The following is a 111,431-nucleotide window of genomic DNA, read 5'->3' as shown; positions in this document are numbered from 1 at the left end:
GAACGTGTCGGCGTTGCGCGCGGGACCTGCACGGCAGGACGTCGAAGGTGCTCCGGGCCCTGGCCGACGCGGCCTGCGACGCCACGGGCTGCACGTCGGGCAGAACCACCTGCTCGCCGTACTGTGGGAGCGGGACGGCAGCACGCCCGGCGAAGTCGCCGCCGCGCTGAACGTCACGACTCCCACCGTCGTCAAGATGGCCGAGCGGATGACCGCAGCCGGGCTGCTCACCCGTGGCCGCGACGACCGGGACAACCGCCTCGTCCGGCTTCTGCTCACCGACGCGGGGCGTGCGCTGCAGAAACCGGTCGAGGCGGAACGGCGGTCGATCGAGGAGAAGGTCACCGCGGATCTCACCGAGACCGAACGCGCATCCCTCTTGAACGCCCTGACGAAGGTCCACCAGGCGGCGAGCGAGCTGCTGAGCGAGCCGTGAGGGCGCCTTGCACTGCGCGACCGAACCGCCTGAACCCACAGAGTCCGGCTCACGTCCACCTCGAAGGACTTCACGAGCCGATCATTTAGTCTCGTAGCACAGCTCCGGCGCTCCAGGGATCTCGATCGTGGCAGGACGTTTCGCACCGCGCCCCACGCGCACCACCGTGCGCGGCGGGGATGTCCCCGCGCCCGCCGCGCCCGTCGGTATCCCCCGGCAGGCCGCCGGACCGGGGCGGGGGCGGACCTGGGTGCCGGACGGTCCGCTCGATCTCGGGCTGGTACTCGGCCCGCTCAGACGCGGTCCGGGGGACCCCACCTTCCACGCGGCGCCCGACGGGTCGGTGTGGCGGGCCAGCCGGACCCCCGCCGGGCCGGGGACGCTGCGGGTGTCCGCGCACGGCGGCGAGGTGCGCGGCCGCGCGTGGGGGCCGGGAGCCGAGTGGCTGCTGGAGCGGTTGCCGCAGTTGCTCGGTGCCGCCGACGATCCCTCCGCGTTCACGCCCCGGCACCGGGTGGTGGCGGCGGCCCGGCACCGGCGGCCGGGGCTCAGACTGACACGGACCGGGCTGGTGCTGGAGTCGTTGATCCCGTCGGTCCTGGAACAGAAGGTCACGACGGCCGAGGCGTACCGGGCGTGGCGGCTGCTGGTGCGGAAGTTCGGGGAGCCGGCGCCGGGGCCCGCGCCCGCGCGGATGCATGTGATGCCGGAACCGCGGGCCTGGGCGCTGATCCCGTCCTGGGAGTGGCACCGGGCCGGCGTCGACGACAAGCGGGCGTCGACCATCCTGCGGGCCGTACGGGTCGCCGCGCGGCTGGAGGAGGCGGTCGGGATGGAACCGGCTCCCGCCCAGGTGCGGTTGGAGCTCGTGCCGGGGATCGGCCCGTGGACGTCGGCCGAGACCGTGCAGCGCAGTCACGGGGCGGCGGACGCGGTCACGGTCGGCGATCTGCACCTGCCGGGGATCATCGGCTGGGCGCTGGCCGGGAACCGGCACGCCGACGACGCCACGATGCTGGAACTCCTGGAGCCGTACGCGGGGCAGCGGCACCGGGCGGCCAGGCTGATCCTGCTGAGCGGGCGGGTGCCACCGCGGCGCGCCCCGCGGATGCCCGTCGGCGACATAGGCCGACTGTGAGCGTCAGCCCTGCCGTACGGCCGCGGTGCCGGTCCGGCCGTACAGCCTCAGCGCCTGCGCCAGGCAGGCCACCGCGGCCGTGGTGAGCACCGTGCGCACGATGTTGGCCGTCGACCAGACCCCCTCGAACCTGTCGACGAGCGAGTGGTCCGCGGCCTTGGCCGGGTCGCCGAGAGCGGCGAGTTCGTTGTTCAGCGGAAGGTTCACCGAAACCGTGATCACGAGTACGGCCAGGTAGAGCACACCGGCAGCGGCGGCCCACGCGGCCGCGCCCTTGCACTTCTGCCGGTACGCGGCGACCGCGGCCCACACCGTGGCCACCAGCGCGCCGACGAGCTCTCGCTGAAGTTCTGGTTGAACCAGTTGGCCCGCACCACGGTCCAGTCCGCGCCCGAGTCCTTGAGCCGGTTCTCGCTGTTCACCGCGCCCTCCTCGCCGCGTCCGGAGAGCAGTACGAGTCGGCGCGCGCCTTTGCCGACGGCGAGCGCGGAAAGCGCACCCACCGCTTCGGCGGTTCCGGGGAAGGCGAGATCCGGGTGGTAGGTGACGTAGACGGCGGTGACTCCGTCGAGCGCCGGCTCCCAGCTGCCGGGCTCCTGCCAGTCGAACGGCGGCTCACCCGAACGGGAGCCGATGCGCACCGGCAGGCCCCGGGCGGTCAGCCGCTGCGCGACACGCCGCCCGGTCTTGCCGGTGCCGCCGGTGATCAGGGTCGTCTCGGTGCCGTGTGTCGGGGTCATGCGAACAGTCAACCGGCGCCTGGTGGGCGACGGCCATAGCCGCAACGCTCAGTCGCATAAGCAGGCGTCTACGCCCCTGCCCGCCCGTCCGCCGCCCCGGGCGCCGCCTACTGGTCCGACGAGAACCGCACCGCCCCCGCCGGGATCCGCGCGTCGCACCACACCCGGACCCCTTCGCGGAGTTCGTTGTCGGGGCCGACGACCGCGCCGTCGCCGATCACCGTGCCGGTGAGGACGGAGCGTTCGCCGACGCGGGCGCGGGCGCCGATGAGGGAGTCGGTGATGACGGCGCCGGGTTCGATGACGGCGCCGGGCAGGATGGTGCTGCCGGAGACCCGGGCGCCCTCGGCGACGAACGCGCCCTCCCCCACCACGGTGCCGCCGGTCAGCTTGGCGTCGGACGCCACCGTGGCGGTCGGCAGGATCAGGCGGTCGCCGCAGCGGCCGGGGACCGCCGGGGACGGCGCCCGCCCGAGGACCAGGTCGGCCGAGCCGCGGACGAAGGCGGCGGGCGTACCGAGGTCGAGCCAGTACGTGGAGTCCACCATGCCCTGCAGATGGGCGCCCGCCGCCAGCAGGTCCGGGAACGTCTCCCGTTCCACCGACACCGGCCGGCCCGCCGGGATCGTGTCGATGACCGAGCGGCGGAAGACGTACGCCCCGGCGTTGATCTGGTCGGTGACGATCTCCTCGGGGGTCTGCGGCTTCTCCAGGAAGGCGAGCACACGGCCGGTGTCGTCGGTGGGGACCAGACCGTAGGCACGGGGGTCGGTCACCTTGGTGAGGTGCAGGGACACGTCCGCGGACGTCTCCTCGTGGGTGCGCACCAGCGCCCTGATGTCCAGTCCGGTCAGGATGTCGCCGTTGAAGATCAGCACCGGCTCGTCGGGGCCGGAGTGCAGGCGCGCGGCGACGTTGCGGATGGCTCCGCCGGTGCCGAGGGGCTCCTCCTCGGTGACGTACTCGATGTGGAGGCCGAGCTCGGCGCCGTCGCCGAAGTACGGCTCGAAGACCTCGGCCAGGTAGCTCGTCGCGAGCACGATGTGCTCCACGCCCGCCGCCCTGGCCCGGGCCAGCTGGTGGGTGAGGAACGGGACCCCGGCCGCCGGGACCATGGGCTTGGGCGTGTGCACCGTGAGCGGGCGCAGCCGGGTGCCTTTGCCGCCGACCAGGAGGATCGCTTCTGTCACCTGTCGTCTCTGCTTCCTGCCGGGACCGGCCGAACTGTGTTTTCGGCCGGCCAGTGTATGCAGACCGCGGTAAGCAGACCGTGTGACGGCGCCTCGACGGCCGCACGATGTCCCGCGGCATCGGAAGCGGATCCCCCCGACCGGGCCCCCGGCGACGAGCGTCCTCTCCGTCCGTCAGCGCCCCTGGTAGCGCGCCGCGGTGGAACGGGCCGAGCCGAGCTTGGCGTAGAGCCGTTTGCCCGGGCAGTCGGTGGCGTATCCGTCCCGATGTCCGGAGATCACGTTGAGTCGTACGTTCTTCCCCTTCGGGTAGAGATTGCCACCGCCCGACTTCAGATACGTCTTTCCGCGGGGATTGCCCCCGTAGAGTCCGAGCTTCCAGGCGGTGAGCCCGGCGATGGCCTTGACCGCGGCGGAGGACGGCTGGCCCGAGCCGTAGGCGCCGATCACGGCGATGCCCATGCTGCTCTCGTTGAAGCCGAGGGTGTGCGCGCCGCGGACCGCCTTGGACACTCCCCCGGCGCGGCCCTCGTAGATGGTTCCGCACTTGTCGATGAGGAAGTTGTAGCCGATGTCGCGCCAGCCCATGCTGCGGACGTGGTAGCGGTAGATGCTGCGGATGACGGACGGTGCCTGGGAGCAGAGGTAGTTGTTCCCGGTGGCGGTGTGGTGGACGAACGCCGCCTTGACCTTCTGGGTGTAGACGAACCCCTTCTCGCGCAGCGATTCGTCCGCGCCCCAGCCGCGCCGGGTCACGATGCGCGGGCGCGGCCCGATGTACGGCTTGCTGCGCTGAGCCTCGGTCAGCTGGTCGCCGCGCAGGGCCAGTAGCTGCATCTCGGTGTCCGCCCTGCCGAGGGCGGGGATCTCGGTGGCGGCGAAGGGCGCGAGGTCGGTGTTGACCGCGGACGCGGCGGCCTCGGCCTCCGACAGGCCGGCGTTGCCCGGGGGGTCGGCCGCGGGCCCGCCGGGCGGCGGCTCGTCGCCGGGGGCGACGAGTTCCAGGCGCAGACCGGAGGGGAGCCGGGGGCGGGCGCCGCCGGCCCGGTCCTCGTCCGCCCGGACGCGTACGTCGACCCCGCCCGAGTCGCCCACCCACAGCGGTGCCGTGCCACCGCGCACCCGCCCCGAGGCGCGCTCCGTCGTGCCGGGGTCGGCGCCGTGGTCGGCGTTGTGCGCCTCGACGTCCTGCCAGCCGGACCATCTGCCGGTGCCGGCGGCGCGGGTGCGGACCTGGACACGGCCGTGGAGTTCGGTGCCGGGGTCGTCCCAGACGACGCCGAGGAGCGAGAAACGCCGTACCCGGTCGCGGCGCAGGCCCTGTTCGGGGGCCGCTCCACCGTCGCGGTCGCGGGTCAGGGGCAGCAGGGGCAGGGACTGGGTGTCGCCGGGGGCGGCCCGGTGGGCGGTGCGGGTGGCGGTGGCCGCGGCCCGCTGCGAGGTCGGTGCCGGTCTCGCCTCGGCGGCGGCTGCGGGCGTGGCCAGCGGCAGGGTGAGGGCGGCCGCGCACGTGACACCGACCGAGGAGACACCGATCGAGGAAGGGAGAAATCCGCGCATGCCCACGATCTTGGACATAGTCATATGAATCTGTCCATCTCGGAACTGACGGGTCGTCGGCTGACGTTCCGCCGAACCGGTGGCCCCGCCGCGCCGTCCCCGGCCGCGGCGCCGCGTACCCTTGCGCGGGTGAACGCCACCGACCGCACCCCCGCCGACCTGCTGGGATCCGCGCTCGCCGCCGATCCCGGACGACCCCTGGTGACCTTCTACGACGACGCCACGGGCGAACGCGTCGAACTGTCCGTGGCCACCTTCGCCAATTGGGTGGCCAAGACCGCCAACCTCCTCCAGGGCGACCTCGCCGCCGGGCCCGGCGACCGGGTCGCGCTGCTGCTGCCCGCCCACTGGCAGACGGCGGTGTGGCTGCTGGCCTGCTCGTCGGTGGGGGTGATCGCGGACGTGTCCGGCGACCCGGCGGCGGCCGACGTCGTCGTGAGCGGACCGGACGCGCTGGACGCGGCACGCGCATGCCGTGGCGAGCGGGTCGCGCTCGCGCTGCGGCCGCTCGGCGGGCGGTTCCCGCAGCCCCCGGAGGGCTTCGTCGACTACGCCGTGGAAGTGCCGAGTCAGGGTGACCGGTTCGCGCCGTTCTCGCCCGTCGACCCGGAGGAGCCGGCGCTGATCGTCGCCGGAGCGGAGCTGACGGGCGCGGAGGTGGTGGAGCGGGCGGTACGGGACGCCCCGTCGCTCGATCTGACGGGGCCCGGGTCCCGGCTGCTGTCCGGGCTGCCGTACGACACCTGGGAGGGGCTGAGCGCGGGGCTGTACGCGCCGCTGGCCGCCGGAGGCTCCGTGGTGCTGTGCCGGCACCTGGAGCGGCTGGACGGAGAGGCTCTGGCCAGGCGGATCGAGAGCGAACGGGTGACCGCCGCGCGCCACTGAGGCAGGCGCGACCGTCACCCGTTCGGAGTAGCAAGAGCCCCCTCCGGCCTCCCCCTCGCGTCATGGTCGTAAGAACCAGCAACGTGACGCTCGTACGCCGTGAGGGGGCCGGCCGTGACCGACAGCGCAGGCAGCCCCTCCGGACGGACCCGGCCTTCCGGAGCCTCCGCGAGTGCCGAGGGGCGGATACGCAGGCGCCGGCGGCGATGGGTGAAGGGGGCGGCCCTGGGGGCCGGGGTCCTTCTCCTGGCGGCGGCCGGGGGCGGATGGGCGGTGTACGCGAAGCTGAGCGCCAACATCACGGCCGACGACGCGGCCGCCGCCGAGCTCGCCCGGTACGAGCGGGAACGGCCCACGGCGCTGGTGCACGACGCGCAGAACATCCTGCTGATCGGGTCGGACACGCGCTCGGGGGACGGCAACGACGCCTACGGGCGGGATCTTGGCAGCGAGCGGTCCGACACCACGATCCTGCTCCACCTGGCCGCCGACCGGCGCAGCGCCACCGCCGTGTCGCTGCCGCGCGACCTGATGGTGGACATACCGAGCTGCCGGCGGGCGGACGGCAGCCGCAGCGAGCCGATGTTCGCGATGTTCAACCAGGCGTTCCAGGTGGGCGGCTCGGCGTGCACCATCCGGACCGTGGAGAAGCTGACCGACATCCGGATCGACCACCACGTCGTCGTCGACTTCAGCGGCTTCAAGGAGATGGTCGACGCCGTCGACGGCGTCGAGGTGTGCCTGAGCAGGCCCATCGACGACAAGGCAGCCAAGCTGCGTCTGCCCGCGGGCAGGGTCACACTCGACGGCGAGCAGGCACTCGGCTATGTGCGGGCCCGCAAGTCCCTCGGCGACGGCAGCGACACCGACCGGATGGGCCGTCAGCAGCGGTTCCTCGGGGCGCTGGTCAACAAGGTACGCAGTGACGACGTCCTGCTGAACCCGGTCAAGCTCTACCCGGTGCTGGACGCGGCCACCTCCTCGCTCACCACCGACCCGGGGCTGGCGAGCCTGGGCGGCCTCTACCAACTGGTGCGCGGCCTGCGGAACATTCCCACCGACCAGATGCGATTCATGACCGTTCCGAGGGAGTCGTACGTTTACAACTCCAATCGTGACCAGTTGGTGGAACCGGACGCCGAGCGACTCTTCGCGCGATTGCGCGCGGACCAGCCGGTCGCGGTGGCCCGGGAAGTCACACCGGATTCTCACGCGGGCGCCCGCGGTGACGACCTCCCTGACGACCCGTCCGACGACCGGAACGCCCCCTCCCCCACCCCGACCTTCCGCGGGAACACCGCAGCAGAGGACAGCTGTGAGTAAAGCGGCCGCCAAAGCCGTACCTGTGTTCAGGAGAATGCGACGGATTGCCCAGTTGTAGGAAGGTGGAATTTGTCACGAGCGTCGTTGGACGCTGAACTGGGCGGATAGTGTGAGCGATCCGGTGCACCCGGCCGCGAGGTCTGTCCTGGGGTCGTGCACTGATTGACCGAGACCCGTGCGCCTGGTGGGGGAAGGGCGCCGCGTGGCCCCAACGGAGGATTCGGACAACCGTGGACGCGCAAGGACGTGGGCGGGCGGACAACATCGATCCCGCAGACCAGTGGGTGCTCAATCCGAACACCGGCGAATACGAATTGCGACTGAGCGCTTCCGCACCGCAGTCGACGGTACCGGGTCCGCGCAGATCCGCCTCGCCCCGAACGGGCGCGGCGGCGGGCGGGGGACGCGGCCGGACCGCCGCTCCCGGGCGCGGGAAGCAGGATCTCGACAGCCGGGACATGTCCGGGCCCGAGTTCCCGGCGCAGCGACGGCGCCGGGGCGGCCCTCCCGAGCCCCCGCCGGGGCGGCGCAACCGGCGGCCGGTGAAGAAGAAGTCGAAGGCCAAGAAGGTCCTGCTGTGGACCGGTGGCGGCATGGCGTTCGTGCTGGTCGCCGTCAGCGCGGCCGGCTACCTCTACATCAAGCACCTCAACGACAACATCACCTCCGTGTCCGACGACGGCGCGAGCACGGGTGGTTTCCGCAAGGACCAGGCGATCAACATCCTGCTGATCGGCACCGACAAGCGCACCGGCAAGGGCAACGAGGGATACGGCGACGCGGGCAGCGTCGGGCACGCCGACACCAACATCCTGCTGCACGTCTCCAAGGACCGCTCGAACGCCACGGCGCTGAGCATCCCCCGCGACCTGATCGTGGACGTGCCGGACTGTCCGACCAAGCAGGCCGACGGCTCCACGAAGGTCATCCCGGGTACCCCGGGCCAGCGGTTCAACACCAGCCTCGGCCAGGACGGCCGGACGCCGAGCTGCACCATGCGCACGGTCACGGAGGTGACCGGGATCAAACCGGACGACTTCATGGTCGCCGACTTCAACGCGGTGAAGACGCTGACCACGGCGGTCGGCGGGGTCGACGTCTGTCTGGCGAAGGACATCAACGACAAGGACTCGCACCTGAACCTGTCCAAGGGCCCGCACAACATCTCGGGCGAGCAGGCGCTGGCGTTCGTCCGCACCCGGCACTCGGTCGGTCTCGGCGGCGACCTGAGCCGGATCGAGCTGCAGCAGCAGTTCCTCAGCGCGCTGATGCGCAAGCTGAGTTCCAACTCGACGCTCACCAGCCCGACCAAGATGCTGAAGCTGGCCGAGGCCGGCACCAAGGCGCTGACCGTCGACTCGCAGCTCGACAGCATCGGCAAGCTGAAGGACCTGGGACTGGAGTTGGGCAAGCTCAACCCGAAGAACCTGACCTTCACCACCGTGCCGGTGGTCGACAACCCGGCCGACGGTGTCGTCCACAAGACGGTGATCCTCAAGCCGAGCGCCGCCCCGGCGGTCTTCGACGCGATCAAGAACGACGTCTCCTTCTCCGACGTGAAGAAGAAGCAGAAGGCGGCCAAGGACGCGCAGGCCGCACTCCTCAAGGGCACCAAGTCCGCCCCCTCCGAGGTCCGGGTACGCATCTACAACGGCGGAGCCCCGGGCGGCAGCGCACAGGCGGAGCTCAGCTACCTGCAGAACGACGCGGGCGTGCTCAAGTCGGACAACGCGGGCAACGCCCCGGCCCCACTGAGCAAGACCACGCTCGAGTACGCGCCCGACCAGGCGCCCCAGGCACGCCGGCTGGCCGCCATCCTGGGGCTGTCCGGGTCCGCGATGAAGCCCGGCAAGAGTGTGATCAACTCCCAGGGCCTGCCCGCCATGACGCTGACGCTGGGCAAGGACTTCAAGGGCGCGGGTGTGTCCTTCACCGCTCCGAGCAAGGCCCCGGACGTCGACAAGACCACGGCCAACCAGGTCAAGTGCGCCGGCTGAGCCGCTGAGGGCCCCCGGACGGGCCTGTTCCGCGCCCGAGAGGGGTGGGACAGGCCCGTTCCGCTGTGACACGGCTGTCCGTGGACGCCTCCGGCACCGGACGGTGTGCGGACGTGTACGCGCCGTGCGCACCTGGAAACCCGGGCCTGTGGGTTCCCGCAGGAAACCCACAGGAGTCTCCTGGCCGGCCGCAGAATGATGAGGCTCGCTCAGTTCCGGGAGGCGGGCGGAAGCGGGCGTGTTGTCCGTGGCGGCTGACATGGTGTGCGCCCGGCAGGTAACCCAAAGGGCCCCTCGTGCGTCTGACAAGGGGCAAGGACGTACGTACTCAGGTGAGGGCGCAGGGTGGGGAGGGGCAGGGAGTTGGTGCGGAGCAGCATGCGCGGGGAGGGTCCCGCGGTGAAGGACACGATGTCGCTCGGGCCGCAGGGGGCGGACGCGCCGGCCGGACAGGGCCGGCACGGTGGCGGGAGCGGCCGGGACGGTGCGCAGGAGGACCCGCCACGGCGCAGACGGCGTGCGCTGCGCTGGTCGGCGACGGTGCTGGCGGTGGTGATACTCGGCACCGCGGGAGCGGGCTACCTCTACTACCAGCACCTGAACGGCAACATCAGGAAGGACCCCCTCAACCTCGGGGACGCCAAGGACCGGGCGGCGGAGTCCCGGACGAACGCGGCCGGCCAGAAGCCGCTGAACATCCTGCTGATCGGGTCGGACGGACGGAACAACAAAGAGGACCAGAAACTCGGCGGCGCCAAGGAGACCTTCAACACCGCGCCACGCGCGGACGTCCAGATGCTGCTGCACCTCTCGGCGGACCGCACCAACATGTCGGTGGTCAGCATGCCCCGTGACACGCTGGTGGACATTCCCAAGTGCACGGACCCCCACGACGGCAAGGTCTACGAGGCCCTCACGTCGCACATGACCAACGACTCGCTGGGCCGCGGCGGCCCCGGGTGCACGGTGGCGACCTGGGAGAAGCTCACCGACATCCACATCGACCACTTCATGATGGTCGACTTCTCGGGTGTGGTGTCGATGGCGGGCGCGATCGGCGGCGTACCGGTGTGTGTGGACGCCAACGTGTACTCCAAGGACAGCAAGGGCCACGGCTCGGGCCTGAAGCTGAAGAAGGGCACCACGTACGTGAAGGGCGTCCAGGCCCTGCAGTGGTTGCGCACCCGGTACGGCTTCGAGGACAACACCGACATAGCCCGGGCCAAGGCACAGCACCAGTACATGAACGCGATGGTCCGCGAGATGCGGGAGAACGCCACGCTGAGCAACCCGAGCAAGCTGCAGAGCCTCGCCGAGACGGCGACCAAGGCCCTCACGGTCGACGACGGACTCGGCACGGTGGCGAAGCTGTACGACCTGAGCAAGGAGCTCAAGAAGGTCCCCACCAAACGCATCACCATGACGACGATGCCGTGGCAGTACCAGCCGCCCGACAGTGGCCGGGTGGTGCCCAGGCCGACCGACGCGGCGAAGCTGTTCCGGCTCGTCCGCGAGGACATCGCCCTGGACGGCAAGGGCGGGAAGAAGAAGGCCGTCGCGGCGAAGGCGAGCACGGACCCGGCCGCGGCCGACGACAGGATCGCCGTTCAGGTGGAGAACGGCACGCGGTCCGAGACCCTGGCGCCGGTCGGCGGACGGGCGAACACGATCGCCCGGCTTCTCCTCGACAAGGGGTTCACCCAGGCGGTGGCGGATCGTTCCGCCACGCTGAGCGAGACCACGACGGTGATCCGCTACCCGAGCGCGGATCTGGAGGGCGACGCCCAGCGGGTGGCCAAGGCGCTCGGCATCCCGGTGTCCGCGGTGAAGAAGTCCACGGACGTGTCCGGGATCACGCTGGTGGTCGGCGCCGACTGGCGCTCGGGCACCAAGTACACCGCGCCCGAGGAGGACGACTCCACCCCTGATTCGGCGCAGGTCATCAACGGCGCGGACAAGAAGCAGTGCATGCACGTCAACCCGGGCTACACCTGGTAGCCCGGGCCGACGGGCGCCTCGCGCGGCCTCAGTCGGTGGCGAGCACCGCGGGGCGGCGTGAGGCGATGACCTTCTTGGCCAGGGAGCGGGGGCTGGTCAGGAAGCCCCAGCCCCACGACATGTGCATGGTGGCGAGGGCCAGCGGGATCTGCAGCCGGGCCTTCACCGGCAGGCCCTTGCCCGCGGGCACCGACCCGGCGACGATCGCCGCGAGGTAGCCGCCGGGGACCACGAAGCCCCAGGGGGTCAGGGCCGCGCCCACCACTATGCCCGCCGCTATCGCGCACACCGCGGTCGGCGGGGCGAGGTAGCGCAGGTTGATGGAGCCCTCGTGGTAGCGGGCGACCACGTGCCGCCAGCGGCCGTAGTCCTTGTACTGCTTGGCCAGCGCACGCACGCTCGGCCGGGGCCGGTACGACACCCGCAGCTCCGGCGAGAACCAGATCAGCCCGCCCGCCTCCCGGATGCGGAAGTTCAGCTCCCAGTCCTGGGCCCGGATGAACTCCTCGTTGTAGCCGCCCTGCCGCTCCAGCGCCTCGCGCCGGAAGACGCCCAGGTAGACGGTCTCGGCCGGGGCCGCCTCGCCACCGGTGTGGAAGGCGGCGTTGCCGACACCGATCTTCGAGGTCATCGCGGCGGCGACCGCGCGCTCCCAGTCGTTCTCGCCCTCGGCGTGCATGATGCCGCCGACGTTCTGCGCGCCGGTCTCCTCCAGCAGCCGTACGGCCGTGGCGATGTAGTTCGGCGACAGCATTCCGTGTCCGTCGACGCGCACCACGATCGGATGGCGGGAGGCCTTGATCGCGGCGTTCAGCGCGGCGGGCGTACGGCCGGTCGGGTTCGGGACGGTGTGCACGCGGGGGTCTTCGGCGACCAGTTCGGCGGCGATCTCGTCCGTGCGGTCCGTGGACGGACCGAGGGCGATCACCACCTCCATCTCGCCTGCGTAACTCTGCGCGAGGATGGCTTGGACGGCCCCGCGCAGATGCCGCTCCTCATTGAGGACGGGCATGATCACAGAAACGGCGGGAGGCCGCACGTCGGGGTTGGCGTTCATAGGGGCCTCACGTTACCGCGAACGGGGGACGCCTTTGCGCGCCGCCGGGTCACTGCCCCGGGCTGGAGATCGTATGGGCCTACGGTGCTCACGGAGGTGTCCCCATGCCCGTCACGCAGCCAGGCTCTCCCGTCCGCCCCCGGCAGCGCCCGCGACCGCCCCGGCCGCAGCGGCTGCCGCGGCCGCCCGCCCGGCGGAGACGGCCGCGCTGGGCCATGCGGGCGGTGACCACCCTTTCCGTGGTGGTACTCGCCTCGGCCGGGATCGGGCACGCGGTGGTCAGCAGCCTGGACGCGGGGATCGCCCGGGTCGACGCCTTCAAGGACATGAAGAACCGTCCGCGGGCGGGCCACGGCATGAACGTCCTGCTGGTCGGCACGGACGGCCGGGACAAGGTCGACGAGCAGGCACGGCGGAAGTACCGGCTGGGCGGGGCGCCCTGCCACTGCACCGACACGATCATGATCGTGCACATCTCGGACGACCGGGAGCGCGCGAGCGTGGTGAGCCTGCCGCGCGACTCCTACGCCGAGGCGCCCGCGCACGTCGACGCGCTCACCGGGCAGCGCCACGCCCCGCACCCCCTGAAGCTCAACGCGGCCTACGCGGAGGGCGGGCCGCAGCTCACGGTGCGCACGGTCGAGAACATGACCCATGTGAAGATCGACCACTATCTGGAGGTCGACTTCACCAGCTTCATGCGGACCGTGGACGTACTCGGCGGCGTCCGGGTCTGCACCCCGCTGCCGCTGAGGGACGCGTACACCGGGCTGGACCTCCCGGCGGGCACGCACACCCTGATGGGCGGGCAGGCCCTGCAGTACGTCCGCGCCCGGCACGTCGACGCGGCCAGTGACCTGGGCCGCATGAGGCGCCAGCAGCGGTTCCTCGCGGCGCTGGTCGAGCGGGCGACGTCCTCCGGGGTGCTGCTGAACCCGATGCGGTTCCGGGACGTGACCCGGGCGGTGCTGGGCTCGGTCCGGGCGGACGAGGGCTTCGGCACGGACGAGCTGCTGGACCTGGGCCGGGCGATGCGGAACTTCTCCCCTTCCTCGTCCGAGTTCACGACCGTCCCCATCGGGCAGATGGCCTTCCCGGTGAAGGGCATCGGCTCGACGCTGAAGTGGGACGGGCCGAAGGCCGAGCAGCTCTTCCAGGCCCTGCGCGACGACCGTCCCCTGGCCACCCCCCGCCCGCCCCGGCGGGACCCGGTCGCCCCCGTGGAGGTCGCGCCGCAGCGGATCCGCGTGCAGGTCCAGAACGGCACCCGGACCGTGGGCCTGGGCAGGAGGGTCGACGCGGCGCTGGCGGCGACCGGCTTCGCCACCACTCACCTGCCGGTGGACGCCCCCGTCCACGACGTGCGCCGCACCGTGGTCCTCTTCGACCCCCGCTGGGACCGCTCCGCCAAGTCCCTGGCCGTGGCCCTGCCCGGCAGCGAGCTGCGGGCGGTACCCGGTCAGGGACCGCTGCTGAAGGTGATCGCCGGGTCGGACTTCAGGAACGTACGGAAGGTCCGGGCCGAGGCCCCGGACGGCCGGGCGGAGGCGACGGTGCTGCGGGGCGACGAGGTGCGGTGCTGAGCCGGGGCCGTGATCCTCGCCCCGGGCCAGGGATCTAGTCCTCGTACCCCTCCGCCGCACGCCTCTCCCTCAGTTCCCGGATCGCCCGGCGGCGGGCGAGGCGGTGGGTGCGGCGGATCTGGGCTTCCTGGCAGCGGCGCTCGTCGCGCTCGGTCTCCGGGAGGACGGGCGGGACACGGCGGGGTTTGCCGTCGGCGTCGACCGCGGCGAACACCAGGTAGGCGGAGCCGACATGGGTGGGCGGGGTGGACTCGTTCCAGCGTTCGGCGAGGACACGGACGCCGATCTCCATCGAGGTCCGGCCGGTCCAGTTGACCTGCGCCTTCACATGGACCAGGTCGCCGACGCGGACCGGCTCCAGGAAGACCATCTCGTCCATGGACGCGGTGACGGCGGGGCCCCCGCTGTGCCGGCCGGCCACCGCGCCCGCGGCGTCGTCGACCAGCTTCATGATCACACCGCCGTGCACCGTGCCCAGCAGGTTGGTGTCGTTGTGGGTCATGATGTGGCTGAGCGTGGTCCGGGACGCGGACGTCGGCTTGCCGGGGATGTCCGGCGTACCCGACTCCGCCGCGGTGGCCTGGTCTGTCATGGCCCCCACCATATGCCGAGGTGACATTCGCGGAATTTGTATGGGGTTCGCAACAGCGGCGCCCTGATTTCCCGACAGGCCTTGTAAGGCACCTGGTCGTGCCCGGCACACTGGGGCCCATGAATGATTGGCCCGAGGGATGGTCCGACGAGAACCGCGGCCCGCGCTACGGACGCGGGAGTGCCGGCGCGCAGCCTGAGGGCGCCCGGGTGATGCGCCAGGTCCGGCGCGGTCCGGGTTCCCCGCCCGGGCAGGGCGGGTACGGCACGCCCGGCCCGGCGGCGCCGCCGTACAGCTCGGGGGTCCCGCAGCAGCCGTCGTACGTCGACGGCCAGGGCCACGACGACGGCTCCGGGTACGACAGCGGCTACAACACGGGCCAGGTCTACGGCGCCCCCGGCGGCGGCCCGGGCGGACCGGCGGGTGCCGGCACCCGCGGCCCGCGGCCCGCGCCGAACTGGCGCAGACGCATCAAGTGGACCGCGATCACCGTGGCCTCGGTGCTGGTCGTCACCTCGGTGGCGACCTACTTCTGGGCCGATTCCAAGCTCCACCGCGACGTCGACCTGTCGAAGGTCATCGACCGGCCGGCGACGGGCGACGGCACCAACTACCTGATCGTCGGCTCCGACAGCCGCAAGGGCATGTCGGCCGAGGAGAAGAAGAAGCTGCACACCGGTTCCGCCGAGGGCCAGCGCACCGACTCGATGATGATCCTGCACGTCGGAAGCAGCGGGGACACGCTGATCTCGCTGCCGCGCGACTCGAACGTGGAGATACCGTCGTACAAGGGGTCGACCTCCGGGAAGGTCTACCCGGACACGGGCCGGCACACGAAGCTGAACGCGGCCTACGCGGAGGACGGGCCGACGCTGCTGGTCCGCACGGTCGAGTTCAACACCGGTCTGCACATCGACCACTACGTGGAGATCGGCTTCGCCGGCTTCGCGAAGATCGTGGACGCGGTCGGCGGTGTCGAGATCGACATCGACAAGGGCTTCAAGGACAAGTACTCGGGCGCCGACTTCAAGGCGGGCAAGCAGACGCTGAACGGCGAGCAGGCCCTCGCCTTCGTCCGCACCCGGCACGCCTTCGCCACCTCCGACCTGCAGCGCACCAAGAACCAGCAGAAGTTCCTGTCGGCCCTCGCGCACCAGGTGGCCACCCCGTCGACGGTCCTTAACCCCTTCAAGTTCTACCCGACGATGGGCGCCGGCCTGGACTCGCTCACCGTCGACAAGGACATGAGTCTGTGGGACCTGGCGTCCATGTTCTGGGCCATGAAGGGCGTCAGCGGCGGTGACGGCACGTCCATGAACATGCCGGTCTCCGGTTCGACGGGCGGCAACCTCGTCTGGGACAAGGCGAAGGTCAAGACGCTGGTGAACGAGCTGAACAACGACGAGAAGGTCACCGTCTCCGGCAACTAGGGCCTGTCCGGTGGATCAGGTCGCAGGAAACGGGCGGTGCCTCATCGGCGCTGGTGAGCGGGGCGAATGGGGGTGCCCCCGCGCGAGCTCATTCGAGCGTGGGGGAGCGTCCGGCCGCAAGGCGGAGGAGGGCGTCGACGCGATGGGGGTCCCCCCGCGCGAGCTCGTTCGAGCGTGGGGGAGTCGGCAACCGACGACAACGCCGGTGGGGGCACCGCCCGCTCGAGCGAAGCCGAGAGCGGGGGAGGGCGTGCCAAGCCCCGCGTCTGCGGCATGATCAAGCACCCAGCCCGCGTGTCACCAACGTCCCGGGACAGCACACCTAGGCCGCTCCGCGGGCACGGCCGAGGGCACCCTCCAGGGGAGCGGGTGCCCTCGGGGAGCGGGCTCAGGCCCGGGTCACATCGTGGCGCCGGCCATGGAGCGGCACATCTCCGCGCAGCGGCGACACGCCTCCGCGCAGCGCATCATCTGCTGGTCGTCCGGCATGGACATACACGCCTCGGCGCACATGTCGCACGCCTTGGCGCACATCGCGCACATCTCCGGGGCCATGGGCGAGCGCCGCATCATCATGTCGGCGCACATGCGGGTCATCTCGGAGCAGTCCATGAGCGCGCGCATGATCTGCATCTGGGCCTGGCCGCCCAGCTGCATGCAGGAGCTCATGGCCTGCTCGCACATGGTGTGCGCCGCCATGCACGCCTCGACGCAGTCCTGCATCTGCTTGCTCATCATGCCCATGGCGGGCTGGGTTCCGGGTGCGGTCATGGCTCCTCCTAGGAGGCAGGGGTGCCCAGGGGGCGGGCTCCGTGTGCTTCCGTCCTACGCCCGACCCGCGGGTACTGCCATTCCTGTTACGGCTTCCTGCCGACCCCGCCGAAGTGGGTGACCGCGACGGGTTCCGGGCCCTCCTCCGGACGCCAGTGGGAGCAGGAGACGATGCCCGGTTCGAGGACGTCCACCCGGTCGAAGAGGCGCACCAGGTCGGCGCGGCTGCGCAGGGTCATGGGGGCCGAGCCCTGGCTGTTCCAGTACTCCACGGCCTGGGTCATCGCCTCGCCGTCCACCTCCGTGGTGGGGTGGGAGATCACCAGGTGGCTGCCGGAGGGTACGGCGTCCAGGAGCCGGTGGACGATGGAGACCGCCTCGTCCGTGTCCATGACGAAGTTCAGGATGCCCAGCATGGTGATGGCGACCGGCCGGTCGAAGTCCAGCGTCCGCGCGGCGCCCGCCAGGATCGTCTCCGGGTCGTGCGCGTCCGCCTCGATGTAGTCGGTGGCCCCCTCCGGTGTGCTGGTGAGCAGCGCGTGGGCGTGGGTCAGGACGAGGGGGTCGTTGTCGACGTACACGATCCGGGACGTGGGGTCGACGCGCTGGGCGACCTCATGGGTGTTGTCGGCGGTCGGCAGGCCCGTGCCGATGTCCAGGAACTGCCGGATCCCCGCCTCCCCGGCCAGGTACCGCACGGCCCGCGCGAGGAACGCCCGGTCGGCCACGGCCGAGCGGGGCAGCGCCGGCACGAAGCCGATGATCTGCTCGCCGACCTCCTCGTCCACCGGGTAGTGGTCCTTGCCGCCCAGCCAGTAGTTCCAGATGCGGGCCGAGTGGGACACGTCGGTCCGCATCCGGGACACGCGCGCGACGCCTTCGTCACCGGGGGCTTGGGTTTCGGACATGACGGTCTGGTCTCCTTCGGGCGATCACCGACACGATGCGCACCAAAATAGACAGAAGGCGCCCCTCGGGACGCCTTCTTCCGAAACCTCGTAGTCGGCAACTACCCGATGACTACGGCAGGTTACGGGCCATCACGATCCGCTGGACCTGGTTCGTGCCCTCGTATATCTGCGTGATCTTCGCGTCGCGCATCATCCGCTCCACCGGGTAGTCACGGGTGTAGCCGTAACCGCCGAGCAGCTGGACCGCGTCCGTGGTGACCTCCATCGCCACGTCCGAGGCGAAGCACTTGGCGGCCGCGCCCTGGAAGGTGAGGTCGTTGTCACCGCGTTCGGAGGCGGCCGCGGCCTGGTAGGTGAGGGCGCGGGCGGCGGCGATCTTCATGGCCATGTCGGCGAGCATGAACTGGATGCCCTGGAAGTCGGCGATCGGCTTGCCGAACTGCTTGCGCTCCTGGACGTAGCCCTTGGCGTAGTCGAGGGCGCCCTGGGCGACACCGAGGGCCTGGGCGGCGATGGTGATGCGGGTGTGGTCCAGGGTCTTCATGGCGGTCGCGAAGCCGGTGCCCTCCTCGCCGATCATGCGGTCGGCGGGGATGCGGACGTTGTCGAAGTAGACCTCGCGCGTCGGGGAGCCCTTGATGCCGAGCTTCTTCTCGGGGGCGCCGAAGGAGACGCCCTCGTCGGACTTCTCGACGACGAAGGCCGAGATGCCCTTCGAGCGCTTCGAGGGGTCCGTCACGGCCATCACCGTGTAGTACTCCGACACGCCCGCGTTGGTGATCCAGCGCTTCACGCCGTTGAGGATCCAGTGGTCGCCGTCGCGGACGGCCTTGGTCTTCATGCCGGCCGCGTCCGAGCCGGCCTCGGGCTCGGAGAGGCAGTAGGAGAACATCGCGTCGCCCTTGGCCAGGGGCGCGAGGTACTTCTTCTTCAGGTCCTCGGAGCCGGAGAGGATCACCGGGAGGGAGCCCAGCTTGTTCACGGCCGGGATCAGGGAGGAGGACACGCAGGCCCGCGCCACCTCCTCGATCACGATCACCGTGGCGAGCGCGTCGGCGCCCGCGCCGCCGTACTCCTCGGGGACGTGCACGGCGTGCAGGTCGTTCGCCACGAGGGCGTCGAGCGCCTCCTGCGGGAAGCGGGCCTCCTCGTCCACCGCCGCGGCGTGCGGCGCGATCTTCGCCTCGGCCAGCGAGCGGACGGCGTCGCGGAGCATGTCGTGCTCCTCGGACGGGCGGTACAGGTCGAAGTCAGCCGATCCGGCCAAGGTTTCTCACGCTCCAACGCTAATTACCGTTAAGTAACAGAAAGTTTAGGGGTCCACCAGCGGCACGCATACGTGAGCTTGGTGACAGCCGGGAGGCTGCCCACCGAAGCGCCCGCCGAAGCACCGCGGCGCGCCTTGGCTATGCTCGGGCCCGCACCTGACGCGTACCCCTGGAGCACCCATGAGCCTCAAGATCACCGTGATCGGCACCGGCTATCTCGGCGCCACACACGCCGCGGCCATGGCCGAGCTCGGTTTCGAGGTGCTCGGGCTGGACGTCGTGCCGGAGAAGATCGCGAAGCTGGAGCGCGGCGAGGCCCCGATGTTCGAGCCGGGGCTCGAGGAGTTGTTGAGGAAGCATGTGGCGGGCTTCGAGGGTTCCTCGGGCCGGCTGCGCTTCACCCAGGACTGGGCCGAGGTCGGGGCGTTCGGCGACGTGCACTTCCTGTGCGTCAACACTCCGCAGCGGCACGGGGACTACGCGGCCGACATGTCGTACGTGAACGCGGCCCTGGCCTCGCTCGCCCCGCACCTCGCCGGCCCCGCGCTGGTCGTCGGCAAGTCCACCGTGCCCGTCGGCTCCGCCGACCGTCTCGCCGCCTATCTGGCCGAGCACGCCCCGGCTGGCGCGGATGCCGAGCTGGCCTGGAACCCGGAGTTCCTGCGGGAGGGCTTCGCCGTCGAGGACACGCTGCACCCGGACCGGCTCGTGGTGGGGGTGCGCAGCGAGCGGGCGGAGAAGCTGCTGCGGGAGGTGTACGCGACACCGATCGCCGAGGGCACGCCGTTCGTCGTCACCGACTTCCCGACGGCGGAGCTGGTGAAGACCGCCGCGAACTCCTTCCTGGCGACCAAAATCTCCTTCATCAACGCCATGGCCGAGGTGTGCGAGGCGGCGGGCGGTGACGTCGCCAGGCTGGCGGAGGCCATCGGGTACGACGACCGGATCGGCAGGAAGTTCCTGCGCGCCGGGATCGGCTTCGGCGGCGGCTGTCTGCCGAAGGACATCCGGGCGTTCATGGCGCGCGCCGGTGAGCTGGGCGTCGACCAGGCGCTGACCTTCCTGCGCGAGATCGACTCCATCAACATGCGCCGCCGCGGCCAGATGGTCGAGCTGACCCGCGAGGCTCTCGGCGGCGGTTCCTTCCTGGGCCGGCGGGTCGCGGTGCTCGGCGCCACCTTCAAGCCCGACTCGGACGACGTCCGGGACTCCCCCGCGCTCAACGTGGCGGGCCAGATCCACCTCCAGGGCGGCCAGGTCACCGTCTACGACCCGAAGGGCATGGACAACGCCCGCAAGGTCTTCCCGACGCTCGGGTACGCCGACTCCGCCCTCGATGCGGTCCGGGGCGCCGACGTGGTGCTGCACCTGACCGAGTGGCGGGAGTTCCGCGAGCTGGACCCGGCCGCGCTGGGCGAGGTCACGAAGGGCCGGCTGGTCCTCGACGGCCGCAACACCCTCGACCCGGAGCTGTGGCGGCGGGCCGGGTGGACGTACCGCGCGATGGGGCGGCCGACCGCCTGAACGAAGGCGGACGAGGACAGGTGACACCGGTTCGGCCGAGGCTCAGTCGGCCGAACCGGTGTCTTCACGCATTCTGCACCAACGGGGCGGTCGCCCGCCCACGAACTCCCTGCGATCGCCGCCGTCTCAGGCTTCCTTGGCCCGGTACCGGCGCATCTTCGCGCGCGCCCCGCACACCTGCATCGAGCACCAGCGGCCGCGTCCGGCCGGGCTGCGGTCGTAGTAGGCCCAGTGGCAGGTGTCGGCCTCGCAGGCCTTGAGGCGGTTCCAGGTGCCGGCCACCAGTGCCTCGGCGACGGCCGCCGCGATGCGGGACGGCAGGGGGCCGGGGTCGGCCGGGGCGAGGGCCGCCGAGCCGTCCCGCTCGTCGACCGCCACCAGCAGCGGGGCCCGGGCCAGCAGCTCGCCCAGGGGCATCACCGTGCGGTGCGGGGGGTGGCCGGCGTGGGCCAGCAGGGTGGCGCGCAGCGCTTCGCGCAGTTCGCGTGCCGCCGGGACGTCGTCCTCCGTGAGCCCGAACCGCGAGCGGCCGTCCGCCGTGTCGAGCGCGTCGGCACCCGATTCGATGTCCAGGGTGTTCACCAGGGACTCGACCAGCGCCAGGCCTCCTGGTGCGGCCGATCTCTCACTCATGCTTGCGACGTTACCCCCGATGCGGCAGCATGCAGTAATGGTTACCGGTTACCCGCCTCTACGGGTAACTCCGAACCGGAGCAACTCCGACCTGGAGGAGGAAGACATGGCTCTCGCCACGTTCGGTCCGGTCGTCCTGGACTGTCCCGACCCGCGCGCGCTCGCCGGTTTCTACGCGGAGGTGCTCGGCGGCGCCGTCGAGGGCGACGGGGACTGGGTGGACCTGAAGGTGCCGGGCGGACCGTCGCTGGCGTTCCAGGCGGCGCCCGGATTCGTACCGCCGAGGTGGCCGGCGGCCGATCACTCGCAGCAGTTCCACCTGGACCTGGTCGTGGAGGACCTGGACGCGGCCGAGAAGGGCGTGCTCGCGCTCGGTGCGAAGCCGCTGGACGCCGCCGACCGCTCCCGCAGCTTCCGGGTTTACGCGGACCCGGCCGGGCACCCGTTCTGCCTCTGCGCCTGCTGACGACTCGGCGTCTGCCGACGACTCGGCGTCCGCTGACCACAGGGAGGGCTCATGCCTGGTGTCGCACGTCTGCGTTCCGTCGTGATCGACTGTCCCGACCCGAGCGCGCTCGCCGCCTTCTACGAGGCGGTGGTGGGCGGCACCCTGCACACCGACGAGGGGGACGACGAGGCCGACTGGCTCGTCCTGGACGTTCCGGGCGGGCTCCGCCTCGCCTTCCAGCGGGTGGACGACCTCACGCCGCCGGAGTGGCCGCGGGGCGACCGCAACGCGCAGCAGTTCCACATCGACCTCGACGCCGGGTCCACCTGGGAGGAGGTCGACGCGGTCCACGAGAAGGTGCTGGCGCTGGGCGCGCGGCCGCTGGATCTGGAGGACCGGGAGAAGAAGGACTTCCAGGTGTACGCCGACCCGGCCGGGCATCCTTTCTGCCTGTGCCGGATCGAGCGCACCTGACGGGTCCTACCGGTCGAGCTCCTCGATGGTCGCGTGGGACGGCCCCCGCGTCGCCTGGACGCCGCGCGCGACGTCCTCCGCCGCGCCCAGCACCCGTACCGCGTTCTTCCAGGTCAGCTTGGCCAGGTCGGACTTCGACCAGCCGCGGTCCAGGAGTTCGGCGAGGAGGTTCGGGTAGCCGGAGACGTCGTCGAGCCCGGCCGGGGTGAAGGCCGTGCCGTCGTAGTCACCGCCGATGCCGAGGTGGTCGATCCCGGCGACCTCGCGCATGTGGTCGAGGTGGTCGGCCACCGTGGCCGCCGTGGCGACGGGGCGCGGGTTGCGCTCCTCGAAGGCGCGGTGCACCTTCATCGCCTCGGCGGTGGTGTCGAGGTGGTGGAAGCCGTGCGCGCGCATGTTCTCGTCGGCGGCGGCCGTCCAGTCCACGGCCGCCCGGAGCACGAACTTCGGTACGAACGTCACCATCGCCACACCGCCGTTCGCGGGCAGCCGCTCCAGGACGTCGTCCGGAATGTTGCGCGGGTGGTCGCACACGGCCCGGGAGGAGGAGTGGGAGAAGATCACCGGCGCGGACGAGGTGTCCAGCGCGTCCCGCATGGTCGTCGCCGCCACGTGGGAGAGGTCGACCAGCATGCCGAGCCGGTTCATCTCCCGGACCACCTCGCGGCCGAAGGCCGACAGGCCGCCGACGTTCGGTTCGTCCGTCGCGGAGTCCGCCCACGCCACGTTGTCGTTGTGGGTGAGCGTCATGTAGCGGACGCCGAGCGCGTAAAGGCCGCGCAGGGTGCCGAGGGAGCCGCCGATCGAGTGGCCGCCCTCCGCGCCCATGAGGGAGGCGATACGGCCCTCCCGACGTGCCGTCTCCATGTCGGCGGCGGTCAGCGCGGGGGCAAGGTCCGCGGGGTAGCGGGCCAGGAGCTGCCGTACGCAGTCGATCTGCTCCAGCGTCGCCGGTACCGGGTCGGGCAGGTCGGAGCGGACGTACACCGACCAGTACTGCGCGCCGACGCCGCCCGCGCGCAGCCGCGGGATGTCGGTGTGCAGGTGAGCGTTCTGGGGCCGGGCGATGTCGCGGGCGGCGAGGTCGTAGCGGACCTGCTCGCGCAGCGCCCACGGCAGGTCGTTGTGCCCGTCGACGACCGGGAACTCGCGCAGCAGTTCCCGGGCCGCCTCCACCGGGCTCACCGCGGTCACTTCCCGAAACCGAAGCCGCCGGACCCCTCGACCTTGGAGCGCAGCCGCTTGCCCTTCTCGGTGGCCTGGTCGTTCAGGTCCTGCTGGAAGTCGCGCATCCGCGCCAGCAGGTCCTCGTCGTGCGCGGCGAGAATGCGGGCGGCGAGCAGGCCGGCGTTGCGGGCCCCGGCGACGGAGACGGTGGCGACCGGCACACCGGCCGGCATCTGCACGATCGACAGCAGGGAGTCCATGCCGTCGAGGTACTTCAGCGGCACGGGTACGCCGATGACCGGCAGCGGGGTCACCGAGGCGAGCATGCCGGGCAGGTGGGCGGCGCCGCCCGCGCCCGCGATGATCACCTTGAGCCCGCGGTCGGCGGCCTGCTCGCCGTACGTGATCATCTCGCGCGGCATACGGTGCGCGGAGACGACGTCGACCTCGTACGCGATCTCGAACTCGTCGAGGGCCTTGGCCGCGGCCTCCATGACGGGCCAGTCGGAGTCGGAACCCATGACGATGCCAACAACAGGGCTCATTCGGTGATCGTGCCTCTCAGGTAACCGGCAGCGTGACGTGCGCGCTCGAGAACGTCGTCCAGGTCGTCGCCGTAGGTGTTGACGTGGCCCACCTTGCGGCCGGGCTTGACGTCCTTGCCGTACATGTGGATCTTCAGCTTGGGGTCGCGGGCCATGCAGTGCAGGTACGCGGAGTACATGTCCGGGTAGTCGCCGCCGAGGACGTTGACCATGACCGTCCACTTGGCACGCGGGCGCGGGTCGCCGAGGGGGAGGTCCAGCACGGCCCGTACGTGGTTGGCGAACTGGCTGGTGATCGCGCCGTCCTGGGTCCAGTGACCGGAGTTGTGCGGGCGCATCGCCAGCTCGTTGACGAGGATGCGGCCGTCGCGGGTCTGGAACAGCTCGACGGCGAGGTGGCCGACGACGCCGAGTTCCTTGGCGATGGTCAGGGCCATCCGCTCGGCCTGCAGCGCGAGGTCCTCGTCGAGGCCGGGGGCGGGCGCGATGACGGTGTCGCACACGCCCTTCACCTGCCGGGACTCCACCACCGGGTAGGCGACCGCCTGGCCGTGCGGGGAGCGTACGACGTTCGCGGCGAGTTCGCGGACGTAGTCGACCATCTCCTCGGCGAGGACCGGGACGCCCGCGCGGAACGGCTCGGCGGCCTCCTCGGCGGATTCGACCACCCACACGCCCTTGCCGTCGTAACCGCCGCGCACGGTCTTCAGGACGACCGGGAAGCCGTCGCCCTCCGCGGCGAAGGCGACCACGTCGTGCGGGTCGGCCACGATGCGGTGCCGTGGGCAGGGCACGCCGATCTCGGTGAGCTTCGCGCGCATCACCCCCTTGTCCTGGGCGTGCACCAGCGCGTCGGGCCCCGGGCGCACGGGGATGCCGTCCGCCTCCAGGGCCCTGAGGTGCTCGGTGGGTACGTGTTCGTGATCGAAGGTGATCACGTCGCAACCCTGCGCGAAGGCTCGCAGCGTCTCCAGGTCACGATAGTCGCCGACGACGACATCGTTCACGACCTGCGCCGCGGAATCCTGCGGGGTGTCACTGAGGAGCTTGAACCTGATGCCCAGCGGGATGCCCGCCTCGTGCGTCATACGCGCGAGCTGACCACCGCCGACCATGCCGACTACCGGGAACGTCACGCACCCAGGGTATCGGCCGCGCCAGCGCGGCCGGATTCCGCTCCTCTTACCCGGTACTTTCCGGGTTCTTTCCGACCTGATAGCCCGTCCGCAGGAAACCCTGCGGGGCGGCGGATAGCATGGCGGAGTTGACGCAACCTAGCGACGGGAGCCTGCACGACCATGGAACATCGTTCCTCGGGGCTGCAAAGGCTCGTACGCGAGGTGGCCAAGTTCGGCGTAGTCGGCGGCGCGGGCACCCTTGTCAATCTCGGCGTGTTCAACCTCGTACGGCACGTCACCGACCTCCAGGTCGTCCGGGCGAGCGTGATAGCCACCGTGGTGGCGATCGCGTTCAACTACGTCGGCTTCCGTTACTTCACCTACCGCGACCGCGACACCAGCAGGCGCACCCGGGAACTCACCCTGTTCCTGCTGTTCAGCGTGGTGGGCCTGGTGATCGAGAACGGCGTTCTGTACCTGGCCACGTACGGCTTCGGCTGGGACAGCCCGCTGCAGAGCAACGTCTTCAAGTTCGTCGGCATCGGGGTCGCGACCCTCTTCCGCTTCTGGTCCTACCGCACCTGGGTGTTCAAGGCCCTCCCGGCCGCCGAGGCCGTGACCGGCGCGGAATCGATCCTCGTGGCGGAGTCCAAGAAGCCGCGCCCCAGCCAGCGGGTGCCGTAGGCCCGGGTCTCAGGCGCCGCACTGCTGGGGGCTGCCGCCCCCAGATCCCCGCATCGGCCTGAACGGCCGGCCGGCGCTGTCCTAGCGGACCGTCGGGCTGTCCTCGGTGGGTTTCCGGGCGGGCGGGGTCCGGGACAGGAACAGGCCGAAGACCGGGGGCTGGGCCTGCAGGAGTTCCAGACGGCCGCCGTCGGCCTCCGCGAGGTCGCGGGCCACCGCCAGGCCGATCCCCGTCGAGTTCCGCCCGCTGATCGTCCGCTCGAAGATACGGGCGCCGAGGTCGGCCGGGACTCCGGGTCCCTCGTCGGTGACCTCCACGACGGCCTGGTTGCCGGTGACGCGGGTGCGCAGGGCGACCGTGCCGCCCCCGTGCATCAGGGAGTTCTCGATCAGTGCCGCGAGTACTTGGGCCACGGCGCCCGGGGTGCCGACCGCCTGCAGGTGCCGCTTGCCCGAGCTGACGATCGCCCGGCCCATGCTGCGGTAGGCGGGGCGCCACTCGGCGAGCTGCTGCTGGATGACCTCGTCGAGGTCGAAGGCGACGGCGGAGCCGGTGCGCGGGTCGCGGGAGTTCGTCAGCAGCCGCTGCACCACGTCGGTCAGGCGTTCCACCTGCGTGAGCGCGACGTTCGCCTCCTCCTTCACCGTGTCCGGGTCGTCGGTGAGGGTGATCTCCTCCAGGCGCATCGACAGCGCGGTCAGCGGTGTGCGCAGCTGGTGGGAGGCGTCGGCGGCCAGCCTGCGCTCGGCGGTGAGCATCCGGGCGATGCGCTCGGCGGAGGAGTCCAGCACATCGGCGACCCGGTCCAGCTCGGGGACGCCGTACCGCTTGTGCCGGGGGCGCGGATCGCCGGAGCCGAGGCGTTCGGCGGTCTCCGCGAGGTCGGTCAGCGGGGACGCGAGCCGGTTGGCCTGGCGTACCGCGAGCAGTACGGCGGCGACCACCGCGAGCAGCGCCACCAGCCCGATGATCAGCAGCGTGCGGCCGACTTCCCGGGTCACCGCGGAGCGGGGCTCCTGGACGGTGACCATCTCGCCCTCCTCGCCCTGCTGCGTGGCGTGGATCACGTCGCCCTGCGGCCTGTCGCCGACCTCGATCGGCTGGTGGCCGGGCATGCGGATGACCGCGTACTGGTCCTTGGTGACCTGTTTCTTCAGGAGCTCGGCGGTGACGTCCTGCGAGCCGAGGATCCGGCTGTCGACGATGCTGGCCAGCCGGACGGCCTCGGAGTCCACCCGTTCCTGGGCGCTGTTGCTGATCGTCCGGGTCTCGACGATGACGAGCGACACACCGAAGACGGCGATCACGACCAGGACGACGGCAAGGGTGGACTGGATGAGACGACGACGCACGGGGCCCTCCGGGTGACTCTACGACTGGGGCGAGTGAACCCGCCAAGGGGCGCGGGGCCGCATCGACCTGCGGCTCCGTCGCGGGGCGCGACCAGCCACGGAACACCCTCAGCCGCCGACGAACCTGAAGGCTCGAGCTCGAAGGCGAACCGGCAAAACCCGCTCAGCTCTTCTCGAACCGGAAGCCCACACCCCGCACCGTGGCGATGTACCGGGGATTCGCGGCGTCGTCGCCGAGTTTCTTCCGCAGCCACGAGATGTGCATGTCCAGCGTCTTGGTGGACGACCACCACGTCGTGTCCCAGACCTCGCGCATCAGCTGGTCCCGCGTGACCACCCGGCCGGCGTCCCTGACCAGCACCCGCAGCAGGTCGAACTCCTTGGCGGTGAGCTGCAACTCCTCGTCGCCCATCCAGGCCCGGTGCGACTCGACGTCGATCCGCACGCCGTGCGTGGCCGGCGGCTGCTGCGGCTCGGCGGCGCCGCGCCGGAGCAGGGCCCGGACCCGGGCGAGCAGTTCGGCGAGCCGGAAGGGCTTGGTGACGTAGTCGTCGGCGCCCGCGTCCAGGCCGACGACGGTGTCCACCTCGTCGGCCCGCGCGGTCAGGATGAGGATCGGGACGGTGTGGCCCTCGGCACGCAGCCGGCGGGCGACCTCCAGGCCGTCCATGCCGGGCAGGCCGAGGTCCAGCACGACCAGGTCGACGCCGCCCTGGATGCCGGCGTCCAGCGCGGTGGGTCCGTCCTCGCGCACCTCGACCTCGTAACCTTCCCGGCGCAGGGCGCGGGCCAGCGGCTCCGAGATGGACGCGTCGTCCTCGGCGAGCAGTACACGGGTCATGAGCTGATGGTAGTCCGCCCGCGCGTTCTGCTGGGGTGTGATCGGACTCCGGGATTCTTACCTTGGGGCACAGTGGTACGAACCTATGGCCGACAGGTGCGATCGTAGGAGATACCTTCGAAACCGGTGTCCAGTCATGGCGACACCTGTGATCCGTGTCTCAAGTCCTTCCATATCAGGCGGTGTCCTGCCGTATGGTGAGTTGAACGCCTGTGGCACGCGGCAGACCTTCGGCGCTCGTTCGACGCTGAAGGTCTCTTTTGTGCGTTCGCCGACCACTGTCGGCCAGAGGACCACCCAGGGCCGGGGCCGCTACGCGCGTCAACCCGTGCAGAGGCGTGGAACCCCGCTCCCCCCAACCGGGCGCGCACCAGCTCATCGCGGCGCGTCCCGACCAGCAAGGAACGACCATGGCGTCCAGCCTGACGAAGGACTCGGTCCGCCGGGGCACCCCCGGCTCCGACAAGACCTTCTTCGGCCACCCCCGCGGACTGGCCACCCTCTTCATGACCGAGATGTGGGAGAGGTTCTCCTTCTACGGCATGAAGGCGCTGCTCCCGCTGTACCTGGTGGCCCCGGCCGGGCTGCACCTGGGCGCGGCCACCGCGACCGCGATCTACTCGGTGTACCTGTCCCTCGTGTACCTGCTCACCCTGCCCGGCGGCTGGTTCGCGGACCGCGTCCTCGGTCCCCGCAAGACGGTCGCCGTGGCCGGCGTGGTCATCATGCTCGGCCACCTGACCCTGGCGCTGCCGAACTCCGGCACGTTCTACGCGGGCCTCGGTCTGGTCGCCATCGGCTCCGGTCTGCTGAAGGCCAACATCTCCACGATGGTCGGCCACCTGTACGACGGTCCGGACGACCCGCGCCGTGACGGTGGCTTCACGCTCTTCTACATCGGCATCAACGTCGGTGCCTTCGCCGCTCCGCTGGTCATCGGCACCGTCGGCCAGGAGGTCAACTGGCACCTCGGCTTCGCGCTCGCCGCGCTCGGCATGGCGCTCGGGCTGGCCCAGTTCCTGCTCGGCACGCGTCACCTGGACTCCCGCTCGGACGTCGTGCCCACCCCGCTGTCCGCCGAGGAGAAGGCGGCCACCCTGCGCAAGGCGGCCCTGTGGGCGGGCGTCGCGGTGGTGTTCTACGCCGTCGTCGGCTTCTCCGGCGTCTACACCCTCAACTGGGTGATGGTCCCGATCATCATCTCCGGTCTGCTCATCCCGGTCGTCGTGATCGCCCGGATCAAGCGGGACCGGGAGCTGGACCGCACCGAGCAGTCGCGGATGTCGGCGTACATCTGGTTCTTCGTCGCGGCGGCCGTGTTCTGGATGATCTACGACCAGGGCGGCTCGACCGTGTCGATCTTCGCCGACAGCAGCGCCGAGAACTCCCTCTTCGGCTGGAAGTTCCCGGTCTCCTGGTACCAGTCGGTCAACCCGGTCATGATCATGGCGTTCGCGCCGGTCTTCGCCGCGCTGTGGCTCGCCCTGAACCGGCGCGGCAAGGAGCCGAGCACGGCGACCAAGTTCGCCGGCGGCCTGGTCCTGATCGGCGCGTCCTTCTTCCTCTTCCTCGCCCCGCTCGCGATCGCCGACGGCGGTCACAAGGCGGCCGCGATGTGGATGGTGGCGATCTACTTCGTGCAGACCGTCGGTGAGCTGCTGCTCTCCCCGGTCGGCCTGTCCGTCACCACGAAGATGGCGCCCGCCAAGTACGCCTCGCAGATGATGGGCGTCTGGTTCCTGGCCGTCACCGCCGGTGACGCCACCACGGGTCTGCTGGGTGTCGCCGATGTCGACCTCAACAAGACGGGCATCGTGGCCCTGGAGGCGGCCCTCGCCGTTCTCGCCGGTCTCGCGGTGTGGATGTACCGCAAGAAGGTCAAGGAGCTCATGGGCGACGTGCGCTGACGCACGCCGAAGGCTCCGCGGAGGGCCGTCGCATCCCGTCCGGGACGCGACGGCCCTCCGGCCGTTTCAGCGCGGCCGTTTCACCGCGGCCGTTTCATCCCGGCCGTTTCAGCGGGTCCGCCGGCCCGGCAGGAACGTGAACACGGCACCGCCCAGCAGGATCGCCGTGCCCGAGACCAGGCCTAGGGCCTTCAGGGCGCCGTGGTCGCTCGCACCCGTCTCGGCCAGGCCGCCGCTGCCGCTGCCGCCGGAGGAGGAGGCGCCGCCGGAGGAGGAGGTGCCGCCGGAGGTCGAGGTCCCCCCGGAGGCGCCGCCCGGCTGCGGGCTGGTGTCCAGGGTCAGGGAGACCTCGGTCTTCGTCGGCGTGCAGGTCGTCGTCGTACCGAGGGCCTTGACCGTCAGCACACCCGGGGACAGGGTCGACTTGCCGCCGGCGCCCGGCTTGTAGGTGCCGGTCAGGTCCGGGATCGCTATCGGGTCGCCGGTCTTGATGTCGGCGGCGTTCGTCGGGCCCTCGACGTGCACCGTGCCCTTGTCCGCGCCGCCCAGCACGACGTCCATCGACGGTTTCACGGAGCCCTTGGGGATGGGCGCCGGGCTGTCCATGACCGACTTCTTGAACTGCACGGTGAGGTCGAAGCTCCCGCCGTTCTTCTTCGCGTTGATCTGCACCGGCGAGGTCGCGCTCTTGTCACCGAGGGGCGTCTTGCAGGCGTACGGGATCTGGACCTCCTTGCCGGTGAAGTCCGTCTGGCCGGTGCCGCCGCTGGCGCTGGAGGTCACGGTCGGGCTGGAGGACCTGGTCGGGGTGGCGGACTTCGTGCCGGTGCCGCCGCCCGCCGACACCTGGATGGTCGCCGAGGGCTGCACCGTCTCGGTCGGCGTGCACTTGGTGTCCGTCGACATGGCGTTGACGGTGTAGGCGTCCGGTGTCAGCTTCACCTCGCCGACCGTGGTCAGTTTCAGCGTGCCCTTCATGTCGGACAGCACCATCGCGCCGCCCTTGGGGATCGCCGGGTTCTCGCGCGGTCCCTGCATCGCGATGTCCGCGGTCTGCGCCCCGGACGCCTTGAGGGTGCCGGACGGCTGCACCGAGTTCGCGGGCAGGTCGATGATGTCCGGGTTCTTCGCCGCGGGCTGGGTGAACTTCCACACCACGTCCACGGTGTCGCCGACCTTCGCCGTGGCCGGTGCGGTGATCTCGACCTTCGTGGTGCCGTCGACGGGGTCGATGCCGGCGGGCGGCACGCAGTGGGTGGCGTACGAGACCTCGGCGGCCTCGGCGGAGCCGGCGCTCATGCCGAGCAGCACGCCGGCCGAACAGAGCACCAGCACGGCAGCCGCCGCACCCGCTCGCCGGACGACGGGTCCGCCGGTCGGTGTCACTCTCCTTCGCTTGCTCACTTGGGTCCCTTTCAGGTGGGAGTCGTCGGACTCGTCGGGCTGTCGTCGTGCGGTGCGGAGAGCCGGCCGGCCGCGCCCGGAGCGGAGTCCGGGGTGAACCACGGCAGGGTCGAGTCGGGGGCGGGGGGCGCCTGAGGGGTACGGGAGCCGGGCAGTCGCAGGGTCGGCGGTGCGCGGCGGGGCCCGCGCCGCCCGCCGCTCGCCCGGCGCGGCCGGATCCGGTCCACCACCGCCATGCCGACACGGAACAGCGCGGCCGGTACGACGAGGCACAGCAGCAGCCAGAACAGGGTCACGCCCCAGGGGTGGCCCACGCCCCAGGGCTGCTCGGCGAGCACCTTGCCGCCGTACTTCACGGAGACGGTGTAGTCGCCGTGTGCTCCGGCCGCGAGCTCGACGGGCAGCTCGATCCGCGCCTTCCCGCCGGGCGCCAGGGTGCCGCGCCACTGCTGGTCGTCCCATTCGGGGGCGAAGACGCCGTGTGCGGTGCCGACCTTGAACACGGGGTTCTTGATGTCGCCGGGGCCGGCGTTGCCGACGGTGAAGACCAGGGTGCGGGACGGCGGCGCCCCGAACCAGGTGAGCAGCCCGCTCGACCCCGACAGCCGGGTGTCGCTGAGGAGGAGGAGCCGGCCTCCGAAGGACTCGGCGGGCAGCGGCTCGACCGGGTGCCCGGCGACCTTCAGCGCCGCGTCGGCGTTCGCCTTCGCGCCGGTGACGGTGGCCACGTGCACCACGCAGGGGCACGGCACCGGCGGCTCGGCGACCGGCACCCTCCTGCTGAAGCCGCCCTTCGCGTCGGTGGTGACGGCCCGGCCGTCCGCGTTGGCGCAGGAGTTGGTGCCGCCGATCACTCCCCGGGCGGGGGTGGCCCGTCCGCAGACCAGCACCATCAGCAGTGTGTGCGGCCGCCAGCCGCTGCCGCTGACGGTGAGCGAACCGCCGGCGCCCGCCTGGGACGCGGACAGCTCGACACCGGGCCCGGAGGCCGCCGACGCGCCGCCCGCGAGGGGCAGCAGGAGCAGCGCGAGGACCACCACCAGTGCCGGGATCCGCCCCTTGCCGCTCATCGCACCGCTCCTGCCTGTCCCTGGTGCGTCGACCGGATCTGTTCGACCGAGGATGCGAACTGCGGCGTGCGACGCCTGCGCCGACGTACCGCCACGGCGGTGGCCGACACGGCCGCCGCCCCCGCCCCCGTGCCCGTCATCGCAGCCCACGGGACGAACCGCGCCGACGTGCCGGCCGTGGCGTGTGCCCCGCCGGACGCCGTCACCGTCAGCCGTACGTCGACCGCGTCCAGCGCGGGCCGGTCGGGCCACGGCTCGTCGAGCCGCAGCCGCTCGCCCGGGGGGAGCCGGACGGGCAGGGTGCGCGGGGCGCGGTCCAGGACCCGGCGGCCGAGGACGCCGTCGGCGCGCACCGCGAGCGTCGGCACGAGGGCGGTCGTACCGCGGTTGACCAGCTCGTACGAGATGCGGTCGCCGTGCACGGCGACGTGCTCGACGGTCAGCGCGGACAGCGCCGGTCCGACGGCCCTCAGGCGTACGCCCACGGTCGCCGTACGGCCCTCGCCGTCCCGCGCGACGATGGTGCCGGCACGGTCGCCGGGCCCGGTGCCGGGCGGGACGGTCACCGTGAAGGGCACGTCGGCGCGGGTGCGGGCGGGGACGCGGACCCGGGTCTCGGCGAAGGCGACGCGGACGCCGGTGCCGGTGAGGCGTACCGAGAGTGGCCTGCCGCCGGGGTTGGTCACGGAGACCGTGTCCCGCAGGACCGCCCCGGGGGCGCCCTCGGCGTAGACGGACGGGCGGTCGCCGCCCAGGGGAGCGAGTGTCCAGGAGTCGGCGGCCGAGGCGGTCGGGGCGGCGACGAGCAGGCTCAGGAGGGAGGCCGGCAGCAGGGACAGGCGGCTGACGCGGGTGGCGGACGGCATGGGCGGCTCCAGCGCTCGTACCCGGGGTTCAGCGGCGTACGGCCTGGTTCCGGCGGGTCAGCCACAGCGCACCCGCCGCACCCGTGAGGAGGACGGTGCCGCCGAGCGTGCCCAGTGCTATCGCGGAGTCCTCGGGGCCGGTCCGGGGCAACTGCCCGCCGGAGTCGGCGCCGCCGCCCGATGACGACGAGGAACCGGAACCGGAGCCGCCGCTCGCCCCCGCGACGTCCAGGGTCAGGGACGGTTGGGGATTGTTGGTCGGGGTGCAGGTGGTCGTCGTGCCGAGTGCCTTGATGGTGAGCACGCCCGCCGTGAAGGTGACCTTGCCGGACTTCTTCGGGGTGTAGGTGCCGCTCAGGTCGCTGATCTTGATGGGGGTGTTGGCGGGTATCGCGGCCTGGTTGGCCGGGCCGGACACCGCGAGCGTGCCGCTGTCGGCGCCGCCGAGCCTGATGGTGGCGCTCGGGTTCATCGCGCCCTTGCCGAGCTCGACGGGGCTGGAGGAGACGCCCTTCTGCCAGCTCATGGTGATCTTGTAGCCGGTGCCGCTCCTGACGCCCTTGATGTCGATGGGCGAGAGGGCGCTCTTGTCACCGATGGGCGTCTTGCACTGGTAGTTGACGTTCACGACGTCGGCGTGGGCCATGGGTGCGGCCAACAGCACCGCGGAGCCGGCCAGGGCCGCGGCGGACGCGAACGCGGCGGTTCGTTTCGGGTACACGGCCCACCTCTTTCCTGACGGCGCATCAGATGGGCCGTCAAGGTACGCCCGGGGTCGTGAGGAAGGAAGAGACGGCGCACACCGGAGTTGTGACGATCCGGCGTGCGGCATTACCCGGCCCGTCCGGGGGACGGCAGCCCCCCGGCGGGGTCGAAGGGGCAGGGCCCCTGGGGGTGGGAAGGGGGCAAGGGAGGCGGGGAGCGAGGCCCTCTCGCCCCCGCCCGGAAGGCCTACGCCGGAGCGCCCAGCTCCGCCCACACCGTCTTGCCCGACGCCCCCGGCGTGCGGACGACACCCCAGTCCAGGCACAGCCGCTGGACGATGAACATGCCATGACCGCCCGGCCGTCCGGCGCGATGCGGGGTGCGCGGCGCGGGCTGACCACTGCCACGGTCGGTGACCTCTATCCGGATCACCTTGTTGTCGCAGGTCAGAACCAGCTCATCGGGCCCCTCAGCATGCAGACAGGCGTTGGTGACCAGCTCGGAGACGACCAGCAGTACGTCCTCGGCGGCGGCCCGCTGATCGGCGGACGCGGCGGGCAGCCAGCCCCACGCGTACAACGCCTGGCGGGTGAAGTCACGGGCGAGCGGCACGACACCGCTCTCGCCGTCCAGACGCAGCCGTCGCTCCTGGCGGGGCCTGCGGCCCCCCTCCGCCGGCACGGACGGCACCGCTGCCTTCGCGGACACGCCCGACTCCGGCGTACCCCCCTCGGACGCCCCGGAAGCGCCGCTGGGCTCCGGGCCGCGGTCGCCCGGCGAGTAAGGCCGGGTGGTGCTCATCAGCGCTTCACCTCACCGATTCACCGTTCACGATTCAGAAGTCGTTCATATAGATCTTGTTACCCATCCCTGTACATACCAACGGGTCACCCGTCGAGGCCGACCGATACCAACCGATCCCCATCAGTACCGTGGACACCGACGTATTCCAGCCGGTTCCACTCGGTTCCCGCTCGGTTCCCGTCCGCACCCACCGACCCGACCGGCGGCCCACCGTGGGCGCCGATGCCTTTCGGTACGTACGTCGTACGCGGGCCGTTCGCCGGTTCCCCGATGTTCCCGCACCCCGGCACCGACAGGTTCAGGATGTCTCCTGCCCGGGCGAGCCGGGGCGACACCCCTTACGTCGGGCATGGCGCCGCGGGCGACGGCGTTCAGCCGGAGTCGTCCGCCAGGGCCTCCTCGACGGAGGCATGGACGGTGAAGACCGCCTCCGCCCCCGTGATCTCGAACACACGCGCAACGACCGGGAGCATGCCCGCCAGATGCACGCCGCCCCCGGCGGCCTCCGCCCGCAGCCGCGCACCGAGCAGCACGTTGAGCCCCGTGGAATCGCAGAACTCCAGCCGTGAGCAGTCCACGACGAGGCGCGAGAAACCCTTGTCGAGGAGGTCGTCGAGGGGTTCACGCAACAGATCGGCGGTGTGGTGATCGAGCTCACCCGCCGGTGTCACTACGGCGCTGGAACCCTCTTCCCGCACCTCCACCAGAAGCCGGCCCGACTGTGCGCTGCCGACCGTCCCGCGGTCCATGCCGTGTCTCTCCCGAGGTCGTGGTGCTGCCTGTTGCTCTGCTGACACCCGGCCGGAGCCAGGTTGATGCCCTCGAACACTACGCCTTCCACACGCACTCCGACACCCGAACAACCCCACACAAACGGACATAACCTACCAAAATGCACTTGCGGCAGTCATGCGGAAGCGGGTAGGGCTAGTAAGGACACGCACCCGACACGGCCGGCTTTGGAGGCGCCGCACACCGCAGTGCACGCACGGCTTCGGCAGCCTTATGCCGAGAACGATGGAGGACACCCATGTCACCCCGGCTCGACGCATCGCATACCCGGACGGCGACGTCGACACCCCCACCGGAACAACTGGATCCCATCGATCCCGCGGATCCCATCGACGGGCTCCCGGAGATCCCCCCGTACGACGAGATCGCCCCTCTCGACGCACGCGCCCTCTCCAAGACCCTGTTCGAGCGACTGGAGTCGCTCGAGGAAGGGACGCCCGAGTACTCGTACGTCCGCAACACCCTCGTCGAACTCAACCTCGCCCTGGTCAAGTTCGCCGCCTCCCGTTTCCGCTCCCGCAGCGAGCCGATGGAGGACATCATCCAGGTCGGCACCATCGGCCTGATCAAGGCGATCGACCGCTTCGAACTCTCCCGTGGCGTGGAGTTCCCCACGTTCGCGATGCCAACCATCATCGGCGAGATCAAGCGCTTCTTCCGCGACACGTCGTGGTCGGTGCGCGTCCCGCGCCGGCTCCAGGAGCTCCGGCTCGACCTGGCGAAGGCCGGTGACGAGCTGGCCCAGAAGCTCGATCGCGCGCCGACGCCGGTCGAACTCGCCGAGCGGCTGGGCATCTCCACCGACGAGGTCGTCGAGGGCATGGCCGCCTCGAACGCGTACACCGCCTCCTCGCTGGACGCCCAGCCCGAGGAGGACGACACCGAGGGTGCGCTCGCGGACCGCATCGGCTACGAGGACCACGGGCTCGAAGGCATCGAGTACGTGGAGTCGCTCAAGCCGCTGATCGCCGAGCTCCCGGCCCGGGACCGGAAGATCCTCTCCCTCCGGTTCGTGGCCAACATGACCCAGTCAGAGATCGGCGAGGAACTCGGCATCTCGCAGATGCACGTGTCGCGACTGCTGTCGCGCACGCTGGTGCGGCTGCGCAAGGGGCTGACCGTCGAGGAGTGAGGTCCGCGAGGTTTCTCCGGGGCGCCCGGAGAGACCTCGTTCACCTCTTGCACCGGCGCCGCCCGCTCACCCCGTCATGCGTCGTCGTCACCGAAGAGATCCCGCTCACAGGAGGCGTGGACGGCCCTCCACCATCGACGCACGCTCCTGCCGCTCGGCCGCAGGGGCAGCAGTTCCTCCAGGTCGCCGATGCCGGCGCGGCCGTCCAGACGTGAGGTGGAGCGCTTTCCCGTTCGGGGTGGTCAGGTGGTCCGGGCGGGCCGCCGGCCGGGGGGCACCGAATCGAGGACGAGGTCGTAGGAGTCGGTGACCAGCTCCTCGACCAGCGCGGCAGTGATCCCCGGGCCGGCGCCCACGGAGACCCAGTGGGTCTTGGCGAGGTAGCGTCCGGCGGTGATCGACGGATACGCGTCCCGCAACCGCCGCCCGCGTTCCGGCTCCGCCTTGACCGTGATGATCCGCTCACCGGGATCGTCCGTGACGATCAGGAAGACCTTCCCGCCGACCTTGTGGACGTCCAGCTTCTCGGTGAAGGGACGGCTGCTGCCGGAGCCGGGCAGCGCCTCGGCCGCGCGGCGTGCCGTCTGCTGCAGCCGAAGCCCGGTGAGGGTCATCGCGGGGCGCGGTCTCCCCGGTCGTATGTCGCCGGGTCCACGGGCTGCCGTGCCTTCGGGAGCCCCGCGACCACCAGCCGGTAGGAGTCGGTCACCAGTTCCTCGACCAAAGCGCGGTCGAGGGAGTCCCCGCCGTGCAGGGTGATCCAGTGCCGCTTGTTCATGTGGTATCCGGGGGTGATCTCGGCGTGCTGCGCGCGCAGCGCCACTGCCTCGTCGGGCGCGGACTTGAGGATCACCAGCGGCTCCCCGGTGACGTCGGTCATCAGCATGAAGACCTTGCCGCGCACCTTGTGCACGTCCCACTCCGGGCCGAAGGGATGCTCCAGTGCGGTGCCTGGCAGGCCCTCGGCGAACTCGGCTGCCGTCTGCTGCAGCTCCTTGCCGTTCATGACGTTCAGCTCCTTGCTCCGTGTACGACGGGACACACCCAACGGCAGGCCGCTCAGGAAGCGATCTTCTCCGTCACCGTCCGGGTGAACGCCCAGTTGGAGTGCACGATGCGCCACTGGCCGTCGATCAGCTTGTAGCCGTGCGAGGCGTTCCAGGCGCGCAGCTGCTGTTCCATGCCGTTCTCGTCGAGAACGAAGGTGTTCAGGTTGTACGCCAGGACGGCGAAGTCGCCGGCGTCGCTGACGTGGACCTGCGGGTTGAGGTACTCGCTGCGCACGATGTGCGGGTTGGAGTAAAGGGAGTCGATCCAGGCGATGACCTTGTCCCGGCCGACCACGATGTTCTCGAGGATCGGGTCGAAGTAGCTGACCTCCTCGGCGAACGCGTCGAGGTAGCCGCGGTTGTCGCCGGCGCTCCATCGCTCGTTGAAGGACTTCTCCAGCTCGATGATGGTCTTGCTGATCTCTTCCTTGCTGACGCCCATCCCCTATGCCTTTCAGAGGTGTTGTGGCCGGCCGTATCCGCCCGGCGTGCGCCCGCGTACTCCAGGCGCCAACGGCCCGACTGTCCGGGCTCCGCCAGTAATGATTTCCGAGGGCTGGGCGTTTTGGGCGTTAGACTGCGGACACATGATGGTCGGCAGCGGACAGTCGGACGGGGCGAAGGAATCCGTTCCTCCGTCGGATGCACCCGCCCCTCTGTACGGCTTCCAGCCCCCGGTCGGTACTCCCTTCGGGCTGGAGGTGACCACCGTCGAGGACTTCTTCGTCCAGCACGACGACTGGCCGTGGAACCCGCCTCGCCCCGGCCGAGCCACCTTCCACTACCTCATCGCGGTCACGGAGGGCGAGTTGCTGCACGACGTCGACCACGCCACCCGCACCGTCGCCCCCGGCCAGTGGCTGTGGGTGCGCCCCGGGCACGTGCAGTGCTGGCACCAACCGGGTGCCGCCCGCGGCCCGTTCATCCTGTTCGAGCCAGGTGTGCTGCGGCCCGACATCGCCCGCCTGCTGGCCCCGCTCACCGCGCACGACGCCCCGCCCGTTCTGACCCCGCACGCCGACGACGCCACCTGGCTGCAGGAGACCGCGCTCCAGCTCCTGGACGAGCACCGCGCGTTGGGACGCCGCCCGTTGGACGCCCACCACGCGCTGCGGCGCGGCCTGCTCGAATCACTGCTCCTGCGCCTCGTGTACTCGCCGGGCGTCGCCCGGGCCGTTCCCGCTGCCGCTCCCGATACGTACGGGCGGTTCCTGGACGCCCTGGAGCTCCACTTCCGGGACAGGCACCGGGCCGAGGACTACGGTGAACTGCTGGGTTGTTCGGTACGCACCCTCAGCCGCGCCGCCCGGCAGGCGACCGGCAAGGGGGTACGCGACCTCATCGACGAACGACGCCTCCTCGAAGCACGCCGGCTCCTCGGCAGCGCCGGATGGAGCGCCCGCGCGGTCGCCGCCCACCTCGGTTTCACCAACTCGTCCAACTTCGGCCGCTTCTTCCGCCGCCACACCGGCCATGCCCCCGCCGCCTACGCGGCACAGTCACCACCCCGGGAAGACAACTCCGGCCCGGGCTCCGGCCAGGGTCTTCAAGGCGCCGACCCGGCCGCGCCCCCCACCGCGGGTCCGGGCCTTCGCGCATCCGGGAGCCTGTGAACAAACCCCCATCTGCGCGGCGGCGTCCGGCACGCACGCTCACTCCGTCATGGGCAGGCACTCGGTGAGCAGGTCGACGACGTCCCGCCAGGCGCGCTGCGCGTGCTGCGGGTGGTGGCCGACGCCGGGACGCACGGTGTGGTCGACCGGTGGGTGATGGAAGGCGTGCAAGGCGCCGCCGTAGACCACGAGGCGCCAGTCGACCCCCGCAGCCTGCATCTCGGCGGTGAACGCGTCCCGTTGCGCAGGCGGCATGATCGGGTCTTCCGACCCGACCCCGGCCCACACCGGGCAGTGAATGCGCGCCGTCTCGCCTGGCCGGCCCGTGGTCAGTCCGTTGACTGTCGCGATCGCGCGCAGGTCGACGCCGTCGCGCCCGAGTTCCAGCGCGATTGCGCCCCCGGTGCCGTAGCCGACGGCGGCGATCCGGTCGGGGTCGGTCCGCGGCTCGGCACGGAGCACGTCGAGCGCCGCGTGGCCGATGCCTCGCATCCGGTCGGGGTCGGCGAGCAGCGGCAGGCAACGGGCCAACATCTCCTCGGGGTCGCCCAGATAGCGCCCGCCGTGGAGGTCGAAGGCCAGGGCCACGTAACCCAGTTCGGCGAGCGCGTCGGCCCGGCGGCGCTCGACGTCACTGAGCCCCATCCCCTCGGGCCCGACCAGGACCGCGGGCCGGCGGTCGGCACCGGCCGGGAGCGCGAGGTGTCCGATCATCGTCAGGCCGTCGGCCGCGTATGCGATCGGGCGCGTTGCAACCGTCGTCATGAGCCTGGACTGTAGTGATCGTCGAGCCTGGCCGGGCCGGTGTTCTGCCGCCGGCAGAAGACAGGTCCTCGGCGTATTCCGGTGTTCCCAGGCTCTGATCGGCTGTCGCGGTCCTCGGACCGGTCGGCAGGGCTGACATCGGAGCCAGGCTTGGCCTCTCTCAGAGGCTGCGGGCGGTGATGTCGCCGTAGGCGGTGGTCGCGCTGATGTTCAGGGCGGCGTCGGCGCCGTCGGAGTTCTTGAGCGCGTTGTGGATGCGGCCGTAGGTGGTACCGGCGTCCAGGGAGGCGGAGACTCCACGGGCGGCGCCGATCGAGATCTCCCCGTGTTCGGTGCGCAGGGTGACCGTGCCGCGCACGGCCTCGGCGATATGGAGGTCGCCCTTCTGGGTGCTGATCTGCGCGGAACCGCCCAGGCGGCCGACCGAGATGTCGCCGGCGAGGACGGCGAGACGGGCGTCGGCGGTCTCGTCTAGCTTGACGGTGGCCTGCTGGCCGTCGAAGACGACGTCGCCGAGCCGCCCAACGCCGCGGAACTCGGCGCTGGCAGCCTTAGCCTCGACGCGCGAGCCGGCGGGAAGCTGGACCGTCACCTCGATGGATCCGGAGGGGCCGAGGACCCGGCTCTTCGCCGCCGCGACCTCGATGCGCAGGACGCCGTCGGCGTATGCGACCTCGGTCTGCTCCGCAGCCTTCACGTCGCGCCCCTTCGAGGCGTCCGCGGGGAGGACCTCGACCGTGGTGTCGGTCCGGTCGGCGGCGATGAACCGGATGCTCCCGGCGGGGATGTCGAGGACGGCGGCGATCGGGGCGGGGGTGTCGAACTTCTGCATCGTGGTCTCCGGTGCTCGTCGTTTGTTTCTGACACTGGAAACGCTACGTTGCATTCATGGACACGGCAATAAGTTCGTTGCTTCCTAGCGACAAACGCACAGCTCAAAGGCAAAAATTCGTTGCAACGGCTCTGGATTTAATGCAACACCCCCCATTCGGAACGTTGCAATGAGCAGAGTGTGAACGCTATGCTCAAGGCACTACGAACCACAAAGGAGACACGATGCCGGGAGGCAGGCTCACCCAGCAGGAACGCCAGCAGATCGCGCTGGGGCTGGCCGACAGCCTCGCGTACGCGGAGATCGCCAGACGTCTGGAACGCCCCACCTCGACGATCACGCGCGAGGTGATGCGCAACGGCGGCCCCACCGCCTACCGCGCCGACCTGGCCCACCGCGCCACCGAGCGCCGCGCCCACCGGCGCAGGCAGGCCGTGCCCCGAGGACCGCAGGCCCGTGCGCAGGGGCAGGGACACGACACGGAGGCCGTGCGGGAGTACGAGGAGGCGTTCACCACCCTCCTCATGCAGCAGGGCCTGCCCAAGATGATGTCCCGGGTGCTGGTGTCCCTCTACACCAGCGACACGGGCAGCCTCACGGCGTCCGAACTCGTCCAGCGCCTCCAGGTCAGCCCGGCGTCCGTCTCCAAGGCGGTCGCGTTCCTCGACGGCCAGGGCCTCATCCGCCGGGAGCGCGACGAACACCGCCGCGAGCGCTATGTCGCCGACAACGACGTCTGGTACCAGGGCATGATCGCCGCCGCCCGCTCCCACGCCCAGCTCGCCGAGACCGCGCGGCAGGGCGTCAGCGTCCTCGGCCGTGACTCCCCCGCCGCCGTCCGCCTCGAAAACATCGCCCGCTTCGTCGATTTCGTCGGTGAGAGCATGATCCGTGCGGCGGAACAGGCCCGCGAGGTCCTCTACACGAAGGCCGAAACGACCTCGGGCAGCGCTACCTGAGCGACCGGCGGGCCCGCCTCAGCTCGCGGTCGACGGCCCAGGCGTCGGCGACCGGGCCGAGGTGGCCGAGCTTGTCCGGGTTGATGACCGTGCGGATGGTCTGGATCCGCCCGTCGAGCACGTCGAGGGCCAGCGTGTGCAGGACTCGGCCGTCCCGGTCGCGGAAGACCGCGCCGGGCTGGCCGTTGACCTCGTGCGGCTCGAACGTCACGTCGATCCGGGCCAGCCAGGGGAAGACGGAGGCGAGCAGCCGGGCCACGTTCTCCGCCCCTGCGACGGCCCTGGCAAGCTGCGGGGCCTTGCCGCCGCCGTCCCCGACCAGTTGGACGTCGGCGGCCAGCAGGTTCCGCAGCGCGCCCACGTCGCCGTCCTTCAACGCGTCGAAGAACCGCGCCGCCAGCTCCTGCCGCTCCCGGCGGTCCGCTTCGAACCGTGGCCGCCCGGCCTGCATGTGCCGCCGTGCCCGCACCAGCAACTGCCGGCACGCGTCCTCGGAACGCCCCACCGCCGCGGCGACCTCGTCGAACCCGAAGGCGAACACCTCCCGCAGCACGAACACCGACCGCTCCAGCGGGCTGAGCCGCTCCAGCAGCAGGAGCGCCGCCGTCGACACCGAGTCGGCCAGCTCCGCCGAGCGCGCCGGATCCTCGTACGGGTCGCTCAGCAGCGGTTCGGGGAGCCACGGACCCACGTACGCCTCCCGCCGCACGCGCGCGGAGCGCAGTACGTCGATCGAGACCCGTGTCACCGTGGCGGACAGAAACGCCTTGGCCGAGGCGGGCGGGGTCGACGAGCCGTCGAAGCGCAGCCATGTCTCCTGCACCGCGTCCTCGGCCTCGCTCACGCTGCCCAGAATCCGGTAGGCGATCGAGAACAGCAGCGGCCGCAGCTCCTCGAACTCCTCCACCTTGTTCACGCCGAACCCCCTCCCCTTGGCACCTTCTCACCCGGCCGTGCTGAGCTCACGCCGTCTCAGTGGAACTGTCCGGGCTCGTAGTCGCCGGCCGGCTGCTGGGTGATGATGTTCAGCCGGTTCACCGAGTTCATGAAGGAGACCAGGATGACCAGGGCGGTGAGCTGTTCCCCGTCATAGTGCTTGGCGGCGTACGCCCACACCTCGTCGCTGACGCCCGTGGCCGCGTCCGCGACCCTGGTCCCCTCCTCCGCCAGCGCCAGCGCGGCACGTTCGGCCTCGGTGAAGACGGTGGCCTCCCGCCACGCCGCCACCAGGTTCAGCCGCACCGGGGTCTCACCGGCCGCGGCGGCATCCTTGGTGTGCATGTCGATGCAGACGGCGCAGCCGTTGATCTGGCTGACGCGCAGCGCCACCAGCTCCTGCGTCGCGGCCGGCAGCGGCGAGTCCTTGAGGGCCTTGCCCGCCGACATGAAGTACTTGAGGGCCTTGCCGGCGGTGGGGCTGGCGAAGTAGTTCAGTCGCGCGTCCATGAGGTGCTCCTCGGTTGCTCGGGAGTGGCTACACCCCCGAGACGAGACAGCCCGGCCTCCTGTGACACGGGCGAATGTGACCCGCTTCACCCGGGCGTCGGTGCGGTCACATCACCGGCATGCCTCGCCGCCAGACCTGCTTCACCAGCGGCACCCCCGGCCGGTAGGCGAGGTGCACGTGACTCGGCGCGTCCAGCAGGGTCAGGTCGGCGTACGCGCCCGGGCTGACGCGGCCGATGTCCTCGCGGCGCAACGCCGCCGCCCCGCCCGCCGTCGCGGACCACACCGCCTCGTCCGGGGTCATCCCCATGTCCCGTACCGCGAGGGCGATGCAGAAGGGGACCGAGGAGGTGAAGGAGGAGCCGGGGTTGCAGTCCGTGGACAGGGCCACTGTGACGCCCGCGTCCAGGAGGCGGCGGGCGTCGGGCCACTGGGCGCGGGTGGAGAACTCGGCGCCGGGCAGCAGTGTGGCCACCGTGCGGCCGCTCGCCAGCGCGTCGACGTCCGCGTCCGTGAGGTGGGTGCAGTGGTCGGCGCTGGCCGCGTCGAGCTCGACGGCCAGTTGCACGCCGGGGCCGTAGGAGAGCTGGTTGGCGTGGATACGGGGGTGGAGGCCCTTCGCCTTGCCGGCGGTGAGGATCGCGCGGGCCTGGTCGCCGTCGAAGGCGCCCTTCTCGCAGAAGACGTCGATCCAGCGGGCGTGCGGGGCGCAGGCGTCGAGCATCTCTCCGGTGACCAGGGCGACGTACCCCGCCGGGTCCTCGGCGTAGTCGGGCGACACGATGTGCGCGCCCAGGTAGGTGACCTCGTCCGTGTGCGCGGCCGCGATGCGCAGGGCGCGGGACTCGTCCTCGACCGTCAGGCCGTAGCCCGACTTCGTCTCGAAGGTGGTGGTGCCCTGGCGGAGGGCCTCGCTCAGGTAACGGGTGAGGTTCGCCTCCAGTTCCGCGTCCGTCGCCGCCCGTGTCGCCGCGACCGTCGTGCGGATGCCGCCGGCGCTGTAGGGGCGGCCTGACATACGGGCGTTGAACTCGGCCGTGCGGTCGCCCGCGAAGACCAGGTGCGAGTGGGAGTCGACGAAGCCCGGCAGCACCGCCCGGCCGCCCGCGTCGACCCGATTGTCAGTGGCGGGTGCTTTGCTGGTTTCACCGGTCCACGCGATGCGGTCGCCGTCGATGACGACGGCCGCGTCCTGGATCAGACCGAGAGGGGAACCGTCGCCGAGGGAGGGGTCGTTGGTGACCAGCGTGGCGATGTTGGTGATGACGGTGCTGCTGCTCATGGCGTCCTCGTGGGTGGTGGGGGTCCGACGGCTGCCCGGCCTCAGCCGCGCAGGACTTCGATCGCCTCTGCCAGCGCCGACGGCACATCCGGTACGAGGGCGTGGACGCCGTCCCGTACGACGTGCCGTCCCGCCACGATCGTGTGCCGTACGTCCGCTGCCGTCGCGGCGAATACGGCCGTCTCGGCGCCCAGCCGAGGCAGCGGCCCGGCCGTCCTGACGGAGTCGAGCGCGATCGTCGTGAGGTCGGCGAGCGCGCCGGCCTCGATGGTGCCCGCACCGTCCCAGCCCAGCGCCGCGTGACCGTCCGCGGAGGCCGCGCGCAGCAGGGCGGCGGCGGTCCAGTGGCCCCGCGCGCGGGTGCGCAGCCGCTCGTCCAGTTCCATCGCGCGCGCCTCCTCGAGCAGGTCGACGACGGCGTGGCTGTCGGAGCCGAGGGAGAGTGGGGAGCCGGCGCGCTGGAGTGCCGCGGCGGGGCCGATGCCGTCGGCGAGGTCGCGTTCGGTCGTCGGGCACATGCAGGTGCCGGTGCGCGAGCCGCCGATCAGGGCGATGTCCTCGTCGGTGAGGTGGGTGTTGTGCACGCCGGTGGTCCGCGGGCCGAGGACGCCGTTGTCGGCGAGCAGCCGGGTGGGGGTGCGGCCGTGTGCCGCGAGGCAGGCGTCGTTCTCGGCGGTCTGCTCCGACAGGTGCACGTGCAGCGGGGCCCGCCGTGCCTCGGCCCACCGGGCCACCGTCGCCAACTGGTCCGCGGGCACGGCCCGTACGGAGTGGATCGCCGCCCCGATCCGTGCGTGATCCCGCTCCTTGAGAACTGAACAGCGTGCGGCCCAGGCCTCGGCGGTCCCGTCGGAGAAGCGGAGCTGGTGACTGTTGGGCGGCTGTCCGAAGCCGGAGGACAGGTAGCAGGTGTCGAGGAGGGTGATGCGGATCCCGGCTTCGGCGGCGGCCGCGATCAGGGCTTCGCCCATGGCGTTGGGGTCGGCGTACGGGGTGCCGCCGGGGGCGTGGTGCACGTAGTGGAACTCGCCGACCGCCGTGACACCGGCCAGCGCCATCTCGGCGTACACGGCGCGGGCCAGGGCGTGGTAGGTGTCCGGGGTGAGCCGGTCCGCGAAGGAGTACATCACCTCGCGCCAGGTCCAGAAGGTGCCCGAGCCGACCTGGACGGTGCCGCGCAGGGCGCGGTGGAAGGCGTGGCTGTGGGCGTTCGCCAGGCCCGGCAGGGTCAGGCCGCGGAGGATCTCCGCGCCCGGCGGCGGGGCGGGTGTCTCCGTGCGGACGGCCGTGATCCGGCCGTCCGCCACCTCCAGCAGTACCCCGGGCTCGACGTGGGTGTCGAGCCAGGCGTGCTCCAGCCAGTACGACCGCGTCGGCTCAGTCGTCGTCACGTGCAGGCCAGCCCTTCCAGTACGTCGGCGAGCGCGGTCACCCCGGCCACGCAGTCGTCCTCGGCGGCGAACTCGGCCGGGGAGTGCGAGACGCCGGTGGGGTTGCGTACGAACAGCATGGCGGTCGGGATGTGCCCGGAGAGGATTCCGGCGTCGTGTCCGGCGCCGGTGCCCAGCACGGGTACCCGCAGGTCCGTGTCCCGGCCCAGGATGCGGGCGAGTTCGTCCCGCAGGGCGTGGTCGAACTCGACGACCGGCGTGAAGGACTCGCGCACGACGTCGAGGTCGACCCCGTGCGCGGTCGCGTACTCGCGCGCGGCCTTCTCCACGCCCGTGACCACCGTGTCGAGGGTCTCCTGGTCGGCGGCGCGGGAGTCGAGCCAGCCGCGCACCAGGGAGGGGATGGCGTTGACCCCGTTGGGCTCCACCGCGATCTTGCCGAAGGTGGCCACGGCGCCGGCGAGTTCGGCCTCCCGGCGGGCTGCGAGCACGGTTTCGGCGTACGACAGCATCGGGTCGCGGCGGTCCACCAGCCGGGTGGTGCCGGCGTGGTTGGCCTCGCCGCGGAAGTCGAAGCGCCAGCGTCCGTGCGGCCAGATGGCACTGGCGATGCCGACCCGGTCGCCGGACAGGTCCAGCGCCCGGCCCTGCTCGACGTGCAGTTCGACGAAGGCGCCGATCCGGGCGAGCCGCTCCGGGTCGGGCCCGACGGCGTCGGGGTCGTACCCGGCGGCCTCCATGGCCTGCGGCAGCGTGATGCCGTCGCCGTCGGTCAGCCGGTGCGCCTGTTCGACGGTGAGCTGCCCGGCGGTGAGCCGCGACCCGACACAGGCGAGCCCGAACCGGGCGCCCTCCTCGTCGCCGAAGTTGACGACGGCCAGGGGCCTGGCGAGCCGCGCTCCCCTCCCGCGCAGTTCGTCGAGGGCGGCGAAGGAGGACACGACCCCGAGGGGCCCGTCGAAGGCCCCCCCGTCCGGCACGGAGTCCAGATGCGACCCGGTGACGACGGCGTCCCCGGCGGCCGGGTCCCCCAGCCAGGCCCACTGGTTGCCGTTCCGGTCGACCTCGTAGGCCAGCCCGCGTGCCTCCGCCTGCTCCCTGAACCAGGCCCGGCAGTCGGCGTCGGCACCGGTCCAGGCGTAGCGGCGGTAGCCGCCGGAGGCGGAGCTGCGGCCGATCGGCAGCAACTCCGCCCACATGCTGTGGAAGGTCACGCCTGGTCACCCTCGCGCATCGGCACCCGCACCCCGCGCTCCTGCGCGACGGACTCCGCGATGTCGTACCCCGCGTCCACGTGCCGGATGACCCCCATCCCCGGGTCGTTCGTCAGCACCCGGCGGATCTTCTCCCCGCCGAGCTTCGTGCCGTCGGCGACGGTCACCTGCCCGGCGTGGATGGACCGGCCCATGCCGACGCCACCACCGTGGTGGATGGACACCCACGACGCACCCGAGGCCACGTTGACCATGGCGTTGAGCAGCGGCCAGTCGGCGATCGCGTCGGAGCCGTCGAGCATGGCCTCGGTCTCGCGGTACGGGGAGGCCACGGAACCGCAGTCCAGGTGGTCGCGGCCGATGGCCAGGGGGGCCGCCAGCTCGCCGGAGGCCACCATGTCGTTGAAGCGTTCGCCGGCCTTGTCGCGCTCGCCGTAGCCGAGCCAGCAGATACGGGCGGGCAGGCCCTGGAAGTGGACCCGTTCGCCGGCCATCTTGATCCAGCGGGCGAGGGACTCGTTTTCCGGGAAGAGGTCGAGGATCGCCTTGTCGGTCTTGGCGATGTCGGCGGGGTCGCCGGAGAGGGCCGCCCAGCGGAAGGGGCCCTTGCCCTCGCAGAAGAGCGGGCGGATGTAGGCGGGGACGAACCCGGGGAAGGCGAACGCGCGGTCGTATCCGGCGAGCTGGGCCTCGCCGCGGATGGAGTTGCCGTAGTCGAAGACCTCGGCGCCCGCGTCCTGGAAGCCGACCATGGCCTCGACGTGCCGGGCCATCGACTCGCGGGCGCGGGTGGTGAAGCCGGCCGGGTCCTTGGCGGCGGCGTCGGCCATGTCCTCGAAGGCGACGCCGAGCGGCAGGTAGGCCAGCGGGTCGTGGGCGGAGGTCTGGTCGGTGACGATGTCGATCGGTGCGTTCATCGCGAGGAGCTGCGGGACCAGTTCGGCCGCGTTGCCGAGGACGCCGATGGACAGCGGGCGTCGGGCGTCGCGGGCCTCGGTGGCGAGCTGCAGCGCGTGGTCGAGGGAGTCGGCCTTGACGTCGAGGTAGCGGTGCTCGATGCGGCGTTCGATGGCGCGCGGGTCGCAGTCGATGCAGATCGCCACGCCGTCGTTCATGGTGACCGCGAGGGGCTGGGCGCCGCCCATGCCGCCGAGGCCGGCGGTGAGGGTGATGGTCCCGGCGAGGGTGCCGCCGAACTTCTTGGCGGCGACGGCGGCGAAGGTCTCGTAGGTGCCCTGGAGGATGCCCTGGGTGCCGATGTAGATCCAGGAGCCGGCGGTCATCTGGCCGTACATGGTCAGGCCGAGGGCCTCCAGACGGCGGAACTCCTCCCAGTTGGCCCAGTCGCCGACGAGGTTGGAGTTGGCGATGAGGACGCGCGGAGCCCACTCGTGGGTCTGCATGACGCCGACCGGGCGGCCGGACTGGACGAGCATGGTCTCGTCCTGCTTCAGCCCCTTCAGCGTCCGCACCATCGCGTCGAAGGAGCGCCAGTCACGGGCCGCCTTGCCGGTGCCGCCGTAGACGACGAGCTTGTCGGGGTGCTCGGCGACCTCCGGGTCGAGGTTGTTCTGCAGCATCCGCAGGGCGGCCTCCTGCTGCCAGCCCAGGGCGCTCAGTTCCGTACCGCGCGGGGCTCGTACGGGGCGGGGTCCCGACATCGTCTGCCTCCTCCTGTTACTGCGTCTATTCAAATCATGTCCGCCTGAATAGAGCTAGTCAATACATCGGGGAGCCAAGTCCGTGCCGCATGGGTGTATGGCTGAAGTACCGGAGGAACAGGTACGTACACCGACGAAGGCGGGGAAAAACCGTGCAGCAGGGCATCGACGCAACAGGGGAAGGCCGCGCCGCCCGGCGTGACGAGGCGGTGCGGGCCGCCGTGCGACAGGGGCTGCTCGGCCACGGCGTCGTGGGACTGCTGGACGTCACCGGCATCCGGGAGTCGGCGGCCGAGTTGCGCGCCGCGTTCGAGGCGGTGTCGGCGCCGGGGACGCCGGTGCTGCACGCCTTCGCGGTGAAGGCGACCCCGCTGGTGCCGGTGCTGCGGCTGCTGCACGAGGCGGGGATCGGCGCGGAGGTGGCCAGCCCCGGCGAGCTGGCCCTGGCGCGGGCGGCCGGGGTTCCGCCGGAGCGGATCGTGCTGGACTCACCCGCCAAGACACCGCAGGAGCTGCGGGAGGCGCTGCTGCTCGGGATCGCCGTCAACGCGGACAATCCGCAGGAGCTGGCCCGCATCGATGCCGCGGTGCGTGCCGCGCCCAGCCCTCCCCCGCTCGGGATCCGGGTCAATCCGCAGATCGGCGGGGGCACGATCGAGGCGACCTCGACGGCGACGGAGACCTCGAAGTTCGGGGTGGCGCTGCGCGACGAGGGGGCCCGGGAGTGGGTCGTGCGGGCGTACCTGGACCGGCCGTGGCTGACCCGGCTGCACGCGCACACCGGCTCGCAGGGCATCCCGCTGTCGCTGATGGCACGCGGGGTGGCTCAGACGTACGGGCTCGCCGAGGAGATCAACGCGCGCGCGGGACGGCGGCAGGTCGACACGCTCGACATCGGCGGCGGCCTGCCGGTGAACTTCTACTCCGACGCGACGACACCCACGTACGCGCAGTACGCCAGGCTGCTGCGCGAGGAGGTCCCGGGGCTGTTCGACGGGCGGTACGGGCTGGTCACGGAGTTCGGGCGGTCGCTGCTGGCCAAGCACGGGACGGCCCTCGCCCGGGTGGAGTACACCAAGAGCGCGGGCGGGCGGCGGGTGGCGGTGACCCACGCGGGCGTGCAGGTGGCGGCGCGGACGGTGTACGTGCCGGGGGCGTGGCCGCTGCGGATCGCCGCCTACGACGCGGAGGGGCGGCCGAAGACGGGACCCGAGGTGGTCCAGGACATCGCCGGGCCGGCCTGCTTCTCGGGCGACCTGCTCGCGCAGGCGCGCGCCCTGCCGCTGCTGGAGCAGGGCGACCACGCGGCGGCTCTGGACACCGGCGCCTACTGCTTCGCATCCCACTACGCCTACAACTCCCTTTCCCGGCCCGGCGTTTACGGCTTCGCTCCGGACGGGGCGGGAGGCGTTGCGTTCGTGACGGTGCGCGAACCGCAGACGGTCGAGGAGATCGTGTCCGAATCCGGAGGGGCGCACGTCACCGCCCTCACCACCCTAGGCGCGTCCGGGCGCCGTTGACGCACCCCCACGTTCACTCGATCAAGTGGGATGACCCCAGGGCAAGTTGACCCACACTAGCCCCCCGGAAGCATGTTCCACTGGAAAATGCCAGAAGGCTCACCTGCCACGCACACGTTGCGTAGTGTCTGCGTCACTCAGCCGGAGTCCCAGGCGGGAGGGGAGCCCAACGGTGCCCGGAATCGACGAGTGCTTGCTGGAAGCGATGCGCCTGCCCGGTGCCCGGGGGGCGGCGCTGGTGGACTGGACGAGCGGGCTGGCACTGGGCACGGTCGGGGACTCCCCCGGCGGTGACCATGAGACCACCGCCGCCGAGGCGGCGGAGCTGGCCCGGCTGGCCGCGGAGCACGGGGCGTTCGCCGCCGCCGGGGAGGCGGAGGACGCGCGTCCACCGGTCGAGGACCTGATCATCAGCAACCGGGACAGCTACCACCTGCTGCGGTTCGTCGACACGTCGTTCGACAGCACCGTGCTGCTGCACCTGTGGCTGACCCGGGAGGACGGCAATCTCGCCCTCGCCCGGATCAGGCTCGGCGAGATGGCTGCCGGGCTGGTGCTGGGATGACCATGGTCAGAACGCCTACGCCGCCGCCCCTGCCCGTGCGGGACAGAGCAGCCGAACGGGAGTGGGACCGCGCCGCCCTCTCGCCGATGCTGACCCGGCTCGCGGAGGAGCGGGCCACCGGTGTCCTCGTCCGCGAGCACGGCACCCTGCATCTCGCCGAGGGCCGGGTGGTGCATGCCGAGAGCCCCCTCGCACCCGGTCTCGGCCTGCTCCTCACGGCCCACGGCACACTCGCGCCGGCCACCTGGCGGCAGGCCGCGGAACGGGCCGGCGACGCGCCCGGCGCCGCCCGTCTGCTGCTCGGCGCCGGGCAACTGACGGCGGGCGCGCTGGAGCTGTGCCACCTGGGCGCGGTGTTCGACGCCGGGTACTTCGCCCTGGCCCCGAGCAGCACCCCCGGCCACTTCCGGTACGGGCCCGTGACCGCCCCGGCCACCCTGCACCCCGTCCCGGTCACCGTGCTGGAGCGGGAGACCCTGCGGCGCCGCCTGCTGCTGCACCGCGTCTGGCCGGAGCCGGCCACCGACAGCGCGCCGCTGATCCGGGCCGCCCCGCTCTCCGCCCCGCAGGTCACACCCCGCCAGCGCGCGGTCCTGGCCCGGGTGGACGGGGTCCGTACGGCGGCGGGCATCGCACTGGAGCTGGGCCGGCCCGCCTTCCACACGCTGATGGACGTACGACGCCTGGCGGCGGCCGGCCTGGTGGCACCGGACCCGGCGGTGCCCGCCCCGCCGGCTCTGCCACCGCCCCCGACCCCGGTCACCGACCCCGACATCGCGCTGCTGAAGAGGCTCAGGGATGCGCTGGAGGCCCTTTGAACGGCACCGCCCCGCCGAGAGGAGACATCTGATGGCGGCCGAGCCGGAGATCCACGTGATCCTGGACGAACTACGACGACTGCGCAGCCGCGTCCCCCAGCTCACCGGCGCCCTCGCCGCCGGCGTCGACGGCCTGGTGGTCGCCCACGACACCCCCGGCGTCGATCCGGAGGGGCTGGCGGCACTCACCGCGGCCGCGCTGGGCGTCGCCGTACGGGTCGCGGACGCCACCGGGCAGGGCGGCTTCCGTGAGCTGCTGGTCCGCGGCGAGCACGGCTATGTCGCCACCTACGCGGCAGGCCGCACCGCGGTCCTGACCCTGCTCGCCCAGGACCGTGTCAACGTCGGTCGGCTGCACCTGGAGGGCCGCCGCGCCGGCGCCCGGATCGGGGAGCTGGTCGACGCGGCGGAGGCGGCCGCCCAAGCCGCCCAGACGGCGCAGACCGCGCGGACGGCACCGACCGCCCAAGCCGCCCAGACCGCGCAGGCGGCCCAGCCCGCCCCGCGCGCCCGGTCGTCCGGCCGGAGCGCCACCGCACTGCCCCCCAGACCCACTCGCACGCCACGCGCCGCGGCCACCGACGCGCGCACCGCCACCGAAAGTTGAAAGGACAACAGGAACCATGGCGAACACCGAGACCGCACTGAAGGAATGCCTCGCCTCCATCGAGGGAGCCACCGGCGTCGCACTCGTCGACTACACCAGCGGGATGGCGCTGGGCACGTTGGGCGGCAGCAAGAGCTTCGACCTGAACGTGGCCGCCGCCGGCAACACCGACGTCATCCGGGCCAAGATGCGCACCATGGAGCACCTCGGCCTGAAGGGTGAGATCGAGGACATCCTGATCACCCTGTCGAACGCGTACCACCTGATCCGGCTGCTCAAGGGCCGCGGCGGCAACGGTCTGTTCCTCTACCTGGTCCTCGACTCCAGCCGGGCCAACCTGGCGATGGCCCGGCACCAGCTGAAGAAGATCGAGGAGGACCTGGAGGTCTGAGCCCGGCTCAGACGAGGGCCGCGTCGCGGCGGCGGGCCCCGCCCGGGGCCGCGTCGCCCGCGGCGATGCCCGTGCCGCGGTAGGCCTTGACGGCCTTGCCGGCGGGGCTTCCGCCACGCCCCCCGAGCCAGTCGACGCGTACCCACAGCAGCGTGTCCAGGGACCGCTCCCGCCGGCCCAGCCAGGCCGCCTTCAGCCGCAGCCCGGTGCCGGCCCCGGCCAGCAGCATGCCGCCGGCCGCGGGCACCGCGAAGGAGCTGCCCAGCGCGGCGGCGAAGGCCAGCAGCAGCCACCAGCGGTGACCACGGCGCCAGTTGCGCACGGTCACCGCGCGGTCCTGCAGCACGTCGTGCTTGCCCGCGCGGGCCACCCCGCGGGCGAGGTCCGCGTACCGCCGACGGCGTGCGAGGGCCACCACGACGGCGGTGACGAGGAAGAGCGCGGCCCCGGCCAGGACGCCGATCCGGCGCCCGGTCACCCCGGGCGGCAGCACCCCGATGCCCGCCCCGAACACCCCGACCCACCACAGCGGGGCCGCCCCCGCCCGTACGACGACGGCGACCCGTGCCAGCCCCTGTCCTCCGCGCGCCACCTCAGCCTCCCGTCCCATGGTCCGTAGCGCCTGTGCGCAGGCACGTTAACGGGACAAGGTGAGACGAGTCTTAAGAGCACGCCGGAGGAGCCGGGCCGGTTCACTCGACGAAGAGGCCCCGCGACGCCGCCTTCGCGTCGAACTCCTCCAGCCGTGCCTGCGCGTCCGGCAGGTCGTCGCACATGGCCTCCAGCAGCACCCGCCCCAGCAGCATGGGCGCGCACGCGGTGTCGAAGGCGAGCCCGGTGCCGACGGCGGCCGGCAGCAGCAGGTCGGAGGCCTTGGCGACCGGCGCGAACGCCGAGTCCGCGACGGCGACCACGGTCAGGCCCGCCTCCTGGGCGTAGGCGAGGGTGTCGACGACCTCGCGCGGATGCCGGGGCAGCGCGAAGCACAGCAGGGCGGTGGCGCCGGCCCGGACGGCCGCGTCGATGCGGTCGTGGAGCATCGTGCCGCCCTCGTTGAGCAGCCGGACGTCCGGGTGGACCTTGGCGGCGAAGTAGGCGAAGCCGTACGCCTGGGATGCGGCGGCCCGCAGCCCGAGGACCGGCAGCGGGCGGGAGGCGGCGAGGATCCGCCCGGCGTTGCGCACCGGCCGCGGGTCGGCCAGCAGCTCCGCGAGGTGCCTGAGGTTCTCGATCTCGGCTTCCACGGCCTGCTGGTACTCGTTGTACGACGCCGTGCCCGCCGCGGGTTCGGCGGGCACGACCTCGCGCAGGTGCTTGCGCAGGGCCGGGTAGCCGTCGAAGCCGAGGGCCACCGCGAACCGGGTCACGGAGGGCTGGCTGACGCCGGCCAGCTCGGCCAGCTCCACGCTGGACAGGAACGGCACGTCGGCGGCGCGCCGCACCATGCTGTGCGCGATGCGCCGCTGGGTCGGTGTCAGCCGGTGCCCCTCGAAGAGTGCCTGCAGGCGGGCGGCAGGACTGTCGGTCACGTTCATGACGTGCTCCCCCTCCAGATGTCCGTGAACCGGTCGAGCAGTGCGGCCGCGGCCGTCACGTCGTCCGTGAGCGGCCGGTCGGCCTGGTCGTCGTCGAGTACCGGCTCCGCCAGCTCCAGCGCGTGTCCGGCCGGGAGGTCCGGGTCCGGCCTGATACCGCGCTGGCGCAGCGCGCGGACGGCGGCGACGAGTTCGCAGCCGACCACCAGACGGTACGCACCGCAGGCGCGCAGCGTCTGCCGGGCGGCGAGCGAGGCGAAGCTGGCCTGTTCCTCGACGCCCCGGGAGAGTACAGCGTGCCCGAGCGACGCGGGAGCCGAGAACGCCCGCAGGTCACCGAGGGCGGCCGCGGCGGAGTACTCCAGGATCATCACTCCGGAGGAGGCGGCCTCCTGGTCGGCGAGGAAGGGGCGCAGCCGGGTGTAGGCGGGCTCGTTGAGGGTGGACAGCCGGGACGTGGACAGCCGGGCCACCTGGGTGACCGCCAGTCTGAAGTGGTCCAGCGCGAGCGCGAGTTGGGCCTGGTAGAAGCCGCCGTGATGGTAGGCGGCCATGTCCTCGGGGCAGATGAGGGGGTTCTCGGCGGCCGCGTTGATCTCCGTCGTGAGCACCTCCTCCAGCAGGTCCGCCGCGTCGTGCGCGGGGCCGTGGATCTGGGGCAGGCAGCGGAAGCCGTAGGGGTCCTGGATACGGCCGAGCGGCGGCGTGGGCCGGTCGGCGGCGCCGATCAGCTCCCGCATCCGGCGGGCCACTTCCGCGCTGCCCCGGTGCGGGCGGGCCGCGTGCACGGGAGCGGCGTAGGCCTCGTGCGAGCCGTCCACGGCCAGCAGGGAGAGGGCCGCGACGACCTGGGTGGCGGCGATGAGGCCGCGCAGCTCGTGCAGGGCGAGGGCGGACTGACCGAGGGTGAGGGCGTTGCTGCTGATCAGGGCGAGGGCGTCGTTGTTGTCGAGGGGCTGCGGCTCGGGCGCGCGGACGGCGGGCGGTGCGTCCGGCCCGTCCGGCCCCCGCCAGGGATGCTCGCCCGCCAGCGCCAGCCCGACCTGTGCCAGGGCCGCGATGTCCCCGGTACCGACGGAGCCGAACTCGTTGACGACCGGGTACGCGCCCGCCTCCAAAGCCTCGCACAGGGCGGTGACGACGCTGGGGCGCAGGCCGGCACCCCCGGCCAGGAGCTGGTTGGCGCGGACGGCGAGCATCGCCCGTACCTGACGGGCCGGCAGTTCCGCGCCGACGGCGCCGGCGTGGCTGCGCAGCAGGCGCAGGCCGTGTCCGGCGGCGGCCTCGGTGGGCACGTCCTCGTTCCGGTTGGCGCCCACGCCGGTGGAGCGGCCGTAGACCCGTCCGGTCGCGGCGATCCGCCGGGCCGCGTCCCAGGACTGCGCCGCCCGCTTCATCGCGTCGGTGCCGGGCACCGGCCGCGCCGCGCCGTCGGCGAGCCGCACGACGTCCATCACACCGAGGCCGACCCCGTCGAGGACGACGAGTCCGCGATGCCCGGAGGTCTCGACTCCCGGCATGTCCACGATTCGAGACGACATAAAGCCCAAATCCCCTCCAGCCGGATATTTCATCTCGCCTGTCGGTCATCGTTACGCCGGATTAACGCCGGAGCATTGACAACCTATTCAGACACCAAGAACTCTGCATGACGTTATACAGCCGGGCAAGGGACATCTCATGATCCAGTTCGATGCGGTCCACAAGCGCTTCCCCAACGGCACGACAGCGGTCCACGACCTCACCCTGGAGATGCCGGAGGGCGGAGTGACCGTCCTGGTCGGATCTTCCGGTTGCGGCAAGACGACCACCCTGCGGATGATCAACCGAATGGTGGAGCCGACCTCCGGCACCATCCGGGTCGGCGGCCGGGACGTCACCGAACAGGACGCCGCCGAGCTGCGCCGCTCCATCGGCTACGTCATCCAGCAGGCGGGCCTCTTCCCGCACCGCACGGTGCTCGACAACGTCGCCACCGTCCCGCTCCTGCTCGGCTGGAACCGCAGGAAGGCCCGCGCCCGGGCGGCCGAACTCCTGGAAACCGTCGGTCTCGCCGCCGACGCCGGGAAGCGCTACCCGCACCAGCTCTCGGGTGGCCAGCAGCAGCGCGTCGGCGTCGCCCGCGCCCTGGCCGCCGACCCGCCCGTACTGCTCATGGACGAGCCCTTCGGCGCAGTCGACCCGGTGGTGCGCACCCAGCTCCAGGACGAGCTCCTGCGTCTGCAGACGGAGTTGAGCAAGACCATCGTCTTCGTCACCCACGACATCGACGAGGCCGTCCGGCTGGGCGACCGCATCGCGATCTTCCGCACCGGCGGCCACCTGGTCCAGTGCGCCCCGCCCGCCGAACTGCTCGCCCGCCCCGCCGACGACTTCGTGGCCGACTTCCTCGGCGCCGAACGCGGTCTGAAGCTGCTGTCCCTCAAGACCCTCGCCGACGTCCCGCAGGGCCCGGCGCCCGAGGGCGGCACCTGGTCGCTCGTCCTGGACGAGACGCGCAAGCCGACGCACTGGCGTTCGGCGCAAGGGGCCGAGCTTCCCGTACGGCCGCTGCGGGACACCGACTCCCTGCTCTCCGCGCTCAACGAGTCGGTCTCCTCCCCCACCGGCCTGATCGCCCGCGTCGACGCGACCGGCACCCTCACCGGCGTCTCGTCCCGCGACGACATCCACGAGCACGCGGGCCGGGCCCACACCGAAGTGGGCGTGGCCGCGTGACCATCGACTGGTCGTGGATAGGCGACCACGCCGACGACCTCACCAGTCTCACCCTCTCCCACCTCCAGGCCGCCCTGACCGCCGTGTTCTTCGGCCTGCTGATCTCCCTGCCCCTCGCGGTGATCGCCCACCGGGTCCGCCCCCTGCGCGGCTTCCTGCTCGGCGTCTCGAACATCCTGTTCACGATCCCCTCGATCGCGATCTTCGTGCTCCTGCTGCCCATCAGCGGTCTGACCCGCACCACGACCGTGATCGGCCTGACCGTCTACACCCTGGTCGTCCTGCTCAGGAACACGGTCGAGGGCCTGGATTCGGTCCCCGCGAAGACGAAGGAGGCCGCGAAGGCGATGGGCACGCGCCCGCTGCGCACCCTCCTCACCGTGGAGCTCCCCCTCGCGCTCCCCGTGATCATGGCGGGCGTCCGCATCGCCACCGTCATGTCGATCTCCCTGGTGTCCGTCGCGACCTACATCGGCGACGGCGGCCTCGGCCAACTGTTCACCGACGGCTTCCAGCGCGACTTCCCGACCCCGGTGATCGTGGGCGTGGTCCTCACGATCCTGCTCGCGGTGGTGGCGGACGCGCTGCTGGTGGCCCTCCAGTACGTGCTGACCCCGTGGCGCAGGAGGCGGGCCTGAGATGTACGAGCTGTTCAAGAACCTCGCCAAGTGGCTGACCAGCGGCTCCCAGTGGGCGGGCCCGGACGGCATCGCCCACCGCCTCGCCGAGCACCTCCAGTACTCGCTCCTCGCCACCCTCATCGCCGCCGCGATCGGCCTTCCCCTCGGCCTGCTGATCGGCCACACCGGCAAGGGCGCCTTCATCGCCATCAACCTGGCGTCCTTCGGCCGCGCCCTGCCGACCGTCGGCCTGGTGGTGCTGGTCTTCCTGGCCGGCGGGCTGTCGATGCTGCCGGTGTACGTCGCGCTGGTCGCCCTGGCCGTCCCCGCGATCGTCACCAACACCTACGCCGGGATGACGGCCGTGGACCCGGACGTCCGCGACGCCGCACGCGGCCAGGGCATGCGCGGGCACCAGGTGCTGTTCCAGGTGGAGCTGCCGCTGGCCCTCCCCCTGGTCATGACCGGCCTGCGGCTCGCGCTCATCCAGGTCGTCGCGACGGCCACCATCGCCGCGTACGTCTCCTTCGGCGGCCTCGGCCGCTACGTCTTCGACGGACTCGCCCAGCGCGACCTCGTCCAGGTGCTGGGCGGCGCGGTGCTGGTCGCTGTCGTCGCCGTCGTACTCGACCTGCTGCTGAGCACCCTCCAGCGTTTCCTCTTCCGCCACCGCACCGCTTAGGGACCCCCTCGATGAACCGACGTACTCTCCTCGGCGGCCTCTTCGCAGCGGCCTCCGTCCCCGCCCTCTCCTCCTGCGCCGGCGGCATCACCTCCCTGAACCAGGGGAGCGGTTCGACCGCCGGCGGCGGCTCCAGCAAGGGCGGGATCACCATCGGCACCGCCAACTTCACCGAGAACCAGGTGCTCGGCTACCTCTACGCGGCCGTCCTGTCCGCGGCCGGCGTGAAGGTGAAGGTCCGCCCCAACCTCGGCACCCGGGAGATCGTGATCCCCGCGCTCAAGGCCGGTGACATCGACCTGCTCCCCGAGTACCAGGGCGCCCTGCTCAACTACCTTGCCCCGAAGGACGATTCGGCGGATCCCGGCACCATGCAGAACGCGCTCGCCCTGGCGCTGCCCGCCGGCCTCCAGGTGCTGCCGTACGGGGAGGCGGCCGACTCCGACTGCTTCGTCGTCACCCGGGCGACCGCCCGGAAGTACGGCCTGGCCTCACTCGCCGACCTGGCGAAGCAGAACGGCAAGCTGGTCATCGGCGCCGCGCCCGAGGTGAAGAAGCGCCGGGTGGGCGCGGTCGGGCTGAAGGACGTGTACGGCGTGGAGTTCAAGGAGTTCAAGTCCCTCGACTCCGACGGCCCGCTGGTCAAGGGCGCCCTGAAGAAGGGCGACGTCGACGTGGCCAACCTCTTCACCACCGACACCGACATCGCCGCCAACGGCTGGGTGGTGCTGGCCGACCCCAAGAACCTGATCCCGAGCCAGCACATCGTCCCGCTCATCGCCGACCGCAAGGCCGACTCCCCCGTCCGCAAGGCCCTCGCCCGCCTCGGCAACACCCTCACCACCGCACAGCTCACCCAGCTCAACAGCCAGGTCGACAACGACAAGAAGGACCCGGAGGACGTGGCGAACGACTACGCGAAGCAGCACGGGCTCACGAAGTAGCCGCCCGGCAACGGGGGGCTATCCCCAGTGCGGACGGCGCCCCCGGGCCCCTACCTTGTCCTCATGACCGGGATGGAGGCGCTGGACGCCGATCTGAAGAAGGAACTCAACGCCACCCTGCAGGCGCGCAGGGAGCTGGGTGAGGAGTACGAGTCCGCGCTGGTGGAGTCGTTCCTGGAGAAGGTCGACCAGCGCATCGACGGCGCGGTGGAGCGCCGCGTGCGCCGACAGCTGGCCGAGCAGCAGTTGCAGGTCGCCCGGGGCAGCCGGGAGCCGAGGAACGGCGACTCCTGGGGCGAGCGCTTCGGCTTCGCGATCGTCTCGCTGGTGCTGGCGGTCCCGCTGTCCGCGATCGGCGGCGCCCTCGGGCACACGACCGGTCTGTTCGCCGCCTGGGTGGGCATCGTGGGCGTCAACGTCGCCCAGGCGGCCCGTGCCAACCCCGGGCTCTTCGGCGGGCGGCGCCGCACGTCCCCCCAGGGCGGTGACTGGAAGGAGTGACTGCCGCCGGTCACGCCTGCCGGGTCGGCAGCACCATGATCTGGCGCAGGTTCACGTGCCGGGGGCGGCTGGTCGCGTAGGCGATGACGTCCGCGATCTCCTCGGACGTCAGTGCGCCCATGGCCTCCAGCATGCCGTCCAGCTGTCCGGACAGCTCCGCGTTGTCCACGTGCGTCGCGAGCTCGGTCTGCGTCAGGCCCGGCTCGATGTTGGTGACGCGCACGTCACGCGGCCCGAACTCGGTGCGCAGCGACTGGGAGAGATAGGTGACGGCCGCCTTGGTCGCCCCGTACACCGCGTAGGTGGGGAAGAAGACGTGGGCGCCGATGGAGGAGATGTTCACCAGGTCCGCGGTACGGCCCTCGGCGGCGGCCCCCACCAGGTCGGCGGTGAACGCGCGGATCATCCGCAGCACGCCGGTCACGTTGGTGTCGAGCATCCGCTGCCACTCGTCGACACGGCCGTCGTCGACCGGGTTCGGCAGCATGACGCCCGCGTTGTTGACGACCAGGTCGACACGCCCGTAGGTCTCCTGGATCCGCTCCTTGGCGGCCTGCACGGACGCGTCGTCGGTGACGTCGGCGACGACCGCGAGCGCCTGCCCGCCGTCGGCCCGGATCTTCGCGGCGATCTCCTCCAGCCGCTCCCCGCGCCGGGCGAGCAGCGCCACCCGCGCGCCCCGCGCCGCGAGCAGCACGGCGACGGCCTCACCGATTCCGCTGGCGGCTCCGGTGACGACGGCGGTGCGGCCGGAGAGGTTCTCGTACGACATGGGTGACTCCCTGGGTTCGCGGCCGGGGCATCTCCCCGGCGGCACTCACCACCCTGCGCCGTCTTCGCAGCCGTACCCAGGGATGCGCTTTTCCTGGGTCTGCCAGTACCAGGTTCGGGGCCGGCCGTTCCCCTACGATCGAACCCATGGACGGGGACCTCGGAGATTTCCTGCGCTCACGCCGCGCTCGCATCCAGCCCGAGGAGGTGGGGCTGGCCTCGCACGGCAGGCGCCGGGTCCCGGGACTGCGCCGCGAGGAGGTGGCGCAGCTCGCGGGGGTGAGCGTCGACTACTACATCCGGCTGGAGCAGGGGCGGGGGCCTGGGGGCCCCTCCCGGACGAAGTCCGGGGGAGTTTCCGACGCGGTGCTCGACGCGGTCGCGCGTGTGCTCCGGCTGGACGAGACGGAGCACGAGTACCTGCGGACGGTGGCGCGGCCCGCGCGGCAGAAGCAGAGCAAGCGGCCGCCCGCGCCCCGCGTGCGCCCGGGCGTGCAACTGCTGCTGGACGGCATGGAGCGCAGCCCGGCCTTCGTCCTCGGCCGCCGTATGGACGTACTGGCCTGGAACACCCTCGGGGACGCGGTGAACGGCTTCAGCCGTATGGCCCCGGGCGACCGGAACATGCCCCGGCAGGTCTTCCTCGACCCCGCGGCCCGGGACCTCTACCCGGAGTGGTCCGCGGTGGCCGCCCAGACGGTGGCCTATCTGCGGCTGGCCGCCGGGACGTACGCCGACGATCCCGCGCTGTGCGCGCTGGTCGGCGAACTGTCCCTGAAGAGCGAGGACTTCCGTCGGCTGTGGGCCGACCACCAGGTCGCGGAGTGCGCGTACGGCGTGAAGAAGATCCGGCATCCGGTGGCGGGCGTGCTCACCCTCCCGTACGAGACCCTGGCCGTCCCGTCGGAGCCGGAGCAGACGATCGTGGTGTACACACCGGAGCCGGGTGCGGAGACGGCCGAACGTCTCGCGCTGCTGGGCAGTTGGGAATCCGCGCCCGCCCGCTGAGAAGAACATGCGCGGGGACCGCCGCACCCCCGTTACCGGGGGGCGGGACGACGGCGGTCCCCGCGAGGGACGCGGGCCGGGTCAGGGCCGGGCTTGCGCGTCCGTGGCGTCCATGGAGGTCCGGGAGCCGCTCCGGTAGTCCTTGGCGCCGCTGGGCGCCGGCCTGGGCGGGGAGCCGCTCCCGCCCTGCCGACACCCACCAATGTGCCGTACATGTGTTAAGCGGGTGCTGCGCGCACGTGACGCGCTCGTACCACTTCCGCGAAGTCCACCGCCGCGGCAGGACACCGCAACTACCGCACGGACACCGGCCGTTCACCGGCCGTTCGCTACTGCTTCCCGCCCTTGGCGAGGAAGGACAGCAGGTCCTGCCGGCTGACCACACCGGTCGGCTTGCCCTCGACGAGGACGATCGCCGCGTCCGCCGAACCGAGCACGGACATCAGGTCCGCGACCGGCTCGCCGGAGCCGACCTGGGGCAGCGGGGCCGACATGTGCTTCTCCAGCGGGTCCTCCAGCGAGGCCCGCTTGCTGAACAGCGCGTCGAGCAGCTCCCGTTCGACGACCGAGCCGACGACCTCGGCGGCCATCACGTCCGGGTGACCGGCGCCCGGCTTGACCACCGGCATCTGCGAGACGCCGTACTCGCGCAGCACCTCGATGGCCTGGCCGACGGTCTCGTCCGGGTGCATGTGGACCAGGGACGGGATGACGCCGCCCGCCTTGTCCTGCAGGACGTCGGCGACCCGGGCGCTGGGGCCCTCGTCCTCCAGGAAGCCGTAGTCGGCCATCCACTCGTCGTTGAAGATCTTGCTGAGGTAGCCGCGTCCGCTGTCGGGGAGGAGGACCACGACGACGTCGTCCGGGCCGAGCCGCTCGGCGACCTTCAGCGCCGCGACCACCGCCATGCCGCAGGAGCCGCCGACCAGCAGTCCCTCCTCCTTGGCCAGCCGCCGGGTCATCTGGAAGGAGTCCTTGTCGGACACGGCGACGATCTCGTCCGCGACCGTCCGGTCGTAGGCGGTCGGCCAGAAGTCCTCACCGACGCCCTCGACCAGGTAGGGCCGACCGGAGCCGCCGGAGTAGACCGAGCCCTCGGGGTCGGCGCCGATCACCTGGACCTTGCCGTCGCTGGCGTCCTTCAGGTAGCGGCCGGTGCCGGAGATGGTGCCGCCGGTGCCGACACCGGCGACGAAGTGGGTGATCTTCCCCTCCGTCTGCTCCCACAGCTCGGGGCCGGTCGAGTGATAGTGCGACAGCGGGTTGTTGGGGTTGGAGTACTGGTCGGGCTTCCAGGCGCCGGGCGTCTCACGCACCAGCCGGTCGGACACGTTGTAGTACGAGTCCGGGTGCTCGGGGGCCACGGCGGTCGGGCACACGACCACCTCGGCGCCGTACGCCCGCAGTACGTTGATCTTGTCGGTGCTCACCTTGTCGGGGCACACGAAGATGCACTTGTAACCCTTCTGCTGGGCCACGATCGCCAGGCCCACGCCGGTGTTGCCGCTGGTCGGCTCGACGATGGTGCCGCCCGGCTTGAGCTCCCCGCTCTGCTCGGCGGCCTCGATCATGCGCAGGGCGATGCGGTCCTTCACGGAACCACCCGGGTTGAAGTACTCAACCTTGGCCAGGACGGTCGCCTGGATCCCCTTGGTCACACTGTTGAGCCTCAGCAGCGGGGTGTTGCCGACGAGGCTGATCATCGAGTCGTGGAATCGCACCGTTGTCTCCGGTTGCTTGCAAAAAAGGTGGTCGTGATTGGTGCGGCCAGCCTACGGCCCCCGTCGGCACCGCGGCGTGCGTTCACTGACCGTTGAGATTGGAGTACGGGCCGTACGGGGCAAGGAGTGGGTGAACGGGTAAGAGGAGGTGGCGGCGAGGCATGACGAGCATGTCGAGGGCGAGAGTTGCCCGGCGGATCGCGGCCGGCGCGGCATACGGGGGCGGCGGGGTCGGGCTGGTCGGCGCGGCCACCGTGGGGGTGATCCTGGCCGAGGTCCGGCTGGCCAGGCGGCATGTGGGCAACGGCGCGCGCGGGCGGGTGCCCGTCGCCGACGGTGTGTACGGCGGCTCCTACCGGACCCCCGGCGAACCGCCCCTCCGGCTGGCCATGCTGGGCGACTCCACGGCCGCGGGCCAGGGTGTGCACCGGTCGGGCCAGACACCGGGCGCGCTGCTGGCGTCGGGGCTGTCGGCGGTGGCGGAACGCCCGGTGGAGCTGCGCAACGTCGCCCAGACCGGCGCCCGGTCGGACGACCTGGACCGGCAGGTGGGCCTGGTCCTCGCCGATCCCTCCGCCGTGCCCGACATCTGCGTGATCATGGTCGGGGCGAACGACGTGACGAACCGGATGCCCCCGACCCGCTCGGTCCGTCATCTGTCGGCCGCGGTACGGCGGCTGCGCACGGCCGGTGCCGAGGTGGTGGTCGGCACCTGCCCGGATCTGGGCACCATCGAGCCGGTGCAGCAGCCGCTGCGCTGGCTGGCCCGCCGCGCCTCCCGGCAGCTGGCGGCGGCCCAGACGATCGGGGTGGTGGAGCAGGGCGGGCGCACGGTGTCGCTGGGCGACCTGCTGGGCCCCGAGTTCGCCGCGAACCCGCGTGAGCTGTTCGGCCCCGACAACTACCACCCCTCCGCCGAGGGCTACGCCACGGCGGCGATGGCGGTCCTGCCGACCGTCTGTGCCGCCCTGGGGCTGTGGCCGGCGGAGGAGGAGCGCCCGGACGTCTCGCGACGCGAGGGCTTCCTGCCGGTGGCCCGCGCGGCGGCGGAGGCGGCGGAAGAGGCCGGTACGGAGGTCACCGCGGCGATGCCGACCGGGCCCCGGGGGCCGTGGGCCCTGCTCAAGCGCCGCAGGAGGCGGCGGGTGGCCGAGCCCGAGCCGAGCTCCGAACGGGCCCCGACGACCCGTCCGACATGACAAAGCAAGCGCTTAGAAAGTGCGGTCAGGGTCACATCCGGTTACCCGTGACCTGAGCCATACGGACAGGTAACTTCCGAGGGAGCCACGAGATCCCCGTAGCCCGCGAGCGCTACGCGCTGCCTTTCGAACTGGAGCCGTGATGCCCGAAGCAGTCATCGTCTCGACCGCCCGCTCCCCCATCGGCCGCGCCTTCAAGGGTTCCCTCAAGGACCTGCGCCCGGACGACCTGACCGCCACGATCATCCAGGCCGCCCTGGCCAAGGTCCCCGAGCTCGACCCCCGGGACATCGACGACCTGATGCTCGGCTGCGGTCTGCCAGGCGGCGAGCAGGGCAACAACCTCGGCCGGATCGTCGCCGTGCAGATGGGCATGGACCATCTGCCGGGCTGCACGGTCACCCGTTACTGTTCCTCGTCGCTGCAGACCAGCCGCATGGCCCTGCACGCCATCAAGGCCGGCGAGGGCGACGTCTTCATCTCGGCCGGCGTCGAGACGGTCTCGCGGTTCACCAAGGGCAACTCCGACAGCCTCCCGGACACGCACAACCCGTTCTTCGCCGAGGCCGAGGCCCGCACCGCCGCCGTCGCGGAGCAGGAGGGGACCACCTGGCACGACCCGCGCGAGGACGGCCTGGTCCCCGACGCCTACATCGCCATGGGTCAGACCGCCGAGAACCTCGCCCGCTGGAAGGGCGTGACCCGCCAGGACATGGACGAGTTCGGCGTGCGCTCGCAGAACCTCGCCGAGGAGGCCATCAAGAACGGCTTCTGGGAGCGGGAGATCACCCCGGTGACCCTGCCGGACGGCACCGTGGTCAGCAAGGACGACGGCCCGCGCGCCGGCGTCACCCTGGAGGGCGTGCAGGGCCTCAAGCCGGTCTTCCGTCCGGACGGCCTGGTCACCGCCGGCAACTGCTGCCCGCTCAACGACGGCGCCGCCGCGCTCGTCATCATGTCGGACACCAAGGCCCGCGAGCTGGGCCTGACTCCGCTCGCCCGCATCGTGTCGACCGGTGTCTCGGGCCTCTCCCCCGAGATCATGGGCCTCGGCCCGGTCGAGGCCAGCAAGCAGGCCCTCCAGCGGGCCGGCCTGACCATCGACGACATCGACCTGGTCGAGATCAACGAGGCCTTCGCCGCCCAGGTGATCCCCTCGTACCGCGAGCTCGGCATCGACCTCGACAAGCTGAACGTCAACGGCGGCGCCATCGCCGTCGGCCACCCCTTCGGCATGACCGGCGCCCGGATCACCGGCACGCTCATCAACTCGCTGCAGTGGCACGACAAGCAGTTCGGCCTCGAGACGATGTGCGTCGGCGGCGGCCAGGGCATGGCGATGGTCATCGAGCGCCTGAGCTGAGCACCCGCTGGGCGCCGTGCGGTGACCGCCGCGGGACCCACCGTGACCCAATGGCCCGACGTTCGAGAAAACCTCGAACGTCGGGCCGGTTTGTGATCCAATCTCCCCCAGGATGTGACCTATCTCCTGCAGGAGGTATCCAGGCAGGTCAGAGCGGTGAACGCGGGAACATCGAGGCAGAGAACTGTCCGTTTCGTGACGTTACGCACTGACAGCTGGTTAGTCCGCCCTTCAAGCTGATGTAGGACATCGGGGGTCGTCTTTTAACCGGGAGTACGTCAGTGAGCGCCATGCCGATCGCCCTGCTGGTCACCACGGCCGCCACCGGCGCCGTGGGCGTCGCCGTCCTGCGCGCACTGCTGGGCTTGCGTCGGCAGCTCGCGGCCCTGGACCAGCAGCTCGCCGAGAACCGGTCCGCCGCGACACGCGCCCTGCTGCCCGCCGCCCGCACCGCGGCCGACACCGACGACATACGCGCCGCCGTGGCCGCGGCGCTCGCCGAGGAGCGGGAGCGCGAGCTGGCCGAGGCGCGGGCGTTCTGGGCCGCACAGGAGGCCCGCGAGATGCCGGACGCGCCCACCCTGCTCGGCCTTCCCGACAGCGAGCTGTTCCTGTCCCGCCCGTCCGACTTCGCGGGCCTGGAGCCGGTGGCGGAGCCCGGCGTGGACACCGACGAGTTCGCCGGGGAGTCCCCGGAGCTGGCTGCGGCCCGCCGCCGCCATCCCTCTCACCCCGACTTCGTCCCCGTGCAGTCGCCCGTCGTGAACGACCACGAGCGCACGGTCACCATCCTCGAACAGCTCACCGATTCCCGCATCGAACTCACCGACGTGCGCCCCGGGCCCCTCGGCACCCTCGACGTCTACGTCTTCGCGGACGGTACGACCCTGTGCATGACCCCCGGCCACCGGGAAACGGCGGAACGCCTGGCGGCGGGCGTGCGGGCGGGTGAGAAGCCGTATCTGATGGGCGGCTCGGGCATCTCGGGCGCGTACACGCTGACGTTCGCGTGCGGCGAGGAGAGCGTCTACATCCTGGCGGACCGCGTCATCGCGTCCCAGTAGGGCAACGCCCGGCGCAAGGCACGGACCTCGCGGCGGTCGCGGCAAGAGGGGCGGAGTTCAGACCCCCGCCCGCTTCTGCGCCTCGGCGACCAGCCGCACCGCTTCCTCGACCTCGCCGTCACTGGCCAGCACCAGCGCCAAGTCGTGCGCGGCGACGGTGATTTGGTCGGCGGCCGCGAACATCCCCGCGTCCGGCATCCGCCTCGGTTCGAGGTCGGGGCACTCGATCCGCTGGGCCCACACCGCCAGGTCCCTGGCCAACTGCAGCGCCTCGGCGGCAGCGCTTCGTTGCAGTCGGGACTGCGGCGCCGCCCGCAACCGGTCGGCGAAATGATCCACGGCACGGGTCAGGGGCGTCGTATCAACCACGCGGTGAGCGTAACGCGTCCCAGCGGGACTGTTGCCAATACGCCAACGCTAGGGCACGGTGACCTGAAGGACCGGCTTACATCCCCTTTGCGTTCGGAGGCGCCGATGTCCCAACTGTTCTCCGAGGAGACCCACCGCAACCTGCTCGCCCGCATCCCCCACTGCACCGGTCGTGAAGTATCCGACTGGCTTCGCGCCGTAGAAGAAGGTCCCGCTCTCTTCCGTTTCGAGGAAAAGGTCAGCTGGCTCCGGCACGAGCACAACCTCGCGTACGGCCACGCCAAGGCGATCGTCCATGAGTACGACCTGAGGAGGGCCGCGCGCAAACTCCTCTAGTCGCGCACCGCGCCGTACCCGGACGGCGAGACGGCGAAGGGCCCCGGGGAAACCCGGGGCCCTTCTCCCAACCGTTGTCGGCTACCGCCGGGCGGCGGCTAGTCGTTGCTGCTGAAGATCGCCGCGAGCCGCAGCATCTCCACGTAGATCCACACCAGGGTCATGGTGAGGCCGAACGCGGCCAGCCAGGCCTCCTGGCGCGGGGCGCCGTAGGCGATGCCGTCCTCGATCTGCTTGAAGTCGAGGGTCAGGAAGAACGCGCCGATGATCACCGCGATGATGCCCACGGCCGCGCCCAGCGGACCGAAGCTGCGCAGACCGCCGTCGCCGGCGACGCCGAACGCGACCAGCAACAGGTTGACCGCCATGACCAGCACGAACGCCATGGCGATGGCCAGGCCGATGCGGGCGTACCGGGCGGTGACGCGGATCCAGCCGGCCTTGTAGACCAGCAGGGTGGCGGCCGAGACCGCCATGGTGCCGAGGACCGCCTGGAACGGGGCGCCGCTCCACTGGCTGTTGTACATCTCGCTGATCACACCGAGGAACACGCCCTCGAAGGCGGCGTATCCGAGGATCAGCGCGGGCACCGGGGTGCGCTTGAAGCTCTGGACGAGGGCCAGGACCATCGCGACCAGCGCGGACCCGATCGCCAGGCCGTAGCTGCCGGCCGAGACGGGAAGCAGGGCCCAGGCGAGGACCGCGCCGACGGCGACGGTGCCGAGCGTCATGGCCGAGCGCATGACGACGTCGTCCATCGTCATCCGGCCGGTGGCGACCGGTGCCTGCGGCGGAGCGCCGAACTGCTCGTCCTGCTGGGCGTACGGGTTGGTCGCGTAGGGGTTCTGCGCGTACGGGTTGCCCTGTGCGTACCCGGCCTGCGGCGCGGTGTTGAAGCCCGCGTAGCCGTTGTCGCGGCTGAACCCCCGTCGCGAGAAGACCGGGTTACTGCTCCTCATTTCACTCCTCCATGGCCACCCTTCGTGGCCTTGGCTCAAGAGTAATGGATTGGCAAAGGAATGCCCCTCGTACTTGAGGAGGATCTTTCCCTGCCCGTGCTGGCCAACACGCTACGCGGATGCGTGATTCCCGGCCACGGAGGGATCCATTCCTCACCGAACCGGTACACAGCCGGAACCGGACAGGGACGACGGCGTCCGTCATCGGCCGTCGAGCGCCGGTCGTCGGCCTCCGTCAGTCGAACGCGAACCCCGTGTACGCCTCGGCCAGGTCGGTCTCCGCGGCCCGGGAGGAGGCGATCCGCTCCAGGCGGGCCAGCTGGAGGCGGTCCTCGAACACGGTGGCGTCGGGGGCCCGGTGCAGCAGGGTCGTCATGTCGTAGGAGAACCGCTCGGCCTGCCACACCCGGCGCAGACAGGTCTCGGAGTACGCGTCGAGCAGCTCGGCCGAACCGGTCTCCCGCCGGTGGGTCAGCGCCCGTGCGAAGGTGACGACGTCACCGACGGCCAGATTCAGTCCCTTCGCACCGGTCGGCGGCACGATGTGGGCCGCGTCCCCGGCGAGGAAGAGACGGCCGTGCCGCATGGGTTCGTGGACGAAGGAACGCATCGGGGTCACCGACTTGTGGGTGATGGGCCCGCGCTCCAGCCGCCAGTCGTCGGCGGTCTCGAAGCGGCGCTCCAGCTCGTCCCAGATCTCGCCGTCGGCCCAGGACTCCGCCTCGGTTCCGGTGGGCACCTGGATATAGAGGCGGGAGACGGACGGGGAGCGCATGGACAGCAGGGCGAAGCCGCGGTCGTGGCGGGCGTAGACCAGCTCGTCGTGCGAGGGGGCGACATCGGCGAGGATGCCGAGCCACCCGAAGGGGTACGCGCGTTCGAAGACTTGGGAGAGTGCGACGGGAACGGCCTTCCTGGACACCCCCCAGAAGCCGTCGCAGCCGACGACGTACTCGCACTCCAGCACGTCCTCGCGCCCCGCGTGCCGGAAGGGGACGCGGGGCCGGTCGGTGTCCACGTCCTCGACGGCCAGGGCCTCCGCCTCGAACAGCAGCGGGCCGCCCTCCTTCGACTGGAGGGCGATGAGGTCCTTGCAGACCTCGGTCTGGGCGTAGACCATCACGGACCGGCCGCCGGTGAGTGCCGGGAAGTCCACGCGGTGGCGCCGCTTGGCGAACCGCAGCTCGATCCCGTCGTGGCGCAGCCCCTCGCGGTCCATGCGCTCCCCGGCACCGGCCGACCGCAGCACGTCCACCGTGCCCTGCTCCAGGATCCCGGCGCGCTGCCGGTGCTCGACGTACGAACGGTCACGGCTCTCCAGGACGACCGAGTCGATGCCCGCGGTGTGCAGCAGCCGCGCGAGGAGAAGCCCGGCGGGGCCTGCTCCGATGATGCCGACGGTGGTGCGCATCGGACGTTCCCTTCGGTCGGTGCGCGCTCCCGCGCCGCTTGCGTTCGCCTGGTGAAACTTCCTTCACTGCTCGCTCGAGTCTCCGCCCGGCCTGCGGTGATGTCAATGGCCGTACGCGCACAGCCGTCCGCCGGGCCGGCGCACAACGCGCGGGCCCGGCGGAGGGTGGGGGGCGACGGCGGCTCGGGTCAGTGGCCGGGCCAGCCGTCGAGGTGGCGGTGCACGGTCACGTCGGGCTGCGTGTCACCCTTCGGTGCCTGTGCCACCGCGTCGTGGAGGACTCCGGTGACCTCCGCGGCGAGGCCGTCGACCTTCGACTTCAGCTCGGCGGCCGGGAGCGTGGACCGCGTCAGCTCGTCCAGCCGGCGGTGGATGTCGGCGAGCTGCCCGCGGGCGGTGTCGTCCAGGGCGAGCGGGGTCGGCGTGGAGACGACGAACTGGTAGGCCCCGGCCAGGGTCTGACAGCCCGTGCACTTCTTGTTCGCCGCGTCGCTGAGGTTCAGGGCGTTCAGCCTGGTGTGCTCCCCGGCGACCGTGACGATCTGGAAGGACAGCGCCACCGAACGGCAGTGGGCGTCGGCCGAGCAGCCCGCCGAGACCGCGTTCGCCTGGTTGCGCACGGCGGTGGCGTCCACCGTGCCGAACTGGCGGATGGTGAAGGAGTCCTTCGCCTGCGTGTGGTGCGCCCGGTCGGCGTGGCTGAACACGTGGTCCGAGGCGATGGCCATGTGCGTCTGCGGCGCGGCCGTCGCGGCCTGGGCCGGCACGGCGGTCGCCACACCGGCGATGCCGGCGGCGAAGAGCCCTATGCGGACGGCCCGCTGGGTGAGGTGGCTGGTGGTGGAGCGTGGCTTTCGATGGCTGTTCATGGGATCTCCAGCGATGGATCGGACACGTACGGGTTGGCTGCCGCCGCAGGTGGGCGGTCGGCTGCCGGGGCCGGGGCGTGGTGGGTGGCTGCCGCCGCAGGTGGACGGCGGCCTGCCGGCACCGGCCCCGGCCCGGCCGCCGCAGGTGCCGGCGGCGACTGCCGCGAACACGCGCTTCGCGGCTGCCATGAGCCCGCGGCTCGCGGCTGACGCGGCCGGGACGCCGAGGTGGCCGCCCCCGCAGGTGGGCGGTGGCCTGCCGGCTCCGACGCCGCCCGGCTGCCGCGGGCGCTATCGGCGACTGCCCTCACGGGGGCATGGTTCGTGGCTGCCGCCGCAGGTGGACGGTCGGCTGCCGGGACCGGCCGGAGCGGAGGTGACTACCGCCGCCGGTCGGCCGCCACGGGGAGTTCAACGGGTCGTCAGGACGTCGCCGGCGCGGGCGAGTCGGTGACCGGTGGTGCGGAGGGGCTGTCCGTCGGGGTCGGCGGGATGCTCTCGGACGGGGTGGGCGTGGGATCGACCGCCGGCCCGCCGCCGGTCCCGCCGGGGGTGGTGGGCGGCACGGGCTCCCGGCTGTCCGGGGCGCTCTGCGCGGCCTTCGGCGAGGACGCCGTCCGGCTCGGCTTCGCCGACGCGGAGGCCGAAGCCGACGTGGACGCGCTTTTCGAGGCCGAGGCCGACGGACCCGCCCCCGGCCGCGCCGACCCGGTGCCGGCCACCCCCGACGGTGAGGCGGTACTCCCGCCCGACGGGTCGTACGAGGTGCCGTCGTCCGGCGTGGACGCCTCCCGCGGCTCCGGCTCCCGCGTGGAGACCCCCGGCTGCAGGATCGGCGCGATCGGCGGCTTCTTCGGCAGCGGCTGCGGCGTCAGCCCGGACACCCAGGCGTAGCTGAGCCCCGCCAGCCCGGCCAGGGCCAGCGCGCACAGCGCCACCCGCAGCCGCGGCCGGCCGTCGGTGGAGCGTTTCGCGGCCCGCAGGATCCGGCCGCCCATCTTCACCGACAGGTAGACGACACCGGCCATGGGGCACAGCAGCATCACACAGCCGATGACCCCGACCAGGCCCTCGACGATCTGCCCGTGCACGAAGGCCGACCCGGTGCCGAGGAGCTGCTCGGTCAGCGACCGGATCATCGTGGCGACGATCCGGGGCAGGTTCCACAGGGCGTACCCGAGTTCGCCGACGATCAGCGGCACCATCGTCAGCACCCAGGTGGCCACGATGGTCCGGGCGGACTTCTTCAGCCCGGCGACCTCCTCGCGGGCCGCGCGTCCCTTCGCACCCGGCACCAGGCTCAGCAGGATCGGTTTGATCTTGCCGTACAGGTCCGGTACGCCGGCGAGGTCGCCCAGGATGTAGTAGCCGTCCAGCCGGACGGCCGGCATCAGCTGCTCCAGGATCTCGAAGTGCCCGAGATAGACCGTGGCCAGCAGGAACTGCGCTCCGGTGGCGAAGTACAGCCCCGCCATGGCCAGCATGAAGACGACGTTGAAGTACACCCCGCCCAGGTCGGTGCGCAGCCGGCCGCCGCGTCCGATCCGGTAGACGTCGGTGACGTCGGTGTACATCGACGGCCAGATGAGGAACAGCCCGCAGCCGATGCAGCCGGGTCTGGCACCGCCGTATCTGCAGGCGGAGGCGTGACCGAACTCGTGGAAGACGAGGGAGGCCACGGTGAGCACGAAGACGACGAGGATCAGCACCGGCTGGTCGAGAACCTCCAGGACCGGCTCGATCGCCCCGAAGTACCCGAACAGCCAGACGTCCATGGCCACGGCCGACAGCAGCACGAACGCGACCGCGGCCGGCCGGTGCAGCCAGGCCAGGGCCCGGGCGATCTTCGCGGTGCGCCGCTCGTTGAAGACGACCCGGTGTCCCTTGAGGGCGAGCAGCAGGTCGGAGCGCGGGGCCTCGACCTCGTCGTCCTCCTGGCCCTCGGGGACCGTCAGCCCGAGCGGCTCGAGCTTCTTCTCGACCAGGTAGCGGATGTTGTCACCGCTGACCTCCTTGCCGTACCGGGCGCTGACCCGGTGGGCGATGGCCTCGACGTCCCGCTCGCCGTCCACGGACGACGCGACGAGGTACAGCAGCCGCGACAACTGCACGACCTGCCCGTCCCCCCGACGGGCGATGTACTTGGGGTCGGTGAAGCCCGATCCCTGGTACTCACCGTGCAGTTGCAGCCCCGCGCTCAGTCTCGGCACCAGCGGTGGCGGCTCGACGACCGGCAGGCTGCCCGTCGCCACCTGCTCGTAGGTCACCGGCCAGCCGCCGGGGCCGGGGACCGGTCCTGTGTCGTGAAGCGCCGCGGTCCCGTCTCCGAGCACCGTCATCCGTGATCTCCCCCCACGTGCTCACCGCTCCCCCCCCATCCGGCTGACGGGGGCGGGCCGCGCCACCTCGCGGTCCGCCCCCGTCAGGCCGTCGTCGCGGCGCCGCCGCTTACTGCGTGACGTTGATCGTCTGGGCGGCCGAGGACTCGGCGGCCGACCACGCCGAGTGGTCGTTGAGCGCGGCCGACTCGTTGTGCGCGTTGATGTTCGCCACGTGCTTGGTGACGTTCACGGTCTTGCCGAAGCTGAACTTCAGACGACCCAGGGCCTCACGGCCCGGCAGCAGCTCCGCGGACTCGGTGTCGAGCTCGTGCATGTCCATGCTCATGATGGATGTCCTTTCGGGTGTTTCCGGCGTTTCAGGTGTTTCGGTGTTTCAGATGCTCAGCTGCTCAGTACGCCCAGCCGCCCGGCTGGGCGTACGCGTCACTGGGCGACATTGATGGCCTGCGCGGCACCGGAGTCGGCCGCGGACCACAGCGAGTGGTCGTTCACGGCGGCGGACTGGTTGGCGGCGTGGATGTTCGCGACGTGCTTGGTGACGTTCACGGTCTTGCCGAAGCTGAACTTCAGGCGACCGAGGGCCTCGCGACCCGGCAGCAGCTCCGCGGACTCGGCCTCGAGCTCGTGGGCGTCCATCATGATCGATTCCCCCTCAGGGATAGACATTTCCGGTCGGACGGAGTCAGGTTCCCCCCGGACTCTGTCCAACGTGGTCGGACGTGCTGTCCAACGAGATTGGACACTACGGGGTCGAGGACCCTCCGCGCAACCCATTCGGGTAATCACCCTTTCGGCCGCACCCGCCCCCGACCGTAGAATCGGCCCCGACATGGACAGCCAGGCCCCAAGCCGAGCGGCGAGCAGGAAGTGACCGTCAGTGGCCAACGCACTGCAGCAGTTGATCCGGGAACGCCTCGACCGCAAGAGCTGGTCCTACGGAGACGTGGCGCGCCGCGGCGGCATCCCCCGCTCCACCGTCCACCACCTGGCCACCGCCGACCGCGTCGTGCGCATGCCCCAGGCGGCCACCCTGGAGGGCCTGTCCAAGGGGCTGGAACTCCCCTTGGACACCGTGCGGCGCGCCGCCGCCGAGGCCTGCGGCATCCACGTCTACGGCGCCCCGTCCGCCACGGCCGCCGACACCGGGGCCGCTCCCGCCACCGACCCCGAGGTGGATCTGCTCATCGCGAGCGTGCAGAAGCTGTCCTCGGACGACCGCCGCCACGTCGCCGCCCTGGTGGAGTCCCTGCTGGACCGCTCCGCGCGGGAGAACTGACCGCGGCCCCGGCCGGCCCGGCCGCGCCCCGAAACCCGAACGGTCGCTCTGTCACCAAGTCGGTTAAAGAATCCGACACCGCCCGAAACCGCCGAGATCCCCCGCTAGTCTCTCGTCCTGCCCGACAAGCCTCTCGTCCTGCCGACGCGCGAGAGCCGCACGACCACGGGCTCTCAGGGGGGAATGTGTTGTTCGTGCATGGCGGACCGACCACGGCAGTGGTCCGGGGACCCGCCGGTGAATCGGTCGTCCTGCTGTCCGGAGAGCTGCCCGAGGTACTCACCGTGGAGGCGGTCGACGGCCTGCTGGACCTGGCCGCCGCCATCCTGGACGCGGAGGAACTCGCCCTGTTCCGCACCTGCCTGGAAACCCTCCGCCGCAACGGCATGCGCGCGGGCCGGCGGATCGAGGTGGGGGGCGCGGTACTGACGGTCTACGAAGGCTGACCGCCGGCCCTCCTCCTGCGACGCCCTGGGAACGAACGAGGGAGCGCGCGTGCAGCCCTCCGGTGAGTGAACGACGGGCTCCTTGGAGGTCTTCACCGCCAGGGACCCTGCACCGAGATGCGCGTGTCGTGCGCATCCGACACGGTATGGCGGAAAGTGCCCGGAACCGGACTTGAACCGGTACGCCCGCGAGGGGCAGCGAGGTTTAAGCTCGCCGTGTCTGCATTCCACCATCCGGGCAGGCCATGGGCTCCGCTTCGAGGTTCGAGCCTATCGGGGGTGCACCCCCCGAACAGCGGGAGGTCGGACCGATGTTGTCTTATTTTATTGAGGTCTGAGGGTTCATCAGCCCACTGAACTCGCCATCAGCACTTGCCAATAGCGTTACGCGAGGTGGGTTCCCGCGTACGTGGAATGACGGAATTTCACCGTACGAACAAGGGGGCCCCACCCGTTCTCGACAGCTTGTCCACGCCCCTGAGGGCCTTTCAGGGTCCGGCCGTCATCCCCAGGTATGACATGGCGCCGCCCGGTCCGACCGCAGTCGGCCCCCGGAACCGGAACAGCGGCTGACTCCGGGGAGCGCAACGGCCGGGACGATGGTTCATGTCCCCGATGAACGCCGTCGTCCCGACAGGAGCACGTTTCCGTGACCACCACACCCACCGCCGACCGGACCACCGCCGTGGCCGCGCGCGCCTCGGAGCTGTCGAAGATCTACGGTCAGGGTGAGACCCGGGTGGTCGCCCTGGACCAGGTCTCGGTCGACTTCCGGCAGGCCGAGTTCACCGCGATCATGGGCCCGTCCGGGTCCGGCAAGTCCACCCTGATGCACTGTGTGGCCGGGCTGGACACGTTCTCCTCCGGGTCCGTGCGGATCGGCGACACCGAGCTGGGCTCCCTGAAGGACAAGCAGCTCACCAAGCTGCGCCGGGACAAGATCGGGTTCATCTTCCAGGCGTTCAACCTGCTGCCCACGCTGACGGCGCTGGAGAACATCACCCTCCCGATGGACATCGCGGGCCGTAAGCCGGACAAGCAGTGGCTGGACACCGTGATCGAGATGGTCGGCCTGTCCGGGCGGCTGAGCCACCGGCCGTCCCAGCTCTCCGGCGGCCAGCAGCAGCGCGTCGCCGTCGCCCGCGCCCTGGCCTCCAAGCCCGACATCATCTTCGGTGACGAGCCCACCGGAAACCTCGACTCCCGCTCGGGCGCCGAGGTGCTGGGCTTCCTGCGCAACTCCGTGCGGGAGCTGGGGCAGACCGTGGTGATGGTCACCCACGACCCGGTGGCCGCGGCGTACGCGGACCGGGTGGTGTTCCTGGCGGACGGCCGGATCGTCGACGAGGTGTACGGGCCCACGGCCGAGTCCGTCCTCGACACGATGAAGCAGTTCGACGCGAAGGGCCGTACCAGCTGATGTTCCGCACCGCCCTGCGCAACGTACTCGCGCACAAGGCCCGGCTCCTGATGACCGTGCTCGCCGTCATGCTCGGTGTGGCGTTCGTGTCCGGGACCCTGGTCTTCACCAGCACCATCTCCCAGGCCTACCAGAAGAGTTCCGCCAAGGGCTTCGACCGGGTCGACGTCGCCGTCACGGCCGAGTACCGGGAGGACAGGGGCAACACCGTCGGGAAGCCGGTGAGACTGACGCAGTCGATGCTCGACAAGAGCGCGAAGGTCCCGGGGGCCGCCTCCGCCACCGGCGTCCTCACCGGGTTCACCGCCATCGCCGACAAGGACGGCAAACTGGTCGGCAGCGGCTGGCAGTCCGAGGGCGGCAACTACTGGGGCACCGAGGACGCCCGGTATCCGCTCGTCCACGGCCACGCCCCGCGCGGCGAGGACGAGGTGCTGATCGACTCCAGGACCGCCGAGCGGGCCGGATACAAGGTCGGCGACAAGGTGCGCCTCTCGGTCGACGGCCCGGTGCTCGAACCGACCGTCAGCGGCATCTTCACCACCGACGACGGCAACGTCGCCGCCGGCGGCAGCCTCGCCCTGTTCGACACCGCCACCGCGCAGAAGCTGTTCGGCAAGCCGGGCACGTACGACGAGATCGACGTCAAGGCGAAGCCGGGCACCAGCCAGACCGCGCTGCGGCACGCCGTGGACCAGGCCCTGCCGAAGAACCTCGTGGAGACCACCACCGGGAAGAAACTCGCCGACGACCAGGCGAGGGAGATCTCCTCGCAGATGAGCGGGCTGAGGCAGAGCCTGCTCGTCTTCGCCTACATCGCGCTCTTCGTCGGCACGTTCATCATCGCCAACACCTTCACCATGCTGGTCGCCCAGCGCACCAAGGAACTGGCCCTGCTGCGCGCGGTCGGTGCCTCCCGCCGCCAGATCACCCGGTCGGTGCTGATCGAGGCGTTCGTGGTGGGCGCGGTCGCCGGTGTGACCGGTCTGGTCGCCGGCATCGGCATCGGCGCCGGGCTGCGGTCGCTGATGGGCACGCTCGGCGCCACCGTCCCGGACGGCCCGCTGGTCATCACACCCGGCACGGTCGCCACCGCCCTCGGAGTGGGCGTCGTCATCACCATGCTGGCCGCCTGGCTGCCCGGCCGCCGCGCCGCGAAGATCCCGCCGGTGGCCGCGATGAACGCGATCCACGCGAAGGCCACCACCAAGTCCCTGGTGCTGCGCAACACGATCGGCGCCCTGTTCTCGGCAGGCGGCATCGCGGTGGTCCTGGCGGCCACGACGATGGACGCCGACGCCGCCAAGGGCCCCATGGGCCTGGGTGCCGTCCTCCTGATCATCGGCGTGTTCGTGCTGACCCCGCTGCTGTCCCGTCCGCTGATCGCGGCCGCCGCGCCGGTGCTGCGTGTGTTCGGGGTCTCCGGGAAGCTGGCCCGGCAGAACTCGGTGCGCAACCCGCGCCGCACGGCCGCCACGGCCTCCGCGCTGATGATCGGCCTGACCCTGATCACCGGGATGACGGTGATGGCGGGCAGCCTGCAGAAGTCGATCGACAGGATGGCGAGCTCGGCGATCCGCGCGGACTACGTGGTGTCGATGGCCAACGGCAACGCGCTCTCCCCCGACGTGGCCAAGAACGTCGCCGCATCCGACGGCGTCACCGCCAGCAGCCCGATGCGCGACGGCTACTCCCGTATCGACGGCACGTCCGAGCTCCTGCGGGGTGTCAACGGCTCCGCCATCGCCGAGCTGACGGACCTGAAGGTCGACGACGGCTCCTTCAAGGTGGGCGGCTCGCAGGTCGTCGTCGACTCCGACACGGCCAAGGCCCACCACTGGAAGCCCGGTTCCGCTTTCACCGTGCACTACGAGGACGGCAAGCAGCAGAAGCTGACGGTCGCCGGGGTCTACGAGGGCAACGACCTGATCCAGGGCATCATGCTGGACAACACGGTCCTGACCCCGCACCTGACGGACCCGGCCGACATGCGGGTCATGGTGAAGACGGCGGGCGGCGCGTCCGACGCCACCAAGGACAAGCTGGAGAAGGCGCTGGGGAACAACCCGGCGATCCAGGTCCAGGACAAGCAGGACCTGTCCGACTCCGTCGCCAAGATGTTCACGCTGATGCTGAACATGGTCTACGGCCTGCTGGCGATGGCCGTGATCGTGGCGGTGCTCGGGGTCGTCAACACCCTGGCCATGTCGGTCTTCGAACGCTCCCAGGAGATCGGCATGCTCCGCGCGATCGGCCTGGACCGCAAGGCCGTCAAGCGGATGGTCCGCCTGGAGTCCCTGGTGATCTCCCTCTTCGGTGCGGTGCTCGGCATCGGCCTGGGCGTGTTCTTCGGCTGGGCGGCGGGTCAGCTGCTCGCCACGCGGATGGACACCTACGAACTGGTCGTGCCGTGGGCCCGGATCGCCCTCTTCCTGCTGCTGGCCGGCGCGGTCGGCGTCCTGGCGGCCCTGTGGCCGGCCCGCCGGGCGTCCCGGCTGAACATGCTGTCCGCCATCAAGGCGGAGTAGCCGTACGGACGCCGGGGCCCCGCTCTCCTCCCACGAGTTCCAGGAGGAGAGCGGGGCCCGCGCGTTTCAGTTCCAGGTACGGGACCGCAGCGGCAGCCCCGACTCGCCCGACGCGGGGGTGCGTACCGCGAGGACCTGGTTGACGCCGATGCGGTTGCCTTCGAAGGCGAGGGCGCAGGCCGCCATGTACAGGCGCCAGACACGGGCGCGGCCGGGGCTGGTGAGCCGGACCGCGTGCGTCCAGCCGGCCTCCAGGTTGGCGACCCACCGGCGCAGGGTGCGGGCGTAGTGCTCGCGGATCGACTCCACGTCCCGGACCTCGAAACCGGCCCGTTCCAACTGGGTGACGGTGGTGCCGAGGGGGGCGAGTTCGCCGTCCGGGAAGACGTAGGCGTCGATGAACTCGTTCAGCCGGTAGGCGGACTCGTCGCTCTGCGGGCGGCGCGCGATCTGGTGGTTCAGCAGGCGTCCGCCGGGCCTGAGCAGGGCGTACAGAGCCGTGGCGTACTCCAGATAGCGTTCGGCGCCGACGTGTTCGGCCATGCCGATGGAGGAGATCGCGTCGTAGGGGCCGTCCGTGACGTCCCGGTAGTCCTGGACCCTGATCTCCACCCGGTCGGTGAGCCCCTCGTCGGCGACCCGCTTGCGGGCGTAGGCGGCCTGCTCCTGGGAGAGGGTGACACCGACGACGCGCACGCCGTGCTCGCGGGCGGCGTGGATCGCCATGGAGCCCCAGCCGCAGCCGACGTCCAGGAGCCGCTGCCCGGGCGTCAGGGCGAGCTTGCGGCAGACCAGTTCCAGCTTGTCGCGCTGGGCCGACTCGAGGGTGCCGGCCTCCTCCCAGTAGGCGCAGGAGTACACCATGGACGGGCCGAGCACGAGCTCGTAGAAGTCGTTGCCGACGTCGTAGTGATGGCTGATGGCGCGTCTGTCGGTGCGTCTGGTGTGCAGGTGGCCGGCCCTGCGCACCTCCTCGCGGGGCGGCGTGGGCGGGATCGGGGGCCCGGCGAGCCGGAACAGCCCCCGGGCGGCGGACCTGAACTCCGGGTCGCGCAGTGCCTGGGCGAGGGTGCGGGCGTCCTCCCCGCGCTCCCAGACCAGGCCGGACATGGCCCGCAGGGTGGCGTACAGGTCACCCTCGATCTCCAGGTCACCGGCCACCCAGGCGCGGGCCAGGCCCAGTTCGCCCGGCTTGAACAGCAGACGGCGCAGGGCGCGCCGGTTGCGGATCACCAAGGTCGGCGCGTCCGGCGGGCCGGCCTGCGAACCGTCCCAGGCTCGGATGGACACCGGGAGCGGGACTCCCAGCAACTGTTCGAGCAGGCTCTTGAGCCGCGACGCGGCGTCGGCCATGGCGCGCACCTCCGTGACGACGTACCCCGGAATGTCCTCCACCACGTAAACATCCCCATACCCTCCGGGGAGTCCCGCAATGAAGTCATGTCTGGGCAAACACCCTTTCCGAGCAATGCGCGGGACCGGGAAACGCCGAAGGACGCCGGGAAAGGCCGAAGGACGCCGGGAACGCCGAAGGACCTCCCGCACCACGGATGGCGGGAGGTCCTTCGGTGTGTTCGCGACCGGTGAGGGTCAGGAGGCCTTGGCCTTCTCCTCGGTCTTGCCGGCCGCGGCGACCGGCGCCGGCTTGGCGGCCTCGTAGAACTCCTCGCGGGGGTTCTCCATGGCGCCGAGGGAGACGACCTCGCGCTTGAGGAACATGCCGAGCGTCCAGTCGGCGAAGATGCGGATCTTGCGGTTCCAGGTCGGCATGGCCAGACCGTGGTAGCCGCGGTGCATGTACCAGGCGAGACGGCCCTTGAGCTTGATCTTCATCTTGCCCATGACGATCATCGCGACGCCCTTGTGCAGGCCGAGGCCCGCGACCGCGCCCTTGTTGGCGTGGCTGTAGTCCTTCTGCGGGAAGCCCCGCATACCGGAGATCACGTTGTCGCCGAGGACCTTGGCCTGGCGCAGCGCGTGCTGGGCGTTCGGCGGGCACCAGGCGTTCTCGTTGCCCGCCTTGCGGCCGACGAGGTCGGGGACCTGGGCGTTGTCACCGGCGGCCCAGATGTAGTCCGTGCCCTTGACCTGGAGCGTGGGCTCGCAGTCGACGTGGCCGCGGGGGCCGAGCGGCAGGCCGTAGCGGGAGAGCGCCGGGTTCGGCTTGACACCGGCGGTCCACACGATGGTGTTGGAGTCGACCTCGAGGCCGTTCTTCAGCACCACGTGGCCGTCGACGCAGGAGTCCATGGAGGTGGAGAGGTAGACCTCGACCCCGCGGCTCTCCAGGTGCTCCTTGCCGTACTGGCCGAGCTTGGGGCCGACCTCGGGGAGGATCTTGTCGGCGGCGTCGACCAGGATGAAGCGCATGTCCTCGCGGGACACGTTCTTGTAGTACTTGGCCGCGTCCCGGGCCATGTCCTCGACCTCGCCGATGGTCTCCGCACCGGCGAAACCGCCGCCGATGAAGACGAAGGTGAGCGCCTTGCGGCGGATCTCCTCGTCGGTCGTGGAGTCGGCCTTGTCGAGCTGCTCGAGGACGTGGTTGCGCAGGCCGATGGACTCCTCGATGCCCTTCATGCCGATGCCCTGTTCGGCGAGGCCGGGGATCGGGAAGGTGCGGGAGACGGCGCCGAGCGCGATGACGAGGTAGTCGAAGGGCAGCTCGTACGCCTCGCCGACCAGCGGGGCGATCGTGGCGACCTTGCGGTCCTGGTCGATGGTGGTGACCCGGCCGGTGAGGACCTCCGCCTTCGGCAGCACGCGTCGCAGCGGGACGACGACGTGGCGAGGGGAGATGCTGCCGGCGGCGGCTTCGGGGAGGAAGGGCTGGTAGGTCATGTACGACCGGGGGTCGACGACCGTGACGGTCGCCTCGCCGTAGCGCATCTTCTTCTGGATGCGCCGAGCTGCGTACAGGCCTACGTACCCACCGCCTACTACGAGGATCCTGGGACGCTCCGTGGTGCTCATGCCATCGAGTATCCACCCGGCCCTAGGGGGTCGCTCGTGCGCCCCTTCACAAGCTCCTTGAGGGCCTGTGCTAAACTCCGCGGCCCTCGTGACGCAGATCATGATCAGGTCCGGGAACCGGCGGTCGCCGTGATCCGTTGTCAATGCCGCATGAGCTGCCTCTCCGGCGGTCTGCGACCCCCGAGAGCCCCCTGAAACACCCGCTTCCGCCGTGCACCGAACACCGGCCCGCACAGCCCTCCTGAGCAGGTTCTCCGGCGCCCGGAACCCCCGAACGGCGCAACGGGACCGCCCGGATCCCCCTTGGGGGCAGAATTCCTTGTGAAGAACTTCACGAACTTTCTCGGCGGAGGTGCCCCGAGGGGCCCTGGACAGGCCCCTCGGCGGCGCTCAAACGTTATCCGACCTGCTCACTCGTCGGCTACCGATCAGTAACGAATGAGGCCTAGGACACGGACCACGCGATGCCGTCGAGGATGTCGTGCTCGCTCACGACGACCTCCTCCGCCCCGATGCGTTCCATGATCGAGAGCAGGACGAGGGCGCCGGCGCCGATGACGTCGACGCGGCCCGGATGCATGGAGGGGATCGTCGCACGCTCGGCGTGGGTGGAGCGGAGCAGCTCACTCGTGATCTCGCGGACGCGGCCGAGAGGGACCCGGGAGTGGTGGATGGCCTCGGAGTCGTACTCGGGCAGGTCCTGGGCGATCGCCGACACGGTGGTGACCGACCCGGCGAGACCGACCAGGGTGCGTGCCTCGCGCAGCGGGACCGTCTCCTCGGCCAGGTCGAGGGCCGCCTCGATGTCCGCCCTTATCGCCGCGATCTGCTCCTCGGTGGGCGGGTCGCTCACCTTGCCGTCGCGCACCAGGTGCCGCTCCGTCATCCGCACACAGCCGACGTCCACGGAACGGGCGGCCCGCACGTGGTCGTCGCCGACGACGAACTCGGTGGAGCCACCGCCGATGTCCACCACGAGGAAGGGCCGGGCGAGGTCCGCACGCCCCGTCAGTTCCTTCGTGGCACCGGTGAAGGAGAACTCGGCCTCCTGGTCGCCGGAGATCACCTCGGGCTCGACCCCGAGGATGTCCACGACCCCGCGCACGAACTCGTCCCGGTTCTCGGCGTCCCGGGAGGCGGAGGTGGCGACGAACCGCAGCCGCTCGGCGCCGTGCTCCTTGATGGCCGCCGCGTACTCACGGCAGGCGGCGAAGGTCCGCTCCAGCGCCTCGGGGGCGAGCCGCCCGGTGCGGTCGACGCCCTGCCCGAGCCGCACGATGGTCATGCGCCGGTCCAGGTCGACCAGTTCGCCCGTCTCAGGGTCGGCGTCGGCGACGAGCAGGCGGATGGAGTTCGTACCGCAGTCGATCGCGGCGACGCGGGTCATGGGCGGGCCCTTCTTCGTTGGGGAGATGGTGCAGCGCCGGCCGCTGTGTCTCAGCCCGTCCGGCGCTTGAGGACGAGGCCGTTCAGGCCGAAGGGGCGTCCGGGGGCTCCGCCCCCGGACGCGGGAGCGGACCCACCGCGTCACTCGCCGTCGGCGGGAACGACGCACGGCCCCTTGCGCCACCACTGAGGCAGCATCGCGATCGCCTCGTCGCCGAGCGGGTTGACGCCCGGGCCCGCGGCCAGGGAGTGGGCGACCAGGACGTGCAGGCACTTCACCCGGTCCGGCATGCCGCCCGCGCTCGGGAAGCCCGTCAGCTCCTCGATCTCGTCGCGGCGCCGTATGTAGTCCTCGTGCGCGGCGCGGTAGGCGGCCGCGAGCTCGGGGTCGGTGGCCAGCCGCTCCGTCATCTCCTTCATCACGCCCTCGGCCTCGAGCGTGCCGATCGCCGAGGCGGCACGCGGGCACGTCAGGTAGTACAGCGTCGGGAAGGGCGTGCCGTCGGGCAGCCGCGGAGCCGTCTCGACGACGTCCGGCTGCCCGCAGGGGCACCGGTGCGCGATGGCGCGCAGCCCGCGCGGCGGCCGGCCGAGCTGCTGCTTGAAGGCCTCGACGTCGGCGTCGGTGGGCTCGGTGCGCGGGGTGGTGGGAGGGGGCGTTTCCATGCCTGTACGAAAGTCTCTCTGTCGTGTCACTGGTCGGAGGCGTCGGACTTGTCGACCCCGTCCCAGACGTTCGCGTACCAGGGGCGGTCGGCCGCCACCAGGTCGGCGCGCGCCTGCTTGGCCGCGTCGGGGTCGATCACGACGAATCCGGTCTCCCCCGGCATCACGTAGTGCAGCCGCCGCCGGATCTGCTGTTCGGCGTAGGCGTCGTCCTGCCATCGTGCCTTGAGGTCGCGCAGCTCTTCGACCCGCTGCTCGGCCTGCTGCTTCTGCCGCTGCAGATCGGCGATCTGGGCGCGCTGCGAGACGTACTGCCGCATCGGGTAGGCCAGGGCCACCACCATGGTGCAGACCACGAGGGCGAGCAGCGCGGCCCGGCTGGTGAGCCGTGAGCGGCGAGCCTGCCGTTTGGTCTGGGAGCGGTAGACCCGGGCCGCGGTCTGCTCGCCGAGCAGCCGGATCCTGGTCGCGGTGGAGAAACGGTCCCGTTCCTTCGCGGCCATCTGGCTCTCCGCCTCCCCTGGGTGCTTCCTACGTGCGTACGTCCCCGGACACGGTACGGGACCGGGTACGGGGACGTACGTACGACTGGCTGTCGCTTGACCCTGGCGGGGTCAGCCCTTGGAGATCGCGCCCTTGAACCGCGGGAACGCGCTGCGGCCCGCGTACACCGCCGCGTCGTCGAGGATCTCCTCGATCCGCAGCAGCTGGTTGTACTTGGCGACGCGCTCGGAGCGGGCCGGGGCGCCGGTCTTGATCTGGCCGCAGTTGGTGGCGACGGCCAGGTCGGCGATGGTGACGTCCTCGGTCTCGCCGGAGCGGTGCGACATCATGCACTTGAAGCCGTTGCGCTGGGCCAGCTCGACGGCGTCGAGGGTCTCGGTCAGCGAGCCGATCTGGTTGACCTTGACCAGCAGGGCGTTGGCGGTGCCCTCCTCGATGCCGCGGGCCAGGCGCTCCGGGTTGGTGACGAACAGGTCGTCGCCGACGAGCTGGACCTTGTCGCCGAGCTTGTCGGTGATGACCTTCCAGCCGGCCCAGTCGTCCTCGAACAGCGGGTCCTCGATGGAGACCAGCGGGTAGGAGGCGACGAGGTCCTCGTAGTACTCGGTCATCTCGGCGGCGGAGCGGGACTTGCCCTCGAACTCGTACTTGCCGTCCTTGTAGAACTCGGACGCGGCGACGTCGAGCGCGAGCGCGATCTGCTCGCCCGGGACGTAGCCGGCCTGCTTGATCGCCTCGAGGATGAGGTCGAGGGCGGCGCGGTTGGACTCCAGGTTCGGTGCGAAGCCGCCCTCGTCACCGAGGCCCGTGGACAGGCCCTTGGACTTCAGGACCTTCTTCAGGGTGTGGTAGACCTCGGCACCCCAGCGCAGCGCCTCGGAGAAGGACTCCGCGCCGATCGGGGCGATCATGAACTCCTGGATGTCCACGTTGGAGTCGGCGTGCGAGCCGCCGTTCAGGATGTTCATCATCGGCACCGGCAGCAGGTGCGCGTTCGGGCCGCCCAGGTAGCGGAAGAGGGGGAGGTCGCTGGCCTCGGAGGCGGCGTGGGCGACGGCGAGCGAGACGCCGAGGATGGCGTTGGCGCCGAGCGAGCCCTTGTTGTCGGTGGCGTCCAGGTCGAACATCGCCTGGTCGATCAGGCGCTGCTCGGTGGCGTCGTAGCCGACCAGCTCCGGGCCGATCTGCTCGATGACGGCGAGGACGGCCTTCTCCACGCCCTTGCCGAGGTAGCGGTTCGGGTCACCGTCGCGGAGCTCGATGGCCTCGAAGGCGCCCGTGGAGGCGCCGGACGGGACGGCGGCACGACCCGTGCTGCCGTCGTCGAGGCCGACCTCGACCTCGACCGTGGGGTTGCCTCGGGAGTCCAGGATTTCCCGGGCTACGACGACGTCGATGGACGGCACGAGCATCTCCTTCTTGGATGTGACGCTGGAAGTGCGGGGCTGTGTGCCTTGCGGCGGGGCCTTGCGACTAGAGCCTAACCGTCCCCGGGGCATCGGCAGCCGACCGACCGCCCCGTGGACACGGTGACCGTACACATTGTTCCTTGCCGGAACAAAGGGTGGGGTGAAGAGAAGCCCCGAGGGAACGAAAAACCCCGCTCCGGTGCGTACGGGGGAACACGCACCGGAGCGGGGAGCCCGTGAGGGCGGGGGCGGCCCTCACCAGGCCTCCACTGTGGGAGGCATGGTGATGAGGGCACTGTGGTTCGGGTAAGGACCAGGTGTCACTTCAGGTGCAGCTGCTGGCCCGGGTAGATGACGTTGGCGTCGTCGATGATGTCCTTGTTCAGCTGGAACAGCTTCTCCCAGCCGCCGGCGACGTGGTGCTCCGCGGCGATCGAGCTGAGGGTGTCACCCGTGACGACCTTGTACTCGCCATCGCCCTTCTCGACCTTCTTGCCGGTCGGGGTGGTGACGGTCTTCTTCGGCGTCGACCGCACCTCGGAGCGGTTGGCGGCCTGCTGGTCGGTCGAGCGGGTGGTGGTGCCGTTCGACGAGGAGCCGGCGGAGCTCGACGAGCTGCCGGAGTTGCTGGAGCCACTGGAGCTGCTGGAGCCGCTGTACGTGGCGCCGGACAGCCCCTTGCCGCAGACCGGCCAGGCACCCTTGCCCTGCGCGGCGAGGACCTTCTCGGCGATCTCGATCTGCTGGGACTTGCTGGCCTGGTTGGCCTGCGGGGCGTAGTTGGTGCCGCCGTACGCGGCCCAGGTGGAGGCGGAGAACTGCAGACCGCCGTAGTAGCCGTTGCCGGTGTTGATGGACCAGTTGCCGCCGGACTCGCACTGGGCGACCGAGTCCCACTCGGAGGCGGTGGCGGCGGAGGCGCTGCCGGACGCCATCAGCGGGGCGGCGACGGCGGCGCCGGTGACACCGGCGACAGCGATGGCGCGGACGGCCTTGGACGGACGACGGTGCTTGCCCTTGCCGGAAAACAGCATGGATCGATCCCCTCACCGACGCCTGCGAGGTGAGCTGTCGGGTTCGGGCCGGTTGAGTTGCCCGGCCGCACCTCGCGTGGTTCTCGTGCGAGACGCGGCTCCACCCCTAGCCGTTTCCGTCGGTCTGCCGACCTCCGGACCCGGCGCCTACCTTGGGTCCCCCGCTCCTGCCTACGGCGCTTGACGCGACGACTGTTCCCGGGCAGCCGCTGGCAGGATTCGGCGTTGCGGCAGCCGGGGCTCGTGTTGGCGAGCGGTCACGACCGTAGACATGCGATCCGCCGGATTTCAAAGACGATCAGGGCTTCTGAGACTCATCCCACACTTTCACCAAACCGGACAATCAAGCCTAAAACGGGGCGTCAACTACCCCTGCTTTCAACCCTTTTCGACGCTGAGTTCCAGCGTCTGACCGGCGGTGACGTTGTTCGGGTCGGTGCCGATGGCGTCCTTGTTGGCGGAGTAGAGCGCCCGCCACCCGCCCTCGAGGTCAAGGGAGTCGGCGATGGAGGCCAGGGTGTCGCCGGCGTGGACGGTGTACTCGCGTGCGGCGTGACGGCCGGAAGAGGGAGTCGCCTGGCTTTTCGTCACGTCTTCGTCCGCACTGTCGCCCCGATGGCGGCCACCACTGATCGCCCCGGTATCCACAAGGCTCCAAGAACCCCCGGTCTGCCATGAATTGTCCGAGTTGTCGACCTCGGGGCCCGCCGTGGACGAACCGCCACCGCCCTGCGCATGCCCGGAGCCGGAAGAGGCCGTCTTGCCCGACTTGCCCGAAGCGGAGGAGTCGTCCGCAGCGTCGGCACCCTTGCTCGAACTCGGCGGGGGCGAGGCGTCCGACGAGGGGCCGGAATCGGGCGACCCGGATGAACCGGACGCGGAATTCGAGGAATCGGCGGAATTCCCGGAAGTCCCGGAACCCTTCGAACCGGAGGAGTCGGTTGAACCGGATGAATCGCTTGAATGGGAGGAGTTGCCGGAATCGGATGATCCGGAGTCTCCGACGCCCGTGTCGACGTCCACCGAACCGGAATTCGACGTGAGACCGGAAAGCAGGGCACAGGTGGCCCAGGGCTTGGTGCCCAGGTCGGCGAGGATCTTCTCGGCGACCGCGATCTGCTGCGAGCGGCTGGCCTCTTCGGGGCTGGAGGCGTACTCGAGGCCGCCGTGGTTGTCCCAGTCGTCCTGGGAGATCTGCAGGCCGCCGTAGTAGCCGTTGCCGGTGTTGGCGCTCCAGGAGCCGCCGCTCTCGCACTCCGCGACCTTGTCCCACGTGGTCCCGTCGGCCGCGTGCGCGGCGGACGCGCCCATCAGCGGGATGGCGATTGCGGAGCCGGTCACTCCGGCCGCGACGAGGAGAGCCGGAGCCTGACGGGGGCGACGGTGGCGACCGTTCCCGGAGAGCATGCGGTGACCTTTCGCAAGACAGCAGTGACCCAGCGCGGCTAATGCCGTGAGGCACCGCGCTGACGAGTGAACGTATCGGCAGACGATCACTTGTCACAAGTTAATGCCGCGCAGATCACGTGAAGATCACAGAGTTGAACGCCGGTCACTTTTCGTGGTGGCCGCCCTGCTTTTCAGCCGATTGCGGGGCGGGTGTGAACTCCACGGGCAAGGTGCGCAGTCCACGCATGATCAGTCCGCCACGCCAGCGCAAATCGGTTTCTTCCACCGCGAGTCGGAGGTCGGGGACACGGGTGAGGAGGGTGGCGAGCGCGGTCTGGGCCTCCAGCCGGGCGAGCGGAGCGCCGAGGCAGTAGTGGATGCCGTGGCCGTAGCCGAGGTGCTGATTGTCACGGCGTGCGAGGTCGAGGACGTCCGGGTCGGCGAACCGCTCGGGGTCCCGGTCCGCCGCCGCCAGCACCACGAGGACGGGGTCGCCGGGTGCGATGTCCTGTCCGCCGATGGTGAGGGGCCGCGTGGCGAACCGCCAGGTGGCCAGCTCCACCGGGCCGTCGTAGCGCAGGAGTTCCTCGACGCCGGTCTCCAGGAGGTCCCGTTCGCCACGTTCGAGGGAGGTCTGCAGCCGCTGCCGCTCTCCGGGGTGGGTGAGAAGGGCGTAGGTGCCGTTGCCGATCAGGTTGACCGTGGTCTCGAAACCGGCGAACAGCAGGATGAAGGCCATGGCGGCGGCCTCGTTCTCGGTGAGGTGCTCACCGTGGTCGGAGGCGCGGATGAGACCGGAGATGAGGTCCTCGCCCGGCACCGGCTCGGCCGGGAGCGCCTCCCGTTTCTTGTGGATCAGCTCGGCGAGGTAGCCCCGCATCTTCTTCACCGACCGCGCCACCCCGCCACGCGGGCCTCCGCCGTGCCGGATCATCATCCCCGCCCAGTCCCGGAAGTCGTCCTGGTCCTCACGCGGGACGCCGAGCAGGTCGCAGATGGCGTAGATGGGGAGCGGGAAGGCGAACTCGTGGATGAGGTCGGCGGCTCCTTTCGTGACGAACCGGTCGATGAGGTGGTCGGTCAGCTCCTGCACGCGGGGCGCGAACTCGGCGACACGGCGGGGTGTGAAGGCCTTGGAGACGAGTCTGCGCAGCCGGGTGTGGTCCGGCGGATCGATGTTGAGCAGATGCGTCATCAGCTCGGCCTTGCGTTCACCGGGGATGCCGGTCTTGCCCCTGGCGTGCTCCGGCTCGTCGTGGTGCGCCGGGTTCTTGGACAGCCGCGGGTCGGCCAGGGCCTGTTTGGCGTCGGCGTACCGGGTGACCAGCCAGGCCTCCACACCGCTGGGCAGCTTCGTCCGGCGCACGGGCGCGTGCTCCCGCAGCCAGGCGTAGGCCGGGTAGGGGTTGCTGGCGAACTCCCAGCTGAACAGCTCGGGGGCGGGCGCTTCGGGGACTGCGGGGAGGTGGGGGTGGTCGCTCACCCCCTGACGGTATCCGGCTTTCCTGCCCGCGCCCGGGGCCGTGCCCCCTCGGCCGTTACTCCGCCACGCCCTCGGCGACCCGTATCGCGTCCCGGTAGGCTCGCGCGGCCGCCCGCAGTGCCGCCTCCGGGTCCACGCCGTCGGCCTCCGCCCGGACCGCCAGTGCCAGCAGGTCGTAGCCGATGCCCTCGCCCTGGGGCAGGGGCACGTCCAGACCCGCGGTGCGCACGCGGGAGGAGAGCTTCGCGGCGAGGGCGAGGCCGGGCTGGCCGAGGGGTATGCCCTCCGTCACCGAGGTGCGCTGCTTCTCGACCGCCTTGGTGCGCAGCCAGTGCTCCTTGACCTCCTCGGGCGTCTCGGCCGTCGCGTCGCCGAAGACATGGGGGTGGCGGTGGACGAGCTTGGCGACGATGCCGCCGGCCACGTCGTCGACGGAGAACGGGGCCTCGGCGTCCTCCTCGGCTATGCGGGCGTGGAAGACCACCTGGAGCAGGACGTCGCCCAGTTCCTCCCGCAGCTCCTCCCGGTCGCCCGCCTCGATCGCCTCGACGAGTTCGTACGCCTCCTCGATGCCGTACTTGGCCAGGCCCTCGTGGGTCTGCCGGGAGGACCAGGGGCACTCGGCGCGGATGCGGTCCATGACCTGGACGAGGTCGAGGAGACGGGCGCCGGGCAGGTCGTAGGAGGCGGGGAGCAGCTCCAGTTCCGGCATGGTGACGCGGCCGGTGCCGGCGAGGCGGGCCAGGCCGTCCGTGAGGTCCGGATCGCCCTCGCCCGTCGCCACGACCACCACCGTGCGGCCGCCGGCGCAGGCGTCGACGAGTTCCTGGGCGGTCGGGGCGGCCTCGTCGACGGGTATCCCGGCCTCGCGCAGATAGGGCAGCTGCGGATGCGCACCGTCCGCGCAGAGCACACGGTCGGCGGTGCGCAGCGCCTGCCAGGCGGGCCAGGACAACAGGCCCGGGGCGACCCGGTGGCTGGTGGTGAGCAGGACGATCCGGCCGGGGGCCGTGTCCGGGCCCGGTGCCTGGGTGTCTTCGAGGCTGGTGGTGTTCACGCTTCGAACGTAACGCACGCCTGCCGGTCACCTCCCGCGTTGTCCACAGGGTGTGGGCGATGATCGGTTCGTATGACTGACCTGGGGTGCCTGACCTGGTGCGGGCGCCATGGTGCGACCGCGCTGGTGTGACCGACCTGGTGCGACCGACCTGTGCCGGCCTATGCCGTCTCCTGCGTCCCGCCCGCCGTGACGTCCCGTACCCACGGCGTCTTCGCGTCCACCCGGCTGCTCTTCTGCACGTCCCAGGTGCCGTAGCGCGGGTTCAGGTCGACGTGGAGCTCCTCGGACGCGGTGGACAGCGTCTTCCAGAACGCGGGGTCCGTGGTCTGCGTGCCGAGCTTGCCGGCGAGTTTCGTCGCCTCGACCTGCAGGCGCAGATTGTCGTCGAGGCGCTTCGGCGCGATGCCGTACTTCTGCAGCCAGGTCGCCTCCAGCCCCTTCGAGCCGCCCGCCTGCTGCTCCAGACGGGCCCGCATCTGCTGGATCTCCAGGCGGCTGACCGTGATGCCCTGGTCCTGCGCGGCGCGGTGCAGCACCCGGTCGAGGACCATGTTGTGCAGGGTGTCGCGGGTGAGGCTGCTGGTGGCGGCGAGGACCTGCTGGTACTGCGTCTCGTCCGGCACCGCGGCCTTCTGCGCCTGGCGCACCTCGTTCACCCGGCCCTCCAGCTGGGCGACGGTGATCCGCTGCCCGCCGACGACGGCCGCAGCACCCGGGTGCGCTTCGTCTCCGCACGCGGTGAGCAGGGGGGCCGCGGCGGCGATCGCGGCGGACAGGACGAGCGCGGTGCGTCGGCGGCGGTGCAAGGGGACCTCCAGGGGAGATTGTGCGACGGTGCACAAAGTCTTGCGGTGATCGATGGTAGGCAGTGGGCGAGCTCTGGCCAACCCATTCGACCAACGATTCGCGCGCGCTTCGGGCACCGTCGCGCCGTCCCGGCCGGGCGGCCGGTCAGCCGGTGATGGCCACCGGCGCGTCCCACGCGTCACGGTCGACGGTGATCGTGACGCCGCCGTACGTCTCCTTGCTGTTGACCATGTACTGGTGGGCGCGGCTGTGGCCGGTGAACTGGGTGGAGCCCCACGGCCAGTCCGCGGTCGTGGTGTTCTGCTTGTCCCACAGCGCGTACCAGAGGTTGCCCGGCAGGTCGGTCTTGTCCGTGGCGGTGGCGACGGCCTTGGCGCTGGAGCTGGTGAAGCCGTAGTAGCCGGTGCGGTACGTCTTGGCGTGCAGGCCCTTGTCGAAGGCGCGGACATACGTCAGCACGGCGTCGTTGCACGACTTGTTCGTGATGTCGTACGCCTCCATGTCCAGGTAGATCGGACTGCCCGCCTTCATGCCCAGGGCGGAGGCCTTGGCCACGGCGTCGGAGGCGTCGGAGGCGCCGAGGGAGGCGGCGGTGGAGGCGGTCAGCTTCTCCGGGTTGGAGCCCGACTGGCAGGGCGGCTGCGCGCCGACGTAGAGCGGGATCAGCTTCCATCCGATGCCGCTGACGGACTTGACCCAGGAGGCGGTCAGGTTGGGCTGGGCGCAGCCGCGGTTCTTGCCGCCCACGTAGACGGCGGCGGCACCGTAGAAGCCGGTGTGCCAGGCCTTCATGGCCGACAGGGAGGGCGCGGCGCAGGTGTCGAACGCGCGGCCGGTGTACGTCTTCTGCGCGGGCCAGGTGGTGGCGGCCATGGAGGTCTGCGCGGCGATGCCCGCTCCGGCCACGACGGCGGCACCGGCGACGGCCCACGTGATGTATCTGCGCTTCCTGGACTGCCGATGGCTCGACATGAGAACCCCACCCCTGTGTGCTGCTGTGTGTGCTGTTGTGTGTGCTGCTTGGTGCCGCTGCTTGGTGTGCTGATGTGAAAAACGGACCGCAACCTATCCGGTGCCGGGTCCGTGTCCTGAGAACTCCGCCCCAGGAAGAGCACAAGGATCTCCCAGCGGACGGCAAAGCCTAGCCACGGACCTGCCCCAGCCACTGCAGGGTCCGCCTGATCTCGGCGGCCAGCGGGTTGCCGGGGCCGTGTACCCGCTCGACGTCCAGCAGCAGCCGCCCGAGCGTGTCATGGGCGGCGGGCCGGTCGCCGAGGGCGAGCAGCAGGTGGCCGATGCGGCGGCGGACGTCGTGGGCGAGTTGCGGATCGCCGGAGACGTACTGGTTCTCGTAGTACGGCAACAGCGCCCGGTACTCGGCGAGTGCCGCCGCCGGTTCGCCGAGCTGTTCCAGGCACTGGGCGGCGTCGTAACGGAAGCGCAGGGACTGCGGGTCGGCCTGGCCGGCCTCGGCGGCGCGTTCGTCGGCGAGGCGGCGCAGCTCGGGCAGCGCGCGCCGGTACTGGCCGTCGTCCATGAGGGTGGCCGCGTACTGCTTGCGCAGAGTGCGGACGACCGGGGAGTGCTCGCCGTGCTGGTCGGCGGCGACGGGCAGGATCGCGCCCAGGATGTCGACGGCCTGGGTGATACGGCCCTCGCCGAGCAGCCGCTTGACCTCGTCGACGGCGGCGGCGACATCGGGCTTCTCCGCCACGGGCGGCGCGGGTGCCACGGGGGCGGGCTGGGGCGCGGGCGTGCGCGCCCGGTCCGGCCAGGGGGCGTGCGGCCGCAGGAAGGGGCGCGTCGGGTCGAGCGGGGCTCCGGTGGGCGTGCCGCGCGCGGGCAGGAGCAGCGCGAGGTGCTCGTACACCTCCTGCGCGGAGGCGGGCCGGTGCTGCGGATCCTTGGCCAGCAGGCGCAGGACCAGCGCTTCGAGGGCTTCCGGGACCTCCGGGCGGATCCGGCGCACGGGCAGCGGCGGCTCGTACAGATGCCGGTGCAGCACGCCGAGCGCGGTGGAACCCGCGAACGGGACGTTTCCGCTGAGCAGTTCGTGCAGCAGCACACCGAGCGCGTACAGGTCGGTGTACGGGCCGACCGCGCCGCCCATGGCCTGCTCCGGCGCCATGTAGGCGGGCGAGCCTATGGGCGAACCGGTGTGTGTCAGCCGTGTGGTGTCGGTGTCCATGACGGACGCCACGCCGAGGTCGAGGACGGTGACCGTGCCGTCCTGCTTCACCATCACGTTCCGCGGTTTCAGGTCGCGGTGCACGATCGGCACCGCGTGCACGGCGCTGAGGACGGCGCACAGCTGCGCGGCCACGGCGACCGCCCACTGCCACGGGTACGGGTCGTGCTCGGCGAGGTGGTCGGAGAGGTCGGCGCCGTCGACGTACTGCATGACGAGGAAGAGCTCCTCGCCCTCGCTGCCCGCGTCGTGCACGGTCACCAGTCCCGGGTGGTCGACCTGCGCGGTCACCCTGCACTCGCGCTGGAAGCGGCGGCGCAGTTCGTCGGCCTCCTGGCCGGCCACCTTGTCGGGGCGCAGCAGCTTCACCGCCACACGCCGGTCGAGCCGCTGGTCGTACGCGGTCCACACCTGGCCCATGCCGCCCTGCCCGATGAGCGTGGACAGCTCGTAGCGGCCGGCGACGACGCGGCCTTGTGCCGCGGTCACCGTCCGCTCTCGTGGTTGCCGTCGTGGTTGCGCAGATAGTCACTCAGTTCGTCCAGCTCCGCGCGCACCTGGTCGATACGTGCGGGCGCCGGGCGCTGGGGCGGCGGCGGGGTCGGTATCGGCGGCTGGGGCAGGGGCGTGTGCGGCATCGGAGGCGGTGTGTGCGGGCTCTGCGGAACGGTCGGGACGCTCGGCACGCTCGGCACGGTCGACGCGGTGAACGGCGACGGCTGCGGGTAGCCGTACGCCGCCGCGGGCTGCTGCGCGTGGAAGGCGCGGCGCAGGCGCTGGAAGTGGCGTATGTCCGCGGCCAGGTAGTACGCCGTCGCGGCCACCAGCGTGCCGAGGAGCAGGGTGATGCCCAGATAGCCGCCCGGGGTGTGGACGTCGTCGCCGGGCTCGCTGCCGAGCAGCACGATGCTGAGGACGTCGGCCGCGAGCACCGCCACGAACAGTCCCCAGTCCAGCGACCTGCGGGTCACGATGGCCAGGCGCAGCAGCATCGCCCAGGCGAAGAACCCGATGCCGAAGAAGGCGATCACGACGAACAGCACGCGCAGGAAGATCAGCCACCCGGTGTGCGGCGGCTGCTGCACCGGCTGTGCGTAGCCGTGGCCTTGCATGGCTGCTCCTGTTCGCCTGGCGAGGACGTGCGGTTGTCGCTTCGAGCGTATAGGCCGACACGGACAAGCGGCCCGAGTTGTGCCGAACCGTTGTACTGCTGATCACAGCACGGCTCAGCCGGGCGCCACCGTGCCGTCCGTCAGGCCGTCGTACATGCCGCGCACGAGCTGCTCGCCGAGCCGGCCCGCGTGCCTGAGCGCCCGCTCGAACTCGTCGAGGGCGCGGAAACGCTCGCCGTAGCGCCGCTGTTCGTCGAGCGGCAGCCGGGGAAGCTGCAGGCGGCGCACGTCGAGGCGGGTGGCGGTGGACGCGTAACTGCTGGCCTGCCGGTTGTTGGCGGTACCGCGCAGGAACCCGGCGACGAACCACGGGTCGAGCGCCGTGGAGTCGGGGCGAAGCAGCACGAGGTTGCGTCCCAGGGCGGCGCCCGCGGTCGCGTCGTCGATCACGCGCGTCACCGAGCCGCCGCCGAGCACCGGGACGACGACGTCGCCCGGTTCGGTCAGCACAGCCTCCTCCTCGCTCTCGGGGAGCGTCCCCGAGGGCGCGGTGCCGGCGAGGACGTCGTGGTCGGTGAGAACGGGCACGCGCGCGTGGCCGCCGGTTCCGCCCGTGCGCATCACCAGGGCGCCTCCGCGCGCGAGTTCACCGATGGTGGTCAGCGGCCAGCGCGCCGGCCGCGCGGAGCCGGCCGGGGGCGGGGTGAGGTCGGCGGTCAGGCGCAGCGTCTCGCCGAGGCGTTCGCGTACGGCCGTGAGCTGCCGGGCGCCGTCGGGTGCGGTGGGCGGCGGCAGGTGACGGGCGGGAGCGAGGTCCACGTCGTCGTCGAGGAGTTCGATGACCGGGACCGAACGGGCCAGGCCCGGCCGTTCCTCGCACCGTCCCTCGCGCGCGAAGGTACGCCAGGCGTCGAGGACCGCGTCCCGCACGGCCTGCCAGTCGGGGCCGCCGCGCCCCTCGGTGGCGAACCGCCCGGTGTCCGCCAGGAGCACCTCCGGGTGCGCGGAAGTCCGGTCCGGGCGGCGCAGCACCCACAGGTGCAGGGGGATGTTGTACGGCGGCGCCGCGCCCACCGGCAGCGCGACGACGGCGCGCAGCGCGCCCCGGCGCAGCAGGTCGGCGCGGATACGGCGGCCGGAGCGGCGGGAGGCGGCGGCGGGCGGCATCAGCAGCACAGCGGTGCCGCCGTCCCGGAGCCGGGCGAGCGCGTGCTGCACCCAGGCCAGCTCGGACTCGGTGCGCGCCGGGAAGCCGTACTCCCAGCGGGGGTCGTAGGCGAGTTCGTCGTGCCCCCAGTTGCGCTCGTTGAACGGTGGATGGCACAGGACGGCGTCGGCGCGCAGCTCGGGGTAGGCCTCGGCGCGCAGGCTGTCGCCGACGGCGGCGCGCACCGCCACGCGCGCGTGCAGCGCGATCCGCAGCGCGGTGAGCGCGGCGAGCTCGGGCGCGCTGTCCTGGACGTACAGCTCCTGGTCGGGGCCGGTCTCGACGGCGCGGAGCAGGGCGCCGGTGCCGCAGGCCGGGTCGAGGACGGTGCGGGCCTGGCCGGCGAGCTCGGTCATGAGCCGGGCGAGTTCGGCGGGCGTGAGCGTGTACTGGCGGGGGTTGGCGTCCAGGTGGCGTCCCAGCAGGAACTCGAAGGCCTGCCGCGCCCCGAGCTCGGCCGCGAGTTCGGCGGCGCCGCGCAGGAGGGGCGCGGACGGGAGCAGTTCGGGGCCGGCGGGGAGGTGAACCGCCGGGGCGGCGCTCGGGGCACTGTTCGCAGCGCCCGCCCCGGCCACCCCGGCCACCCCGGCCGTCCCGGCCGCCCGGCCCGTGTCGCGCCGCTGGTGGACGCGGCGGTCGGGGGCCGGACCGAAACGCGGGACGAGTACCTGTTCGAGCGCGTCGGGCAGCATCGCGGCCACGCGCGCGTCGGAGCCGGCGCTCACGTCCAGCCAGACGGTGGGGCGCTCCTGGATCAGCAGCAGGACGCAGCCGGCGTGCACCAGCGCGGTGACCGGGCCGCCCGGGTGTCCGGCGAGCTGCTGCCAGACGCGTTCCCGCAAGGGGACCTCGGCGAGTTTGCCCTGCTTGCGCAGCCATGCCTCGATCTCGGCGAGCGCGAAGGAGGGGCTGGTCTCGGTGCCGCCGACGGGCTTGGGGAAGTCGGCGTGCCGACGGCGCCAGTTGCTCACGGCGGCACGGCCGACGCCGGCGAGCCGTGCGATTCCGGCGGCGGTCACTTCTGTCGCGTTGTCCTGCACCCGCGCCGCTCCCCTCGTCCTGTGTGTGCGCCGAGCATAGCGACGTACACATGATCCACGCATTCACGAGCGTGTACCCACCCAGCCTTGTGAACCGTGTTGACTCGGTTCACAAGCTCTGCTCTTATTGACCCAGCGAACGGGCGCCCGCCAGTCCATAGGGTCCGGCCCCCGCCCCGCCCCACCCACACCTCGCCATCTCCAACCAAGGAACTGCCATGCGTCGCACCGCACTTGCCGCCCTCTGTCTCGCCGCCGCGGCCACCGTCGGACTCACCGGCTGCATGCCCGGGCAGGTCAAGGCGGACAGCAAGCCGAAGGGCCCGTTCGCCGGGCTGACCGGTGGCGAGATCGCCGACCGGGCGATGAAGTCCACCACCGGAGCCGCGTCGCTGCGGATGAAGGGCGACGTCACCGACGACGAGAGCGACGGCACCATCCAGATCGACATGGCCGTGAACAAGAAGGGCGAGTGCGCCGGCACCATGAGCATGGGCGGCCAGGGCAAGGCCGAACTGATCAAGACCGGCGACACCGTCTACATGAAGTACGACGAAGCGTTCGTACGGGCCCAGAGCAAGGGTGAGTCCAAGCAGGACACGGAAGCGGCCGTGTCGATGCTGGCCGGGAAGTGGACCAGGATGGCCGCCAAGGGACAGGACGCCAAGGACATCGCCGGCCTCTGCGACCTGGACTCGGTGCTCGGCGGCGCCGAGGACGGCGACTCGGACGCCACCCGCGGCAGGACGACCACCGTCGACGGCACGCCCGCGATCGTGCTGCACGAGAAGGACGGCAAGGACCGTTACACCGCCTACGTCGCGACCGAGGGCAAGCCGTATCTGCTGCGGATCGACGGCTCGTCCGCCAAGGAGCCGCTGAACCTCACCTTCAGCGACTACAACCAGCCGGTGCCGGCGAAGAAGCCCGCCGGCAAGATCCTCGACCTGGACGCGCTGGACGGCTGACCCGGGCGCCGGCGCCGGCGCCGCTCATGGCCGGCCCGCTCACAACCGATGCCGCATCCATACGCTGGGCTCGAGATGTACGGCGGACCGTTGGGACGGACCGGGGCGACGACCTCGGTGGAGGCAACCGCCCGGCGAGAACCGGGTTTTCCCGCGCCGGTCGGCTCACGCGCCGCACTGCGCCAGCATCATCCGCTTGTCGGCGACCGTCACGGGCAGTTTGTACTTCAGCGACACCTGGGCGACGCGCACGGAGTACGCGCAGCGGATCGTCTTGTCCGGCGGCAGCCAGGTCGCCGGGCCGGAGTCGCTCTTCGCGCCGTTGGTCGGGCCGTCCACCGGGATGAGGTTGAGCGGATCGTTGGCGATGTCCTCCCGCTCACCCTTCGTCCAGCGTGCCGCGCCCATCTGCCAGTCGTACGACAGCGGCATGACGTGGTCTATCTGGACCGTGGTCGCACGGGACTTGGTCCACTCGATCGTCTTCCCGGTGTACGGGTCGTGCAGCGTCAAGGAGGTGACGACGCAGTTCGAGCCCGCCCGGTAGCGGACCTTCTCCCCATCGCGCTTCAGGAGGTCGTTCCGGGTGTCGCACCCGTTGTGGGCGAAGGGGATGCCGCCCGGGGCCGAGTCCATCCAGGCGTAGCCGAACTTGTCCCGCTCGTAGCCCGTCTTGGGGCCGCGCCCCTTCGTCGCCACCTTCTCGATCAGCGACCGCGCCTTCGCCTTGTCCGCGGCCGACGTGATCGCCGCCAGCCCCGGCTTCGTGCCGTCCGGATTGTCCAGCGGACTCACGGCCCGGCCGTTCCCGCCGGTCGGGACAGCGGAACCTGAGGGGCCGCCGTCCGCGGGTGTGGCGAGGTCCTTGCAGCCGGCGAGCATGACCGAGGCGGCCAGCACCGCGGTGGATGCCAGGAGGACGCGCCGCCTTCCGGCACTGCGCCTCGTCCAACCGGCCCCGGTGGCCCGCCCCTTGACCGTCCCGCCCCTCGGACGCATCACGTGCGCCTCCTCCCGCCCGCCCTGTGCCGCCGCCGCACGGGCGGATCCTTCCTGGTCCACCGTAGCGGCCGGCCGGTGGGGAACGGAGAGCGCCCGGGAGCGGAACGGCAGGCGCGTGCAGCGCGCGAGCAGTCCCGACCCGATGGGCCTGGTACCCCGTTTTCCCCCAACCTTGCCTGGACCGACCGGGCTTGACCCTGCCCCTGGCGTCAGGGTCCGAGGATTGCCGGCATGAGCGAACCGAGCGCACCCCACCGCACCCCCCGCACCGTCCTGGTCACCGGAGCCGGCACCGGCATCGGCCGCGCCACCGCCCGCGCGTTCGCCGACGAGGGCGCGCGGGTCCTGGCCGTCGGCCGCCGTCCGGGACCCCTCGCCGAGACCGCCGACGGCCACCCCGGGATCATCCCCGTCCCCGCCGACATCACGGCCGAGGACGGCCCCGCGACCGTCGTCCGCACCGCGCTGGAGCGCCACGGACGCATCGACGTGCTGGTCAACAACGCGGCCGTGGTGAACACCGAGTCACTGCGCACCTATACACGGGCGTCCATGCGACCCCAGCTCGCGACGAACCTCCTCGCCCCCGTCCTGCTCACCCAGGCCGCGCTCCCCGCGCTGGAGGAGAGCGGCGGCGTCGTGGTGAACGTGACGACATCGGTCGGCCAACGCGGCTGGCCCGGCAACTCCCTGTACGCGGCGGGCAAGGCGGCCCTCGAAGTTCTCACCCGCAGCTGGGCGGTGGAGCTCGCACCGCTCGGGATCCGGGTCGTCGCCGTCGCTCCCGGCGCCGTCGAGACGCCGATCGCCGACCACTCGGGCTACACGCCCGAGCAGCGCGCCGCCATCCGCGCATGGCAGCTCGACCACACCCCGCTCGGGCGGGTGGGCCGCCCCGAGGAGGTGGCCTGGGCGGTCACCCGACTGGCCTCGCCGCAGGCGTCGTTCATCACCGGCGTGGTCCTCCCGGTGGACGGCGGCGCCGTGGTGGGGTGAGCGCCGGCGGTCACGTGGCCTCGCGCAGCGCCGCCGCCAGCCGCTCCCGCACCGCCACCTGTGCCGCGATCCTTGCGTCGATGACGGCCAGCCGGTCCCTGGCGACCTGCAGCCCCTTCGGGGAGACCCCTCCGGCCGTCACGTCTGCGTCCAGGCAGGGCAGGAACACCCGTACGTCGTCCAGGGTGAGCCCCGCGTCCAGCAGGTGCCGGATGTTGCGGACGCGGACCGCCGCCCCGGCGTCGTACTCGCGGTAGCCGTTGGGGGCGCGTTCGGATGCGATCAGTCCGGCCTGCTCGTAGTGCCGCAGGGCACGCGGCGTCGCCCCGGTCGCCGCCGCCAGCTCGCCGATCCGCACGCGCCCCTCCTGCTCAGGACCCCAGGACGGAGGCGAGGAACTCCCCGACCCAGCCCAGCAACTCCCGTCCGACCAGCGGCTTCCCGCCCACCTTCGCGGTCTTGGGCCGCGGCACCAGCACCTGGTGGACGGACGGCTTGATGACCGTCCCCGGGTACAGCCGCTTGAGCCGCAGCTCCTGCGACTCCCGCAACTCCACCGGCGCGAAGCGGACGTTGGTGCCCTGCAGCACGATCTCGCCGACCCCGCACGCGCGCGCGAGCATGCGCAGCCCGGCGACCAGCAGCAGGTTCTCCACCGGCTCCGGCAGCTTGCCGTACCGGTCGGTGAGTTCCTCCCGTACCGCCTTGATGTCCTCCTCCGAGTTGGCGGAGGCGATGGCCCGGTAGGCCTGCAGGCGCAGCCGCTCGCCGGGCGCGTAGTCGTGCGGGACGTGCGCGTCGACGGGCAGCTCGATCTTGACCTCGAGCGGCGGCTCCTCCTCGATCTCGCCGGTCTCCAGCTGGCGCCGGTAGTCCGCGACCGCCTCGCCGACCATGCGGACGTACAGGTCGAAGCCGACGCCCGCGATGTGCCCGGACTGCTCGCCGCCGAGCAGGTTTCCGGCGCCGCGGATCTCCAGGTCCTTCATCGCCACGTACATGCCCGCGCCCATCTCGGTGTGCTGGGCGATGGTGGCCAGCCGCTCGTGCGCGGTCTCCGTCAGCGGCTTCTCCGGCGGGTACAGGAAGTACGCGTACCCGCGTTCGCGTCCTCGGCCGACCCGGCCGCGCAGCTGGTGGAGCTGGGACAGGCCGAAGGTGTCGCCCCGTTCGACGATGAGGGTGTTGGCGTTGGAGATGTCGATGCCGGACTCGACGATGGTGGTGGAGACCAGCACGTCGAACTTCTTCTCCCAGAAGTCGACGACGACCTGTTCCAGCGCCGACTCGGACATCTGGCCGTGCGCGGTGGCGATGCGCGCCTCGGGGACGATCTCCCGGAGCCTGGCGGCGGCCCGGTCGATGGACTCGACCCGGTTGTGGATGTAGAAGACCTGGCCCTCGCGCAGCAGTTCCCGGCGGATGGCCGCGCCGATCTGCTTCTGTTCGTACGGGCCGACGAAGGTGAGCACCGGGTGCCGCTCCTCCGGCGGGGTGGTGATCGTCGACATCTCGCGGATGCCGGTGACCGCCATCTCCAGGGTGCGCGGGATGGGCGTGGCCGACATGGTCAGCACGTCCACGTTGGCCCGCAGCTTCTTCAGCTGCTCCTTGTGCTCGACGCCGAAGCGCTGCTCCTCGTCGACGATGACCAGGCCGAGGTCCTTGAACTTGGTCTCGGAGGAGAACAGCCGGTGGGTGCCGATGACGACGTCCACCGAGCCCTCGCGCAGCCCCTCCAGGACGGCCTTGGCCTCGGTGTCGGTCTGGAAGCGGCTGAGCGCCTTCACGCTGACCGGGAACTGGCTGTAGCGCTCGGAGAACGTCCCGAAGTGCTGCTGCACCAGCAGCGTGGTCGGCACCAGCACCGCGACCTGCTTGCCGTCCTGGACGGCCTTGAAGGCGGCGCGGACCGCGATCTCCGTCTTGCCGTAGCCGACGTCGCCGCAGATCAGGCGGTCCATGGGGACCGTCTTCTCCATGTCGTCCTTGACCTCGGCGATAGTGGTGAGCTGGTCGGGGGTCTCGGCGTAGGGGAAGGCGTCCTCCAGCTCGCGCTGCCAGGGGGTGTCCGCGCCGAAGGCGTGCCCCGGGGCGGCCATGCGCGCGCTGTACAGCTTGATCAGGTCGGCGGCGATCTCCTTGACCGCCTTCTTCGCGCGGGCCTTGGTCTTCGTCCAGTCGGCGCCGCCGAGCCGGTGCAGGGTGGGGGCCTCGCCGCCGACGTACTTGGTGATCTGCTCCAGCTGGTCGGTGGGGATGTACAGGCGGTCCCCGGGCTGGCCGCGCTTGGCGGGGGCGTACTCGACGACCAGGTACTCGCGGGTGGCGCCCTGGACGGTGCGCTGCACCATCTCGATGTAGCGGCCGACGCCGTGCTGCTCGTGGACGATGTAGTCGCCGGTCTCCAGGGTGAGCGGGTCGATGGTCTTGCGACGGCGGGCGGGCATACGGGCGCCGTCCCGGCCGGCCGCCTTCTGCCCGGAGAGGTCGGTCTCCGTCAGCACGGCGAGCTTGAGCGCCGGGTCGACGAAGCCGTAGTCGATGGAGCCGCAGGAGACGTGCACGACGGAGGGGCTGAGCTCGCCGAGGTCGGCGTCGAGGCGGGCGGCGATGCCCTCGCCGCCGAGCACCTCGGCCGTGCGGGCGGCCGGGCCGTGGCCCTCGGTGACGAAGACGGTGCGCCAGCCGTCGGCGAGCCAGCCCTTGGTGTCGGCGAGGGCCTTGGCGGTGTCGCCGCGGTACGTCTCGGGCGCGTGCATGCCGAGCTTGAGGGTGCCGTCGTCCAGGGTCTCGTCGGCGGCGAAGGGCGAGACCGACCACCACATCATGTCCAGCTCGCGGGCGCGGTCGCGGACGTCGGCGATGGACCACAGGGAGGCCGCGCCGACGTCGATGGGCGCCTCGCCGCCGCCCGCGGTGGCCGCCCAGGAGGCCTGCAGGAACTCCTGGGAGGTCGCGACGAGGTCGGCGGCACGCGTGCGTACCCGCTCCGGATCGCACACGAGCGCCATGGCGCCCTTGGGCAGCACGTCGAGCAGCAGCTCCATGTCGTCGACGAGGACGGGGGCGAGGGACTCCATGCCCTCGACCGCGATGCCCTCGGCGATCTTGCCGAGGAGTTCGCCGAGCTCCGGGTGCTGTTCGGCGAGGGCACGCGCGCGTGTACGGACGTCTTCCGTCAGCAGCAGTTCGCGGCAGGGCGGGGCCCACAGGCCGTGCTCGGCGACCTCCAGGGAGCGCTGGTCGGCGACCTTGAAGTAGCGGATCTCCTCGACGTCGTCGCCCCAGAACTCGATGCGCAGGGGGTGTTCCTCGGTGGGCGGGAACACGTCGAGGATGCCGCCGCGCACGGCGAACTCGCCGCGCTTCTCGACCAGCTCCACGCGCGCGTACGCGGCGGCCGCGAGGGCTTCGACGATCGTGTTCAGGTCGGCGCTCTGCCCGGTCCGCAGGGACACCGGTTCGAGGTCGCCGAGGCCCTTGACCTGCGGCTGGAGCATGGACCGTACGGGCGCGACGACGACGGAGACCGGGCCGGTCTCGGGGTCGTCGGGGCGGGGGTGGGCCAGGCGGCGCAGGACGGCGAGGCGACGGCCGACGGTGTCGCTGCGCGGGCTGAGCCGCTCATGGGGCAGCGTCTCCCAGGAGGGGTACTCCACGACGCCCTCGGAAGGCAGCAGCGAGCGCAGGGCGGCGGCCAGGTCCTCGGCCTCCCGTCCCGTCGCCGTGACCGCCAGCACGGGGCGTCCGGCCTCGCGGGCCAGGGCGGCGACCGCGAAGGGGCGGGCCGCCGGGGGTCCGACCAGGTCGACGTGCATGCGGTTGCCGTCGGCCGCCGCCTTGATCGCTTCGGCGAGGGCGGGGTCCTTGACTACGGCGTCGAGCAGACCGTGCAGGCTCATTCGGGGGCGGCTTTCGTCCGGGGCGGGCAACACGACGGGCCCGACACGCGTGGCGGGCCGGGGGTTCCCAGGGTACGACGCCGGGGGCTGTCACTCGGGGGAGTGAACGCGGGTGGCCCTGTGGAAGGACGGCGGCTACCGTATTCCCATGGGCTAGCCCGTCGGTTAGTCCACCGTTCGGGAGGTCTTTATGAGCACGCAGCACGCCCAACGGCAGTACAACGTCCACGACGCCAAGACCAACTTCTCTCGGATACTGCAGCTGGTGGAAACAGGGGAAGAGATCATCATCAGCCGGGCGGGGGAGCCGGTGGCCAAGGTCGTGCCGTTCCGGGCCACTGTTCAGCGGACCGCTCGCGGCTCCCTGAAGGAGCCGGTGGTGTTCCATGACGACTTCGACGACATGTCCGACGATCCGGGATTCGCCGAGGTGTTCGGTCTTGGGCAGGAGACGAACACGTGAGGCTTCTCGCCGACACGCACGTCGTGGTCTGGTGGCTGCTCGACTCCCCGGAACTCTCCGACGAGATCAAGGGGCTGCTCGACGCGGAGCCCGAGGCGTACATCAGCGCTGTCACGCCCTGGGAACTTGCGCTCAAGCAGGCACTCGGCAAGCTGGACGCCCCGGCCGACCTGCCGGAACGGGCCCGGGACTGCCAGCTGAGATCCCTTCCGATCAGCATGGGTCACGGTATCCACGCCGCACGGCTACCCCTCCACCACCGCGACCCCTTCGACCGCATGCTCATCGCCCAGGCCCAGATCGAAGACCTGACACTCATCACCCGCGACACCTGGATCCCCAAGTACGACGTCCCCGTCCTGCGCGCATGACAACGGCCCGGCGCCGAGAAGTCCCCCGTGACTTCTCGGTGCCGGGCCTCCCCCGTGACCCCCGTCGGGATGGCTACTCGGTCGCGATCGCGTTCAGTACGTTCATCCGGCCCGCCCGGAACGCCGGGACCAGCGCCGCGAACAGGCCCACGAAGGCCGAGCCGGCGAAGACGGCGATGATGGTGGGCCAGGGGATGTCGAGGACGTTCAGGCCCGCCAGGGCGAGCAGCTTCTGCGCGGTGGCCCCCCAGCCGAGGCCGAGTCCGAGGCCGAGCAGGGCGCCGAAGAGGGCGATGACCACCGACTCCAGGCGGATCATGCGCCGCAGCTGGCGGCGGGAGAGGCCGATGGCCCGCATCAGGCCGATCTCCCGGGTGCGCTCCACCACCGACAGGGCCAGGGTGTTCACCACGCCCAGCACCGCCACGATGATCGCCAGCGCCAGCAGGCCGTAGATCATGTTCAGCAGCTGGCCGATCTGGTCCTTCAGCGCCTTCTTGTAGTCGGTCTGGTCGCGGACGGTGTACTGCGGGTAGTCGTGCAGGGCCGTCTTCAGCGCCTTGTAGGCGGCCGTCTGCTGCCCGTCCTTGGCGCTGGCGAAGACCAGCTGGTCGAGCGGCATCTCCTTGGCCGGCACGTACTTGGCGAGGGTGGCGATGGAGGTGTACTTGGCGCCCTGGTCGATCACCTCGTCGCTGCTGGTGATCGCGCGGACCGTCAGACGGGCGGTGGAGCCGTGCTCGAAGGCGACGGTGATCTTCGAGCCGATGTGGATGCCGTGGGCCTTGGCGAACTTCTCGTGGACGGACATCGAGTCGGGCAGGTAGGCGTCCGAGAGGTTGCCCGCGACGGTCTTCTTGCGCAGGTCGGACGCGTACGTCGGGTCGGCCGCCGTGATGTCGGTGTCCTTGAGCGTCTGACCGTCGGGGGTGGTGTAGTCCGCCTTGGTCGTCTTGTACTCGGTGACCCGCGCGAGGCCCGGCGTCGACTTCACGGCCTGCACCGCCTGCCGGACGACCGTGTCCCCGTTGTCGCCCATGATGATGAAGTCCGTACCGACGGTCTTGTCGAGCTGGTCCGTGGCCGAGGCCACCATGGAGGAGCCGACCACCGACAGGCAGGCGACCAGTGCGAGGCCGATCATCAGGGCCGCGCCGGTGGCGCCGGTGCGGCGCGGGTTGCGCAGCGCGTTGCGCTCGGCCATCCGCCCCACGGGGCCGAAGATCCGCAGCAGTACGGCGCCGAGGACGCGTACCAGGCCGCCGGCCAGCAGCGGGCCGATGACGACGAAGCCGATCAGGGTCAGCAGGATGCCGAGGCCCAGCCACGAGGAGCCGGCCTTGGCCTTGTCGGCGTTTGCGGCGACGTACAGGCTCAGACCGCCGGCACCGGTGAGGACGGCGCCGATCAGGCCCCGTATCCAGCCGGCCCTGGCGTCGGCCGGGGTGCCGGCGTCGCGCAGCGCGGCCATCGGGGAGACCTTGCCGGCCCGCCGGGCGGGCAGGTAGGCGGACAGGACGGTGACCACGACACCGAGGAGCAGACCGACCACCGGGGTGGTCCAGGCGACCGTCAGGTCGTCGGTGGACAGGTGCATGCCGATCTTGCCCATGAGCTTCATCAGGCCGACCGCGATGCCGACGCCCGCGCCGACACCGAGCACGGAGCCGACCACGCCCAGCAGCAGTGCCTCGACCAGTACCGAACGGTTGACCTGCTTGCGGGAGGAGCCGATGGCCCGCATCAGGCCGATCTCCCGGGTGCGCTGGGCGACCAGCATGGAGAAGGTGTTGATGATCAGGAAGATGCCGACGAGGAAGGCGATCCCGGCGAAGCCGAGCATCGCGTACCGCATGACGTTCAGCGAGCTCGCGACTTCCTTCTGGTTGGCGTCGGCGACCTCCTTGGCGGTCTGCACCTTGTAGCTGCCGCCGAGTTCGGCCGTCACGTTCTTCTTCAGCCGGGCGTCGGTCACGCCCTTGACCGCCGTGACGTTGACGTTGGTGTAGACGCCGGTCTCGCCGACGAGCGTCTGCTGCGCGGTACGGGTGTCGAGGTAGAAGATCGCCGCGCCGGGGTTGGTGACGGTGAAGGTGGCGATGCCGGAGATCCGCCCGGTGTGCGTGCCGACCGCGGTGATCACACCGATCTCGTCACCGAGCTTCAGGTGGTGCTTGTCGGCGGTGTCCGCGTCGACCATGATCTGGCCGGATCCCTTGGGCGCCGCACCGGAGGTGATCTTCATGGTGCGGGCGTCGTTGCCGTTCCAGCTGCCCACGATGGTCGGGGCGCCGCTGCTGGGCGAGAGCTTGTCCTTGTCGGCGTCGACGACGGTGACCATGGTGGAGAACACCGTGCCCTCCGCGGCCTTGACGCCCTGGGCGCGGCGGACCTTGTCCAGCACCGAGGCCGGCATCACCGGCGGCTTGCCGTTGTCGGAGGTCGTCTGACCGGTGTCGGAGGCGCCCTTGGCGCTGACCTGGACGTCGGAGGAGGTGGCCTGGAACAGCTTGTCGAAGGTGGTGTTCATCGTGTCGGTGAACACCAGCGTGCCGCACACGAACGCCACCGACAGCAGCACCGCGATCGCCGACAGCGCCATACGGCCCTTGTGCGCGAAGAAGTTGCGCATCGAGGTCTTCAGGACGGTCATGACGTACGCCCCCGGGCGTCGAAGTCCTTCATGCGGTCCAGGACCTGGTCGGCCGTCGGCTGGTGCATCTCGTCGACTATGCGGCCGTCGGCGAGGTACAGCACCCGGTCCGCGTAGGAGGCGGCCACCGGGTCGTGGGTGACCATCACGATGGTCTGGCCGAGCTCGTCCACCGACGTGCGCAGGAACCCGAGCACTTCGGCACCCGCGCGGGAGTCGAGGTTTCCGGTCGGCTCGTCACCGAAGATGATCTCCGGGCGGGCGGCCAGGGCGCGGGCCACGGCGACGCGCTGCTGCTGGCCGCCGGAGAGCTGGGTGGGCCGGTGCTTCAGCCGCCCGGCGAGGCCGACGGTCTCCACCACACGGTCCAGCCACGCCTTGTCGGGCTTGCGGCCGGCGATGTCCATGGGCAGCGTGATGTTCTCGAGCGCGTTCAGCGTCGGCAGCAGGTTGAACGCCTGGAAGATGAACCCGATCCGGTCCCGGCGCAGCTGCGTGAGCTTCTTGTCCTTCAGTCCGGTGATCTCGGTCTCGTCCAGGTAGATCTGACCGCTCGTCACCGTGTCGAGCCCGGCGAGGCAGTGCATCAGCGTGGACTTGCCGGACCCCGACGGGCCCATGATCGCGGTGAACTGGCCGCGGGCGATGTCCACGTCGACGTGGTCGAGGGCGACGACGCGGGTCTCCCCCGACCCGTACGCCTTCACGACCTGCCGCGCCCGTGCGGCAACGGCCGTACGCCCTCCAGTGCCCCCGTGCCTGGGAATGGTCACAGCCGAAGTCACGGTATGTCTCCTATATCGGTCGGCAAGTCTGTGCGGATCCGCCCCGGTGAGCCGGTGCGTCGTTCTGGGTACGCCGATGAGTCTCCCGGCCGGCGGGGCCGCCGCGCGCTGGTGCGAAGCCCCGTCTTGCAGGGGGGTTAACCCCACCGGTGCCGGTTCGGTCAGCCGCCCCCCGACGGCGTAAAGCCAGGTTAAGGACCGGGCCCGTGCCCTCTCCTCCTCCGGCGGGACGAACCCTCCCCCAGCCGTTGTACGGAGGAACCCCTAGGGGCGGTCCACCCCGGGGTGGAGTAGGACTAGGGGGCCCTCTCCACCCATCGGCCCGTCATCCTGCGCCCTGCCGCCGCGTCAGGGTCAAGTGGCAAGCTTCTCCCGGCAGATAGGTGCAGGGGGCAGGGATCAGGGGGTTCCGGTGGGCGGTACGACACCTGCGACACGCGACGGCGCCGCGCAGCGGACCACGGCCCGCGGGCGGGGCGCGGTCGTCGCCGCGCTGATGCTCACGATGGCACTGGCGGCCCTGGACGCCACGATCGTCTCCACGGCCGTACCGCAGATCGTCGCCGACCTCGGCGGTTTCTCCGTCTTCTCCTGGCTGTTCTCCGGCTACCTGCTCGCGGTGACCGTCACGCTGCCCGTCTACGGGAAGCTCTCCGACACCTTCGGCCGCAAACCGGTGCTGGTGGCGGGCGCGTCGCTCTTCCTGCTCGGCTCGCTGCTGTGCGCCGCCGCGTGGAACATGGCCGCGCTGATCGCGTTCCGGATCGTGCAGGGCCTGGGTGGCGGGGCGCTGCAGGGCACGGTGCAGACCCTGGCCGCCGACCTCTACCCGCTCGCCGAACGCCCGAGGATCCAGTCCCGGCTGTCCACGGTGTGGGCGGTGTCGGCGGTCGTGGGACCGGGGATCGGCGGGGTGCTCGCCGGGTACGCGGGCTGGCGGTGGATCTTCCTGGTCAACCTGCCCATAGGTGCCGCGGCGCTCTGGCTGATCGTCCGTCATCTGCACGAACCGGCCCACGGCCCGGCGGTCCGTCCCCGGGTCGACTGGGCGGGCGCGCTCGCGGTGTTCGCGTGCGGCGGTGTCCTGCTGACGGCGCTGGTGCAGGGCCAAGTGGCCTGGGCGTGGCTGTCGGCGCCGTCGCTCGCCCTGTTCGGCGCGGGAGCCGCCCTGGCCGGGGTCGTGGTGTGGGTGGAGCGGCGGGCGGCGGAGCCGATCATCCCCGGGTGGGTGTGGCGGCGCCGGACGATCGCGGCGGTCAACCTGGCGCTGGGCGCGCTGGGGCTGCTGATGGTGGCGCCGACGGTGTTCCTGCCGACGTACGCGCAGTCCGTGCTCGGCCTCGCCCCCGTGGCCGCCGGGTTCGTGCTGTCCGTGTGGACACTGAGCTGGCCGGTGTCGGCGGCGCTCAGCCAGCACGTCTACCGGCGTATCGGCTTCCGCGACACCGCGCTGCTGGGCATCGGCACGGCCACGCTGGTCCTGCTCGCCTTCCCCTTCCTGCCCTACCCGGGGGCGGCCTGGCAGCCGGCGCTGCTGATGCTGCTGCTCGGCGGGGCGCTGGGCCTGTTCCAGCTGCCGCTGATCGTCGGGGTGCAGTCGACGGCGGGCTGGGCGGAGCGCGGCACCACCACCGCGTCGGTGCTGTTCTGCCGGCAGACCGGGCAGACCGTCGGCGCCGCGGTGTTCGGCGCGGTCGCCAACGGTGTCCTGGCCGCCCGGCTGGGCGGCGCGGGCGACCTGGACTCCGTCACACGGGCACTCGACGCGGGCACGGCCTCGGAGAGCACCCGGCGGGCGATCGCCGGCGCGGTGCACGCGGTGTACCTGGGGGCGGCGGGCGCGGCGGCGCTGGCGTTCCTGGTGCTGCTGGTGCTGGCGCCGCGGCGCTTTCCGGTGCTCTCCGAGTGAGCACCGCCGGGCCGCTCAGCGCAGCTGGACGGAGACCTCCGGGTTCTGCGGTGACGGCCCGTCGAGCAGCGGCTGGGCGATGCCCTTCAGGTGCAGGTCGAAGAAGGCGGCCACGTACGCGCGCGTGATCGCTTCCGAGCGTGCCGAGGAGAGCACCTTCGGATCGGCGACACCGAGCAGCTCCCCGAGCAGGGACGCGTCGGTGAAGGTGCCGTGGTCGGATCCGGCGACCGTCAGCCGGCGTTTCCAGCCGTCAAGACGGCCCCAGGCGTCGTCCCAGGGCTTGTACCCCTCCTGGGGTCGGACATCCGGGCCCGGGCGTCCGACTCCGGTCGCCCGCCCGCGCGCCGGGGCCGGGCGTGAGTCCGGGGACCGGCGGGACGCCTACTCGACGGCCCGCCCCGTCCACGTCGCGAGGTTGCTGCGCACGTCGTCCATCTGCGTCTGCATGGCGTCCCACGTCTCCCCGTGCTCACGCAGCACCTGCTCCGTCTCCCGGGCGATCGCGTCCTCGCGCACCCGGGCCTCGGCGAGGATCTCCGCGGCACGCGCGTGCGCCTCCTCCAGGCACGGGCCCACCGACGCCCGAGCCTCCTCCAGCTGCCGCTCCGCCTCCGCCAGCGCGGCCTGCGCGCGCACCGTCCGCTCGGCGTGCAGCGCGTCGAGCGCGGCCGACCGCTCGACCTCCTCCTGCTCCAGCGCCGCCCAACGCGCCGCATGCTCCCGGGTCTGCTCGGTCAGCATCCCGGAGGTCCGCTGCCGCATCTCCCGCAGCGCGGCCAGGGCCTCACTGCGCCCCTCCTTCACCGCCCGCCGCGTGCCGATCCTGATCTCGTCCGCCTCGGCACCCGCCGCGAGGAGCCGCTGGCGGGCACGTTCCTCGACGTCCCCGACGAGCGTGTCCGCGTACTCCGCGGCCGCCCGGCGCACGCTCTCGGCGTACGCCTGCGCCTCCGAGACCTCGTCCCGTGCCGCGGCCCGCGCCGACTCCCGTACGGCCTGCGCCTCTTCCACCCCGAGCTGGAAGAGACGCCGCGCGCCCTCTCCGAGCGCCTCGTACGTCTGCGGTGCGAGCCGCGCGACCGTCTCGCGCAACCGGGCCACCTCCACCGCCATGTCCTTGGCGAGCACGGTGAGCCGGGCGGCCCGCTCCCAGGCGGCGTCCCGGTCCCGCGAGAGCGCCTCGGTGAACGCGTCGACCTGGCCGGGCCGGTAACCCCGTCCCCGGACGACGACGAAGCCGTGCGGCGACACGGGTGCGCTGCGCATCCTGTGAACCCCTCTCCGCCAGACACACACGAAATGATGATTTCGGGCATATTTTGATGTATCGGGCGTAATCGTTCACAACGCGACACTCCGTAGACATGTCGCGGTCAGGTTCCCGCACATGCGAAGGGGCCGGCCCCGGTCACCCGGACGCTGTTGGTTAATCCCGGCCTTCGCGTGACGTCGGCTCCCCAGACCTTGTTGTGGTCTGGGGAACCGACGTTGTCGTATGGGGAGGGTGTCGATGTCGATGCAGCCGCGGGAGCCGGGGGAGGTCCCGGTGGAGACGGTGCGGGTGGCCCGGGCGGCTT

General features: G+C 71.3%; 105 protein-coding genes, 1 tRNA gene, 1 pseudogene and 1 riboswitch. Of the genes and pseudogenes, 40 read left to right on the top strand and 67 right to left on the bottom strand.

Features of this window, described 5'->3' with window-relative positions; translation table 11 throughout:
• Positions 1–13 precede the first annotated feature (13 nt).
• Positions 14–436 carry a MarR family winged helix-turn-helix transcriptional regulator gene (locus ACFY0F_RS34385; RefSeq protein ID WP_388803348.1) on the top strand — a complete coding sequence of 141 codons (423 nt, stop codon included), beginning with the start codon at positions 14–16 and terminating at the stop codon, positions 434–436.
• 127 nt (positions 437–563) lie between these two features.
• Entirely contained in the window at positions 564–1,574 is a 1,011-nt protein-coding gene (locus ACFY0F_RS34380; RefSeq protein WP_388803345.1) for a DNA-3-methyladenine glycosylase family protein, read from the top strand.
• Positions 1,575–1,577: 3 nt separating this feature from the next.
• Here the strand turns inward: ACFY0F_RS34380 and ACFY0F_RS34375 are convergent, their stop codons facing one another.
• From ACFY0F_RS34375 to ACFY0F_RS34360, 4 genes and pseudogenes are all read right to left on the bottom strand, one after another.
• Positions 1,578–1,886, bottom strand: a complete 309-nt coding sequence (locus ACFY0F_RS34375) for a DUF1772 domain-containing protein (RefSeq protein ID WP_388803342.1) — start codon at positions 1,884–1,886, stop codon at positions 1,578–1,580.
• 23 nt (positions 1,887–1,909) lie between these two features.
• Positions 1,910–2,314, bottom strand: a pseudogene (locus ACFY0F_RS34370) (SDR family oxidoreductase); the annotation flags it as partial.
• Positions 2,315–2,421: 107 nt separating this feature from the next.
• A complete protein-coding gene (locus tag ACFY0F_RS34365) occupies positions 2,422–3,504 on the bottom strand; it encodes a sugar phosphate nucleotidyltransferase (RefSeq protein WP_388803339.1) in 1,083 nt (360 codons plus the stop codon).
• Between the two features lie 174 nt (positions 3,505–3,678).
• Complete coding sequence (locus ACFY0F_RS34360) at positions 3,679–5,064, bottom strand: peptidoglycan recognition protein (protein WP_388803336.1); 1,386 nt, start codon at positions 5,062–5,064, stop codon at positions 3,679–3,681.
• Positions 5,065–5,193: 129 nt separating this feature from the next.
• Between ACFY0F_RS34360 and ACFY0F_RS34355 the strand changes: the two genes are divergently transcribed.
• The 4 genes from ACFY0F_RS34355 to ACFY0F_RS34340 all read left to right on the top strand — a co-directional run bounded on the left by ACFY0F_RS34355 (position 5,194) and on the right by ACFY0F_RS34340 (position 11,267).
• Positions 5,194–5,949: a TIGR03089 family protein gene (locus tag ACFY0F_RS34355; RefSeq protein WP_388803334.1), complete on the top strand. Its 756-nt coding sequence runs from the start codon at positions 5,194–5,196 to the stop codon at positions 5,947–5,949.
• A gap of 114 nt (positions 5,950–6,063) precedes the next feature.
• A complete protein-coding gene (locus ACFY0F_RS34350; RefSeq protein WP_388803331.1) occupies positions 6,064–7,272 on the top strand; it encodes an LCP family protein in 1,209 nt (402 codons plus the stop codon).
• A gap of 230 nt (positions 7,273–7,502) precedes the next feature.
• The gene (locus tag ACFY0F_RS34345) at positions 7,503–9,269 is read left to right on the top strand and encodes an LCP family protein (RefSeq protein WP_388803328.1); all 1,767 of its coding nucleotides are present in this window, start codon (positions 7,503–7,505) and stop codon (positions 9,267–9,269) included.
• 378 nt (positions 9,270–9,647) lie between these two features.
• The gene (locus ACFY0F_RS34340; RefSeq protein WP_388803326.1) at positions 9,648–11,267 is read left to right on the top strand and encodes an LCP family protein; all 1,620 of its coding nucleotides are present in this window, start codon (positions 9,648–9,650) and stop codon (positions 11,265–11,267) included.
• Between the two features lie 28 nt (positions 11,268–11,295).
• Here ACFY0F_RS34340 and ACFY0F_RS34335 read toward each other — a convergent pair whose 3' ends face one another.
• A complete protein-coding gene (locus tag ACFY0F_RS34335) occupies positions 11,296–12,324 on the bottom strand; it encodes a glycosyltransferase family 2 protein (RefSeq protein ID WP_388803323.1) in 1,029 nt (342 codons plus the stop codon).
• Positions 12,325–12,539: 215 nt separating this feature from the next.
• On the opposite strand from ACFY0F_RS34335, the gene ACFY0F_RS34330 reads away from it, so the two are divergent.
• Positions 12,540–13,907, top strand: coding sequence for an LCP family protein (locus tag ACFY0F_RS34330; protein ID WP_388803417.1), 1,368 nt, complete (start codon positions 12,540–12,542; stop codon positions 13,905–13,907).
• Between the two features lie 34 nt (positions 13,908–13,941).
• On the opposite strand, the gene ACFY0F_RS34325 is transcribed toward ACFY0F_RS34330, so the two are convergent.
• On the bottom strand, positions 13,942–14,499 hold the full coding sequence (locus ACFY0F_RS34325; RefSeq protein ID WP_388803320.1) for an acyl-CoA thioesterase: 558 nt from the start codon (positions 14,497–14,499) through the stop codon (positions 13,942–13,944).
• 119 nt (positions 14,500–14,618) lie between these two features.
• Between ACFY0F_RS34325 and ACFY0F_RS34320 the strand changes: the two genes are divergently transcribed.
• Entirely contained in the window at positions 14,619–15,929 is a 1,311-nt protein-coding gene (locus ACFY0F_RS34320; RefSeq protein WP_388803318.1) for an LCP family protein, read from the top strand.
• Positions 15,930–16,328: 399 nt separating this feature from the next.
• On the opposite strand, the gene ACFY0F_RS34315 is transcribed toward ACFY0F_RS34320, so the two are convergent.
• The 3 genes from ACFY0F_RS34315 to ACFY0F_RS34305 form a co-directional block, all read right to left on the bottom strand.
• Entirely contained in the window at positions 16,329–16,700 is a 372-nt protein-coding gene (locus ACFY0F_RS34315) for a four-helix bundle copper-binding protein (RefSeq protein WP_388803314.1), read from the bottom strand.
• Between the two features lie 86 nt (positions 16,701–16,786).
• A complete protein-coding gene (locus tag ACFY0F_RS34310) occupies positions 16,787–17,557 on the bottom strand; it encodes an SAM-dependent methyltransferase (protein ID WP_388803414.1) in 771 nt (256 codons plus the stop codon).
• A 163-nt stretch (positions 17,558–17,720) separates the two neighbouring features.
• Positions 17,721–18,878, bottom strand: a complete 1,158-nt coding sequence (locus tag ACFY0F_RS34305) for an acyl-CoA dehydrogenase (RefSeq protein WP_388803311.1) — start codon at positions 18,876–18,878, stop codon at positions 17,721–17,723.
• 181 nt (positions 18,879–19,059) lie between these two features.
• Between ACFY0F_RS34305 and ACFY0F_RS34300 the strand changes: the two genes are divergently transcribed.
• Complete coding sequence (locus ACFY0F_RS34300) at positions 19,060–20,403, top strand: UDP-glucose dehydrogenase family protein (RefSeq protein WP_388803308.1); 1,344 nt, start codon at positions 19,060–19,062, stop codon at positions 20,401–20,403.
• A 126-nt stretch (positions 20,404–20,529) separates the two neighbouring features.
• Here the strand turns inward: ACFY0F_RS34300 and ACFY0F_RS34295 are convergent, their stop codons facing one another.
• Complete coding sequence (locus ACFY0F_RS34295) at positions 20,530–21,036, bottom strand: CGNR zinc finger domain-containing protein (RefSeq protein ID WP_388803305.1); 507 nt, start codon at positions 21,034–21,036, stop codon at positions 20,530–20,532.
• Positions 21,037–21,142: 106 nt separating this feature from the next.
• Between ACFY0F_RS34295 and ACFY0F_RS34290 the strand changes: the two genes are divergently transcribed.
• Together ACFY0F_RS34290 and ACFY0F_RS34285 are read left to right on the top strand one after the other, a co-directional pair.
• Positions 21,143–21,502 carry a VOC family protein gene (locus ACFY0F_RS34290; RefSeq protein WP_388803302.1) on the top strand — a complete coding sequence of 120 codons (360 nt, stop codon included), beginning with the start codon at positions 21,143–21,145 and terminating at the stop codon, positions 21,500–21,502.
• Between the two features lie 51 nt (positions 21,503–21,553).
• On the top strand, positions 21,554–21,958 hold the full coding sequence (locus tag ACFY0F_RS34285; protein ID WP_388803299.1) for a VOC family protein: 405 nt from the start codon (positions 21,554–21,556) through the stop codon (positions 21,956–21,958).
• A 6-nt stretch (positions 21,959–21,964) separates the two neighbouring features.
• Here ACFY0F_RS34285 and ACFY0F_RS34280 read toward each other — a convergent pair whose 3' ends face one another.
• The 3 genes from ACFY0F_RS34280 to ACFY0F_RS34270 are packed head-to-tail and all read right to left on the bottom strand — an operon-like array spanning position 21,965 to position 24,806.
• A complete protein-coding gene (locus ACFY0F_RS34280) occupies positions 21,965–23,143 on the bottom strand; it encodes a dipeptidase (protein ID WP_388803411.1) in 1,179 nt (392 codons plus the stop codon).
• Between the two features lie 5 nt (positions 23,144–23,148).
• Entirely contained in the window at positions 23,149–23,670 is a 522-nt protein-coding gene (gene purE, locus ACFY0F_RS34275; protein ID WP_388803297.1) for a 5-(carboxyamino)imidazole ribonucleotide mutase, read from the bottom strand.
• A complete protein-coding gene (locus ACFY0F_RS34270) occupies positions 23,667–24,806 on the bottom strand; it encodes a 5-(carboxyamino)imidazole ribonucleotide synthase (RefSeq protein ID WP_388803294.1) in 1,140 nt (379 codons plus the stop codon). Before ACFY0F_RS34270 ends, purE begins: the two co-directional genes overlap by 4 nt.
• A gap of 162 nt (positions 24,807–24,968) precedes the next feature.
• Between ACFY0F_RS34270 and ACFY0F_RS34265 the strand changes: the two genes are divergently transcribed.
• Complete coding sequence (locus ACFY0F_RS34265; protein WP_388803291.1) at positions 24,969–25,472, top strand: GtrA family protein; 504 nt, start codon at positions 24,969–24,971, stop codon at positions 25,470–25,472.
• Between the two features lie 81 nt (positions 25,473–25,553).
• Here ACFY0F_RS34265 and ACFY0F_RS34260 read toward each other — a convergent pair whose 3' ends face one another.
• Positions 25,554–26,825 (bottom strand): ATP-binding protein, encoded by a 1,272-nt coding sequence (locus ACFY0F_RS34260; protein WP_388803288.1) that lies wholly within the window; start codon positions 26,823–26,825, stop codon positions 25,554–25,556.
• Positions 26,826–26,988: 163 nt separating this feature from the next.
• Complete coding sequence (locus ACFY0F_RS34255; protein ID WP_141311399.1) at positions 26,989–27,666, bottom strand: response regulator transcription factor; 678 nt, start codon at positions 27,664–27,666, stop codon at positions 26,989–26,991.
• 410 nt (positions 27,667–28,076) lie between these two features.
• Between ACFY0F_RS34255 and ACFY0F_RS34250 the strand changes: the two genes are divergently transcribed.
• The gene (locus ACFY0F_RS34250; protein ID WP_388803285.1) at positions 28,077–29,573 is read left to right on the top strand and encodes an oligopeptide:H+ symporter; all 1,497 of its coding nucleotides are present in this window, start codon (positions 28,077–28,079) and stop codon (positions 29,571–29,573) included.
• Between the two features lie 108 nt (positions 29,574–29,681).
• Here the strand turns inward: ACFY0F_RS34250 and ACFY0F_RS34245 are convergent, their stop codons facing one another.
• The 6 genes from ACFY0F_RS34245 to ACFY0F_RS34220 form a co-directional block, all read right to left on the bottom strand.
• Positions 29,682–30,977, bottom strand: a complete 1,296-nt coding sequence (locus ACFY0F_RS34245; RefSeq protein ID WP_388803282.1) for a hypothetical protein — start codon at positions 30,975–30,977, stop codon at positions 29,682–29,684.
• A gap of 11 nt (positions 30,978–30,988) precedes the next feature.
• On the bottom strand, positions 30,989–32,047 hold the full coding sequence (locus tag ACFY0F_RS34240) for a hypothetical protein (RefSeq protein ID WP_388803279.1): 1,059 nt from the start codon (positions 32,045–32,047) through the stop codon (positions 30,989–30,991).
• On the bottom strand, positions 32,044–32,913 hold the full coding sequence (locus ACFY0F_RS34235) for a hypothetical protein (protein ID WP_388803277.1): 870 nt from the start codon (positions 32,911–32,913) through the stop codon (positions 32,044–32,046). Before ACFY0F_RS34235 ends, ACFY0F_RS34240 begins: the two co-directional genes overlap by 4 nt.
• A gap of 28 nt (positions 32,914–32,941) precedes the next feature.
• The gene (locus tag ACFY0F_RS34230) at positions 32,942–33,634 is read right to left on the bottom strand and encodes an LPXTG cell wall anchor domain-containing protein (RefSeq protein ID WP_388803274.1); all 693 of its coding nucleotides are present in this window, start codon (positions 33,632–33,634) and stop codon (positions 32,942–32,944) included.
• Between the two features lie 230 nt (positions 33,635–33,864).
• Positions 33,865–34,419, bottom strand: a complete 555-nt coding sequence (locus tag ACFY0F_RS34225; protein ID WP_388803271.1) for an ATP-binding protein — start codon at positions 34,417–34,419, stop codon at positions 33,865–33,867.
• Between the two features lie 374 nt (positions 34,420–34,793).
• Positions 34,794–35,171, bottom strand: coding sequence for an STAS domain-containing protein (locus tag ACFY0F_RS34220; protein ID WP_388803268.1), 378 nt, complete (start codon positions 35,169–35,171; stop codon positions 34,794–34,796).
• Positions 35,172–35,452: 281 nt separating this feature from the next.
• On the opposite strand from ACFY0F_RS34220, the gene ACFY0F_RS34215 reads away from it, so the two are divergent.
• Entirely contained in the window at positions 35,453–36,346 is an 894-nt protein-coding gene (locus ACFY0F_RS34215) for an RNA polymerase sigma factor SigF (protein WP_388803265.1), read from the top strand.
• A gap of 242 nt (positions 36,347–36,588) precedes the next feature.
• Here ACFY0F_RS34215 and ACFY0F_RS34210 read toward each other — a convergent pair whose 3' ends face one another.
• From ACFY0F_RS34210 to ACFY0F_RS34200, 3 genes are read right to left on the bottom strand one after another with little or no spacing between them, the layout of a single operon-like run.
• Positions 36,589–36,960, bottom strand: coding sequence for an MmcQ/YjbR family DNA-binding protein (locus ACFY0F_RS34210; RefSeq protein ID WP_388803261.1), 372 nt, complete (start codon positions 36,958–36,960; stop codon positions 36,589–36,591).
• Positions 36,957–37,352, bottom strand: a complete 396-nt coding sequence (locus tag ACFY0F_RS34205) for an MmcQ/YjbR family DNA-binding protein (RefSeq protein WP_388803258.1) — start codon at positions 37,350–37,352, stop codon at positions 36,957–36,959. The genes ACFY0F_RS34210 and ACFY0F_RS34205 overlap by 4 nt, the downstream gene beginning before the upstream one ends.
• A gap of 53 nt (positions 37,353–37,405) precedes the next feature.
• Positions 37,406–37,837, bottom strand: a complete 432-nt coding sequence (locus ACFY0F_RS34200) for a YybH family protein (protein WP_388803255.1) — start codon at positions 37,835–37,837, stop codon at positions 37,406–37,408.
• A gap of 145 nt (positions 37,838–37,982) precedes the next feature.
• On the opposite strand from ACFY0F_RS34200, the gene ACFY0F_RS34195 reads away from it, so the two are divergent.
• Positions 37,983–39,008 carry a helix-turn-helix domain-containing protein gene (locus tag ACFY0F_RS34195; protein WP_388803252.1) on the top strand — a complete coding sequence of 342 codons (1,026 nt, stop codon included), beginning with the start codon at positions 37,983–37,985 and terminating at the stop codon, positions 39,006–39,008.
• Between the two features lie 39 nt (positions 39,009–39,047).
• On the opposite strand, the gene ACFY0F_RS34190 is transcribed toward ACFY0F_RS34195, so the two are convergent.
• Both ACFY0F_RS34190 and ACFY0F_RS34185 read right to left on the bottom strand, forming a co-directional pair.
• Entirely contained in the window at positions 39,048–39,773 is a 726-nt protein-coding gene (locus ACFY0F_RS34190) for a dienelactone hydrolase family protein (protein ID WP_388803249.1), read from the bottom strand.
• 160 nt (positions 39,774–39,933) lie between these two features.
• Positions 39,934–40,605, bottom strand: coding sequence for a DUF4097 family beta strand repeat-containing protein (locus ACFY0F_RS34185; RefSeq protein WP_388803246.1), 672 nt, complete (start codon positions 40,603–40,605; stop codon positions 39,934–39,936).
• Positions 40,606–40,829: 224 nt separating this feature from the next.
• On the opposite strand from ACFY0F_RS34185, the gene ACFY0F_RS34180 reads away from it, so the two are divergent.
• Positions 40,830–41,564, top strand: coding sequence for a helix-turn-helix domain-containing protein (locus ACFY0F_RS34180; RefSeq protein WP_388803243.1), 735 nt, complete (start codon positions 40,830–40,832; stop codon positions 41,562–41,564).
• Here the strand turns inward: ACFY0F_RS34180 and ACFY0F_RS34175 are convergent.
• The 6 genes from ACFY0F_RS34175 to hutU all read right to left on the bottom strand — a co-directional run bounded on the left by ACFY0F_RS34175 (position 41,557) and on the right by hutU (position 48,558).
• Positions 41,557–42,480 (bottom strand): RNA polymerase sigma-70 factor, encoded by a 924-nt coding sequence (locus ACFY0F_RS34175; RefSeq protein WP_388803240.1) that lies wholly within the window; start codon positions 42,478–42,480, stop codon positions 41,557–41,559. The genes ACFY0F_RS34180 and ACFY0F_RS34175 overlap by 8 nt on opposite strands.
• A 56-nt stretch (positions 42,481–42,536) precedes the next feature.
• The gene (locus ACFY0F_RS34170; RefSeq protein ID WP_388803237.1) at positions 42,537–43,010 is read right to left on the bottom strand and encodes a carboxymuconolactone decarboxylase family protein; all 474 of its coding nucleotides are present in this window, start codon (positions 43,008–43,010) and stop codon (positions 42,537–42,539) included.
• A 106-nt stretch (positions 43,011–43,116) separates the two neighbouring features.
• The gene (gene hutI / locus ACFY0F_RS34165) at positions 43,117–44,292 is read right to left on the bottom strand and encodes an imidazolonepropionase (protein ID WP_388803235.1); all 1,176 of its coding nucleotides are present in this window, start codon (positions 44,290–44,292) and stop codon (positions 43,117–43,119) included.
• A gap of 41 nt (positions 44,293–44,333) precedes the next feature.
• Positions 44,334–45,683 (bottom strand): formimidoylglutamate deiminase, encoded by a 1,350-nt coding sequence (locus ACFY0F_RS34160; protein WP_388803233.1) that lies wholly within the window; start codon positions 45,681–45,683, stop codon positions 44,334–44,336.
• Entirely contained in the window at positions 45,680–46,897 is a 1,218-nt protein-coding gene (locus ACFY0F_RS34155) for an allantoate amidohydrolase (RefSeq protein WP_388803231.1), read from the bottom strand. Before ACFY0F_RS34155 ends, ACFY0F_RS34160 begins: the two co-directional genes overlap by 4 nt.
• Positions 46,894–48,558 carry a urocanate hydratase gene (gene hutU, locus ACFY0F_RS34150; protein ID WP_388803228.1) on the bottom strand — a complete coding sequence of 555 codons (1,665 nt, stop codon included), beginning with the start codon at positions 48,556–48,558 and terminating at the stop codon, positions 46,894–46,896. The genes ACFY0F_RS34155 and hutU overlap by 4 nt, the downstream gene beginning before the upstream one ends.
• A gap of 152 nt (positions 48,559–48,710) precedes the next feature.
• On the opposite strand from hutU, the gene ACFY0F_RS34145 reads away from it, so the two are divergent.
• From ACFY0F_RS34145 to ACFY0F_RS34125, 5 genes are all read left to right on the top strand, one after another.
• A complete protein-coding gene (locus tag ACFY0F_RS34145) occupies positions 48,711–50,078 on the top strand; it encodes a diaminopimelate decarboxylase (protein ID WP_388803225.1) in 1,368 nt (455 codons plus the stop codon).
• Positions 50,079–50,250: 172 nt separating this feature from the next.
• Positions 50,251–50,643 (top strand): hypothetical protein, encoded by a 393-nt coding sequence (locus ACFY0F_RS34140; RefSeq protein ID WP_388803222.1) that lies wholly within the window; start codon positions 50,251–50,253, stop codon positions 50,641–50,643.
• Positions 50,640–51,461 carry a transcriptional regulator gene (locus ACFY0F_RS34135; RefSeq protein WP_388803219.1) on the top strand — a complete coding sequence of 274 codons (822 nt, stop codon included), beginning with the start codon at positions 50,640–50,642 and terminating at the stop codon, positions 51,459–51,461. Before ACFY0F_RS34140 ends, ACFY0F_RS34135 begins: the two co-directional genes overlap by 4 nt.
• Before the next feature lie 31 nt (positions 51,462–51,492).
• The gene (locus tag ACFY0F_RS34130; RefSeq protein ID WP_388803216.1) at positions 51,493–52,068 is read left to right on the top strand and encodes a roadblock/LC7 domain-containing protein; all 576 of its coding nucleotides are present in this window, start codon (positions 51,493–51,495) and stop codon (positions 52,066–52,068) included.
• A 16-nt stretch (positions 52,069–52,084) separates the two neighbouring features.
• Complete coding sequence (locus tag ACFY0F_RS34125) at positions 52,085–52,459, top strand: hypothetical protein (RefSeq protein ID WP_388803213.1); 375 nt, start codon at positions 52,085–52,087, stop codon at positions 52,457–52,459.
• A 7-nt stretch (positions 52,460–52,466) separates the two neighbouring features.
• On the opposite strand, the gene ACFY0F_RS34120 is transcribed toward ACFY0F_RS34125, so the two are convergent.
• The 3 genes from ACFY0F_RS34120 to ACFY0F_RS34110 all read right to left on the bottom strand — a co-directional run bounded on the left by ACFY0F_RS34120 (position 52,467) and on the right by ACFY0F_RS34110 (position 55,535).
• Positions 52,467–53,051, bottom strand: coding sequence for a hypothetical protein (locus tag ACFY0F_RS34120; RefSeq protein WP_388803210.1), 585 nt, complete (start codon positions 53,049–53,051; stop codon positions 52,467–52,469).
• Positions 53,052–53,151: 100 nt separating this feature from the next.
• Positions 53,152–53,994: a MurR/RpiR family transcriptional regulator gene (locus ACFY0F_RS34115; RefSeq protein WP_388803207.1), complete on the bottom strand. Its 843-nt coding sequence runs from the start codon at positions 53,992–53,994 to the stop codon at positions 53,152–53,154.
• Complete coding sequence (locus ACFY0F_RS34110; protein WP_388803204.1) at positions 53,991–55,535, bottom strand: aromatic amino acid ammonia-lyase; 1,545 nt, start codon at positions 55,533–55,535, stop codon at positions 53,991–53,993. Before ACFY0F_RS34110 ends, ACFY0F_RS34115 begins: the two co-directional genes overlap by 4 nt.
• 139 nt (positions 55,536–55,674) lie before the next feature.
• On the opposite strand from ACFY0F_RS34110, the gene ACFY0F_RS34105 reads away from it, so the two are divergent.
• The 5 genes from ACFY0F_RS34105 (at position 55,675) to ACFY0F_RS34085 (ending at position 59,459) form a co-directional block, all read left to right on the top strand.
• On the top strand, positions 55,675–56,712 hold the full coding sequence (locus tag ACFY0F_RS34105; protein ID WP_388803201.1) for an ABC transporter ATP-binding protein: 1,038 nt from the start codon (positions 55,675–55,677) through the stop codon (positions 56,710–56,712).
• Positions 56,709–57,350: an ABC transporter permease gene (locus ACFY0F_RS34100; protein WP_388803198.1), complete on the top strand. Its 642-nt coding sequence runs from the start codon at positions 56,709–56,711 to the stop codon at positions 57,348–57,350. The genes ACFY0F_RS34105 and ACFY0F_RS34100 overlap by 4 nt, the downstream gene beginning before the upstream one ends.
• Before the next feature lies 1 nt (position 57,351).
• A complete protein-coding gene (locus ACFY0F_RS34095) occupies positions 57,352–58,014 on the top strand; it encodes an ABC transporter permease (RefSeq protein WP_388803195.1) in 663 nt (220 codons plus the stop codon).
• Positions 58,015–58,025: 11 nt separating this feature from the next.
• Positions 58,026–58,958, top strand: coding sequence for an ABC transporter substrate-binding protein (locus ACFY0F_RS34090; RefSeq protein ID WP_388803192.1), 933 nt, complete (start codon positions 58,026–58,028; stop codon positions 58,956–58,958).
• Between the two features lie 72 nt (positions 58,959–59,030).
• Entirely contained in the window at positions 59,031–59,459 is a 429-nt protein-coding gene (locus tag ACFY0F_RS34085; RefSeq protein WP_388803408.1) for a hypothetical protein, read from the top strand.
• A gap of 10 nt (positions 59,460–59,469) precedes the next feature.
• Here ACFY0F_RS34085 and ACFY0F_RS34080 read toward each other — a convergent pair whose 3' ends face one another.
• Positions 59,470–60,231, bottom strand: a complete 762-nt coding sequence (locus ACFY0F_RS34080) for an SDR family oxidoreductase (RefSeq protein WP_388803189.1) — start codon at positions 60,229–60,231, stop codon at positions 59,470–59,472.
• A gap of 146 nt (positions 60,232–60,377) precedes the next feature.
• Between ACFY0F_RS34080 and ACFY0F_RS34075 the strand changes: the two genes are divergently transcribed.
• Complete coding sequence (locus tag ACFY0F_RS34075; protein ID WP_388803186.1) at positions 60,378–61,238, top strand: helix-turn-helix transcriptional regulator; 861 nt, start codon at positions 60,378–60,380, stop codon at positions 61,236–61,238.
• Positions 61,239–61,567: 329 nt separating this feature from the next.
• On the opposite strand, the gene ACFY0F_RS34070 is transcribed toward ACFY0F_RS34075, so the two are convergent.
• The gene (locus tag ACFY0F_RS34070; RefSeq protein ID WP_388803183.1) at positions 61,568–62,959 is read right to left on the bottom strand and encodes a cystathionine beta-synthase; all 1,392 of its coding nucleotides are present in this window, start codon (positions 62,957–62,959) and stop codon (positions 61,568–61,570) included.
• Positions 62,960–63,120: 161 nt separating this feature from the next.
• Between ACFY0F_RS34070 and ACFY0F_RS34065 the strand changes: the two genes are divergently transcribed.
• The 3 genes from ACFY0F_RS34065 (at position 63,121) to ACFY0F_RS34055 (ending at position 66,585) form a co-directional block, all read left to right on the top strand.
• The gene (locus ACFY0F_RS34065; RefSeq protein ID WP_388803180.1) at positions 63,121–64,158 is read left to right on the top strand and encodes an SGNH/GDSL hydrolase family protein; all 1,038 of its coding nucleotides are present in this window, start codon (positions 63,121–63,123) and stop codon (positions 64,156–64,158) included.
• Positions 64,159–64,300: 142 nt separating this feature from the next.
• Positions 64,301–65,521: an acetyl-CoA C-acetyltransferase gene (locus ACFY0F_RS34060; protein WP_388803177.1), complete on the top strand. Its 1,221-nt coding sequence runs from the start codon at positions 64,301–64,303 to the stop codon at positions 65,519–65,521.
• 281 nt (positions 65,522–65,802) lie between these two features.
• A complete protein-coding gene (locus tag ACFY0F_RS34055; protein ID WP_388803174.1) occupies positions 65,803–66,585 on the top strand; it encodes a hypothetical protein in 783 nt (260 codons plus the stop codon).
• A gap of 57 nt (positions 66,586–66,642) precedes the next feature.
• Here the strand turns inward: ACFY0F_RS34055 and ACFY0F_RS34050 are convergent, their stop codons facing one another.
• Complete coding sequence (locus ACFY0F_RS34050; protein WP_388803171.1) at positions 66,643–66,954, bottom strand: hypothetical protein; 312 nt, start codon at positions 66,952–66,954, stop codon at positions 66,643–66,645.
• A gap of 105 nt (positions 66,955–67,059) precedes the next feature.
• On the opposite strand from ACFY0F_RS34050, the gene ACFY0F_RS34045 reads away from it, so the two are divergent.
• Positions 67,060–67,290, top strand: a complete 231-nt coding sequence (locus ACFY0F_RS34045; RefSeq protein WP_388803168.1) for a DUF4287 domain-containing protein — start codon at positions 67,060–67,062, stop codon at positions 67,288–67,290.
• Positions 67,291–67,388: 98 nt separating this feature from the next.
• On the opposite strand, the gene ACFY0F_RS34040 is transcribed toward ACFY0F_RS34045, so the two are convergent.
• The 6 genes from ACFY0F_RS34040 to ACFY0F_RS34015 form a co-directional block, all read right to left on the bottom strand.
• Complete coding sequence (locus ACFY0F_RS34040; RefSeq protein ID WP_388803165.1) at positions 67,389–68,249, bottom strand: Bax inhibitor-1/YccA family protein; 861 nt, start codon at positions 68,247–68,249, stop codon at positions 67,389–67,391.
• Between the two features lie 235 nt (positions 68,250–68,484).
• Positions 68,485–69,660, bottom strand: a complete 1,176-nt coding sequence (locus tag ACFY0F_RS34035) for a 4-hydroxybenzoate 3-monooxygenase (protein WP_388803162.1) — start codon at positions 69,658–69,660, stop codon at positions 68,485–68,487.
• 188 nt (positions 69,661–69,848) lie between these two features.
• Entirely contained in the window at positions 69,849–70,529 is a 681-nt protein-coding gene (locus tag ACFY0F_RS34030; protein ID WP_388803159.1) for a hypothetical protein, read from the bottom strand.
• 422 nt (positions 70,530–70,951) lie between these two features.
• A complete protein-coding gene (locus ACFY0F_RS34025; protein ID WP_388803156.1) occupies positions 70,952–72,868 on the bottom strand; it encodes a hypothetical protein in 1,917 nt (638 codons plus the stop codon).
• A gap of 109 nt (positions 72,869–72,977) precedes the next feature.
• Entirely contained in the window at positions 72,978–73,196 is a 219-nt protein-coding gene (locus tag ACFY0F_RS34020) for a hypothetical protein (protein ID WP_388803153.1), read from the bottom strand.
• Between the two features lie 98 nt (positions 73,197–73,294).
• Entirely contained in the window at positions 73,295–73,510 is a 216-nt protein-coding gene (locus tag ACFY0F_RS34015) for a hypothetical protein (protein WP_388803150.1), read from the bottom strand.
• Positions 73,511–73,748: 238 nt separating this feature from the next.
• Here ACFY0F_RS34015 and ACFY0F_RS34010 point away from each other — a divergent pair, with 238 nt between their 5' ends.
• Together ACFY0F_RS34010 and ACFY0F_RS34005 are read left to right on the top strand one after the other, a co-directional pair.
• Positions 73,749–74,147 carry a helix-turn-helix domain-containing protein gene (locus ACFY0F_RS34010; protein WP_388803147.1) on the top strand — a complete coding sequence of 133 codons (399 nt, stop codon included), beginning with the start codon at positions 73,749–73,751 and terminating at the stop codon, positions 74,145–74,147.
• 194 nt (positions 74,148–74,341) lie between these two features.
• Positions 74,342–74,593 carry a hypothetical protein gene (locus tag ACFY0F_RS34005; protein ID WP_388803144.1) on the top strand — a complete coding sequence of 84 codons (252 nt, stop codon included), beginning with the start codon at positions 74,342–74,344 and terminating at the stop codon, positions 74,591–74,593.
• A 157-nt stretch (positions 74,594–74,750) separates the two neighbouring features.
• Here ACFY0F_RS34005 and ACFY0F_RS34000 read toward each other — a convergent pair.
• Positions 74,751–74,833 (bottom strand) — tRNA-Leu (locus ACFY0F_RS34000).
• A 409-nt stretch (positions 74,834–75,242) separates the two neighbouring features.
• Between ACFY0F_RS34000 and ACFY0F_RS33995 the strand changes: the two genes are divergently transcribed.
• Together ACFY0F_RS33995 and ACFY0F_RS33990 are read left to right on the top strand one after the other, a co-directional pair.
• Positions 75,243–76,013, top strand: a complete 771-nt coding sequence (locus tag ACFY0F_RS33995) for an ABC transporter ATP-binding protein (protein ID WP_388803141.1) — start codon at positions 75,243–75,245, stop codon at positions 76,011–76,013.
• Positions 76,013–78,541 (top strand): ABC transporter permease, encoded by a 2,529-nt coding sequence (locus tag ACFY0F_RS33990; RefSeq protein WP_388803138.1) that lies wholly within the window; start codon positions 76,013–76,015, stop codon positions 78,539–78,541. The genes ACFY0F_RS33995 and ACFY0F_RS33990 overlap by 1 nt, the downstream gene beginning before the upstream one ends.
• A gap of 66 nt (positions 78,542–78,607) precedes the next feature.
• On the opposite strand, the gene ACFY0F_RS33985 is transcribed toward ACFY0F_RS33990, so the two are convergent.
• The 15 genes from ACFY0F_RS33985 to ACFY0F_RS33915 all read right to left on the bottom strand — a co-directional run bounded on the left by ACFY0F_RS33985 (position 78,608) and on the right by ACFY0F_RS33915 (position 96,799).
• Positions 78,608–79,894: a class I SAM-dependent methyltransferase gene (locus ACFY0F_RS33985; RefSeq protein WP_388803405.1), complete on the bottom strand. Its 1,287-nt coding sequence runs from the start codon at positions 79,892–79,894 to the stop codon at positions 78,608–78,610.
• Between the two features lie 237 nt (positions 79,895–80,131).
• Positions 80,132–81,514 (bottom strand): NAD(P)/FAD-dependent oxidoreductase, encoded by a 1,383-nt coding sequence (locus ACFY0F_RS33980; RefSeq protein WP_388803135.1) that lies wholly within the window; start codon positions 81,512–81,514, stop codon positions 80,132–80,134.
• Positions 81,515–81,959: 445 nt separating this feature from the next.
• Positions 81,960–82,901, bottom strand: a complete 942-nt coding sequence (locus ACFY0F_RS33975; RefSeq protein ID WP_388803132.1) for an exopolyphosphatase — start codon at positions 82,899–82,901, stop codon at positions 81,960–81,962.
• Positions 82,902–83,041: 140 nt separating this feature from the next.
• Positions 83,042–83,566 (bottom strand): DUF501 domain-containing protein, encoded by a 525-nt coding sequence (locus ACFY0F_RS33970; RefSeq protein ID WP_388803129.1) that lies wholly within the window; start codon positions 83,564–83,566, stop codon positions 83,042–83,044.
• 26 nt (positions 83,567–83,592) lie between these two features.
• Positions 83,593–84,069: a septum formation initiator family protein gene (locus ACFY0F_RS33965; protein WP_388803126.1), complete on the bottom strand. Its 477-nt coding sequence runs from the start codon at positions 84,067–84,069 to the stop codon at positions 83,593–83,595.
• A gap of 111 nt (positions 84,070–84,180) precedes the next feature.
• A complete protein-coding gene (eno, locus tag ACFY0F_RS33960) occupies positions 84,181–85,482 on the bottom strand; it encodes a phosphopyruvate hydratase (RefSeq protein WP_388803123.1) in 1,302 nt (433 codons plus the stop codon).
• 317 nt (positions 85,483–85,799) lie between these two features.
• Positions 85,800–86,513 (bottom strand): transglycosylase family protein, encoded by a 714-nt coding sequence (locus ACFY0F_RS33955; RefSeq protein WP_388803120.1) that lies wholly within the window; start codon positions 86,511–86,513, stop codon positions 85,800–85,802.
• Positions 86,514–86,517: 4 nt separating this feature from the next.
• Positions 86,518–86,702, bottom strand: a riboswitch (cyclic di-AMP (ydaO/yuaA leader).
• Between the two features lie 189 nt (positions 86,703–86,891).
• Entirely contained in the window at positions 86,892–87,920 is a 1,029-nt protein-coding gene (locus tag ACFY0F_RS33950; RefSeq protein WP_388803402.1) for a transglycosylase family protein, read from the bottom strand.
• A gap of 145 nt (positions 87,921–88,065) precedes the next feature.
• Positions 88,066–89,385 carry a cytochrome P450 gene (locus ACFY0F_RS33945; protein ID WP_388803117.1) on the bottom strand — a complete coding sequence of 440 codons (1,320 nt, stop codon included), beginning with the start codon at positions 89,383–89,385 and terminating at the stop codon, positions 88,066–88,068.
• 55 nt (positions 89,386–89,440) lie between these two features.
• A complete protein-coding gene (locus tag ACFY0F_RS33940; RefSeq protein ID WP_388803114.1) occupies positions 89,441–90,442 on the bottom strand; it encodes a nucleoside triphosphate pyrophosphohydrolase in 1,002 nt (333 codons plus the stop codon).
• A gap of 161 nt (positions 90,443–90,603) precedes the next feature.
• On the bottom strand, positions 90,604–91,251 hold the full coding sequence (locus tag ACFY0F_RS33935) for a SurA N-terminal domain-containing protein (RefSeq protein ID WP_388803111.1): 648 nt from the start codon (positions 91,249–91,251) through the stop codon (positions 90,604–90,606).
• Positions 91,252–91,396: 145 nt separating this feature from the next.
• Positions 91,397–92,224, bottom strand: coding sequence for a glycoside hydrolase domain-containing protein (locus ACFY0F_RS33930; RefSeq protein ID WP_388803108.1), 828 nt, complete (start codon positions 92,222–92,224; stop codon positions 91,397–91,399).
• A 169-nt stretch (positions 92,225–92,393) separates the two neighbouring features.
• Positions 92,394–93,887 (bottom strand): protein kinase, encoded by a 1,494-nt coding sequence (locus ACFY0F_RS33925; RefSeq protein ID WP_388803399.1) that lies wholly within the window; start codon positions 93,885–93,887, stop codon positions 92,394–92,396.
• Between the two features lie 38 nt (positions 93,888–93,925).
• Complete coding sequence (locus tag ACFY0F_RS33920; protein WP_388803105.1) at positions 93,926–94,552, bottom strand: hypothetical protein; 627 nt, start codon at positions 94,550–94,552, stop codon at positions 93,926–93,928.
• A 114-nt stretch (positions 94,553–94,666) separates the two neighbouring features.
• Positions 94,667–96,799 (bottom strand): N-6 DNA methylase, encoded by a 2,133-nt coding sequence (locus tag ACFY0F_RS33915; protein ID WP_388803102.1) that lies wholly within the window; start codon positions 96,797–96,799, stop codon positions 94,667–94,669.
• A gap of 218 nt (positions 96,800–97,017) precedes the next feature.
• Here ACFY0F_RS33915 and ACFY0F_RS33910 point away from each other — a divergent pair, with 218 nt between their 5' ends.
• Entirely contained in the window at positions 97,018–97,767 is a 750-nt protein-coding gene (locus ACFY0F_RS33910) for a hypothetical protein (RefSeq protein ID WP_388803099.1), read from the top strand.
• A gap of 165 nt (positions 97,768–97,932) precedes the next feature.
• On the opposite strand, the gene ACFY0F_RS33905 is transcribed toward ACFY0F_RS33910, so the two are convergent.
• Positions 97,933–98,649 carry an HNH endonuclease family protein gene (locus ACFY0F_RS33905; protein ID WP_388803396.1) on the bottom strand — a complete coding sequence of 239 codons (717 nt, stop codon included), beginning with the start codon at positions 98,647–98,649 and terminating at the stop codon, positions 97,933–97,935.
• A gap of 351 nt (positions 98,650–99,000) precedes the next feature.
• Between ACFY0F_RS33905 and ACFY0F_RS33900 the strand changes: the two genes are divergently transcribed.
• Entirely contained in the window at positions 99,001–99,765 is a 765-nt protein-coding gene (locus tag ACFY0F_RS33900) for an SDR family NAD(P)-dependent oxidoreductase (protein WP_388803096.1), read from the top strand.
• Between the two features lie 10 nt (positions 99,766–99,775).
• Here ACFY0F_RS33900 and ACFY0F_RS33895 read toward each other — a convergent pair whose 3' ends face one another.
• Positions 99,776–100,123 carry a MerR family transcriptional regulator gene (locus ACFY0F_RS33895; RefSeq protein WP_388803094.1) on the bottom strand — a complete coding sequence of 116 codons (348 nt, stop codon included), beginning with the start codon at positions 100,121–100,123 and terminating at the stop codon, positions 99,776–99,778.
• A gap of 13 nt (positions 100,124–100,136) precedes the next feature.
• Positions 100,137–103,670, bottom strand: a complete 3,534-nt coding sequence (gene mfd / locus ACFY0F_RS33890; RefSeq protein ID WP_388803091.1) for a transcription-repair coupling factor — start codon at positions 103,668–103,670, stop codon at positions 100,137–100,139.
• A gap of 190 nt (positions 103,671–103,860) precedes the next feature.
• Between mfd and ACFY0F_RS33885 the strand changes: the two genes are divergently transcribed.
• Together ACFY0F_RS33885 and ACFY0F_RS33880 are read left to right on the top strand one after the other, a co-directional pair.
• Positions 103,861–104,133 carry a type II toxin-antitoxin system Phd/YefM family antitoxin gene (locus ACFY0F_RS33885; RefSeq protein WP_388803088.1) on the top strand — a complete coding sequence of 91 codons (273 nt, stop codon included), beginning with the start codon at positions 103,861–103,863 and terminating at the stop codon, positions 104,131–104,133.
• Entirely contained in the window at positions 104,130–104,504 is a 375-nt protein-coding gene (locus tag ACFY0F_RS33880; RefSeq protein ID WP_388803085.1) for a type II toxin-antitoxin system VapC family toxin, read from the top strand. The genes ACFY0F_RS33885 and ACFY0F_RS33880 overlap by 4 nt, the downstream gene beginning before the upstream one ends.
• Positions 104,505–104,577: 73 nt before the next feature.
• On the opposite strand, the gene ACFY0F_RS33875 is transcribed toward ACFY0F_RS33880, so the two are convergent.
• Both ACFY0F_RS33875 and ACFY0F_RS33870 read right to left on the bottom strand, forming a co-directional pair.
• Positions 104,578–107,157, bottom strand: a complete 2,580-nt coding sequence (locus ACFY0F_RS33875) for an ABC transporter permease (RefSeq protein ID WP_388803083.1) — start codon at positions 107,155–107,157, stop codon at positions 104,578–104,580.
• A complete protein-coding gene (locus ACFY0F_RS33870; RefSeq protein ID WP_388803080.1) occupies positions 107,154–107,942 on the bottom strand; it encodes an ABC transporter ATP-binding protein in 789 nt (262 codons plus the stop codon). Before ACFY0F_RS33870 ends, ACFY0F_RS33875 begins: the two co-directional genes overlap by 4 nt.
• A 412-nt stretch (positions 107,943–108,354) precedes the next feature.
• On the opposite strand from ACFY0F_RS33870, the gene ACFY0F_RS33865 reads away from it, so the two are divergent.
• Positions 108,355–109,851, top strand: a complete 1,497-nt coding sequence (locus tag ACFY0F_RS33865; RefSeq protein ID WP_388803077.1) for an MFS transporter — start codon at positions 108,355–108,357, stop codon at positions 109,849–109,851.
• A gap of 15 nt (positions 109,852–109,866) precedes the next feature.
• On the opposite strand, the gene ACFY0F_RS33860 is transcribed toward ACFY0F_RS33865, so the two are convergent.
• Both ACFY0F_RS33860 and ACFY0F_RS33855 read right to left on the bottom strand, forming a co-directional pair.
• Entirely contained in the window at positions 109,867–110,007 is a 141-nt protein-coding gene (locus ACFY0F_RS33860; RefSeq protein ID WP_388803075.1) for a hypothetical protein, read from the bottom strand.
• A gap of 228 nt (positions 110,008–110,235) precedes the next feature.
• Positions 110,236–111,120: a cellulose-binding protein gene (locus tag ACFY0F_RS33855; RefSeq protein WP_388803071.1), complete on the bottom strand. Its 885-nt coding sequence runs from the start codon at positions 111,118–111,120 to the stop codon at positions 110,236–110,238.
• Positions 111,121–111,431: the final 311 nt, after the last annotated feature.

Source organism: Streptomyces sp. NPDC001544, from assembly GCF_042894285.1.
Taxonomy (GTDB): Bacteria; Actinomycetota; Actinomycetes; order Streptomycetales; family Streptomycetaceae; genus Streptomyces.
The sequence above is the reverse complement of the archived record's forward strand: the minus strand, read 5'-3'. Positions and strand labels throughout refer to the sequence as shown.

Bases quoted from the DNA above. Each gene is read 5' to 3' on its own strand.
- ACFY0F_RS34195 (WP_388803252.1), top strand. From the start codon at position 37,983: ATGATGGTCGGCAGCGGACAGTCGGACGGGGCGAAGGAATCCGTTCCT.
- ACFY0F_RS34325 (WP_388803320.1), bottom strand. From the start codon at position 14,499: ATGACAGACCAGGCCACCGCGGCGGAGTCGGGTACGCCGGACATCCCC.
- mfd (WP_388803091.1), bottom strand. From the start codon at position 103,670: ATGAGCCTGCACGGTCTGCTCGACGCCGTAGTCAAGGACCCCGCCCTC.
- ACFY0F_RS34235 (WP_388803277.1), bottom strand. From the start codon at position 32,913: ATGCCGTCCGCCACCCGCGTCAGCCGCCTGTCCCTGCTGCCGGCCTCC.
- ACFY0F_RS33900 (WP_388803096.1), top strand. From the start codon at position 99,001: ATGAGCGAACCGAGCGCACCCCACCGCACCCCCCGCACCGTCCTGGTC.
- ACFY0F_RS34075 (WP_388803186.1), top strand. From the start codon at position 60,378: ATGGACGGGGACCTCGGAGATTTCCTGCGCTCACGCCGCGCTCGCATC.
- ACFY0F_RS34035 (WP_388803162.1), bottom strand. From the start codon at position 69,660: ATGCGCACCACCGTCGGCATCATCGGAGCAGGCCCCGCCGGGCTTCTC.
- ACFY0F_RS34255 (WP_141311399.1), bottom strand. From the start codon at position 27,666: ATGACCCGTGTACTGCTCGCCGAGGACGACGCGTCCATCTCGGAGCCG.
- ACFY0F_RS33875 (WP_388803083.1), bottom strand. From the start codon at position 107,157: ATGACCGTCCTGAAGACCTCGATGCGCAACTTCTTCGCGCACAAGGGC.
- ACFY0F_RS34130 (WP_388803216.1), top strand. From the start codon at position 51,493: ATGGCGGCCGAGCCGGAGATCCACGTGATCCTGGACGAACTACGACGA.
- ACFY0F_RS34030 (WP_388803159.1), bottom strand. From the start codon at position 70,529: ATGAACAGCCATCGAAAGCCACGCTCCACCACCAGCCACCTCACCCAG.
- ACFY0F_RS33905 (WP_388803396.1), bottom strand. From the start codon at position 98,649: ATGCTCGCCGGCTGCAAGGACCTCGCCACACCCGCGGACGGCGGCCCC.
- hutI (WP_388803235.1), bottom strand. From the start codon at position 44,292: ATGAGCAGCAGCACCGTCATCACCAACATCGCCACGCTGGTCACCAAC.
- ACFY0F_RS34295 (WP_388803305.1), bottom strand. From the start codon at position 21,036: ATGAGTGAGAGATCGGCCGCACCAGGAGGCCTGGCGCTGGTCGAGTCC.
- ACFY0F_RS34170 (WP_388803237.1), bottom strand. From the start codon at position 43,010: ATGGACGCGCGACTGAACTACTTCGCCAGCCCCACCGCCGGCAAGGCC.
- eno (WP_388803123.1), bottom strand. From the start codon at position 85,482: ATGCTCGTGCCGTCCATCGACGTCGTCGTAGCCCGGGAAATCCTGGAC.
- ACFY0F_RS33910 (WP_388803099.1), top strand. From the start codon at position 97,018: ATGCGTCGCACCGCACTTGCCGCCCTCTGTCTCGCCGCCGCGGCCACC.
- ACFY0F_RS34085 (WP_388803408.1), top strand. From the start codon at position 59,031: ATGGAGGCGCTGGACGCCGATCTGAAGAAGGAACTCAACGCCACCCTG.
- ACFY0F_RS33965 (WP_388803126.1), bottom strand. From the start codon at position 84,069: ATGGCCGCGAAGGAACGGGACCGTTTCTCCACCGCGACCAGGATCCGG.
- ACFY0F_RS34225 (WP_388803271.1), bottom strand. From the start codon at position 34,419: ATGAGCACCACCCGGCCTTACTCGCCGGGCGACCGCGGCCCGGAGCCC.
- ACFY0F_RS34310 (WP_388803414.1), bottom strand. From the start codon at position 17,557: ATGCGGACCGACGTGTCCCACTCGGCCCGCATCTGGAACTACTGGCTG.
- ACFY0F_RS33930 (WP_388803108.1), bottom strand. From the start codon at position 92,224: ATGTCGAGCCATCGGCAGTCCAGGAAGCGCAGATACATCACGTGGGCC.
- ACFY0F_RS34200 (WP_388803255.1), bottom strand. From the start codon at position 37,837: ATGGGCGTCAGCAAGGAAGAGATCAGCAAGACCATCATCGAGCTGGAG.
- ACFY0F_RS34300 (WP_388803308.1), top strand. From the start codon at position 19,060: ATGAGCCTCAAGATCACCGTGATCGGCACCGGCTATCTCGGCGCCACA.
- ACFY0F_RS34090 (WP_388803192.1), top strand. From the start codon at position 58,026: ATGAACCGACGTACTCTCCTCGGCGGCCTCTTCGCAGCGGCCTCCGTC.
- ACFY0F_RS33990 (WP_388803138.1), top strand. From the start codon at position 76,013: ATGTTCCGCACCGCCCTGCGCAACGTACTCGCGCACAAGGCCCGGCTC.
- ACFY0F_RS34065 (WP_388803180.1), top strand. From the start codon at position 63,121: ATGACGAGCATGTCGAGGGCGAGAGTTGCCCGGCGGATCGCGGCCGGC.
- ACFY0F_RS34290 (WP_388803302.1), top strand. From the start codon at position 21,143: ATGGCTCTCGCCACGTTCGGTCCGGTCGTCCTGGACTGTCCCGACCCG.
- ACFY0F_RS34320 (WP_388803318.1), top strand. From the start codon at position 14,619: ATGAATGATTGGCCCGAGGGATGGTCCGACGAGAACCGCGGCCCGCGC.
- ACFY0F_RS34125 (WP_388803213.1), top strand. From the start codon at position 52,085: ATGGCGAACACCGAGACCGCACTGAAGGAATGCCTCGCCTCCATCGAG.
- ACFY0F_RS34285 (WP_388803299.1), top strand. From the start codon at position 21,554: ATGCCTGGTGTCGCACGTCTGCGTTCCGTCGTGATCGACTGTCCCGAC.
- ACFY0F_RS34360 (WP_388803336.1), bottom strand. From the start codon at position 5,064: ATGCGCGGATTTCTCCCTTCCTCGATCGGTGTCTCCTCGGTCGGTGTC.
- ACFY0F_RS34095 (WP_388803195.1), top strand. From the start codon at position 57,352: ATGTACGAGCTGTTCAAGAACCTCGCCAAGTGGCTGACCAGCGGCTCC.
- ACFY0F_RS33885 (WP_388803088.1), top strand. From the start codon at position 103,861: ATGAGCACGCAGCACGCCCAACGGCAGTACAACGTCCACGACGCCAAG.
- ACFY0F_RS34190 (WP_388803249.1), bottom strand. From the start codon at position 39,773: ATGACGACGGTTGCAACGCGCCCGATCGCATACGCGGCCGACGGCCTG.
- ACFY0F_RS33950 (WP_388803402.1), bottom strand. From the start codon at position 87,920: ATGCTCTCCGGGAACGGTCGCCACCGTCGCCCCCGTCAGGCTCCGGCT.
- ACFY0F_RS34250 (WP_388803285.1), top strand. From the start codon at position 28,077: ATGGCGTCCAGCCTGACGAAGGACTCGGTCCGCCGGGGCACCCCCGGC.
- ACFY0F_RS34105 (WP_388803201.1), top strand. From the start codon at position 55,675: ATGATCCAGTTCGATGCGGTCCACAAGCGCTTCCCCAACGGCACGACA.
- ACFY0F_RS34215 (WP_388803265.1), top strand. From the start codon at position 35,453: ATGTCACCCCGGCTCGACGCATCGCATACCCGGACGGCGACGTCGACA.
- ACFY0F_RS34340 (WP_388803326.1), top strand. From the start codon at position 9,648: ATGCGCGGGGAGGGTCCCGCGGTGAAGGACACGATGTCGCTCGGGCCG.
- ACFY0F_RS33970 (WP_388803129.1), bottom strand. From the start codon at position 83,566: ATGGAAACGCCCCCTCCCACCACCCCGCGCACCGAGCCCACCGACGCC.
- ACFY0F_RS33855 (WP_388803071.1), bottom strand. From the start codon at position 111,120: ATGCGCAGCGCACCCGTGTCGCCGCACGGCTTCGTCGTCGTCCGGGGA.
- ACFY0F_RS34335 (WP_388803323.1), bottom strand. From the start codon at position 12,324: ATGAACGCCAACCCCGACGTGCGGCCTCCCGCCGTTTCTGTGATCATG.
- ACFY0F_RS33980 (WP_388803135.1), bottom strand. From the start codon at position 81,514: ATGAGCACCACGGAGCGTCCCAGGATCCTCGTAGTAGGCGGTGGGTAC.
- ACFY0F_RS33955 (WP_388803120.1), bottom strand. From the start codon at position 86,513: ATGCTGTTTTCCGGCAAGGGCAAGCACCGTCGTCCGTCCAAGGCCGTC.
- purE (WP_388803297.1), bottom strand. From the start codon at position 23,670: ATGAGCCCTGTTGTTGGCATCGTCATGGGTTCCGACTCCGACTGGCCC.
- ACFY0F_RS34240 (WP_388803279.1), bottom strand. From the start codon at position 32,047: ATGAGCGGCAAGGGGCGGATCCCGGCACTGGTGGTGGTCCTCGCGCTG.
- ACFY0F_RS34220 (WP_388803268.1), bottom strand. From the start codon at position 35,171: ATGGACCGCGGGACGGTCGGCAGCGCACAGTCGGGCCGGCTTCTGGTG.
- ACFY0F_RS34025 (WP_388803156.1), bottom strand. From the start codon at position 72,868: ATGACGGTGCTCGGAGACGGGACCGCGGCGCTTCACGACACAGGACCG.
- hutU (WP_388803228.1), bottom strand. From the start codon at position 48,558: ATGTCGGGACCCCGCCCCGTACGAGCCCCGCGCGGTACGGAACTGAGC.
- ACFY0F_RS34015 (WP_388803150.1), bottom strand. From the start codon at position 73,510: ATGATGGACGCCCACGAGCTCGAGGCCGAGTCCGCGGAGCTGCTGCCG.
- ACFY0F_RS34040 (WP_388803165.1), bottom strand. From the start codon at position 68,249: ATGAGGAGCAGTAACCCGGTCTTCTCGCGACGGGGGTTCAGCCGCGAC.
- ACFY0F_RS33985 (WP_388803405.1), bottom strand. From the start codon at position 79,894: ATGGCCGACGCCGCGTCGCGGCTCAAGAGCCTGCTCGAACAGTTGCTG.
- ACFY0F_RS34020 (WP_388803153.1), bottom strand. From the start codon at position 73,196: ATGAGCATGGACATGCACGAGCTCGACACCGAGTCCGCGGAGCTGCTG.
- ACFY0F_RS34185 (WP_388803246.1), bottom strand. From the start codon at position 40,605: ATGCAGAAGTTCGACACCCCCGCCCCGATCGCCGCCGTCCTCGACATC.
- ACFY0F_RS34330 (WP_388803417.1), top strand. From the start codon at position 12,540: ATGCGGGCGGTGACCACCCTTTCCGTGGTGGTACTCGCCTCGGCCGGG.
- ACFY0F_RS33920 (WP_388803105.1), bottom strand. From the start codon at position 94,552: ATGCAAGGCCACGGCTACGCACAGCCGGTGCAGCAGCCGCCGCACACC.
- ACFY0F_RS34080 (WP_388803189.1), bottom strand. From the start codon at position 60,231: ATGTCGTACGAGAACCTCTCCGGCCGCACCGCCGTCGTCACCGGAGCC.
- ACFY0F_RS34265 (WP_388803291.1), top strand. From the start codon at position 24,969: ATGGAACATCGTTCCTCGGGGCTGCAAAGGCTCGTACGCGAGGTGGCC.
- ACFY0F_RS34315 (WP_388803314.1), bottom strand. From the start codon at position 16,700: ATGACCGCACCCGGAACCCAGCCCGCCATGGGCATGATGAGCAAGCAG.
- ACFY0F_RS34110 (WP_388803204.1), bottom strand. From the start codon at position 55,535: ATGTCGTCTCGAATCGTGGACATGCCGGGAGTCGAGACCTCCGGGCAT.
- ACFY0F_RS34045 (WP_388803168.1), top strand. From the start codon at position 67,060: ATGTCCCAACTGTTCTCCGAGGAGACCCACCGCAACCTGCTCGCCCGC.
- ACFY0F_RS34060 (WP_388803177.1), top strand. From the start codon at position 64,301: ATGCCCGAAGCAGTCATCGTCTCGACCGCCCGCTCCCCCATCGGCCGC.
- ACFY0F_RS34180 (WP_388803243.1), top strand. From the start codon at position 40,830: ATGCCGGGAGGCAGGCTCACCCAGCAGGAACGCCAGCAGATCGCGCTG.
- ACFY0F_RS34210 (WP_388803261.1), bottom strand. From the start codon at position 36,960: ATGACCCTCACCGGGCTTCGGCTGCAGCAGACGGCACGCCGCGCGGCC.
- ACFY0F_RS34135 (WP_388803219.1), top strand. From the start codon at position 50,640: ATGACCATGGTCAGAACGCCTACGCCGCCGCCCCTGCCCGTGCGGGAC.
- ACFY0F_RS33975 (WP_388803132.1), bottom strand. From the start codon at position 82,901: ATGACCCGCGTCGCCGCGATCGACTGCGGTACGAACTCCATCCGCCTG.
- ACFY0F_RS34205 (WP_388803258.1), bottom strand. From the start codon at position 37,352: ATGAACGGCAAGGAGCTGCAGCAGACGGCAGCCGAGTTCGCCGAGGGC.
- ACFY0F_RS34115 (WP_388803207.1), bottom strand. From the start codon at position 53,994: ATGAACGTGACCGACAGTCCTGCCGCCCGCCTGCAGGCACTCTTCGAG.